Annotated in this window: 113 protein-coding genes, 2 tRNA genes and 1 riboswitch (2 of these 116 running past the window's edge); of the genes, 26 read left to right on the top strand and 89 right to left on the bottom strand. The window is 45.4% G+C overall.

Annotated elements, in window-relative coordinates; translation table 11 throughout:
• Positions 1 to 253, top strand: partial view of an aminoglycoside phosphotransferase family protein gene (locus tag ACWGXJ_RS07825; protein ID WP_254351369.1) — the 3' portion only. 644 nt of this gene lie to the left of the window's left edge; only the last 253 of its 897 coding nucleotides appear in the window; its start codon lies beyond the left edge, outside the window; it ends in the stop codon at positions 251 to 253.
• A gap of 244 nt (positions 254 to 497) precedes the next feature.
• Positions 498 to 1,376 (top strand): arylamine N-acetyltransferase family protein, encoded by an 879-nt coding sequence (locus tag ACWGXJ_RS07820; protein WP_446674349.1) that lies wholly within the window; start codon positions 498 to 500, stop codon positions 1,374 to 1,376.
• Positions 1,377 to 1,414: 38 nt separating this feature from the next.
• On the opposite strand, the gene ACWGXJ_RS07815 is transcribed toward ACWGXJ_RS07820, so the two are convergent.
• Positions 1,415 to 2,437 carry a protoglobin domain-containing protein gene (locus tag ACWGXJ_RS07815; protein WP_452566505.1) on the bottom strand — a complete coding sequence of 341 codons (1,023 nt, stop codon included), beginning with the start codon at positions 2,435 to 2,437 and terminating at the stop codon, positions 1,415 to 1,417.
• A 295-nt stretch (positions 2,438 to 2,732) separates the two neighbouring features.
• Positions 2,733 to 4,628, bottom strand: coding sequence for a PrkA family serine protein kinase (locus ACWGXJ_RS07810; RefSeq protein ID WP_165176125.1), 1,896 nt, complete (start codon positions 4,626 to 4,628; stop codon positions 2,733 to 2,735).
• A gap of 282 nt (positions 4,629 to 4,910) precedes the next feature.
• Between ACWGXJ_RS07810 and ACWGXJ_RS07805 the strand changes: the two genes are divergently transcribed.
• Positions 4,911 to 5,744, top strand: a complete 834-nt coding sequence (locus ACWGXJ_RS07805) for a DUF2161 domain-containing phosphodiesterase (RefSeq protein WP_069291494.1) — start codon at positions 4,911 to 4,913, stop codon at positions 5,742 to 5,744.
• A gap of 20 nt (positions 5,745 to 5,764) precedes the next feature.
• Here ACWGXJ_RS07805 and ACWGXJ_RS07800 read toward each other — a convergent pair whose 3' ends face one another.
• Both ACWGXJ_RS07800 and ACWGXJ_RS07795 read right to left on the bottom strand, forming a co-directional pair.
• Complete coding sequence (locus tag ACWGXJ_RS07800; RefSeq protein WP_250261955.1) at positions 5,765 to 7,018, bottom strand: aminotransferase-like domain-containing protein; 1,254 nt, start codon at positions 7,016 to 7,018, stop codon at positions 5,765 to 5,767.
• Between the two features lie 50 nt (positions 7,019 to 7,068).
• Complete coding sequence (locus ACWGXJ_RS07795; RefSeq protein WP_452566504.1) at positions 7,069 to 7,725, bottom strand: response regulator; 657 nt, start codon at positions 7,723 to 7,725, stop codon at positions 7,069 to 7,071.
• A 275-nt stretch (positions 7,726 to 8,000) separates the two neighbouring features.
• Here ACWGXJ_RS07795 and ACWGXJ_RS07790 point away from each other — a divergent pair, with 275 nt between their 5' ends.
• On the top strand, positions 8,001 to 8,408 hold the full coding sequence (locus ACWGXJ_RS07790) for a hypothetical protein (RefSeq protein ID WP_061829164.1): 408 nt from the start codon (positions 8,001 to 8,003) through the stop codon (positions 8,406 to 8,408).
• Positions 8,405 to 9,472: a phosphodiester glycosidase family protein gene (locus ACWGXJ_RS07785; RefSeq protein WP_103048231.1), complete on the top strand. Its 1,068-nt coding sequence runs from the start codon at positions 8,405 to 8,407 to the stop codon at positions 9,470 to 9,472. Before ACWGXJ_RS07790 ends, ACWGXJ_RS07785 begins: the two co-directional genes overlap by 4 nt.
• 98 nt (positions 9,473 to 9,570) lie before the next feature.
• On the opposite strand, the gene ACWGXJ_RS07780 is transcribed toward ACWGXJ_RS07785, so the two are convergent.
• The 12 genes from ACWGXJ_RS07780 to ACWGXJ_RS07725 all read right to left on the bottom strand — a co-directional run bounded on the left by ACWGXJ_RS07780 (position 9,571) and on the right by ACWGXJ_RS07725 (position 22,332).
• Positions 9,571 to 9,819 (bottom strand): AbrB/MazE/SpoVT family DNA-binding domain-containing protein, encoded by a 249-nt coding sequence (locus ACWGXJ_RS07780; RefSeq protein ID WP_013309439.1) that lies wholly within the window; start codon positions 9,817 to 9,819, stop codon positions 9,571 to 9,573.
• A 375-nt stretch (positions 9,820 to 10,194) separates the two neighbouring features.
• On the bottom strand, positions 10,195 to 10,659 hold the full coding sequence (trmL, locus tag ACWGXJ_RS07775) for a tRNA (uridine(34)/cytosine(34)/5-carboxymethylaminomethyluridine(34)-2'-O)-methyltransferase TrmL (RefSeq protein WP_452567881.1): 465 nt from the start codon (positions 10,657 to 10,659) through the stop codon (positions 10,195 to 10,197).
• A gap of 239 nt (positions 10,660 to 10,898) precedes the next feature.
• Entirely contained in the window at positions 10,899 to 11,990 is a 1,092-nt protein-coding gene (serC, locus tag ACWGXJ_RS07770; RefSeq protein ID WP_081112429.1) for a 3-phosphoserine/phosphohydroxythreonine transaminase, read from the bottom strand.
• Positions 11,991 to 12,255: 265 nt separating this feature from the next.
• Positions 12,256 to 13,680, bottom strand: a complete 1,425-nt coding sequence (gene glnA, locus ACWGXJ_RS07765) for a type I glutamate--ammonia ligase (RefSeq protein ID WP_061829159.1) — start codon at positions 13,678 to 13,680, stop codon at positions 12,256 to 12,258.
• Between the two features lie 271 nt (positions 13,681 to 13,951).
• Positions 13,952 to 14,989, bottom strand: coding sequence for a 3-deoxy-7-phosphoheptulonate synthase (aroF, locus tag ACWGXJ_RS07760; protein ID WP_013309435.1), 1,038 nt, complete (start codon positions 14,987 to 14,989; stop codon positions 13,952 to 13,954).
• A gap of 264 nt (positions 14,990 to 15,253) precedes the next feature.
• Positions 15,254 to 16,210, bottom strand: a complete 957-nt coding sequence (locus tag ACWGXJ_RS07755) for a 4-hydroxy-3-methylbut-2-enyl diphosphate reductase (protein WP_013309434.1) — start codon at positions 16,208 to 16,210, stop codon at positions 15,254 to 15,256.
• A 111-nt stretch (positions 16,211 to 16,321) separates the two neighbouring features.
• On the bottom strand, positions 16,322 to 17,800 hold the full coding sequence (locus tag ACWGXJ_RS07750) for a sensor histidine kinase (protein ID WP_069291491.1): 1,479 nt from the start codon (positions 17,798 to 17,800) through the stop codon (positions 16,322 to 16,324).
• A gap of 1 nt (position 17,801) precedes the next feature.
• A complete protein-coding gene (locus ACWGXJ_RS07745; protein WP_013309432.1) occupies positions 17,802 to 18,491 on the bottom strand; it encodes a response regulator transcription factor in 690 nt (229 codons plus the stop codon).
• A gap of 147 nt (positions 18,492 to 18,638) precedes the next feature.
• Positions 18,639 to 20,225, bottom strand: a complete 1,587-nt coding sequence (locus ACWGXJ_RS07740) for a S1C family serine protease (protein ID WP_452566503.1) — start codon at positions 20,223 to 20,225, stop codon at positions 18,639 to 18,641.
• 195 nt (positions 20,226 to 20,420) lie between these two features.
• Positions 20,421 to 20,729 carry a hypothetical protein gene (locus tag ACWGXJ_RS07735; RefSeq protein ID WP_069291489.1) on the bottom strand — a complete coding sequence of 103 codons (309 nt, stop codon included), beginning with the start codon at positions 20,727 to 20,729 and terminating at the stop codon, positions 20,421 to 20,423.
• Between the two features lie 84 nt (positions 20,730 to 20,813).
• Positions 20,814 to 21,389 (bottom strand): 3D domain-containing protein, encoded by a 576-nt coding sequence (locus ACWGXJ_RS07730; RefSeq protein WP_061829151.1) that lies wholly within the window; start codon positions 21,387 to 21,389, stop codon positions 20,814 to 20,816.
• Positions 21,390 to 21,450: 61 nt separating this feature from the next.
• Positions 21,451 to 22,332, bottom strand: coding sequence for a putative sporulation protein YtxC (locus tag ACWGXJ_RS07725; RefSeq protein WP_452566502.1), 882 nt, complete (start codon positions 22,330 to 22,332; stop codon positions 21,451 to 21,453).
• A gap of 240 nt (positions 22,333 to 22,572) precedes the next feature.
• Between ACWGXJ_RS07725 and ACWGXJ_RS07720 the strand changes: the two genes are divergently transcribed.
• From ACWGXJ_RS07720 to ACWGXJ_RS07705, 4 genes are all read left to right on the top strand, one after another.
• Positions 22,573 to 22,968: a hypothetical protein gene (locus ACWGXJ_RS07720; RefSeq protein ID WP_069291487.1), complete on the top strand. Its 396-nt coding sequence runs from the start codon at positions 22,573 to 22,575 to the stop codon at positions 22,966 to 22,968.
• A gap of 206 nt (positions 22,969 to 23,174) precedes the next feature.
• Positions 23,175 to 23,669: a cation:proton antiporter regulatory subunit gene (locus ACWGXJ_RS07715; protein ID WP_013309426.1), complete on the top strand. Its 495-nt coding sequence runs from the start codon at positions 23,175 to 23,177 to the stop codon at positions 23,667 to 23,669.
• Positions 23,670 to 23,673: 4 nt separating this feature from the next.
• A complete protein-coding gene (locus tag ACWGXJ_RS07710) occupies positions 23,674 to 24,900 on the top strand; it encodes a cation:proton antiporter (protein WP_336077413.1) in 1,227 nt (408 codons plus the stop codon).
• An 84-nt stretch (positions 24,901 to 24,984) separates the two neighbouring features.
• Positions 24,985 to 25,848: a YitT family protein gene (locus tag ACWGXJ_RS07705; RefSeq protein ID WP_452567880.1), complete on the top strand. Its 864-nt coding sequence runs from the start codon at positions 24,985 to 24,987 to the stop codon at positions 25,846 to 25,848.
• Between the two features lie 95 nt (positions 25,849 to 25,943).
• Here ACWGXJ_RS07705 and mqnC read toward each other — a convergent pair whose 3' ends face one another.
• From mqnC to metA, 4 genes are all read right to left on the bottom strand, one after another.
• Positions 25,944 to 27,077, bottom strand: coding sequence for a cyclic dehypoxanthinyl futalosine synthase (gene mqnC, locus ACWGXJ_RS07700; RefSeq protein ID WP_061829148.1), 1,134 nt, complete (start codon positions 27,075 to 27,077; stop codon positions 25,944 to 25,946).
• A 432-nt stretch (positions 27,078 to 27,509) separates the two neighbouring features.
• Positions 27,510 to 28,688, bottom strand: a complete 1,179-nt coding sequence (locus ACWGXJ_RS07695; RefSeq protein ID WP_069291485.1) for an aminotransferase class I/II-fold pyridoxal phosphate-dependent enzyme — start codon at positions 28,686 to 28,688, stop codon at positions 27,510 to 27,512.
• Entirely contained in the window at positions 28,685 to 29,869 is a 1,185-nt protein-coding gene (locus ACWGXJ_RS07690; protein ID WP_043882120.1) for a PLP-dependent transferase, read from the bottom strand. Before ACWGXJ_RS07690 ends, ACWGXJ_RS07695 begins: the two co-directional genes overlap by 4 nt.
• Positions 29,870 to 29,995: 126 nt before the next feature.
• Positions 29,996 to 30,913 carry a homoserine O-acetyltransferase MetA gene (gene metA / locus ACWGXJ_RS07685; protein ID WP_061829145.1) on the bottom strand — a complete coding sequence of 306 codons (918 nt, stop codon included), beginning with the start codon at positions 30,911 to 30,913 and terminating at the stop codon, positions 29,996 to 29,998.
• Positions 30,914 to 31,031: 118 nt separating this feature from the next.
• Positions 31,032 to 31,157: riboswitch (SAM riboswitch) on the bottom strand.
• Between the two features lie 552 nt (positions 31,158 to 31,709).
• Here metA and corA point away from each other — a divergent pair.
• Positions 31,710 to 32,645 (top strand): magnesium/cobalt transporter CorA, encoded by a 936-nt coding sequence (gene corA / locus ACWGXJ_RS07680; protein WP_023987788.1) that lies wholly within the window; start codon positions 31,710 to 31,712, stop codon positions 32,643 to 32,645.
• Between the two features lie 161 nt (positions 32,646 to 32,806).
• Here the strand turns inward: corA and ACWGXJ_RS07675 are convergent, their stop codons facing one another.
• The 12 genes from ACWGXJ_RS07675 to ACWGXJ_RS07620 all read right to left on the bottom strand — a co-directional run bounded on the left by ACWGXJ_RS07675 (position 32,807) and on the right by ACWGXJ_RS07620 (position 41,537).
• Positions 32,807 to 33,814: an HRDC domain-containing protein gene (locus ACWGXJ_RS07675; protein WP_452566501.1), complete on the bottom strand. Its 1,008-nt coding sequence runs from the start codon at positions 33,812 to 33,814 to the stop codon at positions 32,807 to 32,809.
• 166 nt (positions 33,815 to 33,980) lie between these two features.
• On the bottom strand, positions 33,981 to 34,859 hold the full coding sequence (locus tag ACWGXJ_RS07670; protein ID WP_254326428.1) for an ROK family protein: 879 nt from the start codon (positions 34,857 to 34,859) through the stop codon (positions 33,981 to 33,983).
• Between the two features lie 222 nt (positions 34,860 to 35,081).
• Positions 35,082 to 35,978 (bottom strand): 5'-3' exonuclease, encoded by an 897-nt coding sequence (locus tag ACWGXJ_RS07665; protein ID WP_080710677.1) that lies wholly within the window; start codon positions 35,976 to 35,978, stop codon positions 35,082 to 35,084.
• A gap of 72 nt (positions 35,979 to 36,050) precedes the next feature.
• Complete coding sequence (locus tag ACWGXJ_RS07660; protein ID WP_069291482.1) at positions 36,051 to 36,416, bottom strand: arsenate reductase family protein; 366 nt, start codon at positions 36,414 to 36,416, stop codon at positions 36,051 to 36,053.
• Positions 36,417 to 36,459: 43 nt separating this feature from the next.
• Positions 36,460 to 37,419, bottom strand: a complete 960-nt coding sequence (locus ACWGXJ_RS07655) for an RluA family pseudouridine synthase (RefSeq protein ID WP_322174013.1) — start codon at positions 37,417 to 37,419, stop codon at positions 36,460 to 36,462.
• A 21-nt stretch (positions 37,420 to 37,440) separates the two neighbouring features.
• Positions 37,441 to 38,004, bottom strand: coding sequence for a cob(I)yrinic acid a,c-diamide adenosyltransferase (locus ACWGXJ_RS07650; RefSeq protein WP_061829140.1), 564 nt, complete (start codon positions 38,002 to 38,004; stop codon positions 37,441 to 37,443).
• Between the two features lie 18 nt (positions 38,005 to 38,022).
• Positions 38,023 to 38,592, bottom strand: a complete 570-nt coding sequence (locus ACWGXJ_RS07645) for a hypothetical protein (protein ID WP_322173819.1) — start codon at positions 38,590 to 38,592, stop codon at positions 38,023 to 38,025.
• A 101-nt stretch (positions 38,593 to 38,693) separates the two neighbouring features.
• Entirely contained in the window at positions 38,694 to 38,900 is a 207-nt protein-coding gene (locus ACWGXJ_RS07640) for an aspartyl-phosphate phosphatase Spo0E family protein (RefSeq protein WP_061829138.1), read from the bottom strand.
• 114 nt (positions 38,901 to 39,014) lie between these two features.
• Positions 39,015 to 40,226, bottom strand: a complete 1,212-nt coding sequence (locus ACWGXJ_RS07635) for an aminotransferase class I/II-fold pyridoxal phosphate-dependent enzyme (protein WP_061829137.1) — start codon at positions 40,224 to 40,226, stop codon at positions 39,015 to 39,017.
• Positions 40,227 to 40,238: 12 nt separating this feature from the next.
• On the bottom strand, positions 40,239 to 40,739 hold the full coding sequence (locus ACWGXJ_RS07630) for an Lrp/AsnC family transcriptional regulator (RefSeq protein WP_013370105.1): 501 nt from the start codon (positions 40,737 to 40,739) through the stop codon (positions 40,239 to 40,241).
• Between the two features lie 143 nt (positions 40,740 to 40,882).
• Positions 40,883 to 41,269, bottom strand: a complete 387-nt coding sequence (locus ACWGXJ_RS07625) for a spore coat protein (RefSeq protein WP_029516490.1) — start codon at positions 41,267 to 41,269, stop codon at positions 40,883 to 40,885.
• 31 nt (positions 41,270 to 41,300) lie between these two features.
• On the bottom strand, positions 41,301 to 41,537 hold the full coding sequence (locus ACWGXJ_RS07620; protein ID WP_061829136.1) for a hypothetical protein: 237 nt from the start codon (positions 41,535 to 41,537) through the stop codon (positions 41,301 to 41,303).
• Between the two features lie 114 nt (positions 41,538 to 41,651).
• On the opposite strand from ACWGXJ_RS07620, the gene ACWGXJ_RS07615 reads away from it, so the two are divergent.
• Positions 41,652 to 42,890, top strand: coding sequence for an NAD(P)/FAD-dependent oxidoreductase (locus tag ACWGXJ_RS07615; RefSeq protein ID WP_452566500.1), 1,239 nt, complete (start codon positions 41,652 to 41,654; stop codon positions 42,888 to 42,890).
• A 70-nt stretch (positions 42,891 to 42,960) separates the two neighbouring features.
• Here the strand turns inward: ACWGXJ_RS07615 and ACWGXJ_RS07610 are convergent, their stop codons facing one another.
• The 4 genes from ACWGXJ_RS07610 to ACWGXJ_RS07595 all read right to left on the bottom strand — a co-directional run bounded on the left by ACWGXJ_RS07610 (position 42,961) and on the right by ACWGXJ_RS07595 (position 47,934).
• Entirely contained in the window at positions 42,961 to 44,214 is a 1,254-nt protein-coding gene (locus ACWGXJ_RS07610) for an MFS transporter (RefSeq protein WP_061829135.1), read from the bottom strand.
• Positions 44,215 to 44,330: 116 nt separating this feature from the next.
• A complete protein-coding gene (locus tag ACWGXJ_RS07605; protein ID WP_322173825.1) occupies positions 44,331 to 45,038 on the bottom strand; it encodes a hypothetical protein in 708 nt (235 codons plus the stop codon).
• A 54-nt stretch (positions 45,039 to 45,092) separates the two neighbouring features.
• Positions 45,093 to 45,506: a DUF350 domain-containing protein gene (locus ACWGXJ_RS07600; protein ID WP_013309402.1), complete on the bottom strand. Its 414-nt coding sequence runs from the start codon at positions 45,504 to 45,506 to the stop codon at positions 45,093 to 45,095.
• A 58-nt stretch (positions 45,507 to 45,564) separates the two neighbouring features.
• Positions 45,565 to 47,934, bottom strand: coding sequence for an endonuclease MutS2 (locus ACWGXJ_RS07595; RefSeq protein WP_254327701.1), 2,370 nt, complete (start codon positions 47,932 to 47,934; stop codon positions 45,565 to 45,567).
• Between the two features lie 152 nt (positions 47,935 to 48,086).
• Here ACWGXJ_RS07595 and ACWGXJ_RS07590 point away from each other — a divergent pair, with 152 nt between their 5' ends.
• Complete coding sequence (locus ACWGXJ_RS07590) at positions 48,087 to 48,446, top strand: phage holin family protein (protein ID WP_023987773.1); 360 nt, start codon at positions 48,087 to 48,089, stop codon at positions 48,444 to 48,446.
• 148 nt (positions 48,447 to 48,594) lie between these two features.
• Here ACWGXJ_RS07590 and zapA read toward each other — a convergent pair whose 3' ends face one another.
• The 15 genes from zapA to ilvB form a co-directional block, all read right to left on the bottom strand.
• A complete protein-coding gene (gene zapA / locus ACWGXJ_RS07585) occupies positions 48,595 to 50,619 on the bottom strand; it encodes a cell division protein ZapA (protein WP_452566499.1) in 2,025 nt (674 codons plus the stop codon).
• A 209-nt stretch (positions 50,620 to 50,828) separates the two neighbouring features.
• Positions 50,829 to 53,276 carry a phenylalanine--tRNA ligase subunit beta gene (gene pheT, locus ACWGXJ_RS07580; RefSeq protein ID WP_452566498.1) on the bottom strand — a complete coding sequence of 816 codons (2,448 nt, stop codon included), beginning with the start codon at positions 53,274 to 53,276 and terminating at the stop codon, positions 50,829 to 50,831.
• A 28-nt stretch (positions 53,277 to 53,304) separates the two neighbouring features.
• Positions 53,305 to 54,336 carry a phenylalanine--tRNA ligase subunit alpha gene (pheS, locus tag ACWGXJ_RS07575; RefSeq protein WP_323873428.1) on the bottom strand — a complete coding sequence of 344 codons (1,032 nt, stop codon included), beginning with the start codon at positions 54,334 to 54,336 and terminating at the stop codon, positions 53,305 to 53,307.
• A gap of 449 nt (positions 54,337 to 54,785) precedes the next feature.
• Positions 54,786 to 56,636 carry a ribosomal protection-like ABC-F family protein gene (gene abc-f, locus ACWGXJ_RS07570; RefSeq protein ID WP_452567879.1) on the bottom strand — a complete coding sequence of 617 codons (1,851 nt, stop codon included), beginning with the start codon at positions 56,634 to 56,636 and terminating at the stop codon, positions 54,786 to 54,788.
• Between the two features lie 365 nt (positions 56,637 to 57,001).
• A complete protein-coding gene (locus tag ACWGXJ_RS07565; protein WP_231109407.1) occupies positions 57,002 to 58,003 on the bottom strand; it encodes a polysaccharide lyase family 1 protein in 1,002 nt (333 codons plus the stop codon).
• Between the two features lie 310 nt (positions 58,004 to 58,313).
• Positions 58,314 to 58,384, bottom strand: a tRNA-Gly gene (locus ACWGXJ_RS07560).
• Positions 58,385 to 58,491: 107 nt separating this feature from the next.
• Complete coding sequence (locus tag ACWGXJ_RS07555; protein WP_250267869.1) at positions 58,492 to 60,633, bottom strand: bifunctional diguanylate cyclase/phosphodiesterase; 2,142 nt, start codon at positions 60,631 to 60,633, stop codon at positions 58,492 to 58,494.
• Positions 60,634 to 60,974: 341 nt separating this feature from the next.
• Positions 60,975 to 62,078, bottom strand: coding sequence for an ATP-binding protein (locus ACWGXJ_RS07550; protein WP_061829128.1), 1,104 nt, complete (start codon positions 62,076 to 62,078; stop codon positions 60,975 to 60,977).
• A gap of 337 nt (positions 62,079 to 62,415) precedes the next feature.
• Positions 62,416 to 62,832 carry a hypothetical protein gene (locus tag ACWGXJ_RS07545; protein WP_013309391.1) on the bottom strand — a complete coding sequence of 139 codons (417 nt, stop codon included), beginning with the start codon at positions 62,830 to 62,832 and terminating at the stop codon, positions 62,416 to 62,418.
• Positions 62,833 to 63,092: 260 nt separating this feature from the next.
• Positions 63,093 to 63,632, bottom strand: a complete 540-nt coding sequence (locus tag ACWGXJ_RS07540) for a peroxiredoxin (RefSeq protein ID WP_023987763.1) — start codon at positions 63,630 to 63,632, stop codon at positions 63,093 to 63,095.
• A gap of 321 nt (positions 63,633 to 63,953) precedes the next feature.
• Positions 63,954 to 65,030, bottom strand: coding sequence for a 3-isopropylmalate dehydrogenase (gene leuB / locus ACWGXJ_RS07535; protein ID WP_452566497.1), 1,077 nt, complete (start codon positions 65,028 to 65,030; stop codon positions 63,954 to 63,956).
• A 204-nt stretch (positions 65,031 to 65,234) separates the two neighbouring features.
• On the bottom strand, positions 65,235 to 66,776 hold the full coding sequence (locus tag ACWGXJ_RS07530; protein ID WP_452566496.1) for a 2-isopropylmalate synthase: 1,542 nt from the start codon (positions 66,774 to 66,776) through the stop codon (positions 65,235 to 65,237).
• 124 nt (positions 66,777 to 66,900) lie between these two features.
• On the bottom strand, positions 66,901 to 67,893 hold the full coding sequence (gene ilvC, locus ACWGXJ_RS07525; protein ID WP_013309387.1) for a ketol-acid reductoisomerase: 993 nt from the start codon (positions 67,891 to 67,893) through the stop codon (positions 66,901 to 66,903).
• 163 nt (positions 67,894 to 68,056) lie between these two features.
• Positions 68,057 to 68,542, bottom strand: a complete 486-nt coding sequence (ilvN, locus tag ACWGXJ_RS07520) for an acetolactate synthase small subunit (protein WP_023987760.1) — start codon at positions 68,540 to 68,542, stop codon at positions 68,057 to 68,059.
• Position 68,543: 1 nt separating this feature from the next.
• Positions 68,544 to 70,289: a biosynthetic-type acetolactate synthase large subunit gene (ilvB, locus tag ACWGXJ_RS07515; RefSeq protein ID WP_061829126.1), complete on the bottom strand. Its 1,746-nt coding sequence runs from the start codon at positions 70,287 to 70,289 to the stop codon at positions 68,544 to 68,546.
• Between the two features lie 613 nt (positions 70,290 to 70,902).
• Here ilvB and ACWGXJ_RS07510 point away from each other — a divergent pair.
• Complete coding sequence (locus tag ACWGXJ_RS07510; protein WP_250267868.1) at positions 70,903 to 71,343, top strand: GNAT family N-acetyltransferase; 441 nt, start codon at positions 70,903 to 70,905, stop codon at positions 71,341 to 71,343.
• A gap of 34 nt (positions 71,344 to 71,377) precedes the next feature.
• Here ACWGXJ_RS07510 and ACWGXJ_RS07505 read toward each other — a convergent pair whose 3' ends face one another.
• The 9 genes from ACWGXJ_RS07505 to ACWGXJ_RS07465 all read right to left on the bottom strand — a co-directional run bounded on the left by ACWGXJ_RS07505 (position 71,378) and on the right by ACWGXJ_RS07465 (position 79,796).
• Positions 71,378 to 71,725, bottom strand: a complete 348-nt coding sequence (locus tag ACWGXJ_RS07505) for a hypothetical protein (RefSeq protein ID WP_023987757.1) — start codon at positions 71,723 to 71,725, stop codon at positions 71,378 to 71,380.
• Positions 71,726 to 71,986: 261 nt separating this feature from the next.
• Positions 71,987 to 72,946: an ABC transporter permease gene (locus ACWGXJ_RS07500; protein ID WP_010349245.1), complete on the bottom strand. Its 960-nt coding sequence runs from the start codon at positions 72,944 to 72,946 to the stop codon at positions 71,987 to 71,989.
• 1 nt (position 72,947) lies between these two features.
• Positions 72,948 to 74,027 (bottom strand): ABC transporter permease, encoded by a 1,080-nt coding sequence (locus ACWGXJ_RS07495; RefSeq protein WP_039269736.1) that lies wholly within the window; start codon positions 74,025 to 74,027, stop codon positions 72,948 to 72,950.
• Positions 74,020 to 75,558: an ABC transporter ATP-binding protein gene (locus ACWGXJ_RS07490; RefSeq protein ID WP_023987756.1), complete on the bottom strand. Its 1,539-nt coding sequence runs from the start codon at positions 75,556 to 75,558 to the stop codon at positions 74,020 to 74,022. The genes ACWGXJ_RS07495 and ACWGXJ_RS07490 overlap by 8 nt, the downstream gene beginning before the upstream one ends.
• Before the next feature lie 141 nt (positions 75,559 to 75,699).
• Positions 75,700 to 76,737 carry a BMP family lipoprotein gene (locus ACWGXJ_RS07485; protein WP_322162678.1) on the bottom strand — a complete coding sequence of 346 codons (1,038 nt, stop codon included), beginning with the start codon at positions 76,735 to 76,737 and terminating at the stop codon, positions 75,700 to 75,702.
• Positions 76,738 to 77,116: 379 nt separating this feature from the next.
• Positions 77,117 to 77,476: a 50S ribosomal protein L20 gene (gene rplT / locus ACWGXJ_RS07480; RefSeq protein ID WP_007429517.1), complete on the bottom strand. Its 360-nt coding sequence runs from the start codon at positions 77,474 to 77,476 to the stop codon at positions 77,117 to 77,119.
• Between the two features lie 52 nt (positions 77,477 to 77,528).
• Positions 77,529 to 77,729: a 50S ribosomal protein L35 gene (gene rpmI, locus ACWGXJ_RS07475; RefSeq protein WP_013309379.1), complete on the bottom strand. Its 201-nt coding sequence runs from the start codon at positions 77,727 to 77,729 to the stop codon at positions 77,529 to 77,531.
• Between the two features lie 20 nt (positions 77,730 to 77,749).
• Positions 77,750 to 78,247 carry a translation initiation factor IF-3 gene (gene infC, locus ACWGXJ_RS07470; protein ID WP_013309378.1) on the bottom strand — a complete coding sequence of 166 codons (498 nt, stop codon included), beginning with the start codon at positions 78,245 to 78,247 and terminating at the stop codon, positions 77,750 to 77,752.
• Between the two features lie 310 nt (positions 78,248 to 78,557).
• Positions 78,558 to 79,796 carry a glycosyltransferase family 2 protein gene (locus tag ACWGXJ_RS07465; protein WP_103047663.1) on the bottom strand — a complete coding sequence of 413 codons (1,239 nt, stop codon included), beginning with the start codon at positions 79,794 to 79,796 and terminating at the stop codon, positions 78,558 to 78,560.
• 610 nt (positions 79,797 to 80,406) lie between these two features.
• On the opposite strand from ACWGXJ_RS07465, the gene ACWGXJ_RS07460 reads away from it, so the two are divergent.
• Both ACWGXJ_RS07460 and ACWGXJ_RS07455 read left to right on the top strand, forming a co-directional pair.
• Positions 80,407 to 80,934, top strand: coding sequence for a phosphatase PAP2 family protein (locus ACWGXJ_RS07460; RefSeq protein WP_061829122.1), 528 nt, complete (start codon positions 80,407 to 80,409; stop codon positions 80,932 to 80,934).
• Between the two features lie 51 nt (positions 80,935 to 80,985).
• On the top strand, positions 80,986 to 82,119 hold the full coding sequence (locus tag ACWGXJ_RS07455; RefSeq protein ID WP_414126425.1) for an MGDG synthase family glycosyltransferase: 1,134 nt from the start codon (positions 80,986 to 80,988) through the stop codon (positions 82,117 to 82,119).
• A gap of 41 nt (positions 82,120 to 82,160) precedes the next feature.
• On the opposite strand, the gene trmB is transcribed toward ACWGXJ_RS07455, so the two are convergent.
• Both trmB and ACWGXJ_RS07445 read right to left on the bottom strand, forming a co-directional pair.
• Positions 82,161 to 82,874 (bottom strand): tRNA (guanosine(46)-N7)-methyltransferase TrmB, encoded by a 714-nt coding sequence (gene trmB / locus ACWGXJ_RS07450; RefSeq protein ID WP_013309374.1) that lies wholly within the window; start codon positions 82,872 to 82,874, stop codon positions 82,161 to 82,163.
• 104 nt (positions 82,875 to 82,978) lie between these two features.
• Complete coding sequence (locus ACWGXJ_RS07445) at positions 82,979 to 83,176, bottom strand: hypothetical protein (RefSeq protein ID WP_013309373.1); 198 nt, start codon at positions 83,174 to 83,176, stop codon at positions 82,979 to 82,981.
• Between the two features lie 306 nt (positions 83,177 to 83,482).
• Between ACWGXJ_RS07445 and ACWGXJ_RS07440 the strand changes: the two genes are divergently transcribed.
• The 4 genes from ACWGXJ_RS07440 (at position 83,483) to ACWGXJ_RS07425 (ending at position 87,174) form a co-directional block, all read left to right on the top strand.
• Positions 83,483 to 84,436 (top strand): TIGR01212 family radical SAM protein, encoded by a 954-nt coding sequence (locus ACWGXJ_RS07440; RefSeq protein WP_061829120.1) that lies wholly within the window; start codon positions 83,483 to 83,485, stop codon positions 84,434 to 84,436.
• On the top strand, positions 84,437 to 85,018 hold the full coding sequence (locus ACWGXJ_RS07435) for a class I SAM-dependent methyltransferase (RefSeq protein ID WP_165176177.1): 582 nt from the start codon (positions 84,437 to 84,439) through the stop codon (positions 85,016 to 85,018).
• A 169-nt stretch (positions 85,019 to 85,187) separates the two neighbouring features.
• A complete protein-coding gene (locus tag ACWGXJ_RS07430) occupies positions 85,188 to 86,162 on the top strand; it encodes a type I phosphomannose isomerase catalytic subunit (protein WP_023987749.1) in 975 nt (324 codons plus the stop codon).
• Between the two features lie 25 nt (positions 86,163 to 86,187).
• Positions 86,188 to 87,174, top strand: a complete 987-nt coding sequence (locus tag ACWGXJ_RS07425) for an alpha/beta fold hydrolase (protein WP_452566495.1) — start codon at positions 86,188 to 86,190, stop codon at positions 87,172 to 87,174.
• Positions 87,175 to 87,291: 117 nt separating this feature from the next.
• Here the strand turns inward: ACWGXJ_RS07425 and ACWGXJ_RS07420 are convergent, their stop codons facing one another.
• The 3 genes from ACWGXJ_RS07420 to ACWGXJ_RS07410 form a co-directional block, all read right to left on the bottom strand.
• Entirely contained in the window at positions 87,292 to 87,822 is a 531-nt protein-coding gene (locus ACWGXJ_RS07420) for a YfiT family bacillithiol transferase (RefSeq protein ID WP_165176181.1), read from the bottom strand.
• Between the two features lie 139 nt (positions 87,823 to 87,961).
• On the bottom strand, positions 87,962 to 89,260 hold the full coding sequence (odhB, locus tag ACWGXJ_RS07415; RefSeq protein ID WP_452566494.1) for a 2-oxoglutarate dehydrogenase complex dihydrolipoyllysine-residue succinyltransferase: 1,299 nt from the start codon (positions 89,258 to 89,260) through the stop codon (positions 87,962 to 87,964).
• 5 nt (positions 89,261 to 89,265) lie between these two features.
• The gene (locus ACWGXJ_RS07410) at positions 89,266 to 92,157 is read right to left on the bottom strand and encodes a 2-oxoglutarate dehydrogenase E1 component (protein ID WP_250261977.1); all 2,892 of its coding nucleotides are present in this window, start codon (positions 92,155 to 92,157) and stop codon (positions 89,266 to 89,268) included.
• A 522-nt stretch (positions 92,158 to 92,679) separates the two neighbouring features.
• On the opposite strand from ACWGXJ_RS07410, the gene ACWGXJ_RS07405 reads away from it, so the two are divergent.
• Positions 92,680 to 93,951 carry an MFS transporter gene (locus ACWGXJ_RS07405; protein WP_452566493.1) on the top strand — a complete coding sequence of 424 codons (1,272 nt, stop codon included), beginning with the start codon at positions 92,680 to 92,682 and terminating at the stop codon, positions 93,949 to 93,951.
• 247 nt (positions 93,952 to 94,198) lie between these two features.
• Here ACWGXJ_RS07405 and ACWGXJ_RS07400 read toward each other — a convergent pair.
• A tRNA-Pro gene (locus ACWGXJ_RS07400) sits at positions 94,199 to 94,272 on the bottom strand.
• Between the two features lie 165 nt (positions 94,273 to 94,437).
• Here ACWGXJ_RS07400 and ACWGXJ_RS07395 point away from each other — a divergent pair.
• Positions 94,438 to 94,740, top strand: coding sequence for a hypothetical protein (locus ACWGXJ_RS07395; protein WP_452566492.1), 303 nt, complete (start codon positions 94,438 to 94,440; stop codon positions 94,738 to 94,740).
• Positions 94,741 to 94,782: 42 nt separating this feature from the next.
• Here ACWGXJ_RS07395 and ACWGXJ_RS07390 read toward each other — a convergent pair whose 3' ends face one another.
• Positions 94,783 to 95,187, bottom strand: coding sequence for a hypothetical protein (locus tag ACWGXJ_RS07390; protein ID WP_235307865.1), 405 nt, complete (start codon positions 95,185 to 95,187; stop codon positions 94,783 to 94,785).
• A 284-nt stretch (positions 95,188 to 95,471) separates the two neighbouring features.
• On the opposite strand from ACWGXJ_RS07390, the gene ACWGXJ_RS07385 reads away from it, so the two are divergent.
• Positions 95,472 to 95,684 (top strand): helix-turn-helix domain-containing protein, encoded by a 213-nt coding sequence (locus ACWGXJ_RS07385; RefSeq protein ID WP_311082130.1) that lies wholly within the window; start codon positions 95,472 to 95,474, stop codon positions 95,682 to 95,684.
• 150 nt (positions 95,685 to 95,834) lie between these two features.
• On the top strand, positions 95,835 to 96,056 hold the full coding sequence (locus ACWGXJ_RS07380) for a helix-turn-helix domain-containing protein (RefSeq protein WP_235307864.1): 222 nt from the start codon (positions 95,835 to 95,837) through the stop codon (positions 96,054 to 96,056).
• A 104-nt stretch (positions 96,057 to 96,160) separates the two neighbouring features.
• Here ACWGXJ_RS07380 and ACWGXJ_RS07375 read toward each other — a convergent pair whose 3' ends face one another.
• The 4 genes from ACWGXJ_RS07375 to ACWGXJ_RS07360 form a co-directional block, all read right to left on the bottom strand.
• Positions 96,161 to 96,718 carry a hypothetical protein gene (locus ACWGXJ_RS07375; RefSeq protein WP_452566491.1) on the bottom strand — a complete coding sequence of 186 codons (558 nt, stop codon included), beginning with the start codon at positions 96,716 to 96,718 and terminating at the stop codon, positions 96,161 to 96,163.
• A gap of 29 nt (positions 96,719 to 96,747) precedes the next feature.
• On the bottom strand, positions 96,748 to 97,116 hold the full coding sequence (locus tag ACWGXJ_RS07370; protein ID WP_452566490.1) for a barstar family protein: 369 nt from the start codon (positions 97,114 to 97,116) through the stop codon (positions 96,748 to 96,750).
• Positions 97,117 to 97,252: 136 nt separating this feature from the next.
• Complete coding sequence (locus ACWGXJ_RS07365) at positions 97,253 to 97,900, bottom strand: YfjL-like protein (RefSeq protein WP_452566489.1); 648 nt, start codon at positions 97,898 to 97,900, stop codon at positions 97,253 to 97,255.
• A 27-nt stretch (positions 97,901 to 97,927) separates the two neighbouring features.
• A complete protein-coding gene (locus ACWGXJ_RS07360) occupies positions 97,928 to 98,416 on the bottom strand; it encodes a HEAT repeat domain-containing protein (RefSeq protein WP_452566488.1) in 489 nt (162 codons plus the stop codon).
• 208 nt (positions 98,417 to 98,624) lie between these two features.
• On the opposite strand from ACWGXJ_RS07360, the gene ACWGXJ_RS07355 reads away from it, so the two are divergent.
• On the top strand, positions 98,625 to 99,383 hold the full coding sequence (locus ACWGXJ_RS07355; protein ID WP_069291461.1) for a DUF2087 domain-containing protein: 759 nt from the start codon (positions 98,625 to 98,627) through the stop codon (positions 99,381 to 99,383).
• 33 nt (positions 99,384 to 99,416) lie between these two features.
• The gene (locus ACWGXJ_RS07350) at positions 99,417 to 99,758 is read left to right on the top strand and encodes a GIY-YIG nuclease family protein (protein WP_069291460.1); all 342 of its coding nucleotides are present in this window, start codon (positions 99,417 to 99,419) and stop codon (positions 99,756 to 99,758) included.
• Between the two features lie 2 nt (positions 99,759 to 99,760).
• On the opposite strand, the gene ACWGXJ_RS07345 is transcribed toward ACWGXJ_RS07350, so the two are convergent.
• From ACWGXJ_RS07345 to ACWGXJ_RS07295, 11 genes are all read right to left on the bottom strand, one after another.
• On the bottom strand, positions 99,761 to 100,321 hold the full coding sequence (locus ACWGXJ_RS07345; protein WP_061829107.1) for a GNAT family N-acetyltransferase: 561 nt from the start codon (positions 100,319 to 100,321) through the stop codon (positions 99,761 to 99,763).
• A gap of 29 nt (positions 100,322 to 100,350) precedes the next feature.
• Positions 100,351 to 100,908 (bottom strand): hypothetical protein, encoded by a 558-nt coding sequence (locus tag ACWGXJ_RS07340; RefSeq protein ID WP_348621921.1) that lies wholly within the window; start codon positions 100,906 to 100,908, stop codon positions 100,351 to 100,353.
• Positions 100,909 to 101,217: 309 nt separating this feature from the next.
• A complete protein-coding gene (locus ACWGXJ_RS07335; protein ID WP_452566487.1) occupies positions 101,218 to 102,162 on the bottom strand; it encodes a class I SAM-dependent methyltransferase in 945 nt (314 codons plus the stop codon).
• A 115-nt stretch (positions 102,163 to 102,277) separates the two neighbouring features.
• The gene (locus ACWGXJ_RS07330; RefSeq protein WP_452567878.1) at positions 102,278 to 103,489 is read right to left on the bottom strand and encodes a rhamnogalacturonan acetylesterase; all 1,212 of its coding nucleotides are present in this window, start codon (positions 103,487 to 103,489) and stop codon (positions 102,278 to 102,280) included.
• 60 nt (positions 103,490 to 103,549) lie between these two features.
• Positions 103,550 to 104,032, bottom strand: a complete 483-nt coding sequence (locus tag ACWGXJ_RS07325; RefSeq protein WP_235307856.1) for a ribosomal maturation YjgA family protein — start codon at positions 104,030 to 104,032, stop codon at positions 103,550 to 103,552.
• 222 nt (positions 104,033 to 104,254) lie between these two features.
• Positions 104,255 to 104,842: a GNAT family N-acetyltransferase gene (locus tag ACWGXJ_RS07320; RefSeq protein ID WP_452566486.1), complete on the bottom strand. Its 588-nt coding sequence runs from the start codon at positions 104,840 to 104,842 to the stop codon at positions 104,255 to 104,257.
• Positions 104,839 to 105,552, bottom strand: a complete 714-nt coding sequence (locus ACWGXJ_RS07315; protein ID WP_069291454.1) for an HAD family hydrolase — start codon at positions 105,550 to 105,552, stop codon at positions 104,839 to 104,841. The genes ACWGXJ_RS07320 and ACWGXJ_RS07315 overlap by 4 nt, the downstream gene beginning before the upstream one ends.
• Positions 105,553 to 105,802: 250 nt before the next feature.
• On the bottom strand, positions 105,803 to 106,360 hold the full coding sequence (locus tag ACWGXJ_RS07310) for an SMI1/KNR4 family protein (RefSeq protein WP_061829100.1): 558 nt from the start codon (positions 106,358 to 106,360) through the stop codon (positions 105,803 to 105,805).
• Between the two features lie 25 nt (positions 106,361 to 106,385).
• The gene (locus tag ACWGXJ_RS07305) at positions 106,386 to 106,781 is read right to left on the bottom strand and encodes a hypothetical protein (protein ID WP_452566485.1); all 396 of its coding nucleotides are present in this window, start codon (positions 106,779 to 106,781) and stop codon (positions 106,386 to 106,388) included.
• Positions 106,782 to 106,926: 145 nt separating this feature from the next.
• Positions 106,927 to 108,012 (bottom strand): saccharopine dehydrogenase family protein, encoded by a 1,086-nt coding sequence (locus ACWGXJ_RS07300; protein WP_452566484.1) that lies wholly within the window; start codon positions 108,010 to 108,012, stop codon positions 106,927 to 106,929.
• Positions 107,999 to 108,766, bottom strand: coding sequence for a class I SAM-dependent methyltransferase (locus ACWGXJ_RS07295; protein ID WP_452566483.1), 768 nt, complete (start codon positions 108,764 to 108,766; stop codon positions 107,999 to 108,001). The genes ACWGXJ_RS07300 and ACWGXJ_RS07295 overlap by 14 nt, the downstream gene beginning before the upstream one ends.
• Positions 108,767 to 108,938: 172 nt before the next feature.
• Here ACWGXJ_RS07295 and ACWGXJ_RS07290 point away from each other — a divergent pair, with 172 nt between their 5' ends.
• Positions 108,939 to 110,030: a LuxR C-terminal-related transcriptional regulator gene (locus tag ACWGXJ_RS07290; protein ID WP_452567877.1), complete on the top strand. Its 1,092-nt coding sequence runs from the start codon at positions 108,939 to 108,941 to the stop codon at positions 110,028 to 110,030.
• 76 nt (positions 110,031 to 110,106) lie between these two features.
• Here the strand turns inward: ACWGXJ_RS07290 and ACWGXJ_RS07285 are convergent, their stop codons facing one another.
• The 7 genes from ACWGXJ_RS07285 to ACWGXJ_RS07255 form a co-directional block, all read right to left on the bottom strand.
• The gene (locus ACWGXJ_RS07285) at positions 110,107 to 110,286 is read right to left on the bottom strand and encodes a hypothetical protein (RefSeq protein ID WP_013309345.1); all 180 of its coding nucleotides are present in this window, start codon (positions 110,284 to 110,286) and stop codon (positions 110,107 to 110,109) included.
• A gap of 77 nt (positions 110,287 to 110,363) precedes the next feature.
• Entirely contained in the window at positions 110,364 to 111,365 is a 1,002-nt protein-coding gene (locus ACWGXJ_RS07280; protein WP_452566482.1) for a sugar kinase, read from the bottom strand.
• Positions 111,362 to 112,423, bottom strand: a complete 1,062-nt coding sequence (locus ACWGXJ_RS07275) for an SPFH domain-containing protein (protein WP_250261995.1) — start codon at positions 112,421 to 112,423, stop codon at positions 111,362 to 111,364. The genes ACWGXJ_RS07280 and ACWGXJ_RS07275 overlap by 4 nt, the downstream gene beginning before the upstream one ends.
• 169 nt (positions 112,424 to 112,592) lie before the next feature.
• On the bottom strand, positions 112,593 to 113,258 hold the full coding sequence (locus ACWGXJ_RS07270; RefSeq protein ID WP_452566481.1) for an HD domain-containing protein: 666 nt from the start codon (positions 113,256 to 113,258) through the stop codon (positions 112,593 to 112,595).
• 251 nt (positions 113,259 to 113,509) lie between these two features.
• Positions 113,510 to 114,544 carry an NAD(P)/FAD-dependent oxidoreductase gene (locus ACWGXJ_RS07265; RefSeq protein ID WP_103047635.1) on the bottom strand — a complete coding sequence of 345 codons (1,035 nt, stop codon included), beginning with the start codon at positions 114,542 to 114,544 and terminating at the stop codon, positions 113,510 to 113,512.
• Between the two features lie 133 nt (positions 114,545 to 114,677).
• Complete coding sequence (locus ACWGXJ_RS07260) at positions 114,678 to 115,034, bottom strand: hypothetical protein (RefSeq protein ID WP_322173885.1); 357 nt, start codon at positions 115,032 to 115,034, stop codon at positions 114,678 to 114,680.
• 24 nt (positions 115,035 to 115,058) lie between these two features.
• On the bottom strand, positions 115,059 to 115,343 hold the 3' portion of the coding sequence (locus tag ACWGXJ_RS07255; protein WP_322173887.1) for a hypothetical protein. Its footprint extends 165 nt past the window's final position; 285 of the gene's 450 nt are visible here — the last part of the coding sequence; its start codon lies beyond the right edge, outside the window; it ends in the stop codon at positions 115,059 to 115,061.

Here is a 115,343-nt window from a genome sequence, read left to right as displayed (position 1 = left end):
GATGAAAGATCTCTCCCATCTTCTTCATCGGAATTGTCTTTGGAATGGGACAAAGATGCTGCGCGCGATAGATTACTATCAACGATATCGTCCATTGAGTACCCATGATTTGCATCTGCTTCACGCACTATTGATCTCTCCCTATCATGTGGTCCGCAATATCAGAATAGGCGGCTTCCGTTCTGCCAAGCGAGTCATTCCGTCGTTCGCGCATTTGAACAAATACCGACGTGAACTTAGATCACTCTTATAATCTGTCAGCTTGGAACTAAACAAAAAAACAGACCCGATGAAGCGGTCTGTTTTTTTGTGTTCTGACAACTAACTACAGGAAAAGCGCATGCCGCTAAAGCCAATCGAATTGCTGACTGTACCGGTACAACCAAAAATATATAGCATTGTAAACAGCACTTCCCCCTTCTACAATGATGCTAAGACTCAATGCTAAATGGTTTCGATAAGAGAATTTGGGAAACTAACAATAGAGGTGATGGTACATGTACACCATGACAAAAGAAGAAATAAAAGCTTATTTAAACAGAATCGGAATTCCCGAAATTCAGCCTCCTACCCTTTCCTATTTAGTTGAACTGCATAAGGCTCATGTAAAACATCTTTCATGGCAAACATTGGACATTTTTGCAAGGAAGCCGGCAGCCATTGGCTTTCAAGAATCCGTTCAACTCATTCTACATGGGAGAAGTGGTTATTGTTTTCATCTGAATGGTGCCTTTAGTGCACTACTATATTCACTAGGGTACAAAGTCTCTCTGCATCGTGCCGGGGTACAACCTCTGGGAGCTGAACCACGCATTAATTCATTTCATCTTGGACTAACAGTGAACTTGCTAAATGAGCATCATGAAGATGAAGTATGGATCGTTGATGTCGGGCTAGGCGATATGCCATATGAGCCTCTTCCACTCCGTATGGGGACTTATGAACAAGCCCCTCTTCATTATAAAGTTATGGAATCCGGAGTTGTTACAAAAGGTTGGCGCTTAGAGCATGACTCGCTTGCTTCATTTGTTGGCGTTGATTTTGCCCCTGCGGTTGTTCAGGATTTGGAAGAATTTATGCCGAAACATCATTTCTATAGCCGCTCAGCGGAATCTCCATGGTTTAACCTGTTTCTGATTCGGCAAAGGCAAGCATTAGAGGCGAATGAACTCAGAGGATGTATTTGGAAAAGACGCGGGCTACACAGTTTGGAAAAAATAGAACTGGATAAGAAGTCGCAGTGGCTGGAAGTGTTGGCAGATGTATTTGGCGAGCCGCTCGTTAACTACAGTCGCCAGGAACGGGACGAGTTATGGAAAAGAGTACTTGCGGCTCATATAGAATGGAAAAAGTCTATGACTGAATCGTTACAGTAGTGAAGCCTCCAACGTAAGGATAGCCTTCAAGCCACATCTTACACCTTTAGCATTTCCGAGGAGTGCTGCAGCATTTCCAATTCCTTCACCATGTTTTCGATCAGCTTTGTGAACGAAGCCAATTCCTCTGAGCTGGAAGCCTGTTGCCGGGCACTGGCTGTTGTGACAGCTGTTTCGGATTGCACACTGTCAAGCATACGGGCAATATCCAGCACCTTGCGCTGAATTTGCTCCTGTGCTTGCTTCGAATTAGATGCAAGCTTTCGCACCTCCTGTGCCACAATTTGAAACCCGCGCCCTGCTTCCTGCGCATGGGCAGCTTCAATCGCCGCATTCAGTCCCAGCAGATGAGTCTGATCGGACAGTTCCCGGATCGTACCACTCATCTGCTCAATATGCTTAATCTCGTCACTCAAATGCTGTACCAATTCCTCTGTATGTTCCTGCGAAGAAGCAGTGTTGCAGGCACTCTCCGCGATATTATCCGTATTTTCCCTAAGCTCAGCAATCATCCCGGTCAAATTTTGCGCAATTCGGGACACAACGGCCAGCACCTGCGTTTGTTCGTCGGCCAGCTCGTTGATTTGTTCCTTTTCCTTTTCCTGATAAGCTTCCAGTACAAGCTGGGAATCCAGGTTGAACATTTTGGAAAGAGCATGCACAATAGAAAACCAATCCTCTATCCCCGAACGTTTTAAAATGTCGACTGCAATATCAAGATAAGCAATGTACGTGCCTAAATAATAATCGGAAGACAATCCGATTCGGGAATGTACCTGCCCCACAAAAAGACGGTGTTCGATAAACTGATCATCAATTTTTCCATCTGCGAGAGAAAGCCAGTATTCACGTTGTGTTTGTTTTAGTCGTTCAATATTCGACCATTTGGAAATAATCGACATGAGATACGGAACCTTTTCTACATGCTCATAAAACCGATCGACCACCTCATTCACAATAGATTGGAATAGTCCCTGATAATGATGCAATAAAGCCAAATCATCATCAGTAATACCAATATATTGTATCTGTTTTAATCTACTCTCCGCGACATGAATCATAAGTTCCTCCAAATAATAGTTTACATAGATTTTACATTACCATATTTATCGGCAACTTTTTAGAAAATGTTAAAAAAGCAGAAGATTGATTATGATTTTTTTCATAGCAATTTCAGAAAAATTATATATAAACTCCACTGCTTAATGATACAAAAAAAGAATCCGGCAGCACCTGAAATCCCCTGTGCTTGCCGAATTCCCTCTACGAAACACGTTCATCGGATACCTCACAACCGTATGACACCATCCAGATCAACCCATGGTTTCACCATACTGTACTTGTTTATTATTCGTCTTACCGATTCAGGAGGCTACCTACATACCTTAACAGATCGTTGGCGCTGGCTCCTGTGTAGCCGTGCTCCTCAATCAGTCGCTTAATCACCTCATTCATCCGTTTGAGCTGATTAGCGTCAGGCGTTTTGGTCGAAGTCGTAATCTTCACAATATCCTTCAAATCAGCAAACAGCTTCTTCTCAATGGCTTCTCGCAGCCGATCATGATGATGATACTCAAACTTTCGTCCCTTGCGAGAATACGCGGAAATACGGATTAATATTTCTTCACGGAACGCTTTTTTCGCATTTTCCGATACCCCGATTTGCTCCTCAATAGAGCGCATGAGCCGCTCATCCGGGTCGAGTTCCTCATCTGTGAGCGGATCGCGAATTTTCGCCCAATTGCAAAAGGCTTCGATGTTATCCAAATAGTTGTCAAACAGCGTCTTGGCTGATTCCTCGAAAGAGTAGACAAAGGCCTTCTGCACTTCTTTTTTCGCCAATTCGTCATATTCCTTACGAGCTACGGAAATGAAATTCAGATACCGCTCCCGTTCTTCCTTTGTGATGGAGGCATGTTGATCCAGGCCATCCTTAATTGCTCGTAAAATGTCCAGGGCATTGATGGATTCCACATTTTGCTTAATCAATGCACTAGAAATACGATTAATGACGTACCGCGGGTCTACCCCGGACATACCTTCCTCCAGAAACTCACTTTGCATTTCTTTCAGATCGGCTTCCTTGTATCCTTCGACCTCTTCACCGTCATACATGCGCATCTTTTTGACCAGATCCATCCCCTGTTTCTTCGTCTCCTTCAAGCGGGTCAGCACGGAGAAAATGGCAGCTGTTCTCAGCGCATGAGGCGCAATGTGGATATGTCTCATATCACTTTGATCAATGAGCTTGGCGTAAATCTTTTCTTCCTCAGATACTTTCAGGTTATAAGGAATCGGCATTACAATCATCCGTGATTGCAACGCCTCGTTCTTTTTGTTTGCAATAAAGCTTTTATACTCGGATTCATTGGTGTGAGCCACGATCAGTTCATCTGCACTGATGAGCGCAAACCGCCCAGCCTTAAAATTTCCCTCTTGGGTCAGAGAAAGCAAATTCCACAAAAACTTCTCATCGCATTTCAGCATTTCCTGAAACTCCATCAGTCCACGATTCGCTTTGTTCAATTCTCCGTCAAACCGATACGCACGCGGATCGGATTCCGAACCATACTCTGTAATCGTGGAAAAGTCGATGCTGCCCGTCAAATCAGCAATATCCTGTGACTTCGGATCAGAAGGGCTGAACGTACCAATACCAATCCGGTTTTCTTCCGATATAAATACCCGCTCCACGCGGACCTTTTCAATATCACCATCAAATTCCGTGCGCAATCTCATCTGGCAGGATGGGCAGAGATTACCTTCAATCCGTACACCCAGCTCCTTTTCAAAATCGGGACGCAGCTCATGGGGAATCAGATGAAGCGGGTCCTCGTGCATGGGGCAGCCTTCAATCGCGTATACGGCTCCCTGATCCGTTCTTGAAAATTTCTCCAGACCACGTTTTAGCAACGTGACCAGTGTCGATTTCCCCCCACTAACGGGTCCCATCAAAAGAAGGATACGCTTGCGAACATCGAGCCGCCTGGCTGAGGAATGGAAATATTCCTCCACCAACTTTTCCAGCGCTCGATCCAGTCCAAAGATCTCCTGCTCAAAAAATTTGTATCGCTTATGTCCCCCAACCTCTTCTACACCAAAAGATTCAATCATCTTGTAAACCCGTGCATGAGCTGTCATCGCCGGCGTCGGGTCTTTCTTGAGTATCTCAATATACTCTCTAAAAGTGCCGCTCCAGGCCAGACGGTTGTTTTCCGCCCGGTACTCCGCAACGCGTTCAAAAATATTCATGCTCGGTTCCTCCCATGACTGCGTAATGACTATCCTCCACTCCTGATGATTATGGCTACACTCGTCACGCCTTTCAGGATATGATGCAATCCCCTTAAAAAAAGTGTAATACATACCTATGCAGATTGATTTCAGAATTGACCTATTTTTTGTGACAGGTCTCTCTGCTTTTTCGAAAAAACCAAGGGATACACTGTGCTAAAATATACAACAAAACGCGGACCTGACGCATTATGGTACAATATAAGCTCGGAATAATGGGATAAAGGAGCGGGAGAAGTCATGGCGGTTCGGCATGAGACGGAGCTGTACGCTCCGGTGAAAGCCTTTTTTGAGAACTTGGGATATGAAGTCAAGGGAGAGGTGCGCAACTGCGATTTGGTGGGTATCAAGCCAGGGCAACAGACACCATTGATTGTGGAGATCAAAAAGACGTTTAACCTGGCGCTTGTGCTGCAAGGCATGCAGCGTTTGAAACTAAGCAGCAATGTATATGTAGCTGTAGAACGAAATCGTGCCAAAAAAGGGGCCGTGAATCAACGCTGGAACGAGCTGGTCGGACTGTGCCGCCAGTTGGGACTTGGCTTGCTCACCGTCACCCATTTTAAAACGAAGCCGCCGCTCGTTGAGGTACTGTGTAAGCCTGCGGCGCATAGCGACAATGTCCACAATGCAGCAACGGTACGCCACGGCTCGCGCAAGGAAAAGCTGCTGCGGGAATTTCACGCACGCAGCGGTGACCACAATACCGGCGGCAGCACCCGACGCAAGCTGGTCACTGCCTACCGGGAAAAAGCGCTGCGCGTAGCCGCAGCCTTGCAGGGCTTGGGGGAAGCTGCCCCGGCGCAGCTCGCTCGCATAGCAGCCGTCAGCACAGCTGCTGCCGTACTTCAGCACAACTACTACGGCTGGTTTGAGCGCGTATCCCGCGGCCGCTATCGACTGACTCCGTTTGGCGAAGCTGCCCTGAACGAGTATGCGGCAGTACTGCAAGAGCATGGCATAAAAACGGCCGCTGAAATAGACGCAGAGCTTGACGAGGACAGTGGACAGCTCCAGATTGCGGAAGCGCCAATCACTTACTCCACCGTTGTTGTGGAAGCGGAGGATGACTGACATGGGGCGGATGGTTTTCGCTAGCTCCGCGCAGTAAATTCGCTAATCGTTTCACCGATCAGATTCATGCCCATAAGCAATTGCTCACGGCCCGGATGGCTAAAATTAAGGCGAATATGGGACGCGCCTTCACTGCCAACCGCACATAGTGCACCTGGCATAAAGGCTACGCCTTTGGGTAACGCCGCCTTTAGCAGCAATGCGCTGTCCAGCCCATCGGGCAACTGCACCCATACATACATGCCACCGGACGGAATAAGATACGTCACGTCTTTCCAAAACGGGCGCTTGAGCAGCTCCAAGATTAATTGAAGTCGAGTCGAATATTCCTTGTTCAGCATCGCTAAGTGCTCGTGCCATTGAAAACGCGAGCTGGTCAGCAATTGGAACAACAACCGTTGGTTCATCGTACTGGATTGCATATCAGCCAGCTGCTTCAAGGCGTACATTCCTTCAATCAGCGGCGCAGGACCAGCAGCCCAACCCGTTCTGAGCGCAGGAGCAACTGTTTTATTGAACGAACCGATATAGAGCACTTGGCCGCCCTGACCCGCATGATCCAGCGCAAATAGAGAGGGGTAAGTCTCTGCAAATTTTCGACTCTGACCATGTGGACTCTTGTCATGGAACTCATTTTTTTGCTTCAAATGCAATTCACCATAAGAATCATCCTCAACTACTAGCACCTCATGATGCCTGCACAGGTCCAAAATTTCCTGCCGCCTAGCCGCGCTCCATAAGGAGCCCGTCGGATTCGTAAACGTCGGCGTGGCAAAAAAAAGCTTGGGTCGATAACGGATCATCAAAGCTTCAAGCTTATCAGGAATCACACCTTCCCCATCTGATTCTACAGGAACGATCTGAGCACCCTGCATAGATAGCACTTGTAAACATCCAGGAGACGTAGGGTTTTCGACCAATACCGGATCACGCTCATCCACCATCAGCCTTATGATCAGGTCAATGGCCTGCTGACTGCCTGTCGTGAGGAGGATTTGACCTGGTGGTACTCTTACTCCTTTACGCTGTTCCCACTCTCCCGCAAGCCATGCTCGCAAAGGGAAATAGCCCTCCGGTTCACCATACTGGAGGGCGTCAGGGCCGGAGCCAAACACATCATGGGCCGCTTCTTCCAGCAGCTTCACCGGAAACAGCTCTTGTGCAGGTAGTTCTTCAGCCAGAGATATAAAGGAGTGTCTTCTCGCATTTTCCCGGATATGACGCACTGGAGAAGCCAACATCGCAGCCGTTCGTGAAGCAAAGGAATATTGCATGAACATCCTCCTTCTCCTGAAAAATAGGTCATGATCTCCGGGCTGACGCGTCAGGCATATAGCTGCTTCATCTGACGCGCATATAAGGCATAACGTTCAATCGCCTGCGCCCGGCTGGACACGCCTAATTTCGCATAAATTTTACGTAGATAATTATCAATGGAGCGCCGGCTAACTTCGATCTCGATAGCAATTTTGTCATATGTAATTCCTTGTACAATACGTTCCATAATAAACACTTCGGTTTGTGTCAATTCATCAAAAGGCTCGGATGCCATTAACGGCATAAAGGGCCAGTTTCCACACCGAATCCAATCCATTGGTAAAGAAGCAAATCCTTCGCGCAAACCGTTGATCAAATGGATTAACTGGCTCGGTGATGCCTGTTTGGATAACATTCCATTTGCTCCGAGCGAAATTAGCTGCTGAAACAACGTAATATTATCCTCATCCGTCATAATAACAATATGGCTGTCTGGAGACAAGGCCCGCATTTGTGTCAAAAATGGTTCCGCCGTTCCCTCAGGCAACCTGTAGTCCATTAAAATGATTTCCGGTCGAATGGAGTAAGCCAGCTCCAAGCCTTCCGTTCCGGAGGAAGACATCCCTCTGACAAGCAAATCCTGCTGGTCTTCCAAAATAAGCTTTGTTCCCAGCATACTTGTAGGATGGATATCTATGATGACCACCTGCCATACTTTTCTCATATCTAAACCTCCTGAGTTTACAAAAAAATACATAGTTAGTAGCGAAAATAATTCTAAAATTAGGGATTGCATATGTAGAAATTGCGCGAATGTGAACGTATAGGAAGCGAAAAACGTTTAAGGAAATTGTATCCTAGGACTTCCTTCCGATGCAATCTCTTTTTCCAATATTTTTATACGACTATTTCGCTTTTGCGAAATAAATAGGCCCATGATAGAATTGGTACTGCAAATAAAGACTGGAAATTTGACTTTACACGGGAGTTGAAAATCGTATGCAAGCTTCACCTGAACGTCCTCCTGCCGAAGCTCGGCGGAGCAATTCAAGAAAGGGGTTACCCGTAAAGGCTTTTCTGCTATTTTGGTTCATTCTTATTATACTAGGTGCTCTCGCAACCTATCTGTATAGCAATCACTTGAAGCAGCAAATGCTAAACGAGATGCAAACCCATACAGACCAACAGATTCAAGCACTCAAATCTGACTATGAAAAGCAACTGGCTGCTCTTTCCAAGGAAGTTAGCGGATTGCAGGGAAAAGTCCAGTCCTTCAATGAACTACTGACCTTTACGAAGGATAATGCAAACAATAAGACCGATAACAGCAATAAACTGTATACCCAATTAAACGAAGTCAAGCAGCAACTCAATACACTTCAGAAAAAAATGGACTTGCTAAAATGAATGTAGACGCAAAACAAGTGAACCGGTTCTTTATGTTGGCCCTTGCTCCTTTTATCGGTTTGTTGGGGTATATTTTGTTAGTGCATCCCTCATTGAGCTTTCCTGGGTCTACTTCTTTGAGTCTGCAAAAAGCTGAAGTCACTCTACAAATGCAATCAGTAGGCAAGCAGCTTGATGAAGCCAAGCAAACGGCAACATACACCTTGTCTACAATTCGCCGGACTTCTGAGCTATACAAGCAAACGACTCAAACGATGAATCAGCTTGTCGTGACTGCCTCTACGCAGTCCAAGCGGCCCGCGATTATCTATGATCGACGCATCACCGCCAAACTGGGGGTTCCCTATGAGCGGGTAGATAGCAATCGGATTACCATTGAATTATTTAAGGTAAACCCGGGAATTTATCATGGCTACGCTATGAAGGTCAAACTTAAAGATCCTACTGCTATGAAAATGTCTTTGGGAAGTGACAAATTGGGTGGCTCCGAAACCACCATGCGTGCAGTCTTGAGACACGGAGCTATTGCAGGCATCAATGCAGGCGGCTTTGCGGATGGAGACGGCAAACGCTATCCATTAAGCACTACTGTCTTGAACGGCCACTACCTTACTGGCTTTCAGTCCAGTTTTAAGGATTTGTCCTTCGTCGGACTGAGTAACGATGGCAAGCTTATCGGCGGCAAATTTTACAGTCAAGGTGCTCTTGACAGCTTAAAGCCTGCCTTTGGTGCTACCTTCGTTCCCGTCCTGCTGCAAAGGGGACAAAAAATGCCTATTCCTGACAAATGGAAAGTCTCCCCCAAGCGGGCCCCACGTACGGTTATTGGCAACTATAAAGATGATCAGTTGCTCATTATTGTCGTAGACGGCTACAATGAAAGCGGGGGTTCGGGCGCGACGCTTGAAGAACTGCAAGGAAAAATGTACAATCTAGGTGTTCAAGATGCCTATAATTTGGACGGAGGCGGTTCCTCGTCGCTTATACTTAACGGTCGAGTCGTAAACAAACCGTCAGATGGTAATTTGCGTCCAGTCCCTACTCATTTTTTGTTCTATAAATAGCTATGTGTAGTCTGCTAACAAATTAAATATGCTTGCCGACGTACGGCTCTATCCGAAAAAAAGCATCACGAACGAATGTCGTGATGCTTTTGCCTCATTTAGGAGGAATACTGTGTCATTTCTGTCAGGCATTGAGCACAAATATAACGGTCTTTGAAATCGTTCACTTGTTCTACTGACCCGCAGAATACACATTTTGGACGATAACGCTCCAAAATAATGTGGTCACCCTGAACCAAAATTTCGACAGGATCTCCCTCATTCATTTGATATCTTTTACGCAGTGACTTAGGCAAAACTATTCTCCCCAGCTGATCAACTTTACGTACCACACCGGCAGGTTTCATCGTGATCGTACACCTCTCCTATTGAGTAATAACTTACAAATTTCTTACCATGCGAAAAACTAGGTACAAAGACACTATTCTTTATGTAGTATTCGCTGTCTTTTTGTCGAATCCTGCTGATCACAGGAAATTTTATTACATTTTTTCATAAAATCATGAACCATATCAAAGTATGGTACAGAATGTCTGTAATATTTTTATCGACCGGAAAGCCAATTATCATTAGCCCTCGCTGAGAAATTTCGCAAATTTTTGACCATACAACCCTTATTTAGTTCCACTATCATGTAGATTTGAGCAATATAGGTGAAACTTTTATTACCAACTAAGGTCCTGGTTCTTTATTCGCATTTATACTTGTTCACTCGATGTTCTTTACGATAAACCTGGAAAATCCATTTGTCTCAACGCTTCATATACGATAATCGCAGCGGAATTCGACAAGTTTAGAGATCTTACATTATCTGACATAGGCATCTTGATGCATGTATTTGGATTAGCAGCTAGCAGCTCTGGCGGCAAACCTTTCGTTTCTTTACCAAATACCAAGAAGTCTCCATCCTGAAATGCAATATCACTATATCGCTGATTCGCTTTGGTCGTCGCATAAAAAAAGCGACCTTCCTGATATTTCTCCTGCACTTCAGCAAAAGACTCATGATATTCAATGTGGACAGCATACCAATAATCAAGTCCGGCCCGTTTTAACGTAGCATCGTCGGTACGGAAGCCCAGTGGCTTCACCAGATGTAGATGAGTTCCGGTTGCAGCACACGTTCTAGCAATATTCCCTGTGTTAGCCGGGATTTCCGGCTCGACAAGCACAATATGTAATGGCATCACGTTTCGTTCCCTTCATCATTAAATTCATCAGACAAATAACCTACAGTTTAACCAAAGTGTATACATTGAAAACATACACATTCTTTTATTTTAACAAAATCAGACAGAAATGAACATCAAACGACAAAAACTTCAACCCACACCACTAAAAGCCTTCCCCTATACACATTCAGGGAAGGCTCTACATTTACATTTTCGATTTCAAATATCGTGTATCGAAATATATGTCCGTGTAATCAACTGTTACGTTGCTTGAATCCGTCCATAAACTCGGCTAATGCTTGACAGTTCTCCAGTGGAACAGCATTGTAGATCGAGGCGCGAAGCCCTCCTACACTGCGATGCCCCTTCAGACCGATAAACCCGGCCTGTTCGGATTCCTTAATAAATTGTTTTTCCAGATCCTCGTTCGCGAGGCGGAAGGTTACATTCATGATAGAGCGATCAGCGCTGTCCACACAACCACGATAGAAGCCTTCGCTACTGTCAATACGGTTGTATAGCAAAGCAGCTTTCTGCTGGTTCACACGCTCAATGCCTTCCAAACCGCCTTCTTCCTGAATCCATTTCAGCACTTCATTCACCATGTATATGGCAAAGGATGGGGGAGTATTGTAGAGAGAGTTATTTTTTTCATATGTGCTATAACGCAACATCGTAGGAATATTGTCCGGTGAGGAAGTCAGCAACTCTTCACGGGCAATCACGACCGTCACACCAGAAGGCCCCAGATTTTTTTGTGCGCCAGCATAAATCAATCCAAATTGAGTAACATCAAAAGGCTTGCAAAAAATATCACTGGACATGTCCACAATCAAGGGTACGGAACCCGTATCCGGGAATTGCTTAAATTGTGTACCTTCAATCGTTTCGTTGGACGTCATATGCACATAAGCAGTATTCTCAGGCAAGTCCAAGGAATCCACATTCGGAAGACGCATGTACTTCTCATCAGCGGAGGATGCAGCAACATGAGCCTTGCCCAGTAGCTTGGCTTCTTTATATGCCTTGTCCGACCAGCTACCTGTCATTACGTAGCTCCCAGTCTGTCCTTCGCTCAAGAAATTTAAAGGCAGCATCGCAAACTGCGTACTTGCGCCCCCTTGTAGGAATAACACCTTGTAGCCTTGTGGATTGCCCAGCAGAGATAACAGGCGTTCCTGCGCCTCATTATGAACAGATTCATACACAGCTCCACGGTGAGACATTTCCATGATCGACATCCCTGTTCCCTGGAAATCTACGAATTCAGCTTGTACACGTTCTAGTACTTTGAGCGGCAATGCCGCTGGTCCTGCATTAAAATTGTAGGCTCTCTTACTCAACAAATTCCCATCCCTTCTCTACTCTGGTGTGGATATTATCGCTATGATAGCAGTATTCATAAATGCGTTCAAGACTTGTATAAAAATGTTTTCAATTTCATTTATGATGTGACAGAGTTGTGAATGTTAACATATTTAACATCTTTATTCTGTGATTTTCACTTTAATATTAAAAGGTCCCCGGCATAAGACCGGAGACCTATTTTGAATAACAACTGTTACCCGTAAGCTAATGCTTGTTATTCAAAGCAGCTATGCTATCGACTTATTAGCAGTCAAAATACAGGCTGTATTCGTGTGGATGAACACGGATGTTCACCGATTTAGCTTCAGAACGTTTGAGCTCCACATAGTTATCAATAAAGTCCTTCGTAAATACGCCGCCTTCAGTCAAGAATTCGTAGTCAGCTTCCAGAGCGTCCAGAGCCTCATCCAATGAACCAGGTACGCTACGAATTTTACCTTTTTCAGCATCAGACAGCTCGTAGATGTTGCTGTCAAGTGGACCATATCCCAATTCGATTGGGTTCAGTTTGCGCTTGATGCCATCCAGACCCGCCATCAGCATTGCTGAGAAGGCAAGGTAAGGGTTAGCTGTGGAGTCCGGTGTACGGAACTCGATCCGACAGCCTTTAGGAGTAACAGCTGCTACTGGAATACGTACAGCCGCAGAACGGTTACCTTTGGAGAATACCAGGTTAACTGGTGCTTCGTAGCCAGGAACGAGACGTTTGAACGAGTTGGTGCTTGGGTTGGTCAAAGCGATCAACGCAGGTGCGTGGTACAGAATACCGCCAATGTAATGAAGAGCCATTTCGCTCAGATTAGCATAACCACCTTTTTCATAGAACAAAGGAGTGTCGCCATCGAAAATAGATTGGTGAACGTGCATACCGCTTCCGTTATCCCCAAAAATCGGTTTCGGCATGAATGTTGCCACTTTACCATATTGACGAGCTGTGTTGTGTACAATGTATTTATAAACGAGCAGGTTGTCTGCTGTTTTCTTGAGTGTATCAAAACGGAAGTTGATTTCCGCTTGGCCTGCCGTAGCTACCTCATGGTGATGGCGCTCAATTCTCAGACCTGCTTCTTCAAGCAAACGGCACATTTCACTACGGATATCTTGTTGGGTGTCTACTGGCGCTACAGGTACATATCCGCCCTTCACCCCCACTTTAAAGCCCAGGTTGCCGCCTTCTTCCTTACGGTTCGTGTTCCAAGCTGCTTCCTCGGAATCTACGAAGAAGGAGGAGCTGTTCATGCCGCTTTCGTAGCGTACATCATCAAAGATGAAAAACTCGGACTCAGGTGCAAAAAATGCTGCTGTGCCCACTCCTGCCGATTGCAGAAATGCCTCAGCTTTTTTTGCGATGCCGCGAGGATCGCGGTCGTATTTTTCGCCGTCTGGCGTAGCAATGTCACACAGGATATTCAGTGTAGGATGCTGAGTGAAAGGGTCGATAAAAACCGCTTCTGGATCGGGCAGCATAACCATGTCGGATTCCTCGATGCCACGATAGCCGGGAATGGAAGAACCGTCGAAAGCAACACCGTTAACAAATGTCTCTTCATCTACTTCGGAAGCTGGCAATGAAATATGGTGAGCACGACCAGACAAATCTACAAAACGAAAATCTACCCACTCAATATTATTTTCCTGAATTGTTTTCAATACGTTTTCAACGGACATGTCTTCTTCCTCCCAATTTTTCCGAACATTAAGTCTTATACAACCCTGAAATGTTCATGATCGAATGTTTTTTTCTGTCGTCATTATAAATCTCAAACATGACACGGGTCAATAGCTATGTAAGGTATTTTTTAAACTAATGTTAGATATGCTTACGCCCTTGATAACATTTGAATAGCACAAAAAGCCCGAAACATCGGGCTTTTAGGCAATTTAAATCTCATTACTGCGTTGCAGCAAAACTTTTATGCATTAATGTTAAACATTGGTTTTAAGCAATGGTAGTAGGCGTGTGAAATGTTTTCCCCACAGCAGGAGCCAATATTTCCAAATCTTTTAGCAAATCTGAAAATTGATCTGGGAACAGGGATTGTACGCCGTCACCCGTCATCGAGTTGTCAGGGTCTGTATGCATCTCAATAATTAAACCATCCGCTCCGGCAGCTACCGAAGCCTTCGTCATAGGAACAACCAGTTCACGTCTACCTGTGCCATGGCTAGGATCAGAAATGACCGGCAAATGGCTCAACTGTTGCAAAACAGGGATCGCGGACAAGTCGAGCGTATTTCTAGTGTAGGTTTCGAATGTACGAATACCGCGCTCACACAACATAACATTCGGATTGCCGCCTGCCAAGATGTACTCAGCAGCATTCAAGAACTCATCATAAGTCGAGCTAAAACCGCGCTTGAGCAATACTGGCTTGCCGCAAGTACCCAGCTTGCGCAGCAAATCAAAGTTTTGCATATTACGTGTACCTACTTGCAGAATATCGGCGTATTCCGCGCAGATGTCTACGTATTCAGGTGTCATGACCTCTGTGATGGTCAAGAGATCGTGCTTTTGCCCCGCCTCAGCCATCATGATTAAACCTTCTACACCCGTTCCTTGGAAGCTGTATGGCCCTGTACGCGGCTTAAAAGCACCCCCACGGAGAACTTGCGCGCCTGCAGCTTTGACCAATCCGGCAATTTCATCTATCTGTGCAGCAGACTCAACAGCACATGGTCCACCCATAATGACAAGCTCGCCCCCGCCGATATTTACACCTTTAATAGAGATAACCGTATTTTCCGGATGAAAATCACGGCTGGCCAATTTATAGGACTTCGATATTTTAACCACATTTTCTACGCCTTTCATTTGACGCAGATGTTCAGCCAGCTTGGGCTCTACGCTACCGATCAGTCCGATGATCGTGCGATCCGATCCCCTTGATACATGAGCCTGCAATCCTTCTTTCTCAATAACTTCAACAATAGCTTGAATATGCTCTTCAGGTGTTTGAACACCAGCGATAACGATCATTTTTTTCTTCCTCTCTATGAAACATATTTTATAAACCAACTTATAGGTTAATATTATGACACTTAGACGCTTGTTCGCTTTTAAGCTTTTATTCGTTAAAGCAACTATACCTGTTTTAGCTATACTCGTCAAGGCTTAATTATCCCGATTTATTCAATATTCTAACTTAATGAAGCTAACCGGATAATATCTACAAATTAAAACAATTTAAAAAGCCGCTATCCGGATGGTTGTATCCGAATAACGGCTGTAATCAATCACATACTATTTCGTTGTTTTTGACTTCTCTCGTACAGGAGGCAGCAGTTTTTTCATATCTATGGTTCGCTGAATCTCCCACGTATCCGGGTTAGCCGCGTCATACTGCTCCAAATACGTAATAACCTCTTTGGTAATCAGTGTCGGCGTTGAAGCCCCAGAAGTCACAGCCACTTTGGCTACACCTTCAAGCCACTCTCTCTTCAGCTCGGTTACATCAGAAATACGATAAGCTGTTGTACCAGCAATCTCCTCCGAAACCTGAGCCAATCGGTTTGAATTGTTACTGCGCGGATCACCGACAACGATCACCAGATCCGCCTGTCCAGCCTGCTCAGCTACCGCTTCCTGACGTACCTGCGTCGCCAAACAGATTTCATTGTGTATCTCAGCACCCGGGAACTTCTCCAGCAGCTTTTTCATAATGTGCTTGATGTCCCATTGGCTCATGGTCGTCTGATTCGTGATAAGAATTTTGCCAGCTGGCAACGTAAGACTGTCAATCTCTTCTTCTTTTTCAATCAGATGAACATGATCAGGAGCAATACCGATAGCTCCTTCTGGCTCTGGATGATTCTTTTTGCCAATATAAACAATCTGATAGCCTTCGGCAGACTTCTCCCGAATCAGATCATGCGTCTTTGTGACGTCAGGGCAAGTCGCGTCTACCGTAGTCAGCCCCTTGTCTCGTGCCAGCTTGCGAACCTCTGGTGATACTCCATGAGCAGTGAAGATAACAGTGCCGCTCTCTACCTGGCTTAAAATCTCCATGCGGTTCGGGCCGTCCAGTGTAATAATCCCTTCGTCTTCAAAGGAATTGGTGACATGACTGTTATGCACAATCATGCCCAATATATAAATAGGCCGGGGTAAGTCCAGATTTCTGGCTGCCTGACGAGCCAATACCATGGCATCGACTACGCCGTAGCAGTAACCCCGGGGCGAAATTCTGAGTACTTCCAAAATGAGCCCCCGCTTTCTTCGACACAGTATACAGCTCCGATAACTCGGTAGCTGTGGGCATCCTAGCCTTTACCGGCCAATTCTATGATGTAGTTGCCTTCCTATTATAACCTATTCCAAAGGCGCGGAAAAGCTGACCGGAAGCCAGATGACAAATGTCGTTCCTTCTCCTTGGCGCGTAACCACTTCCACAGACCCGTGATGTTCATCAATAATCCACTTGGCAATAGATAGCCCCAACCCAATTCCCTCTGTCACCCCGCGTGACTCATCTGCCCGGTAAAAGCGGTCAAAAATAAAGGGAACCTCACTCTTGTCCATTCCAATGCCCGTATCACTGATCCGTAGGCCCACCTGTCCTTGATAAACAATGGCATCAAATCGGACCGTGCCTTCAGGTGTATATTTGAATGCATTATCAATGAAAATGAATAGCATTTGCTGCAAATAATCCTTGCTGCCATCCATATAAATACCATTCAGCAACGAAAAATCTCCCACATTCCATTCGGCCGTTCGCTCTAAAAACTGAGCACGACGGGCAACCTCACTTACAAGTGGTTCCAGCGCAACGGGAGTCTTATCGAACGTTTTCCCTGTGTCCGCTCTCGCGAGTGACAACATATCACTCACCAAACGGCTCATCCGTTTGCCTTCATCCGCCATGTCATTTAATGCCTCCATAGAAAGCTCGCGAATCATCTCTTCATCCATATTCGGTCGCTCTCCTGGTTCGGTAGTCCACATTTTGAGCAAAAAATCAACGTTGCCACGGATCGTCGTTAGCGGCGTACGAAGCTCATGGGAAGCATCAGCCACAAAACGGCGCTGTGCACCGTACGCATCTTCCAGCTCCTTGTAAAACACCTCTGTGCGCCCCAGCATGTTGTTAACCGTCCCGATTAATTGGCCAATTTCATCATGTGGTCCGTCATATTCAATCCGAACACTCAAATCATTACTGGATTGAATCTGATTAGCCCCCTCAATGACCTTGACCAGCGGCTTCATAGACTTGCGAGCCAGAAAGAGACCTGAAGTCGCAGCAGCGAGTAATGCAAACAACGAGCCGTATACAAGCACATTTTGTAACCTGTTCATGAGTCGGTCCTGAGAGCCCGTGAATTGTCCTACCTGTAGCAGCCCGACCACCAAGCCCAGCTCCTCGGATTTGATCGGCTGTTGAATAATCATAAAGGAATCCCCATTGACGTTCACACGTCGAATTCCCTCATTTTGAACTGCTCCTGCCGCTGTAGATGGAACAGGGAAGGTGATATTGAGGTCTTTCATATTTTGGGTCGTTTTCGTTACACCAGACGTATAATTGTAAATTTGTACATAGAGCTGTGAGTCATCTATTCCACGTCCCTGCTCTAATCCCAAATCCAGGTTGGGGACTTCAAACAATCCCCCTTTTATAATAAGGCGTAATTGCTTGTTAATCTGTGGCGCCTGAGTCATAAGCTGACTTTTCACTTCATTATATGTGTAGTAATATACTAGTCCGTAAGTAACCAGACCAAAAATGACTAGTACTATAGCCAAGATGCTCGAATACCAGGCTGTCAGCCGCCACCGAATAGACATATTACACATCACCTCTTAAAATATAGCCAGCTCCCCGAATTGTACGAATGAGTCGTTTACCGCCATCCTGCTCTGTTTTTTGTCGTAGCATGGCAATATATACTTCCAGCACATTCGATTCTCCACTATAGTCATAGCCCCAAATTTTGTCCATAATCAGATCACGCGACAGAACACGCTTCGGGTTTTGCATGAACAAATGGAGCAGTTCAAATTCCTTGGCCGTCAGTTCCAAACGTTTGCCACCACGAACCACTTCACGGGATTCGTTATCCAGTTGTAAATCCTCGAAGGTAAGCCGATTTCCGTTATTGTCCTGTTGTTCGGTTTTACGCCGCAAAAGCGCTCGCACTCGCGCCAGCAGCTCCTCTAGAGCGAACGGCTTAACGAGATAATCATCGGCCCCTAGATCCAAGCCCTTAACCCGATTCTCAACCTCATCCTTGGCTGTAAGCATCAGAACAGGTACCGTACTTCCACCCTCCCGCATACGACGGCATACCTCAAAACCATCGACCTGCGGCATCATTACATCCAGCACGACCACATCAGGCTCAGCTGTCAACATTTTATTTAATCCCTCTGCTCCATTGGCGGCTGTCAGCACTTCATAGCCTTCAAATGCCAGCCCTCTGCGCAGCATGGAAACAATTTTTTCATCGTCATCAATGATTAGAATAGTAGAACGCATACACGATCGAACTCCTTTATCTCTTCTTTTCCTTCTATTGTAGCAGGAGTAGACGCGTGTAGCATCTGGCTGCTTCATACAGAAAGAAACGGAAGGGATCTTCCTTCCGTTTCTTACGTGCACTTGTTCATTTTTGCAGAGTTTTATCTATTGCTGAAGCGTCGAGCTAAAGTCATTTTTGTTGCCAATTTTCAGCTGAACATCTTTTTTCTGCCCAGCTCGTTCGATGTTAAGTGTCAGCGCTGTACCCACTTTTTGTTTTTGAATGAACTGGATCAGCTCTTGTGATGTGCTATAAGGCGTGCCATTCGCTCCGATAATCACATCGTAAGGACGCAGATCGGCCTGATAAGCTGGTGATTTGTATATAATATCCCGTACAACCGAGCCTTCGGTCAGGGATGTACCCAGTTCTTTGGCTACTTCAGGACTCAAATTTAACAGACTTGCACCAATGAAAGGTACAGGTTCTTTCGGAATAGGCTGGTTATTTTTCAGCTTATCGACGACTTCCAAAATCGTATTGGACGGAATCGCAAACCCGATTCCCTGTGCGTCTGCACTAACAGCTACGTTCATACCGATAACCTGCCCTTGCAGATTTAATAGCGGTCCGCCAGAGTTACCAGGGTTAATGGACGCATCCGTCTGAATGAGATGCTTGTATTGCGTCGGTTTTCCAGTCGATTCACTATTAATAGTGATCGTACGTTCTTTCGCACTTAGCACCCCGGCTGTTACCGAATGTTCAAAGCCTTCAGGGTTGCCGATTGCGACCATCCATTCGCCGACTTTAGCGTTATCGGAGTCACCCAAAGTTACTGTCGGAAAGTTGTTTTTGCCTTCAATTTTAAGTACTGCCAAATCAAGATCAGCATTTTTGCCCAAGACTTTGGCTTCGTAAGGCTTATTAGTTCCCTCTACTGTAACCTGAACCACACTCGCGCCTTCAACAACATGGTTGTTGGTTAGGACGTAACCCGATTTATCAAAAATAAAACCGGAACCAATACCAAGCGGAGTCAGCTGCCCGCTGTTGCTACCTTCATTTTCATTACTGTTACCGCTGCTGCCACTGTCACCATACTGATTACCGAAAAAGTATTGATACAGCGGGTCATTGTAATAAGGGCTGCTTTGTCTGCCACTGCTGCCACTGGTTTGTTTGGCAAGCGTTTCGATTTTGACGACTGCCGGCCCAGCCTTGGCCACAACAGATTGAACATCAGCGGTACCTGAAGGCATCACAGCCGGAACTGCGCTTGGAGTCGAGCTGGTGGTTCCTGAATTAGTCGTTTCTCCGCTTTCAGCTGCCGCTGAAGTTAACGCCGTCTCGGGTGTGAACATATTTGTTCGGTCAGCTGTATACATCAATACCGTAATGACCAGCATCCCGGCCAAAAAAGATAAGAATATTGTTTTCACCTGCGACTTGGGCTTATTCGGTTTGAATTGCCAGTTGCCGCCATTCCGACCCGAACCATCCTGTTGCTCAGGCATAGCCCGATGGTAAGAGGGAGGAAGAGGTCTCACTGCCTGCGTTGGCGTAATCTCAACATCCTTTTCCACCGACTGCCCTTCCTTACGTTGTCCATCCGATTGAACTGAAGAAAAAGGGCCGTAAGAATAATAATATGAGGAACCGTTCGAATCGTTTTGCCGAGTTGCGTTATCGGTATCAACCTGATCGTTGTCGTTCCGGCGTCCGGAGTTATTATTTTTAAATTCGTCCATTGTATATCTCCTCCCAAACCCTATGCTTCAAGGTGGTGTTGTTTAACTGACTTTATTTTGCACTTTAAACCTTAATTCCACCTTAAAAAAAATTAAAAAGGAGATAAAACCTTAGACCTATTGTACCTAATCACTTTCACTTAAAACGAAATGCCCCGGATATAATCCGGAGCATTATCGATTGTATATGCTTTTTTATTTCGTGTTAAAGTTTTCGTCGAACTTTTCGTTCGGTGTTTGAGCATTGTTTTGAATTTTGTTGCGACTGGAGTTTTGAACTTTTTGCGCTACTGCACCTGTACCGCCTTGATCTGTTGCAAATTCTTCATCATACTTCTCATTTGGTGTCTGGAAGTTGTCTTGAATTTTATTTTGTTCAGACTGCTTTACCTTTTGTGAAACGACACCTACCGTATTGTCTTGTGCAAATTCCGCTTTGAACTGATTTCCTGTGCTTGCCTTGAAGCCTTTGTTCGTGAAAGAACTTCCGCCTTGATTTGGCATAATTCTCAACCTCCCAGTATGTTTTGTGGGATAAGCTTATCCCGCAACATAGTATGTGATGTTGGAAAAAACAATATTCAAGGATTATATGGAAGCATCCAGTGTCGCACTCGGAATGGTTTTATGCGTTTCTATCGCTTTTTGGAGCGATTTTACCATCTTTTCCGTACATTTTCCGTTACCTTTTTTTATAATTTGAACATCCACATCTTTCTTGCCCCATTCAGAATACACCTGCCGGGTTGTTTTAAAATACAAGTCAATTTTATTGCCCTTAATCGCAGAACCTGTATCTGCTACAATCCCGTATCCATAACCTGGAATGTACAATATGCTCCCCAAAGGAAACGTTTTGGGATCAGCCGCAATCGTAGACAGAGTGTTCTTGTCACGACGCACTTTTACACCGGAATACGTAATACCGTAGCCGGGATGACTTGGCCGTTTGCCAGTCGATTCATAGCCTGCTGTATATCCTGTTGCCGTGACCGTCATGGTCGTAATAACCTGCTCCTCGCGTGGAGCCAAAACAGGTGCGGACTGCCATTTTTTATGCTGGACCGGTTCTTTGTGACCGTAAACTTCATTGCCGGGCAATACCAGACAGGTTGCAATTAACACGGTTCCCAAAATCCGTTTCCATACCAACATGGATCTCATAAAAAACCTCCCCTTGAGGCAAAGGCTTTCCAGAAATCCATTGGTTTATACGAAAAGATTATTATTTTTGAACATCCTGACCTGGATAAAGTCTGCTCAGCTTCACTTTATCTTCAAAAATATGCAGGAGTGTCCGCACTATGGGGGTGTGCTCATCGTCTGTGTGCAATATAATGGAAGCAGGAGAAATCGAAATAAGGGTGCTTACGATTCGATCTTCGACCTCCATTCCTAGTTCAATGCCTGGCATCTCGACAATGATGTCATCTGCATCAGGAGTCGGTATGGGTACCATGGCACTATCCAGAATCGTAAAATTATGTCCGCCTTGGTGAAGTACGTGTACGAGCGGAACTTTGCTTTCCTGAAAAAAAACAAAATATTTAAGCAGCCCCATAAATTCTTCGTATTGCCGATCTGCCCAGAATTCTTCCATGGCATAGTCGACGATTTCTTCAAGCTCTTTTTTATACGCATGGAGCCTAAATTGAATCAGTCCTTCCAAATTGATCACACGAAGCTCCTTGAAATCCTTCTCCAGGATAGTGGTCAGCTTACCATGACGCTTCAAACGGCCTCTCGGGCCATCATCGTTTAACAGTGAACGAATCATACTGCGAATTTGCTCCGTATCCTCTTTCTCCAGCAGCGAACAGGCTTTGGTGAGAATGAGATTGAGCATCCCCCACTCCTTGACTTCGATAATAAAATCCGCTATTGCCGAAGACATGATGCTGTATACACAGGGGAGAAAGCTTTCAAACGCCGAATTGCTTTCTGTGCCCTTGCAGGTCCATGCCACTTTGTTGTCCAGCTGTCTGAAAGTGAATCGAAATCCGCGCCGTGACATATGTAGTCCCTTTGTTCTACTTTTGACCACTTCATAAAACCGGTTGGTTTCCTGATCTCCGTCTGTATTGGTCCACACTGTAAACAGTTCCATTGGCTCACTCCTTTCGATCACTGCTTTCAGTATATGGCGGCCTCTAAAGGGTTATACGAAGTGAACGACTGGAAACAGAAAGACATATCCAAAAGAGGATGACCAAGTTTCAAAAAGCTGGTTTGGCGTGTTATAAACAATTACTGTGATATAGGAAATAACGAAAGACGTTTGAATATTTAGGGTGGGGTATGTTAAGGTTATAGTAATATGAATTTTTCACAAGAGGGAGGAGATAAGATGTTAACGATGCTGAACATGCTGCGTACATTCATGATCGTCATATTGAGCCTCGTTCAGATTTTGTCCCTTCCTGTGACGTTTCATGCGGAAGACACCACTCAATCCCTCCAGTTTACTGCGGGATCTTCTGTCGTGCCTCATGCTGATGTTTCCTCGTTAGAAACAGATTCTCACGGTCTGGAACACCATTCCAAACCAGCTATACGCAAATCCTCCCCTTTACTTCATCTGGTGATCGCTGCGGCCAAATCACTTCCCTTTGTCATTTTGATAGCGCTTGTGCTGTTATTGAGCATCCCTAAACTACGTCTGCCTTTTATTCCTGTCATTTGCAAACTAAAGAAGCAATTATACTTGTTCCCCATCAAATTCACCTCTAGTTATGTGGCTTAACCTCCCTTTGCATGCAGATCACCACATTCGCATGTCTATTTGTTAATATTTCCCAATAGCTGTAATACGTAAGTGTATGTATCAGGTTTTTTACGTTAATTCATAAAATTTAATACAAAAAGAAAGTTTCCATGTCACTCCCAGAGTATGTGATTTATTTCCCATACCATTCATTTAAATAACGTATCGTACAGGAGGCTTTATAAATGGATATTCGAGAGTCTATTTTGCCAGGAATCGGGATTAAGTATCGAATAGATGCAGAGAGTGGCGACCGAATTGTCATTATTATCCATGATGATGGCAGGCGCGAGTTGTATCACTTTGATTACGAGGATCTGGAACAAAGTATTTCTATGACAACCCTGAATGATCAGGAAGCGCGATTGGTAGCCTCCATCATCGGGGGTATGACATATAAGCCCAAACAGCTTGAAAGTGTAGAAATGACGTTTGATGATTTTATTATCGAATGGTATAGAGTGGAATCCCACTATGCAAGTGTCGGCAAATCCATCGGTGAGCTGGATGTAAGGCAAAATTCGGGAGCCACTGTTATTGCCATTGTGGAGAAAAAAGGAATGAAATATGTAAATCCTGGTCCTGAAGTGATTATTAACGATGATGCCACTGTAGTCGTTGTTGGGGAACGCGATCAGCAAAAACGCTTTAAACAAATCCTTATGAACGGAAGCGGGTGATTGGATGGATCATCTGGTATTTGAGGTTGGATTGGCAATTGCTCTCATCGCTGCAGCTGGACTTATTTCCTCCAAACTGCGCTTCTCGGTCATCCCTTTTTATATCCTGATCGGAATGGCAGTTGGGCCGCATGCGATGGAGCTATGGCATTTTGATTTTCGCTTTATCGAAAGCGCCCCATTTATTGATTTTATGGGAAGAATCGGAGTGCTGTTTCTTCTCTTCTACTTGGGTCTCGAGTTCTCAGTAGGTCGGTTAATTAAATCAGGCCGTTCCATTGCCGTGGGCGGCACCATTTATATTGGCATCAATTTTACACTGGGGCTGGCTCTTGGCTTCCTGAGCGGCTTTCCTGTAGCAGAGACACTGGTTATCGCCGGAATTACAACAATATCATCCAGTGCTATTGCTGCGAAGGTGCTGGTAGATCTCAAGCGGACTGCCAATGCAGAAACAGAAATGATTTTGGGCATTATTATGTTCGAGGATGTTTTCCTCGCCGTATACATCTCCATCCTCTCCGGATTGGTTCTTAGTGATTCATCCTCGCTCGGGGGTGTGCTGCTATCAGCGCTAATCGCGCTTGGCTTTATGCTTGCAGTCATTATTATCGGCCGTAAGGCCGTCCCTCTGTTAAATCGGATTCTCCGTATTCGCTCCAATGAGGTATTCGGACTTGTTGTTTTTGGCTCTCTGTTTCTAGTGGCTGGTTTTTCGGAAACGATTCATGTGGCGGAAGCTATCGGCGCCCTGTTGGTCGGTCTGGTACTGGCCGAAACGGAACATGCCAAACGAATCGAGCATTTAATTGTTCCTTTCCGCGATTTCTTTGGTGCCCTGTTTTTCTTCAGCTTTGGACTATCCATCGATCCACTGTCCCTGGGAGGAAACGCGATATGGCTTGCGCTGGCAGCAGTCGTCCTCACGTTGTTTGGTAACATTTGGGCAGGAATGCTGGCTGGGCGTACGGCCTTCTTATCTCCCAAAGCGTCAGCAAATATCGGTCTGACCATTGTGGCACGGGGTGAATTTTCGATTATCATGGCCAACTTGGGCAAGGAAGGCGGTTTGCTTGATATTGTTCAACCCTTTGCAGCTATCTATGTACTCATACTGGCGATTCTTGGACCACTTCTGACAAAGCAGTCAAAACCTATCTTTAATATGTTAAACAAAATATTTAAGTTCAAGGACCCCCGCCTACGAAAGGAAGAAAGTAACTCGGCATAACTGCAAAAGCTGGATACGACAATCCATAGGAGGGAAGGCTATGCCGCACGCTGTAAAACATGCCGAAACTCTATGAGGCGGCTTATAAAGCCCGGTTCAGGAGATGCGAGCAGGTTCCCTGTCTTTTATACGGTGATTGGTGGAATTACGGCATCCGTCGGTCTGGAATTGTTTTTACATCCGCATGATATGATCGCTGGAGGCGTCACGGGGATCTCCAGACTCATGTCGCTTTATACACAAGAGCATTTTGGGTTACTGCTATTCGTTTTGAACTTGCCACTCATGTTGCTGTATTCTCTGTCTACTCACAAACCCATGCTGCTTCGAGCACTACCCGGCTTGTTCGCCTTTTCGGGCTCAGCCATTATTCTTTCGCCTTTTCCGGCAGTGAGTGGCCATCCGGTCGTATGCGCTTTGGGCGGCGGCATCTGTATCGGTCTTGGCGCAGGGCTGGCAGCTCGTCATGGTGGTCTGCTCGATTCACTAGGACTTAACGAATCTGACGATGGCCGTCCATCCACATTGTTGCTAACACACCGTAAGATTCCATTAATACAGATTGTTATGCTGTGTAATGGTCTGCTGCTCATTACCGCCGGCTTTGTGCTAGGCTGGGAGCCAGCTCTCTATTCAGCTCTATCCTGCCTCGCCGCCTATGAAACGACCCGGCTGATGTTTACCGGTCTGACGCGTATGGTTTGTGTTGTCAGCAAGAAACAGCAAACCGTCGAGGATGCCATATATCGCAGGCTGCGTATACACAGCACACCTGTTGGAGGCTCTGCACAGATAGAGGGTAAGATTAAAAGCGAATCTGAGGATAAAAAAGAACAAATGGTCACCGTTTACAGCGTTCATCTGTTGGATTTGCAGCGCTTTAAGGCAGTCATCCAAATGGCAGACCCGCAGGCTGAGATCATGTATATGAAACGATGGAAAGCATAGTAAAGTAACACATCAAAAAACGCTTATCTACACTAATCCTTGTACATAGATTAGTGTAGATAAGCGTTTTATATTTAACAATATATTAACGGATATTAATTTTGCATGATAAAATCATGTTCAATACTGCTGGCACTGTCAAAAGTACGAATAATATCATAACGGGTATTGCGCTGTGCCGGAATGTGACCCGTCTCGCGGATCAACTGTAAAATGGATTCGATGTTAACCTTATACGTTGCGCCTGCAGCGGAAACTACGTTTTCCTCAATCATGGTGCTGCCAAAATCATCGCAACCGTAGTATAACGATTTTTTACCGATTTCAGGTCCCATAGTTACCCATGAGGATTGAATATGCTTAATGTTATCCAATACAAGACGACTGATGGCAACGGTCTTCAGATATTCCTCTGGCGTCTGGCGTTCCTTCTTCAGATTGGTATTGTCTGGCTGGAAGGTCCAAGGAATAAAGGCCAAAAATCCTTCAGAATTATATTTGTTTTCGATGCATTCGTCCTGAGCATCACGAACCCGCAACAAATGCAGCGCACGCTCCTCCATCAACTCGCCAAAGCCGATAACCATCGTAGCAGTTGTGTTCATCCCAACCTTATGAGCCGTTTGCATGACATCCATCCAATCACGCCAAGAGCCTTTGAGACGGCTAATTTTGCGGCGTGTGCGGTCATCCAAAATTTCTCCGCCTCCGCCCGGAAGCGAATCCAATCCAGCTTCATGAATGGCTCGAATCGTGTCTTCCATGGATAGACCGGATTTTTCCTTCATTTTGTGAATTTCAGCTGGCGAGAAGGAGTGCATCGTAATATCGGGAAAACGCTCCTTAATAGCTTTCAGCAAATCCGTATAATAACTGAACGGCAGATTTGGATTCACACCGCCTTGCATTAGAATTTCGGTGCCACCTACCTCCTGCGTTTCCTTGATCTTCTGAAAGATCACCTCATCGGGCAAAACATAACCTTCATCGGAACCCGGTCTACGGTAAAAAGCGCAGAAGCGACAGTATACGTCACATACGTTCGTATAGTTAATATTTCGTCCGATGACGAAGGTTTTAATGGGATCGGGGTGCATGCGATTCATGACTTTATTCGCCGCGTGACCTATTTTTTCTACCTCGTCTGATTCGAACAAAGCAACGGTATCCTCTAAATTCAGGCGTTCGCCGCGTAGGGCTTTATCTAAAATATGGTCGATTACACTCATGGTGTATCCTCCTTCGCTGTCACAGGGCGACGAAATGAACGACAGGACTTATGAACGAGAATGCTTTCACAAACCTGCGTTCGAACCCTGCCGTAATGTATGTTCATGACTGGCCTTGTATGTTGTCTGTGCTATTTAGCATAGTAAAACCTAATGATAATACTAACATATCTTTAGGTAAGGAACCATACTTATTCCCGCTTCTTTCTGCTTTTCACCTAGGAAAACAGGCAACTGCCAAGCTTATCTCAACATTGCGTATAGCCAAGAAATAACAAAACAGGACTGAAAGTGCCTTTTTTCACACTGTCCTTCATGCCATTCTTATAGAAAACAGCAAGCCTCCTGAAATACTGGAAACTTGCTGTTTAGTGCTGTACATATTTGCTCCCGGCGTGAAAACGACAAAGATGCTGCGGATGTGCTAACGCTCTAGCGCAGCGCCTCATCCAGATCACTGATCAGGTCGTCAATATCCTCCAAACCTACGGAGAAACGAAGTAGTCCGTCCGTAATCCCGCGCTCCAATCGTACACTATAGGGCATAGCCGCATGTGACATCATCGCCGGATACGACAAGATGCTTTCCACAGCTCCCAGACTCACCGCTACAATTGGAATACGTACGCGACTGAGGACTTCTTTTGCACGCTCACCAGAACCCACATCAAACGATATCACTGCACCATAACCGCTGGATTGACGCTCATGAACTTCACGCCCTGGATGATTTTCCAGACCCGGGTAGTATACTGCCTCAATGTCGTTGCGCTCGTTCAGCCAGTTAGCGAGCTTGGCTGCACTCTTTTCGCTGTGAGCCATACGAGCCTCCAGTGTCTTCATACCGCGCATGAGCAACCATGACTCCTGCGGAGCCAGCACGGTACCCAGTCCATTTTGGAGCTGCTTGATTTGTCTCCCGAGCGATTCGGTACGCGCTACCGCAAGTCCTGCCAGCACATCGCTGTGTCCGCCCAGAAACTTGGTCGCACTGTGCAATACAATATCGACTCCCTGCTCAATCGGACGTTGATAATAAGGTGTCATAAAAGTATTATCCAATAAAGTTAAAAGTCCGTGATCCTGTGCCCAAGAGGTTATTCCTGCTACATCGGTAATTTTGAGTGTCGGATTGGACGGGGTTTCCATATATACAGCCCTTGTATTCTCCTGCAACGCCTCTTTCACAAGGTTGAGGTCCGTCATGTCAACGAAGGTCGTTTCAATATTCATCCGTTTCAAAATGGAGGTCAGCAGTCGATATGTTCCCCCGTATACGTCCTCCGAAACAATGACATGATCTCCAGCGGATAAGAGCATAAAGGTAGTGGAGATGGCCGCCATACCTGACGCAAAGGCAAAGCCGCACGCCCCGCCTTCTAATAAAGCGATATAATCCTCCAAAGCTTGTCGTGTCGGATTACCTGAACGGCTATAGTCATGCTGTGGAGGATTAAAAATATCATGATGGTGAAAGGTAGAAGCTTGATAGATCGGGACGCTCGAGGCCCCTGTAACGCTGTCAATTTCAGAACCAAAATGCAGCAGCTTGGTAGCGAACTTCCGCTCTTTGTTCAAATCCTGCCCGATCCTCCTCGCATCCTCTATCATTGCAGCTCTCCTCCTTCTACTTCTTGACGTGCCGCTTCCAACGCCGAACGCAAATCTTCAATGAGGTCGTCTGTATGCTCAATGCCTACGGAGAAACGCAACAGCCTGTCATCTACCCCAACTGCATCTCGAATTTCTGCTGGTATGTCCGCATGTGTCTGCACCGCGGGATAGGTCATTAGCGACTCAACACCGCCGAGACTTTCCGCAAACGCAATGAGCTTAATGTGACGAAGCAAAGGCTCTACATAGCGAGCATCCTTTACTTTAAAGGAGAAAATCCCTGTGTTTCCGCTGGATTGTTTATTTTGAATTTCACGACCTGGATGGCCTTCGAGCGCCGGATAAAATACTTCCGCCACCGCCGGATGCGTCAGTAAATAGTTAGACAGCACTGTTGCATTATGCTCATGTCGGTCCATACGCAGCGCTAACGTCTTCATCCCCTTCATCAACTGGTAGCAGTCACTCGGGGAAAGCACGGCCCCTATGGAATTGTGCAGAAAGGAAATTTCAGCTGATAGCTCTTTGCCTTTGGTTACGATTAACCCTGCCAGCACATCGTTGTGTCCGCCCAAATACTTGGTTGCGCTATGTACCACAATATCCGCGCCGAGTTCCAATGGCCGCTGGAAGTATGGTGTTAGCAGCGTATTATCTACAATGGTAAGCAACTGATGTTGTGATGCCCATTCAGCCACCGCTCGAATATCAGTAATCATCATTAACGGATTTGTAGGTGTTTCTATGAATACAGCTTTGGTATTCGGTCGACATGACTGTTCGAGTGCTTCAAGATCGTTCGTATCCACATAACTGGCTGTTACACCAAATTTAGATAAAATACGCTCCAGCAAACGATATGTCCCGCCATACAGATCCAGCGATACTATGAGATGATCTCCCTGTCCAAACAATGCAAATACCGTTTGCAGCGCCGCCATACCTGAGCTGCATGCAAAGCCTGCATCACCAGATTCAAGTGCAGCAGAAGCCTCTTCCAGTACCTTTCGCGTGGGATTGATCGTCCGAATATAATCAAATCCTGTGCTTTGACCCAGACGGGGATGGCGGAACGCCGTAGATTGGTAAATCGGGTAATTAACAGCCCCGGTTACTGGCTCCTCTACTGAACCGATTTGTGCCAATCTGCTTTCGATTTTCCACTGTTTCTCACTCATATGAATCCTCCTGTTAACTTCCATAGTGGGTGCTATAACCAATCCTGCAAAAATGGATGTCAAAGACTATACTGCTGCGCTACTGCAAGGTGGTACTGTACAAGGGTAAACTACAAGCCCCTTTTTTTAAATCTGGGGCCCGATATCGTAAGGTGTCTCTTGGTATACATAATAGTTCAGCCAATTCGAGAATAATAAATTGGCGTGCGCCCGCCAGATTGAGGGCGGTGTGCGCTCAGGATCATCATTTGGGAAATAATTTTTGGGAACTTCAATATCCATTCCTTTGGCCACATCGCGGTCGTATTCCCATTTCAATGAAAGCGGGTCATATTCAGAATGCCCAGTTACAAAAATTTGTTTACCGTCAAGCGTGGCTACGAGGTACACTCCAGCTTCCTCGGATTCGGATAAAACTTCTAATTCGGCGATATGATCAATATCTTCCCGCCGAACCTCCGTATGTCTGGAGTGAGGGGCATAAAACAGTTCGTCAAAGCCGCGTAGCAATTTTACTTTAGGTTTAATCACGGTGTGTGGAAATACGCCAAAGCATTTGTAGTCGAGCCCGTATTTCGGGACATTGAAATGATGGTATAAACCTGCCTGTGAGGCCCAACAAATGTGCATGGTCGAAGTTACATTCGTTTTCGTCCATTCAAAAATTTGCCGGATCTCCTCCCAGTAGTTCACATCCTCAAACTCAAGCTGTTCAACCGGAGCTCCTGTAATGACCATGCCGTCAAAACGACTGTTCTTAATCTCGTCAAACGTTTTATAGAACATATTCAAATATTCTTGCGATGTATTTTTGGATACATGAGACTTCATGTGCACCAGCGTGACGTCCACTTGCAGCGGCGTATTGCCGACCAGGCGCAATAGTTGGGTTTCCGTCGTTTCCTTCGTAGGCATCAAATTCAAAATGGCGATGCGCAACGGACGAATATCCTGATGATAAGCCAAGCTTTCATCCATTACGAAAATATTTTCGCCCTCCAGCACTTCCTTGGCAGGTAGTGTATCTGGAATTTTAATCGGCATGTAAACTCACTCCTTGTTCGGTAAGTTTTGCGAAAATCGTCCTGCTGAGATGCCGGGCATATAATAAAAAGACCTTTCTCTGGTTAGAGAAAGGTCATATTTGTATCCATATGCGCCTCTCTCATCTGTCAGGGCAACGCTCTTTGTACAAAGCGCGCGTCCTGCAAGAATTAGCACCGTGCGATTAAAATCGCCGGTTGCCGGGTATCATCGGGCTAGTCCCTCCACCTGCTCTTGATAAGATTTCGCTATATTCATTTTGGGTTCACAAAGTTCTTGTTGTTCACTTTAATGCATCGGCTGGGCTTCGTCAAGATGGGACTTTTAAATTTGTGCCCTGCAATCACATTTTGTCTACCTTTTCCATAGGTTAAATCATATCCCTCCTTTCGCTGAAGCTCTTGCCACTACTGTCGATTTAGCCCATGATTTTGCGCTTGAAAGGCCGTAGGCCGAGCGTTATACTATACAAGTGCTATTAGGCAAAAATATGGAGCAGTAGTGCAGACTTTGAGTGTTTCCTGCGATACTGTGGCAATCAAAAAAAGAACATTTGAGAGGTGAATCCGGAATGGAAGGCGACCCGAGTCCGAATAGGCGGCGATCCCTGAACAACAGCATAGGAATGACTTCAGCTTGCCGAAAGACGGGACGCCAGGCTCTGCATGCTCCAAAAGCCTCCGGCTTTTGATGAGAATGCACGCTTACCCGCACCGGCTAACTGGCTAACTGAGTTCATTCCTTATGCTTAAGGTAAACGTATTTCCGTTACGACGGAGCATAAGGAGTGACATATATGAAAATCCGTTTGGTCAACAACGGGGTTTTTACCCCTGTCGAAGAAATTGAAATGGCGCTTACTGCACCGGCAGAAGGTTTTTATTGGATTGATGCTGATGTCGATGATTTGGCAGTGCTCCAACCTTTATTTTCCATGCATGATCTTGCAGTAGAAGACTGTTTGAGTGAAGAAGAACAGCGTCCGAAGATCGAAATTTATGAAAGCCATTATTTTATCGTTGTAAATAGCATTCGTTTTGATGATGAAGAAATATTTTTGCGAGCTTTGAACATTTTTCTCGGCCGCCATTTTATCATTACGGTGACCAAGCAGAAAATCAATGAGCTTCGTACCCTCAAGCCTATGCTGTGGGAGCAAGAAGTCAGCCAGCCTGACCGCTTTATGTATCTGTTGGTCGACTTGATTGTTGACAACTATTTTCTGGTTGGTGACCGGATTGAGGTCCGCATTGAAAAGCTGGAAGAAGATATTCTAATGCATACGAAAAAGTCGCATTTGAACGAAATCATCGGCTTACGAAGTGAGATTCTGTGGCTGAAAAAAGTGCTGGGTCCGCAAAAGGAAGTCATCAATACCCTGAACAAACGGGATTTGCGACTCATCGACGATCAATTGCAAAAATATTTCAGCGACATTTATGAAAATGCTGTGAAAATTTCGGAGACTTTTGAAACTTACCGCGATTTGATGGGTAACCTTCGAGAAGCTTACCAATCCAGTATCGCCAATCGTGCCAATGAAATTATGCGTGTGTTTACGGCAATAACGACCGTATTTATGCCATTGACGGTCATTACCGGAATATATGGGATGAACTTCGATAATATGCCTGAACTTCATACACGTTATGGCTATTTTGTCGTCATTGGTATTATGGTGGCACTAGGTGTCAGTATGTTCTGTATTTTCCGCAAGAAAGACTGGGTTTAAAAAGAAAAGGGGAAAAAGTACGGAGTTGGATACCTATTTCGATTTTCAAGCTTGATCATAAAAAGCAGCAGCCGTGTCCTATGAGGAACTGGCTGCTGCTTTTTAGTATGTCGGACCCTGAATGTACTTTAATACTTTAGCTTTATCCAATCAGTTCTATATTATCCAACATGTCGGTCGGGTACCTGCTGATGGCGAAACCGTATACGAATCAGACGCAGACGCTCATAAATTTGATCCAGTCCTGTTTCTGTCGCCTTTTCTTCCCCATACACTTTCAGCATGACAGGCTTGAGCAGCGTATCCCCCAACTCTTCATAAGCAGACCAGATGGCTGCCTGCTCCTCCTCAGATACATTCACCAATTCATTGCGGATCAGCTTCTCCATATCAATACCATCCCTGTCCAAATGCTCCACAGCTTCAATCATTTCTCTACGATGCAAACCTGTCTTCATCCCGATATGCTCCAGTGAAAGACCGTCCGAAATGCCTTCGATAATCGTTCTAGTTAGGCTGAATTTATTCAGCTCCTGCCTGTATTGGTTCTCTTTTTGCTTGTATAGCCATGACAAAAAAACTTCTTCTTCCAGCGTCTCTGTTACCCAGTTCAACGGAAATGGCGTGGTCCGGTCATTTTGTGTCGTAATAGCCAATAGCTCCGTCCCATATTGCGACACCTTACCCTGACCCATACCAGGCAGCTCCAACAATTCTTCTTCGGTATGGGGAAGATAGACGCTAATGAGTCGAAGCAGCCGATTCGTAGCGATAAAATAAGGCGCTTTTCGTTCCGTTGCTGCTTTTTGCCGTCTCCATATCGTCAACTGCTCATACACTTCATCACGTGGAAACAAATCACTGTAGCAATACAGCTTTTGCAGCGTTTGTCCTCGTCCTGATGATCCTTCTTGCTCATGAAATACGCCATGGATTAAGGGCCTGTAGCCCTCAGCCATTTTGAGCGCCAGCTCATGACGGTATACATGCAGTAATTCCTGCCACAAGCTGCCCTCATACCAAAGATCGTCTATACTTTCATCCGGGACATGTTGTGTGCTCCACCCTGCACTCCATCCCCCTTCATGTTGCCCAATCCATACCTGAGCAAAGTCCTCATAGCCCTGTTCATTCCGTTTGGACAAGCGATTTAAAAATACAATCTCCATGATTTCTTCCTCCCTCATATCGTTGAAAGACAGTCCCGCACAACACAAAAACGCAAAAAAAAGCACCTATCCTGCGTATTCGCAAGAAAGGTGCTTCCCTTTTTGAGCCGTACTATGCTGTTGCCTATATAATAACCGTACCTTGGAGTGCCGTCAACCATAAATTCTAATGATTCAGCTTTTCCTTTGCCAATGCCAGAGCACCGCACAATCCAGCATTGTCACCCAATCCCGGAGATACGATATATTGCTCAATATCTGTCGTCAGACTCGAATGCTGTACGTATCCGTTCAAAAGTTCTTGAAGCTTGGTACGAATGAGCGGGAACAGTTGGTCCTGCTTCATCACTCCCCCGCCCATAATAATTTTTTGCGGTGACAGGATTAATACATAGCTCATTAAAGCCTGTGCCAGATAGTACGCTTCCATTTCCCAGGCTGCGTGATCGACAGAAAGTTCATGTCCTTTAACCTTCCATCTTTTTTCGAGCGCAGGACCTGCTGCCAGTCCCTCCAAACAATCTCCGTGATAAGGACATGTCCCCTCGTAAGTATCTTCTGGGTGACGACGTACCAGAATATGCCCCATTTCTGGGTGGGATAATCCATGTATCAGCTTTCCACCAACCAAAGCACCCGCCCCGATGCCTGTACCTATCGTAATATACAGACAGTTGTCCAATCCCTTGGCGGCACCCCAAATAGACTCACCAAGTGCTGCTCCATTCACATCCGTGTCAAACCCCATAGGCACGTCAAAATGCTGTTTCAGTTTGCCAATTAAATTGTAATTTCCCCAATGTGGCTTTGGCGTTGTTGTAATATAGCCATATGTATCACTGCCTTCGATAGGATCAATCGGCCCGAACGAGCCTACACCCAATGCTTCAATGCCCTTGCCTTCAAAAAATGCGATGACATTCTCCATTGTTTCTGCTGGGGTGGTCGTTGGAAAGCTTGCTCGTTCCAGTACCTCCCCATGTTCGTTACCAATTCCACATACAAATTTGGTACCGCCTGCCTCAATTGCTCCCAATACTGTCATAGTTGCTGTTGTCCCCTTTCAATAATCCGGTTCTCTCTCCACTATATTCACCTGAAATGTGCCCGAGGTCAATCCCCTTATCGCAATTGTATATAATCCTTCACATGACTATACAACTCCCTTGACATAACGGTATAAAAATAAGGACACTAACGCACCCAGCGTCAGCATCCCTATAAACTTACTTCACTTAAATTGTCCGTATCAAGCCTAACAGCTTCATTATGATCCGGTTGCGACACCCATCAATGTACACAAGCTTTTCATTTCAAGCTGCTCAAACTTGTCTACAATTTGCACGTGATCCAGCGTCAGCAGACAGCTATCCAAAGCACATGCTACAGGTACACCACAGTGAATTTCAGCAAGCTTGCGTGAAAGATGCAGCATATCCAAATCACTCTCGATTTTTTTACGGACCGAGGGTGTTAATTGATCCAAATTCTCTAGAATGCCTTCAATAGAGTCGTATTCCTGCACCAGCTTGAGTGCCGTTTTCTCACCAATACCTCGTACTCCTGGATAATTATCGCTTGCATCCCCCATCAGGCCTTTAAGGTCCACCACCTGGCGTGGTTTAAGCCCTTTTTCAGTCAGCAGGGTTTCCGGGGTGTATACCATATAATTGCCGTGCCCTTTTTTCATAATAATGACCCGTGTCCGATCATCCACTAATTGAAGTAAATCATGATCTCCCGAGAGAATCATTACATCCATGTCCTCATTTTGCGAATAATGGCGTGCAAGCGTACCGATACAATCATCGGCTTCAAAACCTTCCGCTCCAATGTTGGGAATGCCGAGGCTGTCCGTCACTTCCCGAATCAATGTAAATTGGGGAATCAAATCATCTGGTGCGTCGGCTCGGTTTCCCTTATACGCAGCAAAATGTTCCCCACGAAATGTCGTTCCGCCCATATCCCAGCAGCAAATGACGTGTGTAGGATTAAATGTTTGGACTGCATCCCAAAAATATCGAATAAAACCATATATGGCGTTCGTTGGCACTCCAGCTTTTGTACGACGGATATAACCGTTTGCGGCGGTTGCATAATAAGCGCGAAATAGCAGGGCCATGCCGTCAACCAGCATTACGGATTGTTCATTGCGTTGTGTCACAGATTGTATTGCTCCCATTCATCATAATATTTAACCCCCACAGTATAACATATCGTGGGGGTAAATTGGGCGTTATTGAGCTCCCCATGTGCCTTCAAATGTTTCCTCTTTGAATCCTACCGTTACTTTGTTCCCGTCGGTTACAATCGGGCGTTTGATTAATCTTCCATTCGAGGATAAAAGCGAAATTTGCTCTTCACGGCTCATGTCTCCAAGCTTATCTTTCAGCTTTAACTCTTTGTATACCTCACCGCTTGTATTAAAAAACTTTTTCAGCTCCAGCCCGCTTTTGCGAATCAAGTCTTCCAATTCCTCCGGGCCGGGCGGTTGTTCAAAAATAGGAATAAGTTCCGTCTCATGTCCCTTGTTTTGCAGCCATTTCACTGCATTACGACAGGTACTGCATTTAGAATACTGATATACTTTCAGTTGGCTCATCGCTAGATTAACCTCCATTTGGTTTTCATCGCTTATTTATATTTTATTCTGGATGATATTGCGCTCTTAATAGCTCCTGCATTTCAGCCATATCGTTAGGTAGAGGAGCATAGAACGTCAGCCGCTCCCCGGTTACAGGATGCTCCAAGGATAGCTCTGAGGCATGCAGAGCCTGTCGAGGCATCTTGGCATCAAGCTGATCATATCGCTCACGTTGCGCAGCGTCATCGGGTGTAATCCGATACATTTTATCTCCGATCAACGGACAACCGATATAAGTCATATGCACTCGAATTTGGTGCGTACGCCCGGATTCCAACTTTAGCCCAATGCGACTTCCCCCGTTCCACACTTCCTCCAGCTTATACAGCGTAAGGGCAGGATAACCATCCGGGGTCACCATACGTAAATGCGGATCATCCGGGTTGCGGTCAATCGGTCCGTCTACCTTTCCTTCCTGCAGCTCAGGCCGTCCATGCACCAGAGCTGTATAGCGCTTATCCACCGTTCCCGCAATCATTTGCTCAGAAATATGCTGGTGTACATACGGATTTTTGGCTACTACCAGCACACCCGTCGTCTCCTGATCAAGACGATGGACAGGACGAAACCGGAACAACTCTCCCTTGGCCTGCCAATAATGCACAACCCCATTAGCCAGTGTTCCTGTGTAATGACCGTGAGTCGGATGGACAATCATGCCCGCCGCCTTGTTCACCACTAACAGATGTTCATCCTCAAACAATATCTCAAAAGGAATGGGTTCAGGTAAAATATCATCAGAACGCTCACGCTCCATACGAATTTCTACTCGATCCCCGGACTTCACCTTTACGCTGATGTACACACGTGTCCCGTTCAGCATAATACCTTGCTCGGTCAGCTTGAGTTTGGATATTAACTTTCGAGAAATGTTCATACGTTTTTGTAAAATAGTCTTCAACAGCATGCCCTCCTCCTCAGGAGAGATCGTATATACGATAGGTTCATAATACAAGCTCATCACAAATTCCCGGTTGCCTCCTTATTTGCGGAACACTTTTTTGCTGCGCACATATTCGACATCGGGCACACCCTGACGGACATTCGCTGTACGAGCGACGGCAAAGAAATAATCAGAAAGGCGGTTCAAATACCGACGTACCGCCGGATTAATGTCCGTATGTTTACCTAGTGTAACAGCACGGCGTTCCGCGCGTCGGCAAACTGTACGGCAAACATGAAGCGTTGAGGATAATGTGCTACCACCCGGTATAATAAAACGCTCCACCTTCGGATTTTCCTCCTGACATGCATCAATCCAGCCTTCCAGACGCTCTGCCAGCTCGTCTTTCACCTTATATTTGCTTTCACTAATTTTAACAAACGCCAAATCCGAACCACAATCAAACAGCTCCTGCTGTATTTCTTCCAATTGAGTCCGAATATCCGTAAACTCTTCCCCTTCGGCAAAGCTGATCGCTTGTCCTACAAAGCTGTTCAGCTCGTCAATTGTACCGTATGCCTCCACACGATCATCATCTTTGGACACTCGACCGCCGATCACAGAAGTTTGTCCTTCATCACCTGTTCTAGTATATATGCCCATTTCATTCCATCCCCTTTATCATTCCGTAAGTGCTTTCAGCACCTTGATGGCTTCTTCCTTATTGCTTGTACGAGGCGGCACGGTAGCAAATAATGTTTTGGAGTTATATTTTAGCTCCTTAAACATCTTCATCTGCTCCACCGGAATTCCGAACAAATGAGTTTCCTTGCTTACATCTGATCCTTCTTCCTCCTGCCCCTTCTTCTTAAATACGCCGCCCTCGAACACGCCCCGAGCGTACGTCTTCTTGTCAAAAGCATCATCTAACGGCAGATTCGAGCCATTCTGTCCATACAGCTTCATGTCCTCTTCCGGCAAAAGAAACAGATCATGCTCCCCGGCCGCATATTCTACAACCAGCTTCTGCTGGTTATACAGCGGACTGACTGAAATCTCAATAGTCGGAGCCTGTTCGCCTAGCTTATCCTTAAGTTTTTGTGCCAGCTCTTCACGGATGACTGAAGCATCCCCTTTATCCATAATAAAAATGGAGAAGCTGTTCTTGTCCCGTCCCCCACATCCAGCCAATAATACAAGTGCAAGCATTCCGATGATCCATGGCGATAGCCTTTTTAGCCCTGCTCTCATATGTACGCCCCCTCTTCCATGCCATTAATATATCATAAGTTGTGAACGCAAAAAAAGAAGGCCCGACGGCCTTCTTCTTACATTTGGCTGACTTCATACGGTTAAACCTTGCATTCCGTACCATACAGCTTCATATATTCATTGATTTTCAAATCGAGCTTGCAACTGATCTGGATAACAAGATCAGAGGTGAAGGACTGCTCTTCCTGAAACGTCCGCATCATCTCATTGCGCAGGAACAAAATTTCATCTTCTAGGGAAATGTCGTATCCTATTGAACTAGATGAATTATATCCAACATATGACATGAGCATTCCTCCTACAATTGAAAAATTGAACTTCCTGCTTCCGATTTCAAATTATAGCATAGAAATTTAGAAATAAAAGACTATTTTTTATAAATTACCCATAAAAAAATAATTTTAACCTTCTTTTCTTACTTTTTCTACAAAATGACCAATCCGATCCAGTGCCTCCGTCAGCTGAGCAACAGAAGTTGCGTATGAGCAACGAAGATAGCCTTCGCCTCCCAAACCGAACACATTACCCGGTACAGCCGCAACTTTAGCCTCTGCCAAAAGACGCTGTGCAAATTCATCTGAGCTGAGTCCCGTGCTTTGAATACTAGGGAAAACGTAAAAAGCCCCTCTTGGCTCATGGCACTCCAGGCCGATTTCCCGGAACCCTTCAACCATCAGACGGCGACGCTGATTATAGGCTTCTACCATACGATCTTTCTCACCCAAACCATTCCGCAAGCCTTCCAGTGCCGCAACTTGACCCATAGAAGGCGCACACATTACGGTGTACTGATGGATTTTGAGCATAGCGGCAATCAGATCTGGATGCCCGCATGTATATCCAATACGCCAGCCTGTCATGGCGAAGGCTTTGGAAAAACCACTGACGAGAATCGTACGATCCATCATACCAGGCATAGCGGCAAAACTGACATGCTTCTCTCCATAATTCAATTCAGCATAAATTTCATCAGAAATGACGATCAAATCATGCTTTTCCACGACTTCGGCAATCGGAAGCCAATCTTCATAAGTCATCGTAGCTCCAGTTGGATTGCTCGGATAGCATAAAATAAGCACCTTGGATTTAGGTGTAATTTTTGCCTCCAACGCCTCAGCTGTCAGCTTGAATTCATCCTTAGCAAATGTTTCAATACCTACTGGAATTCCGCCTCCAATCGAAGTGATTGGAGAATATGAAATGTAGCACGGCTCGGGCACGAGAATTTCGTCGCCAGGTACAATTAACGCACGCAAAGCAAGATCAATCGCCTCGCTTCCCCCGACGGTTACGATAATCTCATTTTTGGGATCATAACGGACTTCAAATTGCTCATTCAGATAATCACTAATCGCTTCACGCAGTTCTGGCGTTCCCGCATTAGACGTGTAGCTGGTAAAACCTCGCTCCAATGAATAGACACAGGCTTCCCGCATATGCCAAGGGGTTGTAAAATCCGGTTCGCCTACACCAAGGGTAATAATATCCTTGTTGCCACCCACCAAGTCAAAAAACTTACGAATACCCGAAGATGGGATTTCGCGCACCAATGGGGACAAATAGGAACTCATGGCTTTGTTGCTGTCGGTAAATGCTTCTGTTTTGAGATTCATCATGATCTTCCTTTACGGCGAAATCATCAGACGATTATCTTCCTGATGGTCCTCAAAGATAATTCCGTCCTGCTTGTATTTTTTAAGCGTAAAATTAGTCTTGGTAGACAAGACCGAATCAATAGGCGACAGTTTTTCCGACACAAAATTAGCAACCTCACGGAGATTGCGGCCTTCAACCTCTACCAGCAAATCGTATGCTCCGGACATGAGATAGACCGATTTAACTTGCGGATACAAATAAATCCGTTCTGCAATCCCTTCAAAGCCTCTTCCACGCTCAGGTGTAATCTGTACTTCGATCAAAGCGGTAACCTTTTCGTCGTCGACTTTGTCCCAATTGACTACAGCGGCGTATTTGACGATCACATGTTGGTCTTCGAGTTCTTTAATTGAGGTGCGAACATCCTGCTCGTCAACCCCCAGCATAGTAGCTAATAGAGTCGGTGTTCTTCTTGCATCTTCTTTTAACAATTCCAGCACTTTTAATTTCAATTCATTCAGTTCTGTCATTCTACATAAGGCCTCCATCGAAAGAGATTACTATACATCATACAATACGCACTTTAAACCTGCAAAGAAAAACCGTCCACTCCGGTAAACCCGGCAGATGGACGGCTGTTATGGGAATCTGCTTCAAAAACAGAAAATCCCGTTTACATATAATAAGGGTTGTTTTGATGAGTAGACTGGCCTTGCTGGTGCATAGATTGGCCATATACTCCCGCAGATGCCGACTTTTGCTGAATGAACTGTTGGCATTCTTGTTGGGTCTTGCGAGCTTCTTGAATCTGTTTGTCCAAATCGATGCGCAGTGCTTTAGTCGGAGTGGCATACATATTGTTTTGGCTCATCAGATGATACAAATCACCTTGCAGACGCAATGTATCATTCGTAAGGTCGGTGAACATCTGACGCACAGACGGACAATTGGATTCTGTCGTCGCCGTTGTGTACTCGCGCACCGTACGTTTCATATCAGCAAGAATGGTATAGAGCAAATCTTCTTCGGGCATAAATGACATATTGTTTTGTGAATACATTCTGTCAAACCTCCTTTATTGTAAATCCAAATTACTGCTGCGGTTGCATTGGGGCAAGCTGCTGATGCTGTTGAAGAGCATTAGAAAGCAGATTCAAGTGGTGCTCATGTGTTCTTGCCAGTTGCAAACAGGCTTGTTGGATGGCTGGGTGCTGAATAGAAGCCGCTGTCGCCGCACTTTGTTTGAGTAGTAGTTCTTCATTGGAAATGGAGTCCACGATGTACTCCAGCTCTTTGCCTGACAAGGGTTGCATGTTCGTAGATTGCATAATCTCTGTGCCTCCTTGAATGTTTTGTTGCACGCTGGTTATCTTGTCCGTTTGGCGAAATACTATGTACACCTAAGAAATACTACATATTACCTTATGAGGAGTGCTATTTATATGGAATTGATAAGCGGGAATACGTATTGGCCCAGTACCTTGGAGAAAATGTTGGATTTCCCGCCTTTGGCAGAGGATTTAAATTGTGATGTATTGATCATCGGTGGCGGCATGGGTGGATCCATCTGCTCCCGACTGTTGGGAGAACGACAGGTAGACGCCGTGGTTATTGACAAACGCAAGCTAGTACATGGAAGTTCTTCGGCCAATAACGGACTGCTGCAATATAGCAATGATAAGACGTTAACTTCCTTCATCAATACGTTTGGTGAAACGAACGGTGTACTGTTTTACCGTATGTGTAAAGATGCTCTGGATCAGTTGGAAAAACTGTCTACCACGCTGGAAATTGATCCGTCTTTTTCACGCCGAAGTAGCCTGTACTATGCAAGTACATTGGAGGATGTACAGACACTTCAGGAAGAGTACAAACAGCTAACCAGGTTTGGATTTCCCGTCGAATACTGGGATGATCAACAGATTGCTGCCCGATTTCCTTTCCGAAAACCAGCAGCTTTATACACACGCGAAGATGCCGAGGTTAATCCATTTTTGTTTGCCCAAGGACTGCTGCGATCCGCCAGCCGTCTTGGTGTTCGCTTATACGAGCATACAGAAGCTGAGCATTTTGAGTTCAACGATAATGAGGTCGTTTGTCATACCAGCGGTGGGATTATCCGAGCAAAAAAAGTTATTTTTGCAACAGGTTATGAAACACAAGAGATTAAAACAGACCGCGGAGCCGTTCTAGAAAGCTCATATGCTATCGCCACCAATCCAATCGGAGATACACCCTTGTGGCATGAACAGTGTCTCATCTGGGAAACTGCTCGTCCTTATCTATATATGCGCTCCACACCGGAAGGACGCATCATTATTGGCGGTTTGGACGAACCTGTACTGGATTCCAATCAACGTGAAGTCAGGCTCCTGCACCAACAGCAAAAGCTGCTACAAACGTTACAGGAATTTTTTCCGGGTATACCATTTCAGATCGACTTTGCATGGGCTGCTGTATTCGGCTCCTCTCATGACGGCTTGCCGTATATTGGTCCACATCCGCGTTTTCCCAACTGCTACTTTTTGGAAGGTTACGGGGGAAATGGAGCAGTCACGAGTATGATGGCCGCACAACTTTTGGCTGATGAACTGACGGGCACACATCGACCTGAAATGGAGCTTTATTCTCTGACCCGTGCTACCAAGCCCTCGCCCGAAACAACGGAACCGATGGTTTAACATATGGAATACAAAAAGAACCTCCTTCCCCTATAAGTGGGTGTGGAGGTCTTTTTTAATGTATTTTAAACTATTCGGTTTGCTTGTGCCAGCGTTGCGCGTGGGAATGAGACTTGCTCTGCTTTGTCTTTTGTTCCATTTTCAGCACACTTCGCATAAAAAACCATCCGAGCACTGGCATCAATGCCAGTCCAATCAACAACCAGATCATCGCCGTGGGAGCCTTGCTGATACTTAGGACACCCAAGAAAATGAGTGTTCCGGTCAATCGGCCTACCATTAAGCATAGTTCGCGTAGTACAACCAGTTCCACTCTCTGATTGGCATCTCCTTTACTCGTACCCATTAAATCAAAGCTGGCAGAAATCATGGGAATTAAATACAAGGGCATAAATAAAGCGGTGCCGATCCCCATAATCAGTAGTGTACTATACTCCATACGCCACAATAACGGTAAAAGCGCGATCACCAACAATACGGCACCCAACAGCATACCCGCCGAACGATAGTGTGGCTTGAGCCATTTTCCGACAGCCCAAAAGCTGAAGAATGAAACCGCCGATGTAATAAGTGAAAACTGCGCCAGCTTCCATTCCTGTTGAGTAGCTACATACACGAGCAGCGTAATCAGGAAGGCAAATACCCCTTCACGGATGCCCTGGGCAACAAGCGATAACGACAACGGACGCCACATACTCCCTTTTTGTGACAAACGCTGCTTAGGTTCCTTCCAATTGTAATTTCCTGTCGGCTTACGCTTGCGAAGAAAGAAACTAAGCACCACTCCTACGACATAAAAAGCCAAGGAAATACTGAATATCACGCGGTAACCTGCGTCATCCTCCATACGGGCAATAATCCATCCGGACAGCCAAGGTCCCACTATACCGGAAAACGAGCCTAGCAGACCCACCCATCCGTTAAAATGATCACGACTTGCCTGATCCGTGACTTCGAAAAAAATCACATTAAACGCCAGCCAGAATAAACCTAATGCTGCACCCAGCAGCATCCCGAGCGGCCATATGTAGTTCACAGCCTGCGGTCCCGTATATAACACGATCAGATAAAATAGGCCGGATAATGCGGTCCCCACGCGCAGGGCATTCATTTTGTTATGTTCCTTGACCCACTTTCCAGCCACCCAGACCATAATTCCCAGTGCAATTTGTTGACTGACATTAAACCAGCCGATCATCGCGTAATCCTGCCTGCTTTTCCACAAATACACGTTAAGAAATGTGCCTGACAATGCTGCTGCAAACACAAACAATCCATTCAAGCTTAATAGCAGAATGGATTGTCCGTTCAGGTTTGATTTCAATGCAGTTCCCCCTAACCGAAAAATCACCAATCAGCTTATTTCAAGCCAGCTTGTTCAAAGATTTCTTCGATTTAAGATGCCCGTATTGAGCTTGGGCCTATCCGGGGGATTGCTATTTAATTGTTGGAAATACCGCTGAGCTTCTCCAGCATCCGCAGTCGGTCATTCTCTGATAGTGTCTGCTGGACATGGAAGCAGCTAGGACACACATAAACATTCAAGACGAACGGCAAATCCAGAACAGGCTTACCAAGCGCTGGGGACATCGACGGTTCAAAACCTTCTCTGGTTACGGTTTGCAAACCTGCATGCAGCATGTACTCCCCACATTGAGAACATTCAAGAACCTCATCTTGTCTGTCGAGTATTTGTTCAGCACCTTGTTCATAAGCCATCAGATCCGCACCGCTTTCTTCGAATTTTTGCAAAGTATGCAGCACAGGCAACTTATGAAGCTCATTATCCTGCAACAACGGTGCATCAACCGGTTTTTCAACTACGATTTCATCCTCTGCCTCATATAAAATATCCTGCTCCTCATCATCACCGAGCTGAATACTCAATGTCCGATAACCCTTTAGGTCTTCTTTTCCATGAGAGTGGGGCGCCGGGGTGACAGAAGCCACATGATCATATTTCGTCTCTTCATGTCCATGCTCACCAGCATGTCTATGAACAGGTGGAGAAACAGACTCATCTTCATCATCGGTGATGTCAGAGTACCCTTTCAGATCATTATGGCAATAAGGACACTCTTCCTCAGGTCCTAATTCTTCATCCCAAATAATTTCCATGTTACACCATGGACAAATAGTCATTTCCAAGCTTTATCATCCTTCCGTTCCAAGCGTATACCAAGCTCTAGTATACAAGATGTGTCAAGTTACACTGGCACCGATCACATAAGATAAAGATATGGAAATAATCATGGAGAACAAGCCGACAGCACGATTATCCTCTTTAATCTGTTGATCGATAGAAAATACCGGTGTTAGAAACTCAAAAAGAAAGTACGCCGCAAGTAGCAGTAAAAAGCCAACGAACGACCAAATCATCGTATCATACACACTAGATTTGGCTTCCATCGCAAAGCGGAGCACGTTGCAAATACCGAACATTTTCCCTCCCGTAGCCATGGCTACCGAAACATTGCCGCGCTTGATCTCTTCCCAGCATTTATAGCGGGTTACCAGCTCAAAACACGACAAAAATACAATTAGCTCCAGCACCGCCACCGAGAAATAACCCAGCATCATCCCCAACGGATGTGACAGCAATTCATCAATCGCCATCTTCACTTCGTCCCTCCCGTTCTACCAAGCGTTCCCGGGCAAAGCCGGCAACCCATAGCTATTCCAATTCAGCAACTGTTACGCCTGTGCCGCCTTCATTGTAATTACCGATACGGTAGCTTTTCACATGTTTATGCTTGCGGAGGTACTCCTGAATACCGGTTCTCAGGACACCCGTACCTTTGCCATGAATAATGTGTACCTGTCCCAGATTGGCCAGAAACGCTTCATCCATGAAACGGTCCACTTCCATCAAGGCTTCCTCCACATTCGCCCCCCGAAGATCAAGTTCACTTCGTACGTTATCATCCCGTGTCCGCTTAACGCCAGTCACTGGTTTTTGAACTCTTGGAGTCGTTGTTTGGGCAGGTTGCAGTAGTTCCAGATCATCCAGACTGACTTTCATCTTCATGATCCCCAGTTGAACCACAGCTTCCTTGGTACCGGACAGTTCAACCACGTGGCCTTTTTTATTCAGACTGTGGACGGATACTTCATCGCCAGCCATGATAGAACGAGTACGCGTAGCGGCCGGGCGTTTGACGGTACTTTTCTTGCGTTGCTTCGGTTCAGCCTCATCCAATTCTCTGCGAGCTGCAATCAGCTTATGCTCCTTAACCGAGGCCCCTTCTTCCTGAGCCAATTTACGCAAATCAGTAATGATTTTCTCTGCTTCACTACGAGCCTTATCCACGAGAACTCTTGCTTCGTCCTCAGCTTTTTCCAGCATACGGTCCCGTTGGGACTCCAGCTTATCCAACTCCGTCTGATGACGGCTACGCAATGCTTCCATTTCCTTACGCAGCTGCTCCGCTTTTTCCCGTTCTTGCTCAGCTGTTAAACGGTTCTGCTCCAGTGACGCGATCATGTGCTCGACACGCTGGTCTTCTTCCGTTACCTCACCACGGGCATAGTCTAAAATACGCCCTGGCAATCCCAATCGCTCGGCAATGGCAAATGCATTACTTCGTCCGGGAACACCGACCAGAAGGCGGTAAGTCGGGCTTAATGTAGCGACATCAAACTCCATGCTTGCATTAATAATTCCTTTACGTTCATAGGCATACGCCTTCAATTCACTATAGTGAGTCGTGGCAACCATACGGCAACCCATGGCATGTATATGCTCCAAAATGGATACAGCTAGAGCCGAACCTTCCGCGGGGTCCGTTCCTGCCCCCACTTCGTCAAGCAATACAAGACTTTTGGGCGTCATATTTTTCAGGATGCTAATGATATTGGTCATGTGACTGGAAAATGTACTCAAGTTTTGCTCAATGCTCTGCTCGTCACCAATATCGGCATAGATTGCATCAAATACACACAGCTGGCTTTCATCCTCAACAGGTACAAACAGTCCAGACATCGCCATCAAACTAAGTAGGCCGATGGTTTTCAGGGTAACGGTTTTCCCCCCTGTGTTCGGTCCGGTAACGATAATGGAGGTGTATGAATTGCCCAGCTCCACATCAATGGGAACAACCTGCTCCAACGGAATTAGAGGATGTCTGCCCTTTTTCAGCTTCAAATATCCGCGGTCATTCATTAAAGGCAAGGTTGCCTTCATTTCACGGGCGAGACGCGCTTTTGCAAAAATAAAATCAAGATTACCCAATATGTCCACATCATACAGCAACATATCTGCTTGTTCTGCGACAAGTGCGGTCAGCTTTTGTAAAATGACTTCAATTTCACGCTCTTCTCTCAGCCTTGTTTCCCTCAGCTTATTGTTCATGGCTACAATGGATTCAGGCTCGATAAACAATGTTGCGCCAGACCCGGATTGATCATGAACAATTCCGCCAAAATAAGAACGGTATTCGGCCTTAACTGGGATCACAAACCGATCTCCACGAATCGTTATCAACTGATCTTGAAGCATTTTGGATACAGTTGAGGAACGAATCATGGAATCCAGCTTTTCACGAATACGCACTTCTCCCGAGCGCAGCTCCCGACGGATTTGAGAAAGCTCTGTGCTGGCAGAATCCAGCACCTCTGCATTTTCGTCAATACAGCCTTTAATGGAGTTTTCTAAACCTCTCTGCTCCGAAAGTTGCTCGCTCCAATACAGCAATGTTTCGACAGGATTTTCCTCATGCAAACTTGCCACGTATACCTGTATACGGCGTGCGGCCTGAACTGTTGTCCGAATGCCAAGCAACTCCTGCGGGCTTAACGTTCCGCCAATACGGGCACGCTTCACTGCCGGAGTGATATCCACTACTCCGTTAAATGAAGGCACTCCTTTGAGTCGATCAGCAGCATAGGCCTCATCCGTACCTTTCAGCATTTTCTTGATATGCTCCAAATCATCGCTGGGCTGTAGTTGAAGGGCTGTCTGTTGTCCCGTTGCCGTTTGAGCATAGTGACTTAGTTTATTTAGAATTTTTTGATATTCAAGGGTTTTAAAAATTTTAGAGTCCAACTTCACTACTCCTTTCACATATATCTATATTATACCGAAAGCAGCAAACTTACGCTATTTGCCAACTCTCTTTTACACATAAGAAAGCTCTTCATGCCACACACTAACCTTTGTCTAACCCTGTAAATTCAAAAAACAAAGGAGGTTATTCCGTGAGCATTCTCGGGCACATTGTACGTTTCATCGTTGCCGCTCTGGTGCTGATGGTCGTAAGCTGGATCGTTCCCGGATTTAGTGTAGGCGGCTTTTGGAGCGCGCTGATTCTTGCCATTGTCATTGCCTTGGTTGGTTACATTATCGAGGCAGTGTTCGGCCGACGCGTTTCTCCATTTGGACGCGGTATCGTAGGTTTTCTTGTGAGCGCTCTGGTGATCTGGATCGCTCAATATGTGGTGACCAATGTCAGTGTTTCCGTTCTGGGCGCATTGCTCGCTGCGTTGGTTATCGGGATTATCGACCTGTTTATTCCGGTATCGACACCGTTTGAAGCCGGTCGCAAAGACGGGAAATAACTTCAATAGAACTCCCGACAAAGCTGTCCCGAAGCAGATTTCGTCTGCCAAAGGACAGCTTTGTGTCATATAACCTCTGAGTGGATACAAAAGCAAACAATCCCCGGCGATGAGCAGCCGGGGATTGCCTTACATTTTTAATCCGTATCTACTGATCCTGTTCGATTAGTTCAATCCATTCATTGTACTCCGTTTGAAGCTTAGTGTATTCTTCCTGTAATTGACGTAATTCTGTAGAAATCTTCTCCGTATTTTCCCGATCTACGTCCTGTTGTACTTGTAACAGACGAAGCTGATGCGCCGCCATTTCATATTTTTGACCCACTTCGTCCAATTCAGACTGCAAGGCCATTCGTTCCTGCTCTATGGACTGCTGTTCAGCTTTCGCTGTTTTGGCAGCTTCAACCGCCAAACGAGTCTCCTCCTGAAGCTGTTCCTTTTGTTCAACGGTTACCGCTATTTCCCGTTCCCAAGATGCAAATTCTTCCTTACGGGCAGCATCTTCAGCTTCCAGACGTTCCGCTTCTGCCTTCAACTGATCGTATTTAAGTTGCCACTCTAAAGATTCTTCCTCAGCACGTTCCAGTTTACTCCGCCGTTCGTGATCTTCCTGTTGAAGCTGCTTAATATTCTGCTCCAGCTGTCCAGCTCGGCTCTTCATGCTTCCATATTGCTCCTGAAGCGATTGATACGCCTTAGCTCCCTCTTGCTCTCGGACTTTGGCTTTCTCAAGCTCATCCTGAACGCGAATCAGCTCAGGTGAAAGCTCCTTGATTCTCGCTTCAAGTTGAACTAGCCGTTGCTGTTGTGAAGCAAATTTATCATTAATAGCTTCGAGCTCAGCCTCTGCGTGCTGTAATTGCTCCTGTATCGCTTCCTTCTGTTCACGTGCTTCCAGCAGGGAGAGCTCCAGCTCATCAACTGCCAACTGGCGTTCTTCTGCAAGTTTCTTCCATGACTTCTCGCTTTCAGCTAGCGTAGCCAGCTCACTTTGCAGTTTGCGAGAAGATACGTGAGCTTGCTCCAGCAGCTTCTGCATCCGCCGCTGTTCTTCCTCCAGCTTAGCCGTCTGCTGCTGCGTAGCCTTGGCTTCAGCTTCTAATTGATCATATCGGCTTTGCAGTTCTTCACGCGCAAGCGTATCTGCCTGCTCTCGCTCTATCGCAGCCTGACGCTGTGTTTCCAGCACAGACTCCAGCTCGGACTGTTGTTGCTTCAGTACTCTTGCTTGTTCTTGAGCCTCTCCCAGACGAGAAGCAAGCTCTGTACTGCCTGCTTGTACTTGTTCTAATTGTTCCTGAAGCTCCTCAACCCGAATCTCCTGCTCCAGTGCAGCTTCATCAGCTCGCTTCTGAGCTTCCTGATGCTGGAGCTTTTCTTCATTCAACGCCAATTCAGCCTGTTTACGTTCCTGCTCCAGCTGCTCATTCAGCCCTGAGCACTTGGTCTGCCATTCGCTTACCTTCTTACTATGCTCTTGCTGCAAAGCAGATCGCAGCTTGTCCAGTTCTGTACGCTTTTGCTCCTGATGAGTCTTCTCTGCAGCTGACAGCTTGGCTTCAGCCTGTTTAGTCGCTTCAGCTACTTCCTTCTTCATCTGCTCTTCTATTTGTCGGATACGGGCATTAGCCTCCTCCTCCTGCTCTTTCAGCTTGCGAGAAGCTTCTTGACGAGACTCCTCCAATTCACGTTTAGCTTGTTTTTGTCCATTTTCAAGTTCAGTCGCTTTTTTCTCCTGCTGTTCTAGCTTTGCCTTCAATTGGGCAATCTCTTTGGCTGATACAGATTCGGTTTCCATCAGCTTCTTCTGCGTTGCTTCCTTTTCTTCCTTTAGTTGAATAAAAGATTGATGCAGATCTGTATTTTTTTGCTGCTGTTCTCCTAGTGCTGTCTGGAGTTGCGCCAGATCTCCCCGGAGTTCTGCTCGTTCCGCTGCTAAGCGGTTCATATGACTCTGAATTTCCTGGATTTGTACAGCTTCTTCTGCCATATGAACCGCAGCCAGCACGGCAATTCGGGGCATATCCAGACGCGAATGAGCTTGAGAAATGCTGTGCATACGCTCATCCACGTAATTGGCAACCTGCTTCATATAATCGGTATTGCTGCCGACGAGTTTATAAGAAGTACCGTAGATCTCTACAGTGACGCGAGTACGATCTGGTGTAGTCACAATTATGCCCTCCTTCAATACTACTGTATGTTGATTCTAAGGTGTGTCCGGTACTATGGTAACCCGCCTTCCGTGAAGCGTTCAACCTTATTAGTCCGGCTTCCCCGCAGCGGGTAAATATCAGAGTAAGAGAGCTTCTATGATGATAGGCCAAAAAGCCGTATCGAACCTCTGTCACTAAGATTCGATACGGCTTCCCGCATTTCCTGCTACTTTCTCAATTCCGCTCCAAAAGTTTGTTCCAGAGACGTAACGACAGGAGTATGCGCCGCATTGATCTCTTCATCCGTCAACGTATGTTCCCAATGACGATAGGTCAGAGAGATAGCTACGCTCTTCTTATCTTCACCAAGCTTACTGCCTGTAAATACATCAAACACTCGTGCATCCTGCAACAGCTCTCCGCCTGCAGCGTGAATAACACGAAGCAGTTCACCTGCCTCAACGTCTTTATTTACCACGAGGGCAATGTCACGTTCCACGGATGGGAAGCGAGCCAGCTCTCTGAACTGAATATGAGAGTTGGCGTGTTCAACGACCTGTTGCAACGCAATTTCCGCTACATACGTATCATTCAGCCCATAAGATTGTTGAAGCTCCGGATGAATCTGCCCAATGGTACCGATCCGTTGAGAGTTTCCATTCACATCCAGCCATACCGAAGCGGAACGGCCCGGATGGTAGCTTTGTGGTTGGTCAGCCACATAACGAATGCTGGCACTCAATCCGAAATAGTCAAACACCGTTTCAAGCGCGCCTTTAATATCAAAGAAATCAACCTTTTCAGCACCAATATTCCATTGTTTTTCACGGCGTACCCCAGTCAGCAGTAGACTAAGCACTTGAATTTCCTGCGGCTGACGGGTTAATGTTTGTTCCTCTGTATAAAATACTGTTCCCATCTCAAAAATCGCCAGATTGTCTTGCTTGCGATTCATGTTGTACACCGCTGTATCTAGCATCTGTGGAATGATACTCGTACGCAAAACACTACGGTCTTCGCTCATAGGCATAGCCAAACGTACCGGATGGCTACCTTCTGTCAGGGCATTAAATAACCCTGTACTTTGCGGATGTACAAAAGAGTAGCTGATCGTCTCCTGCCAACCACCATGAGCCAGCAATCTGCGCAGGGAGCGGCGCAATGATTGCGATGCTGTCAAAGCTCCCGGAGTTGTAGGACCTTCAATCGGCGTGGTCGGGATATTGTCGTAACCATACAGACGAGCTACCTCTTCGATTAAGTCCACGTCAATGGTAATATCTCCACGGCGTGTAGGAACTTGAACTTCCAGCACACCTTGCTCTGCGTCGCCACATCCGAAATGAAGTCTACCGAAAATCGTTTTCACCTCAAGCAGCGACAGTTCGGTTCCCAAATATCGGTTTATTTTATCTAGCGACAGCTTGATAATGCGGTTTTCAGCTTTTGCAGACGCTGATTCTACGATGCCCTGGTGTACAGTGCCTCCCGCATAACGCTGAATCAGCGCAGCTGCACGATTCACAGCAGGCACAACAGCGCCTGGATCAACCTCTTTTTCAAAACGCAGACTTGCTTCTGAACGCAGTCCAAGTTGACGGGATGTTTTGCGAACTGTACCGCCGTCAAACTTGGCAGATTCCAGCGCAATGCTGACCGTCGCATCCGTAACCTCTGAATTGGCTCCACCCATCACGCCTGCCAATGCAATGGGTTTCACACCGTCTGTAATCAGCAGCATATGCGGCTCCAACTTACGCTCCTGATCGTCAAGTGTAATCAATGTTTCACCTGCACGAGCGAGTCGAACTTCAATATTTCCATTTTCCAGCTTATCCGCATCAAAAGCATGCAACGGCTGACCGTATTCCAGCATAACGTAGTTCGTAATATCTACGATGTTGTTAATCGGACGAACACCTGCCGCCATCAGACGGTTTTGAATCCATAACGGGGAAGCCCCCACTTTTACACCTGTGATATAACGGGCTGCATAGTGCGTACACAGTTCAGGAGTATCTACCTTCACGGACAGATGATCTGCCGCTGCATCGCTTATTTCCACCAGATCCTTAGCCGGGTCAGCCAGCGAAATGTCACGTCCCAGAATCGCACTCACTTCATAAGCGGCTCCATGCATGCTCAGGCAATCCGAACGGTTAGGTGTCAGATCAAAATCCAGCACCTGATCATCCAGCGCCAGCAGCTTCGTAATTGGCGTACCAATTTCAGCATCCTCAGGCAGCAGCAAAATACCTTCTTGCAATTCCTTTGGAAGCAGCTTGTCATTCATGCCCAGTTCTTTGGCCGAGCAGATCATGCCCATGGATACAACACCACGTAGCTTGGCCTTTTTAATGTGGAAATCTCCCGGCAACTTTGCACCTACAACTGCAACAGGAACCTTTTGACCTGCATCCACGTTTTTAGCACCACACACGATTTGCAGATCTTCCTCTTGACCTGCATCGACAATACATACATTCAGCTTATCAGCATCTGGATGCTTTTCCTTGCTTTTAACATAGCCGACAACGACACCAGTAATTCCTTGATTGCGCTGCTCGACCTCATCAATTTCTATGCCCGAACGGGTGATTTTCTCTGCTAGATCCTCCGCGCTTACCTGATCCAGCGATACATAATCGGACAGCCACTCGAATGATACTTTCATATGGGTTCACTTCCCTTGATATAGTTGTTTATTGACGCGCAAACTGTTTCAGGAACGACAGGTCACTGTTATAAAAATGACGAATATCGTCGATACCGTATTTCAATATAGCAATCCGCTCTACACCCATACCGAATGCAAAGCCGCTGTACACCTCGGGATCAAAACCGCCCATCTCCAACACTTTCGGATGGACCATGCCACAGCCTAAAATTTCAATCCATACACGCTCGCCATTTTTCTTCACAAAAGTCACGTCTACTTCAGCGCTCGGCTCTGTGAACGGAAAGAAGCTTGGGCGCAAACGGATTTCGGTCGATTCTCCGAACATTTCGCGTGCAAATTGAAGTAAGGTTCCTTTCAAATCACTCATACGAATGTCTTTTCCAATGACAAGCCCTTCAATTTGGTGGAATTGAAAAGAATGCGTTGCATCGTCATCATCACGTCGGAAAACCGTACCCGGACAGATAACCTTAATAGGCGTTTCGCCCTTCATCGCTTCCATTGCACGAATCTGAACCGGTGACGTATGGGTACGCATCAACAGATCCTCGGTCAGGTAAAATGAATCCTGCATATCCCGTGCTGGGTGATTTTTAGGCAGGTTCAATGCTTCGAAGTTATAATAATCCGTCTCTGCCTGTGGACCTTCAGCCACTCGATAGCCCATACCTGTAAAAATATCCTCGATTTGCTCAATCACTTTGTTGAGCGGGTGCAGTCCACCTTGCGGCAACGCGCGTCCAGGCAGCGTAACGTCGATCTTTTCCGCTTGCAAACGCTCATTTGTTTCTGCTTTCGTGAACTCGTCCTGCTTACGGTTAACGACTTCTTCAATCGCCTCGCGCACCTCATTGGCTACCTGTCCAACAACTGGACGCTCTTCCGCGCTCAGCTTGCCCATACCGCGCAAGATTTCAGTCAATGCGCCCTTTTTCCCCGAATATTTGACCCGTAAATCAGCCAGCTCCTTGGGTGTCGCCACCTTCTCCAATACTTTCAGTGCTTCTTCCTTCAAGGCCAGCAAATGTTCCTTCATTTGGATGGTTTCGCTCATCGCCTGTTCAGTCCCCTTTCTTCATTTCCAGCTTTTCAGACAACAAAAAAAGGTCTTTTCTCCCGGTAAGGGACGAAAAGACCGTGGTACCACCCTCGTTAGACAATAAGCTCAGCTCACCCAGCATTCTGCCTTATGGCAACTAGTTACAGGTGATTTTCATGCTATGCATCATCGTCTCGCTCTACACGTTGTAACGGTCGTGAACCGGTATCCCCTACTTGCACATTCGCCATTCACATGGCGTCTGAGGTTCAAGGAACTGCTCCGGAGCGAACTTCAACAGCCCAGTATTTGCAGAAACGCTCTCAATCCTACGGCGCTTCCTCCCTGTTCAATCGGACACTGTCTACTCTTCTCCATCAAGACATTTTCAAAAATTCGAACTATTGTTCATTATTATATGCAAACTACCGCGCTTTGGCAAGCAGGGCATACGTTTCATTTCTTTAGATATCGAGATCATCCAACCGCTCCAGATTTGCACGAATGCGCCTGATTTCGCTCAACAACTTCTCGTTTTCGTCATTCGTGCCCGTCATTCCCATTAACTCTGTAAGACGCAATTGTAATCGAAGCCGTTCCTCACGCCGCTCCTGGTCTTCTGGCTCCCGTTGACGGCTCCGCTCATCTTCTTGCTTTTCGTCAGCTGTCCCCTCATAGATTTCATATCCGCCCCCCGGCTTCATATCCAGTAACCGAGTTGCCGTGCACCTCACCAGCTCCCGATCATGTGAGACGAGCACCAGTGCTCCATCATAGTTGCGCAAAGAATCCTCTACAATTTCACGGGTTTCAATGTCAAAATAATTCGTGGGTTCATCCAGCACCAGCAGATTGGCTCCACTAAAGTACAGACGCAGAAAAGCTACCCTGCATTTTTCTCCCATACTGAGTGTCCCGATCCTTTTAAATACGTCCTCTTTCGCAAAAAGGAAGCAGCCCAACACCGTTCTCGCTTCTGTTTGAGTCATCGTCGGGAGTGCAAGCAGACTGTCCAGCAACGTTTGATCCTCTGGAAGCTGCTCTAGCTCCTGTGAAAAATATCCGATGTTCAACTGTGGGTTGGTTGTGATTTTTCCTGTCTGCGGCTCCAGTTGACCAGTTAATAACCGAAGCAGCGTGGTTTTACCAATTCCATTGGGCCCCCGAACAGCCAGACGGTCTCCACGTGCAACGATCAGATTTAGATTTTTCACAATGATACGGTCGTCGTAGCTAAAGTCAACCTGCTCAGCACGCAGCAAATATTTTGCCTGAAACCCGCTGTCACTTAATTTCATGTGCAAAGACGCAGCCTCACGCGGTTGCTCTACTCTATTGGCTTCCAGTCGCTCCAGTTCCTTCTCCTTCGCATGGTAACGGGAAATATTTTTTTTAGCCTTGGCCTTATAAAAGCTCTGCGTAACGGCCATCTCAACCTTGGATGCGCCACGATGCGCCTGATGAAACCATTCCCTGTAATTTCGAATCGTTTCCTCCAGCGCCTGTTTCGCCAGCTCCTGCTTCCGATAGTTGGCTTCCTGCTCTCGCAGTTCTCGCTCCTTTTGCGCTTTATATTCCTTATAGCCGCCTTTATAGCGCCCAATACCTGTCGATGTGAGCTCTACTATACTCGTAGCCACCCGATCCAAAAAGGCTCTGTCATGCGATACAAACAGCAGTGTTCCTGGATACGTGGACAGCCACTGCTCCAGCCAAAGCAAGCTTTCGGCATCCAAATGGTTGGTCGGCTCATCCAGCACCAGCAGCTTCGGCTGCCTGACCATGAGTCCTGCTAATCGCACTCTCGTCTTCTGTCCGCCACTCAGGTCACCATAAGCAATGGACCACGTCTGGACAGGCATTCCCATTCGAGTGAGCGCCTTTTCCACCTCAGACTCCCAGGCAAAGCCTTGCAGGCGTTCGTATTCATCCATCAGCTCGCCGTAACGCTCCAGATGATTCTCCATATCCTTCCCAGCATTGGCTAGGTCAGCTTCCAGCTGTCCCAACGCTTGCTTGAGAAGCCAATGCCGAGGGCTGGCCTGCTGTGCGGCTTCCAGTGCGGTTCGAGACCAATCCACCGTATCCTGCTGCTTCAGCCAGCCCCGCTCTTCCAGTGGCAAATCATGCTCTACTTGACCAGAGGTTGGCGCTTCATCTCCCAGCAATATTCGCAATAGCGTCGTCTTACCTGCTCCATTTCTTCCAAACAGTGCGAGCCGTTCTCCTTCCATCACATCCAACGACACATTCTCAAATAAAGATGTCCCGTTCCAATCCTTTACTACATTGCGAATACGTAAAATCGTTCTCATACCGCTCATCCTTTCCCAGTCCGGTTTTTTGACCCCGGAAGCAATAAAAAAAGCCGCAGAAGGCTGCGGCTTGCATACAAGGAATATAGAATGACTGTTATGAATCGTCTCAGAACATACGCTTATGAAAAATAATACCGTAAACGAATAAGCCAAATCCCGTTCCGGAATATACGCATACGTCCCTATATTCATTTTCAGACACACTTCTCCCGTTGCAGCTTACAGCCGCCTGCCAGTAACTGTGCAGTTAAGTGGGAAAATCAGTGTGCTTACTTCATCGGACGTATGGTTACCTTCCTTTTCATGGGATACTTACTTGCAGTCAGTATAGCAGATCACAATGCATTTGCAAATAACCCGCGTTATTTTCCAAATACCAAAGTTGTATTGGACGAACCTGCATATTTCGTTACAAACTCTTTAGTATATTCAGGAGTCTGAACCTGATAGCTATAGTTTTTGCTTGGATTCCAGCTGGTTACACGCGATTTTTGGTTGTTGATGGCGGGAAAACTCCCCACATCTTTAAACTCGCCATTGGCTTTATCATCAAGAATACCGCCCTTTTCACTACCTTTTCCAAAGTAGTTGTACTCAGAATAGATTCTTGCATTCGTAGCAATGGTGTAAGCAAGCTGGAAATTATTAATATAATTATTTTTAACATGAAAATACCCATATCTCATAAGTCCTGGTCCACGTACAAGTAAGTTTTCAAAGTAATTATTGGCGATCGTGATATGGGGCATGCCATCATAATTTTTATTGCCATCATCAGGGTATCCCAAAATGAGACCATATTTATGATTAGCAAATTTGGAGTTACTAATGGTTACATAATCAGCCGATTGACCTATGTACAAAAGTTTGTCCAGATCCGAGCCATTCGCATTATAACTGTGACCTGCAAATGTAACATGATCAATCCAATAATTTGTACCTGCAGTGAGATAAAGTTGGATGTCATCGTTACCGTTAATGTTGGCACTGTGCTCAAAAGTTAAATTTTGAAAGATCACATTTCCCGAATTATTGGTTGTTTTCAAATGAATGTTAACCAGCTTGTGTTGCGCGTAAGAACCAATGAGTGATTTGTTGGAACCAATGTTAACCACGGTTTTAGAGGAGGCAGAGATATTTTTTTCGATCACCAGAATTTTAGGAGTGGAATCCCCTAACTGGTTTTTCAAATCGTTTAGATTATTGATATAAATGACCTGACCGCCTTTCCCCCCCGTTGTGGCAGGCTTTGCAGCTCCATTTTCACTTTTAGCCTGTCCGGCAAAACCAGTCATTCCATTCGTCGACGTATTTGGAAAATCAGCAGCGGCGAACGTAGAACTTGCTGAAAAAGTAAACAGCATCAAAGTTAATGCTAAAAACAGAAAAGAAATTTTCCTCATTGCAGCTACACCATCCTTTTTTAAGTTAAATCCCGACAATCCGACTATACTTATTTTTTAGTAATTGGTAAATAGTTCTTTTTATCTGTTTATTTATAGCATCTAAGCTAAATATTTTATATTTTATTTTTGTGCAGCAATGTAAAAATAGTTCATAAGAACGCAAAAAGCCGTGATACCCCGTCGGCACCCCGGCTATAATGCATTTATCTAGCTCCAAACAAAACAAAAACCCTTGCCTCACAAGGGTTTCGAACTTCTTAAAACAGTAAGCGGGTGATGGGAATCGAACCCACGCTATCAGCTTGGAAGGCTGAAGTTCTACCATTGAACTACACCCGCATTTTATAACATCTCGATTCTTATGTATGACACGCTTAACCTATCGTCAACCAGCTGAATCAGGATGTTATTTAGTATAACTTACCTTTCAGCAAAATGCAAGCATACTACATACTATCCTGAGCCAGCCAATTCATAGGTTTACGTAAAAACAATTTTTCAAAAACTTCTGCAGGAATGGGGCGACTAAAGTAATATCCCTGACCCTCATGACAATCCTGTGCCTGCAAAAAATGAAGCTGCTCCTCATTTTCCACTCCTTCAGCCGTAACCTTCAGCTTCAAATGGTGAGCCATGGAGGCAATAGTAGATACAATTGCCGCATTTTTGCTGTCGACCAGTACCTCATTTACAAAGGAACGGTCAATTTTTAGACGATCAATCGGGAGATTCTTCAAATAATGCAATGAGCTATAGCCAGTTCCAAAATCATCAATACTGATTGCGACACCAATAGCCTTTATTTTTTTCAACTGTTCAAAGGCCCGATCCTTATCAAAGGTCATACTTTCGGTAATCTCAAGCTCTAGATAGCGTGCTTCAAGTTCCGTATAGGTCAAAATGTCCCGAATGACATCCACCAGCTTTTTTTGCTGAAATTGGCGCATGGATAAATTGACCGAAATCGGGATGGGTGGGTACCCGAGCTCCTGCCATTGCTTATTTTGCAGACAGGCCTCCCTTAATACCCATTCCCCCAAGGGCACAATTAAACCACTTTCTTCAGCCACCGGAATAAAATCGCCCGGCATCACCATCCCACGATGAGGATGATTCCATCGCACCAGCGCCTCCAAACTCGTTAGCTCGCCACTTTGCAGGTGGACACGTGGTTGATATACCAATGAAAATTCCTCATTTTCAAGCGCTCGCCGCAGATCATTTTCCAGCTGGAGTCTTTCATGCGCTCGCATCTGCATCGCGCTAGCATACCGCTGAAAATTCACTCCCTGCTCTTTGGCACTATGGACAGCCGTATCCGCCTGCTGAATAAGCTGTTCGCTCTGATTCGCATCCAACGGGTATAAAGCTATACCAACACTCACCATCACATGATAGGATTCGCCATTAATATCGAAAGGCTGATCGAACAGCTTCACCATATCATCAATACGATTTCTCATAGCATCTGTATCTTCGTATCCCGTTAGAAGAAAGGCAAATTCATCTCCGCCCATGCTAAAGACAGCTTCCCCTTCATGGCTAAAATGCCCCAAGCGTTCGCCTACCGCATACAGCAAATAATTCCCTGCCATATGTCCAAGCGAATCATTAATCGCCTTGAAACGATCAATATTCAGCACTAAAAGCGCTACTGTCTCATCCGATTTCAATGATTTGCGCAATATTTTATCTAAGCGTTGGGAAAGGCGACGACGATTGGGGAGTCCTGTTATATCATCATTATAGGCAATGTGATTAAACTCAGATTCTGCTGCCTGCTTTTCACGATAAGGAACCAGAATCATCAACCGAACCAGCCCGCTCAACATATTATAAAATGCTACCGCGTTGGTCAAAAGTCCCAAAAGGTGATTAATATCGCTCATTTGCTCAGAAAATAAATAGAACAACTGACTCACAACACACAGCCCAATCCCACGAACAATAAGCAACATGCCCAACTCCGCCGGGCGGGCTTTCCGATATTTTCGTACCCCGAAAATAAAAGTGAGCACAAGCAGTAACATGACAGCCAGATTTAATGTCCAGCCCAGGTTGCCTATTTCGTATCGTATACGTAGATCCGGTAAGTCTGCACCAAATGTCTTAATAACTCCTAGAATCAGCAAAGTGCAGCCTATCCCTGCCCACAAAGCCACTGTCTTGTATTCAGACTTCGTCTTGCTAAACGGGAGGAAACAAACACATAAGAGCAAGACAGAAGTAACGGCACGATTTACAAATAGCAGCCATAACGAAATGCCCGGAGACAAAGCAAAGTCCGTCAGGCTTACGAAACTAAACGAAACAATATGAACAAGGTAAAGCAGACCAGCCACCAAAAACGTCGGGGCAATAAAAAGTCTCTGCAAGGATAACTGTTCCAGTAAAACGGACCAGGACTGATAAAAAATAGAAAAACAAATCGCAGCACAGGAAAATCCTACAATCGGATATAACAAGAAAAAAACATTATGGGAGTATATCTTATTCAAAGTTACGTGAAATAACTGAACCAAGACAAACAAAACTATCGAAGCAATGCCGATACCTATCGTTTTTTTTACTTCCAGCCGTATACTCATTCAGCCTCTTCAGCCCCCTGCATATCGGAGATTCCGATCATCTAAGACGTTTGACAGCTTTGGAAGCCGTTGTTTAAGTCTATAGTATCAAAAATAATGTTGTATTCTGGTATATAATAGCATTTAATCTGTGAAAGGTGAATCATTTTTTTGTCTTAAATTCATGAATTAATTTTCGCATTTACGCAAATAACCGAGCTTACAGCACCAAAAAAGCGCATCATCTTGTCAGATTATGCGCTTCAGACAACCTTTTCCAAAAAGGTGATACCTATACCCCAACGCTGCACAACATAAAAGAAATAGTATGTACAGGACCCCTCTGCGAAAACCTCCCCATATTAAACTACAGGAAGCGTGATTTTGAATTGTGTGCCACTTCCATGTTTACTGTCTACATGTATGAAGCCTCCGTGATTTTTGATAATTCGATAGCTCACAGCCAATCCCAATCCGGTTCCACTTTCTTTTGTTGTAAAAAAAGGATCAAATAAACGCGCCAATGTATTGTGATCCATACCTAATCCGTTATCTTCAATACAAATGTGGACATAATTACCCTCAAGCACTGTATGGATATCGATGAAGCCCTCTCGTTCCCCACTGATGCTTTCAATGGCATCCATCGCATTTTTAATCATATTGAGGATAACCTGCTTAATCTGCTTCACATCAATGGAAACCTTCATGAGCTCATCATTTTCGTCCAATGCAATCTGGCAACCCTTCATTAATGCTTCGCTTTCTGTCAGCATCACTACCTCTTTCAGCAAGCCCATCACAGATACAGCTGTTTTTTGCGGAGCCGAAGGCTTGGACGAATTTAAGAACTCATAAATAATGTCGTTCGCACGATCAATCTCTGTTAATATAATGCGGGCATACTCGTCCCTGCCCAACTCCACCAAATGTGGCCGAAGCAATTGAATAAAGCCCCGAATTGCGGTAAGCGGGTTACGGATTTCATGGGCGATAGAGGCAGAGATGCGTCCCAGCATCGCCAGCTTATCGTTTTGATACGCCGTCTGCTCAATCTGCTTATAATCCGACACATCCTTGACGCTAAACAAAAAATCCCCATCCATCTGATCACCATAGGTCACTGTTATCAACCAATGCCGACCATACTCATCAATCAACTCGTGATAGCGCTTTCTATGAAAGATAGTTTCTTTATAAATCCGCATGATTTTCTTCTTCTTAAACCGACTTAACTCAGGATGATGCAAAATTTGCATCAAATTGCGACCTGCTAGCGAACTCCGTGGTAGCTCCAGCAATTTCGCCATTTGCACGTTAATAAAGGTCAGTACCCCGTCACTGTCAAACAGCATGATACCACTATCCAGGTTCTCCAGCACATTTTCATACTTGTTATTGGCGATCTGTGTGGAAGGACAAGCTCCCACGGTATCAAGCAAGGCTTCTTGGAATTCACTGATCATGCCAGGCTTCCCCCTTGTTTCGGAATGACAAACTGGCCGTTTCGGACGCGTAATAATCTTGAAGAAGAGAAAGGCATCTATCGACTACCCTTCAATGATGTAGAAAACAGTTTCACAGAAATCCGACCATCTCTTTCCAATTCGAGTCTTATTTTATGATAGACAAGATTAAGGATCGCAGTCAATCGGAAAAAGTGTCGAATCCACATTTTTATCCTGTTTTCTTTCGTCATAATATCTGCGCAACATTACCAAAATGAAAGATTACGTTAGGAACAAGCGCCCTACACACCAAAGAAGCTCTCCAGAATTGAGAGCTTCTTTGGTGTGTAGGATGTCAACTGCCGCTCTTATTATGTTGAAGTCGGGATCGTCTTTGGCTCATAACGGCCAGTCTTCTCTTAAGCTCTCCCTGCCATTTTTCATCATTCATCTGTTTGGCTACCATCAATAAATCCAGAGATATGTCAATTTGACGCTTCACAATTTCAAAGGCATCTTCACTTTCACGATTCACACAATTTTCAAATATCGTATCATCGTCTTCCATGACATAATCCTGAAAATCAATCTCGGTTGCCCCATCTCCATGTGCATATTCAGCCAGAATTTCATACTCATTTTCGACTTTATAATGAACTTCAATGCGACGACATACCGGGCAAAACAGCAAAGGAACATTATGAACTTGGGTGCGGTAATGCTTCAGCGTTCCCTTGGTTCCTACCATGCTTGCTCCACAGCAATAACTCATCCGGGCTCAGCCTCCTCTGAACAAAACCTGTTCTGCCTTGTTTATCTTCTACAATACCTTATTCGCTTTCATCAGGCAAAATTCCTCCAGAACACAACAACATTTCCATAATTATTTGTTACTTCACTCTATATTGTCTCATTTAAACAGGATATCCTCACATCTTGCGCTGCACAGAGCAGGCAAGCAAGCCCCCAATAACGGCAAAGTAACCGCTAGTTGGGGGCTTGCTTGTTTAATTTCAACTTGTGAAGCTTATATTACAGATTTTGATCGCCTGGTTTCCAGTTCATTGGGCACAAGCCACCGGATTGCAAAGCTTGCAGTACACGCAAAGTTTCTTCCACACTGCGGCCTACGTCGTTGTGGTTAACCACTTGATATTTCAATTCGCCTTCTGGATCAATGATGAACAAGCCGCGCAATGCAACGCCTTCTTCTTCGATCAGAACGCCATAATCGCTTGCTGTTTTCTTCGTGATGTCAGAAGCCAATGGGAAGTTCAGTTTGCCCAGACCATTGTTTTCTTTAGCTGTGTTGATCCATGCTTTGTGGCTGTGCACGGAGTCTACACTGATACCCAGAATTTCAGTATCCAGCTCTTTGAATTGGTCAGCAGCATCGCTCAACGCTGTAATTTCCGTAGGGCACACAAAAGTGAAATCCAGTGGATAGAAGAAAAATACGAGCCACTTGCCACGGTAATCGGAAAGCTTCACCGAACCAAATTCTTGACCGTCTCCAGTCACTGTTTCCAATGCAAAATCAGGGGCGGGTCTTCCTACCAATCTTTCTGCCATAATAATGAAATCCTCCTTTAAAATATGTAAGAAAAACACCGAATGTGTTTTCCTCAATCATCTGTATTGTAATGAACACTTACTTGATAAATGTTATCATTCACTGAAATCAAAGTCAACATTATAACCATTACTTTTTTATAATTATTTTAAACTAGCTTAAAAATTCACGGTTTATTCACATTTTGAACTTTTGAATATATAAGTAGCTCCTGATTGCTCAGGAGCTACTGTGCTAAACATTTGCCGAAAAGGCTGTACTGTATAACCTTACTATATAATAGGAAGCTTTTTTTTAGAACGGGTACATTTATGGAGTTTTTAACGAATAGCTGCTGCGATCAGATCGCCCATTTGAGTTGTCGAGATCGCTTGAGATTTATCCACCGCAATATCCGCCGTACGGTGCCCTGCATCCAATACCTCAGCTACCGCTCTCTCAATGGCATCAGCTGCCTTTTCGTACCCGAAGGTGAGACGGAACATCAAAGCAACGGACAAAATCGTTGCAATGGGATTCGCCAGCCCTTGACCTGCAATGTCAGGCGCCGAGCCATGTACCGGCTCGTATAGGCCGAAGCTGCCTTCTCCAAGTGATGCGGAGGAGAGCATGCCGATGGATCCGGTCAGCATAGCCGCTTCATCACTGAGAATGTCACCAAACATATTTTCCGTCACGATGACGTCAAAGCTAGATGGACGACGCAGCAATTGCATGGCGCAATTATCAACCAATACATGCTCCAGCTCGACATCCGGGTAGTCTACAGCAACCCGGTTAACTACTTCACGCCATAAACGGGAGGTTTCCAGTACATTAGCCTTATCCACCGATGCTAGTTTCTTGCGACGTTTTTGTGCAATTTCGAAAGATTGGCGCACTATACGCTCTACTTCTGTTACATTATATGCACAAGTATCGACTGCTTCCTCACCCTGAGGACTTTCTCGTCTGAACTTCTCACCGAAATAAATGCCGCCCGTCAGTTCGCGCACCACGATCAGGTCCGTTCCTTCCAACACTTCCGGTTTCAATGTAGATGCGTCCTTGAGACAGTCAAAGACGACAGCAGGACGAAGATTCGAAAACAGACCGAGCTCTTTACGAATGCCCAGCAGTCCAGTTTCAGGACGAAGCTCCTTTGGATTGTTGTCCCATTGTGGTCCTCCTACCGCTCCCAGCAGAACGGCATCTGCAGATTGACATACTGCCAGTGTTTCTTCCGGCAATGGTGTGCCCTTCTTATCAATCGCAATCCCGCCGAACAGCGCATGCTCCGTTTCAAATGAAAGGCCGAACACTTCTTCCGTACGTTTCAAAATTTTCTCTGCCTCTGCGACCACTTCAGGTCCAATTCCATCTCCCGCTATTACCGCAATCTTTTTAACGTCTGCCATCACGTACACTCCTCTTGTTATACAGCTATATAACCGTATTTTTCATACCTTCTTTGTAACATACATGGCAGGACTTTGACCAAGATATAGAATCTATCAATTCAATAGGCACAGCCTATAAGCTGATTTTTTCATCAGAGAAAAAGAAAACAGGACCGGAAACATCCGATCCTGTATATATCTAACTCTTAAGTCTGCATAAAATTAAGATTTATAATCTACGCGATTACTGTAGTTTTTACGCTTGTCGATCAAACCATTTAGCGCATCTACGTAAGCCCGAGCACTTGCTTCCAGAATATCGGTACTTACCCCGCGTCCCTGCACAGACAGTCCGTTTTGCGTCAGCACTACATGGACTTCACCCAGGGCGTCCTTACCATGGGTAACTGACTTGATGGAGTAATCTGAAAGTACAACGCTTTCGCTGCTGGCTTGGTCAATCGCATTGTAGATCGCATCGACTGAACCATTTCCTTCAGCTTCTGTCTCGATAACCTGACCTTCATCGTTAACCAGACGTACTTGTGCGGAAGGCGTAGCCTTGTTCCCGTAGGTAACAAAAATCGTTTCCAGCTTGAAGACTTCAGGTGCATCGGCCAATTTTTCTTCCAGCAATGCCAAAATATCATCGTCCGAAACTTCCTTCTTCTTATCAGCCAGATCCTTGAACTGCCCAAAAGCGCGATTCAGATCTTCTTCGTTCAATTCGTAGCCCAACTCGATCAAACGCTCACGGAAAGCATGACGACCTGAGTGCTTACCAAGTACCAGCTTGCTTTCTTTCAGACCGATGCTTTCTGGTGTCATGATTTCATAGGTCGTTTTCTCTTTCAGCATGCCGTCTTGATGAATACCTGATTCGTGCGCAAAAGCATTGGCTCCAACAATCGCCTTGTTGCCCGGCACTACCATCCCCGTCAAACGGCTAACCAAACGGCTCGTGCGCGCAATTTCAGACAATTGCAGAGATGTTTTGGCCTGAAAAAATTCTTGTCTCGTCTCCAGTGCCATGGCGATTTCCTCAATGGCCGTGTTTCCAGCGCGTTCACCAATACCGTTGATGGTTCCCTCGATCTGATCCGCGCCGTTCAGGATGGCAGCGAGTGTATTAGCAGTAGCCATTCCCAGGTCATTGTGGCAATGTGCACTCAATTGAATCTTCTCCACATCGATCACATTTTCCTTAATGTGTTTGAATATATTTCCATACTCGTAGGGTGTCAAGTAACCTACCGTATCTGGAATGTTGACGACAGAAGCCCCTTCTTGTACAGCCATGGTGACCATTTCAACCACAAAATCAAGCTCTGTACGACCTGCATCCTCCAAAGAAAACTCCACTTTAGGCAAATATTTCAACCCATAGCGTATGGCAGCACGAGCAGTTTCCAATACCTGTGCCTTCTCCATCCGCAGCTTATGCTGACGGTGAATAGGAGAAGTTGCCAAAAAGATATGGATACACGGGTCCTGAGCTCCCTTGAGTGCCTCGCGAACCGCATCAATATCCTGTTCCCTTGCACGCGAAAGACCAATAACCGTCGAATTTTTCACAGCTTTTGCTACTGCATTAACAGCCGCCAGATCACCCGGAGAAGCAGCCGGGAACCCAGCCTCCATACGATCGATTCCTAGCTTCTCCAACTGATGAGCGATCTCCACTTTCTCACGAGTATTCAAGTTCACGCCAGGTGACTGTTCTCCGTCTCTCAACGTTGTGTCAAATATATATATTTTGCGCAACCTAACGCACCTCCTCAGGATTAGGACCCTTAAATTACAATGCGGCTCACGCAATAAGCAGGGCCGCATTGTAATTAATATTTATAAATAATTCATGTTGTCGAGTTCATAGTACAAAAGATTATTACTTTTTGATCCAATGCATCATTTCACGCAATTGTCCGCCCACCACTTCAATCGGATGGTTAGCTTCATTACGACGAGTAGCCGTCAGGAATGCACGTCCAGATTGATTTTCAAGGATGAAGTCACGAGCAAATTTACCTTGTTGAATGTCAGTCAATACATCCTTCATGGCTTTCTTCGTATCTTCCGTTACCACGCGTGGTCCAGTTACATAATCGCCATATTCCGCTGTATTACTGATGGAATCACGCATCGTTGCCAATCCACCTTCATACATCAAGTCAACGATCAGCTTAAGCTCATGCAAGCATTCAAAGTATGCCATCTCAGGAGCATAACCTGCTTCAGTCAATGTTTCAAAGCCCGCTTTTACGAGTGCGCTCACGCCGCCACACAATACCGCCTGCTCACCGAACAGATCCGTCTCCGTTTCTTCACGGAAGGAGGTTTCAATTACGCCCGCACGTGTACAGCCAATGCCTTTTGCGTATGCAAGACCGATTTCTTTGGCTTGACCCGTTGCGTCCTGCTCAATTGCGATCAACCCCGGTACTCCAAACCCTTCTACATAGGTACGACGTACCATATGTCCTGGGGATTTTGGAGCAACCAGCAATACATCGCTATCTTTAGGAGCTACGATTTGTCCAAAATGAACGTTGAAACCATGGGAGAACAAAAGAGCTGCGCCTTTTTTCAGGTTAGGTTCAATTTCATTTTTGTACACAGAAGCTTGAGTTTCATCAGGTAACAAAATTTGAACCACATCTGCACGGCTTGTTGCATCAGCTACGTTCAGAACTTCAAAACCGTCGTTTCTTGCGACATCAGCTGATTTGCCTTCACGCAAACCAATAACAACATTCACACCACTGTCACGCAAGTTTTGTGCTTGAGCATGTCCTTGGCTACCGTAACCAATAACGGCCACTGTCTTTCCTTTCAATACGCTGAGTTCTGCATCTTTTTCGTAGTACGTTGTAACTGCCATGGTTAATTTCCTCCTTTTAATTGGACCCTTCATAATGAGCGGGTACCCCAAGAGACTTTCCCTCGTGCTCAGTATCTAAAAATCTCTTCGAGCCCCCGCTCTTATGCGGGCGGTTCTTTATTGATGTAATGCGCTATAAGCGGTAATTCGTTAAAGCTTCATATTAAGCATTGCCACGTATCATAGCTGTAACCCCGGTTCGAGTCAACTCCCGAATACCGTAAGGCTTCAACAACTCGATCATGGCATCAATTTTTTCTGTATCGCCAATGACCTGTACGATCAAGCTCGTCGTTCCAACATCAATTACAGCTGCTCTGAATGTTTCTACCACACCCATGATCTCTGGCCGCTGAGGCGGTTCTGCCTTTACCTTTATCATCGCCAATTCCCGAGCTACCATCGGCTTGGAACTGAGATCGATGACCTTGATCACATCAACCAGCTTGTAAAGCTGCTTTTCAATCTGCTCCAAGTTGTTCTCATCCCCTACAGTCACAATGACCATACGGGATAATCCAACTTCTTCCGATTGTCCCACAGTTATGCTCTCAATGTTAAAGCCTCGGCGACCGAACAGGCCGGACACACGTTGCAAAACGCCGGGTTGATCATTTACCAGTACAGCAATGGTATTTTTTGTTGTCATTTTACTCGTCCCCCATCAGCATTTGATCAATTGTCGAACCTTGCGTCACCATCGGATATACATTCTCTTCCTTGCTGACTACAAACTCGACAACGACCGGTCCGGGTGTATCAAGCGCCTCCTGCCAAGCCCGACGTGCCTCTTCCTTATTCGTAGCACGCAGTCCTTTGACTCCGTATGCTTCGGCAAGTTTCACAAAATCCGGACTTCCAGCCAGGTCAATGTGACTATACCGATTGTTATAGATCAATTCCTGCCATTGGCGAACCATTCCAAGAACCTGGTTGTTGATAATTACGATTTTAACCGGAATGTTATTGATTGCACAGATGGCTAATTCCTGCGAACACATCTGCATACCGCCGTCCCCGTTAATCGATATTACCAATCTGTCAGGATTTGCCATCTGAGCGCCGATTGCAGAAGGGAAACCAAATCCCATCGTACCGAGTCCACCAGAGGTGACCCATGAACGTGGCTGATTGAATTTGTAATACTGTGCTGCCCACATTTGATGCTGTCCCACGTCCGTCGTTACGATTGCGCCGCCCTTGGTCGTTTCATCCAACAACTCAACAACCCATTGTGGTTTAAGCACCGTTTCAGAATCCTTATATGAATAAGGTTTCTCTTTCTTCCAATGCTGAATTTGCGCTCTCCATGCATCAGCTCGATCCGCACGTTTCACATCCTGATTCAGCAATTCCAGCACTGCCTTCACGTCACCCACGATAGGAATATCTGCTGCAACATTTTTTCCAATTTCAGCAGGGTCGATATCAATGTGGACGATTTTAGCTTGAGGAGCAAACCCATCCAACTTGCCTGTTACCCGATCATCGAAGCGGGCTCCGATACAGATCAACAGATCTGACTGTTGAATCGCTTGATTGGAGGTGTATGTTCCATGCATCCCCGGCATCCCCGTCCACAGTTCATGTCCACTTGGGAAACCACCCAATCCGAGCAATGTTGTCGTAATAGGAATTTCCGTTTTACGAACAAACTCGTAAAGTGCTTCATGTCCACCGGAGTATACAACTCCTCCACCTGCCAGAATGAATGGACGTTCTGCTTCGGAAATAGCTTGAGTTAGCTTGTCTAGTTGAATTTTGTTGGGTATCACTTTCGGGTTATAACCCCGCATGGTCACAGGTTCCGTTTGTGGAACAAACAACGTCTGGGCTGCAGAAATATCCTTCGGAATATCAATCAGCACCGGTCCCTTGCGCCCTGTGTTGGCAATATGAAATGCCTCATGGATGATTCGCGGCAGATCCTCCACATCTCTTACCAGATAGCTGTGCTTCGTAATCGGCATTGTAATTCCCGTGATATCGGCTTCCTGGAAAGCATCCGTACCGATCAGGGAAGATATAACGTTACCCGTGATGACCACTAACGGCACCGAATCCATAAAAGCCGTCGCAATACCAGTTACCAGGTTTGTCGCTCCAGGTCCGGAAGTCGCGATACAGACACCCACTTTACCGCTCGCCCGTGCATAACCATCTGCCGCATGAATAGCTCCTTGCTCGTGACGAGTGAGGACATGCTTGAAATCCTTAAAGCCATACATGGCATCATAGATATAAAGCACTGCACCACCAGGATATCCGAAGACACAATCTACTCCCTCCAGCAACAGGCTACGGAGTAAAATTTCCGAACCTGTAATCACTTCAGGCTTCATCCACTTTTCACGTAATTCATTGGTTGACCTAACTTCAGGAATTTGTGCACTCATTGGTCATCCTCCTTTACAAAATTTACATACATCTGACATTTGTAAAAACAAAAAAACCTTTCATCCCTAGAACAGACTTGCTGTTACTGAGGGACGAAAGGCTGTAGCTTCCGTGGTACCACCCGTGTTTGCCCGATATTTCGCAATATCGAACCTTGGCAGGTACAGAAATCACAAAGGATCTCCATATCTGGCGTCTGTAACGTAGACCGTACGATTTTCCCTAATAGGTGATTCAGCGCACCGTTAATATCATCGGGCCCAAATACTTTTCAGGAAAACAGCTCCAAGGTGAGCTCGTTAAAAAGGGATTTTGGTGAAGCTTGCAGCTAATGCCTCACTCTCTGAACAAAAGAGCCCTAATCACTTCGTCCTCTTCATTGCCGTTGAGTTCATGTCATTCTTTCAAATGTTTAGACACATTATATGTCTCTCATCTGGGATAGTCAATACCCATATTTCATAAAAATTCATGTTTCTTTTCTGAAGCACCTCAGAGTCGCACGCTTGTAAGAGGTACCCGCATATTATAAAAAAGACCACACGGTGAGACAGTGCACTCCTCCAAAGCCACGTCTTATCTTGTTAAAAGGGTAGAAAAGGAGGCCCGTTTATGATTCGAAAACGCAGCTATCAAGATGACACCATTATCTTTCGTCTCATCGAGCAAGAGCTTGTCCCCCTATCGCATTTAAGTGCCCAAGAAATGGAACAAATACGCAAAGAATTACCCCGGCGCTTAAACCGGGGCATCACTTTTGTAGCTTGCAGACCGGATAATGCACAGGTTGTTGGCTTCATTCATGTTATGCTGCATGGCGAACTATTATACATTGATTTGATCGCAATCTCTTCAGCTCATCAAGGTATGCGATACGGAAAAAAACTGCTGGAGCATGCCGAACACTACGGACGACTTCGTCGCTGCAAGCGGGCTAAAGTTATGGTGGACGAAGACAATATCAGGGGGATCCATTTTTATCTGCGTCATCAATATCAAATGCTGCGCTACGTAGCTCTGAGCCGATGCCACGAACTCGAAAAGTCACTGTAAAAAGTATCTTTTTCGAGCTCAAGATTTTGTATGACTAAAATAAATTAGGGTAATACGGATATCCTACTCCGGGGTACCCCCCGTCTGTATACGGGCCTGGCTGCGGACCATATCCTGGTCCTCCATAACCTGGACCGTAGCCACCATATCCCCCACCATAGGCACCAATGTATGGAGCTGTGCCGATGGCAAGCAAGTCAAACAGCACCAGAGGAATAATCGCCTTCGTGTTTACTTTTTTCTTGCGGTTTGGTTGAAGAACCAGTCGGTTACCCGAAATGCGAATCAGCTTGCCGCTGACCTGGGAACCATCCTTGCGAGTAGCAAAGATGACTTTACCAACAAGCTTCTCCACCTGCTTTCTGGTTACTGCCTGTTTCATCGTATTTCCTCCTTCTTTCTCAACGGATGGACAGATTGAACGGCTCCTTGATAGCTCATCACCACCACAAAATAGACCGGAGCTGACAGGGGCCGAGCGTCCCGTCCAATCTGCATAGCACAGTCTATTCCATTCATGCCAGTGGCGTATGTTTAAATGCCTGCACAATATAAAAAAATCTGGTACCTGCACATGCAGATACCAGATTTTTTATACACCAATGTACATTTTCAAAACATACACATCAGCTATTTATAAGTTTTAACGCTTGCTTGGATCATAAAGTTGACCCAAAGCGGCCGGAGCACGTGAACGTCCGACAGCCGCTACCAGTACAATAATCGTCAGGAGATAAGGCAACATAAAAATAATTTCCTGGGGAATACTTTGGGACCATGCGAACAGCTGCACATAGTTGCGAATGGCTTGTGAAAAACCAAAAAACACTGCTGCGCCAAAAGCGCCGAGCGGATTCCATTTACCGAAAATCATAGCGGCAATAGCAATATATCCCTGTCCCGAAACTGTATTGTGCGAGAACATATTGGTTGTAGTCAGAGTGATTGTAGCCCCACCAATCCCAGCCAACGCCCCACTGATCATAACACCAATATACCGAAGACGATTTACTTTAATACCCACTGTATCGGCCGCTCCTGGATGCTCCCCAACGGAACGCAAACGCAAGCCAAACGGTGTTTTATACAAAGTAAAATAGCCAATAATAACTAATAGAATGGCTAAGTATGTCGTTGGATAGGCTTGGAAAAAGGCTTTTCCTGCAATCGGGATATCCACAAGGTAAGGGATGGATATTTCGTTGAAACCCTGAATCCGACCCGTGTCACCATCACCCTCAAATAAAAGCTTGACCATGTACAGTGTACTACCTGCTGCCAAAAAGTTGATAACTATACCACTTATTACCTGATCGGCTTTAAACGTAATAGAGGCTACAGCATGAATTAGCGAAACCAGAATACCGAACACCGCAGCTGACAACACACCTACCCAAGCCGCAGAGGTGCCTCCTAGTCCAGCTTGCTCGGCATAAAATCCGCCAACACCCGCTGCAAACGCTCCAAATACCATAAGTCCTTCCAACCCGAGGTTCGTTACACCGGATTTTTCTGAAAAAACTCCGCCGAGAGACGCAAAAATAATCGCCGTCGCAAAAACGAGCGTTGTATGGATTAATTCACCAAGTGTTAACCAACTCATTTTACAACACCTTCTCTTTCTTCCGCTTGGAGTAGAGCGGCTTCACAACCCAACGTACAATACCTTGGGCCGCAATGAAGAAAATAATCGAGCCAATGACAACCCGGATAATTTCGGGCGGTACATCTGCGCTAAAGCTCATCCCCGCAGAACCATACGTAAGCGTTCCGAACAAAACAGAACCGAGCAGCACACCGAATGGGTTATTCATCCCAATCAGGGCTACAGCGATACCGTCAAAGCCGGTTCCCGGTGATCCTGCCATAACAGATTGATAATGGAATACTCCCAGTACTTCAAAGGCGCCTGCCAATCCGGCAAAAACTCCACTAATGAACATCGCTTTTATGATATTACGATTTACATTCATACCTGCATAGCGGGATGCATCCTGATTAAATCCGACAGCCCGAAGCTCATAGCCTTGCTTTGTTTTCCACATGAAAATGTAGAAAAAGACTGCCGCCAGCACAGCAATAACTGTACCCCAATGTACCCGAGCATTCCCCATCATCTGGGACAGCCATTCGATGGAAATTGAAGCAGAAGGCTGAATATCCACAGAACGATTTTCACCATCCATAAGTGCGAACTGATTGATCACCAAATTAGCCAAATACAGACCGATCCAGTTCATCATAATACATGTAATAACTTCATTCACGCCTCGTTTGGCCTTCAAATAGCCAGCAATCGCAGCCCACAGGCCTCCGAAAACTGCACCTGCAATCACAGCCAACGGTGCATGTATGATAGCTGGCAACCCATGGAGTTTAATGCCCACAATCGAAGCAGCTGTCATACCTACCAGAAACTGACCTTCGCCGCCAATATTAAATAATCCGGCGCGGGCCGCAAAAGCAAATGCCAACCCCGTTAAAACCAGCGGAGTCATCTCACGGATAGCCTCTCCAAAGTTATAAGAATCTCCGTATACACGGCTAAACAAAGCAGAATAGGCCACAATAGGGTCATACCCGCCAATCAGCATCACAATAGCACCCAGAAGGAGACCCAAAATAATAGAGACCAGCGCCAGTACAAAGGAGTCTTTTGTGAATATTTTCAATAGATTAGCCATTCTCTACTCCTTTCTTCACTGCACTTCCTGCCATCATCAGTCCCAGTTCCTGGTCATTCGTTTCTTCTGGCAGCACTTCTCCGACAATCTTGCCCTCATAGATGACAGCAATTCGGTCGGATACATTCATAATCTCATCCAGTTCAAAAGATATGAGCAACACAGCTTTACCTTGGTCCCGTTGGGCAATCAGTTGTTTCTGGACAAATTCAATAGCTCCGACATCCAGACCGCGTGTAGGCTGTGCTGCAATGAGAAGGTCTGGATTTTTATCAATTTCACGCGCAATGATAGCCTTCTGCTGGTTCCCACCAGATAATGCTCTTGCCTTCGTGTGAATATCCGGTGTCCTTACATCAAACTTTTCGATAAGACTTTTGGCCTGTTTCTCTATAGCATCTTTGTTCAAAAAGCCATTTTTACTGTAAGGCGCCTGGTAATACGTCTCCAGCACCATATTTTCACTCATAGAAAAATCGAGCACCAGCCCATGCTTATGACGGTCCTCTGGTATATGGGAAACGCCTGCCTCTGAAATTTTGCGCGGTGGCTGATTGGCCACCTCTTGTCCGAGCAAACGAATGCTTCCGCCATCCACCTTGCGTAAGCCTGTCAAAGCTTCAATCAGCTCACTCTGTCCATTTCCATCTACTCCGGCAATCCCCAAAATCTCGCCCGCCTTGACCTGCAGGTTCAACTCATTTAGAACATTAATGCCATCCTTGTTTTTAGAAATTACATTGTTCATTTCCAGTACCGTTTGTCCTGGTTGCGCAAGCTGCTTGTCCACTTTAAAGGACACACGACGGCCCACCATTTTCTCAGCCAGCTCATTTGGTGTTGTTTCAGACGTCTTGACCGTATCAATAACCTGACCTCGGCGAATGATCGTAACCGTATCTGCAATTTGCATGATTTCTTTAAGTTTATGAGTAATAAGAATAATTGATTTGCCTTCAGCGACCAAGCGCTTCATAATGTCCAGCAACTCAGTGATCTCCTGCGGTGTCAGTACAGCTGTAGGCTCATCGAAAATCAGAATATCTGCACCGCGATAGAGCGTTTTGATAATTTCTACACGTTGCTGCATACCAACAGATATATCCTCAATTTTGGCATTCGGATTTACCTGAAGACCGTACTGCTCAGACAACCGCTGTACTTCTGCGGCAGCCTTTTTATAATTGATTTTCAGACCCTTACGTGGCTCCGAGCCCAGGACAATATTTTCGGTAACGGTAAACGGCTGTACGAGTTTAAAATGCTGATGCACCATGCCAATCCCCAGATCAATCGCCTTATTTGGACTATCAATCTGTACGGGTTTACCTCCGATTTCAATTGTCCCTTCATCCGGCTGATACAGTCCGAAAAGAATATTCATAAGCGTAGATTTACCCGCGCCATTCTCACCCAAAAGGGCATGAATTTCTCCCTTATGCAGCTTGATGCTGATGGAGTCGTTGGCAACGATGCCGGGGAATCGTTTTGTAATTTGCTTTAACTCAACGACGGGGGTCGCTGCATCCATGAGATCACCCTTATACACTTTATAGTATGTGCTCCAATGAGCTGATTTTGCCCGTTATAATCCATATAACTCCAGACGTAAGAACAAGGCTAGTCTTATGAACCAGCCTTGTCGCTACTTCTATGTTCTTCAAGCCAAAACTTATTTCGAAGGAACTGTAATTTCGCCCTTAATAATTTTTTGCTTGTATTGTTCTACAAGATCAAGCACATCTTTAGGTACGTTTTTCGTTGATGTGTCTGCCAAACCAATACCATTATCCTTCAGAGCCAGTGTCTCGACACCACCCTTAAATTTACCATCAATTACTTCTTTAGATACGCGTTTTACAGCTTCATCTACACGTTTTACCATCGAAGTCAATGTTACGTCGTCACCAAACTCAAGTGATTGGTCTTTATCTACGCCAATAACCCATACTTGCTGACCTTGTTGCTTACGTGCGAGTGCTTCATTAAATACACCTGTACCAGATCCGCCAGCTGCATGGAAAATAATATCCGCACCGCTGTTATAGATCGTCGCAGCTGCTGCTTTACCCAGGTCCGGCTTATCAAATGCACTTGTGTAGTTAACTTCCAATTTTGCATTTGGATTTACAGCTTTAATTCCTGCTTCGAATCCTTTTTCAAAACGTTTGATCAATGGGCTTTCTTGTCCACCCACAAAACCAATTTTGTTTGTTTTGGTAAGCTTACCAGCTACAACCCCCACCAAGAAGGAACCTTCATTTTCAGCAAAAACAACCGATTTTACGTTAGGCGCATCCACGACACTGTCAATGATCGCCAAATTCTTGCTTGGGTTGTCTTTCGCTACTTGTCCAATCGCATTCGCCAGATTAAAACCGATTCCCCAAGTCAGGTTAAAATCACCCTTAACAAATTGGTTCAGGTTAGGAATATAATCTTGATCGGATTTACTTTGCAGGTATTTAACTTTAACGCCGGATTCTTTCTCAGTGGCTTGTAGTGCCTCCCAAGCAGATTGGTTAAACGATTTGTCGTTTACTCCACCCACATCTGTAACCATGCCGATTTGGACATTCGATGTTTTGGCAGAACCACCTGTGTCTCCACCATTTGCGTTGGACGCACCTTGATTTTTGTTACCGCAGCCTGCGAGAATGACCGAGATCGCCAGCAGCATAACCAAAGACATACTGAACATTTTCTTCATGCTGATACTGTTCCCCCTTAGTGTTAGATCCCTGGACTGTCTCTTTTCTTTGAACATGTACATGCTCATTGCATGTCATTTACTGACGAGACAGATCGTATAGAAGACTTACTTTAGAGATTATACAATTATGATCGGCTAAAATCTAGACAATTAATAACCTTGGGTCAATTTTTTTTAAAATCTCATCAATGTAAGCGTTACAAAGCTAAAAAAAACATACATTCTTCCATCTCACGTCATATTTATTCGTATTTTGGAGAAAACGAAGTCTTTTCCGTAACATTGAGTATGTACAAAAAAAGGCATCCCTACACAGCGTACTGCTTGGGATACCTTTTTACCGCTTTCGCGGTTTCCACGCCTTCATTATTAATAATTAAGCGTTGATTTTGCCTTTAGCAACAGTTGCCAAAGAGTTGAATGCATTAATATCATTGACTGCAAGATCAGCCAAGATTTTGCGGTTAATGTCCACACCAGCCAATTTCAGGCCGTGCATCAATTTGCTGTAAGACAAACCGTTCAAACGAGCTGCTGCGTTGATACGCACGATCCACAGTCTGCGGAAGTTACGTTTCGTCTGACGACGGTCACGGTATGCGTAAACAAGCGATTTCATTACCTGCTCGTTAGCTGTTTTAAAAATGCGGTGTTTGGAACCAAAATAACCTTTAGCAAGCTTCAATACTTTTTTATGACGACGACGAACGACGAATCCGCCCTTTACTCTTGCCATATCAATAGACCTCCCAAATAATGTTTATACTTCATTCATTGCAGTGCTAGTGCTATTTCAGGTTAGCAAGACCTTGTTTCAGACGCTTAACGTCCCCAGGTGCCATCTCAGGGTTAGTACCCAGAACGCGTTTTGCACGTTTGGATTTGTGGGAAAGCAAATGGTTTTTGTAAGCTTTGTAACGCATTACTTTACCAGTACCGGTAATTTTGAAGCGGCCTTTAAGGCTGCTATGTGTTTTCATTTTAGGCATTGAACTTCCTCCTTAATTTGTCATTGACTCTTTGGAGCCAATATCATAATCATGCTGCGTCCTTCGAGCTTGGGTTGGCGCTCCACGGTACAAAGATCAGCAACTTCCAATTTCACACGTTCGAGAATTTTTTGACCCACATTAGCATGGGTAATTTCACGACCGCGGAAACGAACGGAGCATTTCACCTTGTCCCCTTCATTCAGGAACTTTACCACATTGCGAAACTTGGTTTGGTAGTCATGTTCCTCGATGTTGGAACGGAACCATACCTCTTTGATGTCAACGATCTTCTGGTTTTTACGGGCTTCCTTTTCTTTCTTCTGTTGCTCATAGCGGAATTTACCGTAATCCATAATCCGACACACGGGCGGCTTCGCTTGAGGCGCCACGTTTACGAGATCCAAGTTTGCGTCAATCGCCATTTGCAAAGCTTCACGCGTCGGTGTAATCCCGATTTGTTCCCCATTCGCACCAACTAGACGTACTTCTCTCACCCGAATCTCATCATTGATCATATGTTCCTTACTAATAACCCTCCACCTCCAGAACCTGTTATTGTTGTATTGTGTTTAAGCACAAAAAAGGGATGACGACTATACAGCCGACATCCCTGTCTGATACTCAATTCATCATGAAAGTTCAATTCACAAATCATTGGATCATGACCAGCCGGCAATACCGGGCAGGTGAGAAGTCGGACCTTCTACTTATTAATCCATACTTTTCAATTAACATACTCAAATATCTTATCACGGTGCAATCGAGGTGTCAACACTTTAATAAAAAATGAATGACACCGATCTTCAGTCCTATTTTACCGTCCAATTAACCTTGCTTGCTCTGAACCTCTTCCAGGCGAACGACACGCGTATGCTGGGTATGGCTCCATTGCTTGTTGTTCTGTGTAAAGAACGCATAGAACGTAATCGGATACCACGAGACCAGATATACCGGGAATAGCAGCAGGTACAGATATACTTTTTTGAACGTGACCTTTTCCAAAATCATTGCGATCACAAAGGTAGCAATATTCAGACCCACAGCTATAGCACCGGTCCAAGCCGGGAATTGCACATAAATATTTTCGATATTAGGTCCACCAAATAACGCAATATCTATCCACATAGCTACTGTCATCAAGAAGGTGAGCAGTACGATATACACGTTTAGACCATAAAGAGCCATATCGAATTTAATCAGGCTTCTATGCTTGATACTTTGCCACAGCAACGGGAAGAAATAACGACGAGCAACCGTGAAATGACCTTGCATCCAGCGCAGACGCTGTCTGGACGAAGCTTTGAACGTCAACGGCTTTTCATCATATACCTTGGCATCGTAATTAAATCTTGGATATACGTTGCGTTGTGTGCAGCGCATGGTGAATTCCAAATCCTCTACGAGACTTGTTGCACCCCAGCCCATTTCCTTAAGCAGATTTGTTTCAAAGCACATGCCTGTACCACCGAGGAAATTAGCCATGTTCAGATTGTGACGTGACAGCTGCCACAAACGGTTGATGTACCAATAAGATACCCCGTATGCCGCTGTAATCCAAGAATCCTCAGGATTCTTAGTATCAATGTACCCCTGAATAACACGGGCACCTGTGCACAGATCATTGTTCATTTCACTCAAGAAATTGGTATGCGCCAAATTGTCAGCATCAAACATGACAATGGCATCATATTGGCGCGGCATAGCCCATAATTCCTTGAGCATCCACTCAATAGCGTAGCCTTTACCACGCAGATTTGGATTCGTACGTTCACAAGCATTCATGCCGTGAGCGCGAACGATGTCCGCAGTCTTATCTGTACAGTTATCACAGATTACGAACACATCGTAAAGTTCCTTCGGATAATCAAGTTGCTTCAAATTTTCCATCAATGCTCCGACAACCTGTTCTTCATTGTGGGCAGCGACTAAAATGGCAAATGATTTTTCTGGAGCCGCGTGCTCTTTCCTTTTCTTGCGAACCAATCCGAACAAGGAGAATGCAAACTGATAGACTGCGATCACCGCCAGTATAATCTGGAGTGTCACGAAAATAGCGTCTAACATAATCTCTTGTTACCCCCTTTTTTATACCCCTTAAAATCTTGCGTTTGTTTGTTTTCTATCTGTGTAGCGCAAGTTGCGGCGCTTTGCGCGCCTTTTCTGTAGTTTTTGACCCGACCCTTGCTTTCTTCATTGGCTGTGCGCAGCCCCCTTTTGGCTGACACAGGAATGCCATTACGATTTTCGTTGGTTTTCAATCTTTTGTCAAAGCCCTTAAACCGGTCTCAGCAGCAAAAAAACACAACAAACTCCCGTTTGAACCGGGAATGCGGCGCTGGTCTTCTCATTGATGACGCTTAGGTCTTATTTTCATCCATTTGCTAACTTTTTATTTCTTTGGTCCCTCCTTTTTGTGGGCCAATTAGCAACCACTTCTAAACACTCTATCTTATTAGACGGATGAACGCAAAGAAAGTTATACAATTTGGCTTATATTCCATTAACATTTTTGTGTAGAATTGAACCAAGTAAGTTTGAATCTTTAGTGATTCTTGAAATGAACAGCGTTTAAAAATATGATGAGAGCAAGAGAATAATTACTTATGGTCTGATTATGTCAAAATGACTCAAAATATTTGCCGACTGACCTGAACCGGCAACCGGAGGAAACCAAATGCAACGTCTAGTCGTAAAACTTGTAAATCTGGAGCAGCAGTTGTTCAAATGGATCAACGGACGCTTACACAACCGTTTTTTGAACTTCTGGCTTTATTATCTCACACATTTAGGCGGGGCTACCTTTACTATAGCCTCCACACTCCTTATTTGGTGGCTCGCTCCGAATCCGTGGAAAGATACCGGTATGAAGGGAGCCATCGCTCTCGGGGTCAGTCACATCCCCGTAGCTATCGTTAAAAAGCTGTACCCGCGGATTCGCCCGTATTTGGCGCTACCAGGTACAAATACATTCCGCAACCCCTTGTCGGACCATTCTTTTCCCTCAGGGCACACGACCGCTATTTTTTCAGCTACCGTGCCTTTCATGCTACAGTCACCGATGCTAACATTGCTGCTGTTGCCTGTAGCGACAATTGTTGGTTTTTCTCGAATTTATCTGGGTCTTCACTACCCAACGGATGTACTCGCAGGAGCGGTCATCGGAACGTCTGCAGCAATAGGAACGGTTGCATTCTGGCCTTAAAGCCGATATGGTATGATTGAGAACATCCCAGCAGGAACAGGTGAAATGAGAGTGGCTAAAAAACGAGTGTTATTATTATCGGAAGGTTTCGGTGCCGGACATACTCAAGCTGCCTACGCGCTCTCAAGCAGTTTGCGGAAGCTTTCTCCGAATGTGCAGACCAGAGTGCTGGAGCTGGGGAGTTTTTTGAATCCAAGAATGGCCCCGCTTATTATTACAGCATACAAGAAGACTGTTGTATCGCAGCCTCGTCTAGTCGGATTGGTTTACCGTCATCAGTACAAAAAATCATTAAACCGTCTTACAACGCTCGCTTTGCACCGTCTGTTCTACACGCAGACCCGAAACATTCTCCGGCAGCTTCGTCCCGATTTGGTGGTATGTACTCATCCCATCCCAAGCGCGGTAATTTCACGTTTGAAGCGCTTAGGCTTACATGTTCCGCTTTGTACTGTCATTACAGACTACGATGCACATGGAACATGGATTAGTCCCGAGGTTGACCGGTACTTTGTATCTACGCCTGAAGTCATGCGTAAGCTGCGCGCACGCGGAGTATCCGTCTCGAAAATCCAGGTGACCGGTATTCCCGTTCATCCAAATTTTTGGGAACATCCTGGGCACGATGAAATTAGAGAACAATTTGGACTTAAACCCATCCCGACCGTACTCGTTATGGGTGGCGGCTGGGGCCTTATGAATGACGAAGTCATACATCGTTCGCTTACTCAGTGGAGAGATAACATTCAATTTATTTTTTGTTTGGGGCATAATGATAAAATTCGTCGTAAAATGCAGTTGGATCCCAGGTTTAATCATCCAAATATTCATATCTTCGGATTTACACGGGAAATCGACAAATTAATGGAGGTATCGAATCTGCTCATCACCAAACCCGGCGGAATGACATGCACCGAGGGATTGGCCAAAGGGATTCCGATGCTGTTTCACAAACCTCTCCCTGGACAGGAGGAGGAAAATTGTCAATACTTTACGGCTCAAGGCTTCGGAGAACCGATTACTTCGCTGGATGTTGTCGTTAAATGGATGAACCGACTGCTACACGATTTTCCAGAAATCGTCCGCAAGCGACAGGAGCACGTCCATAATGTAGCGCGATATTATCCTCTTCAGAGCGCACAGAGTATTTTGGATATACTGGAACCGAACAGGGTGCTTTCCTAATAAGGAAGCACCCTGTCTTATTCTATCCATTTGATCTGTTTTTATTTCCCGTACTTTTCAAGGCGTGTTTTTCCATACTCTTCCAAAGCATCTTTGCCGATCAGCACCTCGACTCGATGAATATTCATACCTTTGCCCATAAACTTTTGTTCATATTCCGTCATGACATGCTCCTCGTTAATCCCCTCACGATGAAGGTTTAACGAAATATTCGTCATCTGCAAACCACTATCGGCAAACGAATTCAGAGAAAACTCAAACAGTGTCTCCGAATCAGTCTTAAAATGAATTTGTCCTTTGCTGTTCAAAAGCTGACGGTACTTGTCCAAAAAACGCGGATGCGTCAAACGACGACGTGCATGTTTGGCTTTAGGCCAGGGATCACTAAAATTCAGATAAATGCGTTCAATCTCTCCTGGTTCAAAAACATTTTCGATCTGTTCAATGTTTGCCAGTGCCAATTTGATATTAGGCGGCGTATCAACCTCTGAATTACTCCAGGCCAGACGAGACTTTTCTGTTGCACGGCGAACCAGCTCATCATACATATCAAAGCCAATATAGTTAACCTCCGGATTCCGGAAGCTCATTTGGCTTATAAATTGCCCTTTACCCATACCGAACTCTACATGAATGGGACGATCATTACCAAAAAGCTGCTGCCATTTCCCCTTATACTGTGCTGGCTCCAAGATGACTAGGTCCTGCTGTTCTTCCAGACTTTCCCGAATTCCTTTTCTTCCGCGTAAACGCATGTTACTCCTCCATATACTCTGTTATCAAGGAAAAAGGAATTTCACCCCCGCTTGAAGATACGGAAATGAAATTCCTTTTTCAATATATTTGGATTGGGGTCCAACTAATTTAATTGTTCATAGTCTACCCCATCAGCAGGGGAAAAATCAATTGTCTTTTGGCAAGCCGCTCTGATTTTTTGACGTGCGGTCGTTCCAATCTGACGATCCTGCCCAAAACGGACACCAGTCAATGCCAACGCCTCATCAAAGGTTAACTCAACAGTAACTTTATCCATACGCGTCTTATCCTGCGCATTCATAAAAGATCACCTCACGGGTTATTTGTGATGGAACCGACGTGCACTTACCCTAAAACAGGCGATAGAAACAGCATAGCTGCCTCCCTGAAGAATAATCATTAGCAACGGATAACTTTTATCTTCAGGATCGAAAACAGTCCTTTTATTGTATGTCTGGTACCGCTTACAATATAACACATTGTGTAACCTTTTTCAATCCGCAACGCCATAAAATACGCACATTTTATTGACTTGTTCGGTCAAATGATTCCCAATGAAGACTGATTTTTGTTACAATAGGGTGATCGTAAAAAAAGGAGTACACCCATGAAAACAGATTTATTGCCTGCTCCTCTCCTGTGGGGAGATAAACGGTTCCATACTTGGAATTACGAAATGCGTGAGCAATTTCAAAATAAAGTGTTCAAAGTCATGCTGGATGCCGGTTTTACCTGTCCGAATCGCGATGGCTCCATCGCTAAAGGGGGTTGCACCTTTTGTAGCGCACGCGGATCGGGTGATTTTGCCGGGCGTCGTCGTGATGATCTGGTCACCCAGTTCAATACGATTCGGGATCGGCAGCATCTAAAATGGCCAAACGCCAAATATATTGGCTATTTTCAAGCCTATACTAATACGTATGCCCCGGTTGAGGAACTGCGAGAATACTTCGAGGTTATTCTGGAGCAGCCCGGTGTTGTCGGTCTGTCCATCGCTACACGTCCTGATTGCCTGCCTGACGATGTAGTTGATTACCTTGCCGAGCTAAACGAACGCACGTACCTATGGGTCGAAATGGGTCTGCAAACTGTCCATGAATCGACCTCAGAGCTGATTAACCGCGCTCATGATACTCAATGCTATCTGGATGCGGTGGAAAAGCTGCGCAAGCGGAATATCCGCGTGTGCGCCCACATCATTTATGGTCTGCCCCAAGAGACGCATGAAATGATGCTCGATACGGGACGGGCGGTAGCCGCTATGGATGTGCAGGGCATCAAAATCCACCTGCTGCATCTCATGCGCAAAACGCCCATGGTCAAGCAATATGAAGCGGGATTGCTACGCTTTCTGGAAAAGGACGAATACGTTAAGCTGATAGTTGATACGCTGGAGTTTTTACCTCCCGAAATGATCGTTCATCGGTTAACCGGAGATGCCCCACGCGATTTGCTAATGGGACCCATGTGGTCGCTTAAAAAATGGGAAGTGCTTAATGCCATTGATCATGAACTGAAGTCACGTGAAACGTGGCAGGGAAAATACTGGAGGCAACCTTAAATGGGGTTCCTATCCGTCCTGAGCTACGCTCATCAATTGGTGGCTGCGCGGGTGCAGCCAGGCGATACTGCTATAGACGCCACCGTCGGCACAGGAGCAGACACGTTGTTTCTGGCAAAAGCTGCTGGCAAACGGGGCCGTGTCTATGGCTTCGACATCCAACAAGAAGCACTGCATTGCGCCCGTCGTCGACTGGAAGAAAACGCTTCTCCTTCATTAGCAGAAGTATCGCTACTGCTACAAGGTCATGAGCAAATGCAGGAGGCCGTTCCGGACATGCTGCATGGCAAAGTCGCTGCGGTCATGTTTAACCTGGGCTACTTGCCTTCCGAAGGCGCCGATCCTACTGTCATCACCCAAACAGACAGCACGCTCGTCGCACTTGATGCTGCCTTACAATTGCTGCGACCACGCGGCATTCTGACTGCCGTGTTATATCCAGGACACGCCGGAGGCAGTGAAGAAGCAGATGCCGTTCTTCAATGGGCTTCTGCTCTCCCGGTCTCCAGCGGTCAAAGCATTATTTATCGTCAATTACAACGAGCCGCTTCGCCTTTCGTAGTGGCGGTTGAGAAGAAATAATGTCGGATTTTAAACTCAGGTTATGAGCGGCTTTTTAAGCCGCCTTACATATATTATTTTTTAAGCTCGTTTGGGCACTATTCATCCCAGTTTATTGCCCCAGCGGCACGTTATTGATTTCCCTATTCTGTTAGGTCGCACTCATTACTCATTATGGAGGAGAGAAATTATGCTAAAGCCATACCCGCTGCAATTTCAACCTGAGTTCAAAGAGAGAGTTTGGGGGGGACGGGCCTTAGAGCAATTTGGTCTAACCCCACCAGAAGGACATATCGGGGAAGGATGGATGATTGCCGATCATCCAAACGGAACAACAACGGTTATCAATGGTGAGCTGGCAGGCAAAGGACTGGATGAAATCCGCGAGACCTACGGGCAGGATTGGCTCGGGGCCAAGGGTGTATCGGAAAAAGGCGGACGATTCCCACTTTTAATCAAACTACTGGATTGTAATGATGACTTATCCGTTCAGGTGCATCCGACAGATGATTACGCAGGACTTCCAGCCGGAGAATTAGGAAAAACTGAAATGTGGTACGTGCTTGATGCCAAGCCAGATGCCAAGATTATTTATGGTCTGACCGAAGGTGTAACCCGCGAGAGTCTGCGCACAGCTCTTGAAAGTGGGGATATCCTCGGCAGTTTGCGCCAGGTTCCAGTCGAAGCAGGCGATACGTTCTTCATCCCCGCCGGAACCGTACATGCACTGTGTGCAGGCGTTGTCGTTGCTGAAATCCAGCAAAATTCGGATACTACCTATCGCTTATATGACTACAATCGCCCCGGACTGGACGGCAAGCCTCGTGAGTTGCATATCGAGGATTCCCTTAATGTAACCTCCTACGAAGGCGCAGGCGCAACAACGATGAAAACGGACGGCCTACAGCCTGGTAAATGGCTCCAGTTGGCAGCCTGTGAGTATTTTGTTGTGGAAAAGGGTATCGTAGATGGAAGTTGGGCACTTTCTACAACGGAAGACAGCTTCACCATTCTCGTGATTTGTGAAGGCAGTGGGACCATAACATGGAACAATAATACCGAGTCTCTTTCCTGTAAAGCTGGAGATTGCTTCCTGTTGCCCGCTAACCTGAGCGGTTACACGCTGAATGACGGAATGACCGTACTTAGATCTTATCTTCCTTAAAGCTTAAAGGATGTGATGTCTAATTATGCGGGAATACACCTTCACCATCGCTGAAAATGACGGAACAGAGCTTTTTGCCTACCGCTGGCTGCCTGATCAGAATTTGCCCATTAAGGGGATTGTTCAAATTTCGCATGGTATGTGCGAGACGTCCTATCGCTACATCCGACTGGCCGAAAAACTTACTGCTTGCGGTTATGGCGTGTATGCCAACGATCATATCGGTCACGGGCGCACGGCTGGTGATCCTGATAAGCTGGGTATGCCGGGAGCTAATGCGTTTAATCGAATGGCAAACGGCATGCTGGAGCTAGGCGAAATTGCGGCTAAGGAATTCCCTGATCAGTCTCGTTTTTTGCTGGGTCACAGCATGGGGTCCTTTTTAACCCAGAAAATTATGTACGATGATCGGCAAACGTATCACGGGTTTATTTTATCGGGGACCAACGGACGACGTGGTCTCCTAAAACTCGGAGAGCAAGTTGCTCTACTGCAAGCCAAGCTGCAAGGAATGGATCATCGCAGCATGCTGCTCAACGCTATGGTCTTTGGCGGCTTTAACCGTGCCTTTCGTCCGGTGCGTACGGCGTTCGACTGGCTGTCCCGTGATCCTGAGGAAGTAGATCAATTCGTGCACGACCCATTATGTGGAGCTATATGCACGACAGGCTTTTTTCTGGATTTTTTCAGGCTATTACAAGAAATCCACTGGCCTTCCTCGCTGAAACACATCAATCCCAAACTGCCAGTTTATATTTTTGCCGGGGATCGTGATCCAGTGGGTTTGTTCGGTAAAGGTGTGTTGTCACTAGTGGAAATGTATCGAAGCCTAGAGCTTCAGGACATCGAATATCGCCTCTATCCTGACGGTCGCCATGAGATGCTTCATGAAACAAACCGCGACGAGGTGATGAGTGACATCGTGGACTGGCTCGACCGCCATGTTAACACAGGGGTGACCTCTGTTTCCGCATTGTCTGGAGACTCCGAGGCACCTGAACATTCAATCTAGCCCAAGTCATCAACCTTGTGAGGAAATAAGAAAAGAAACCTTTAAAAACCACGATTAAAGTGGGATTGAAGGTTTCTTTTTTATTGCCTTATATTCATTTGGATATAGTTTTAAAAATCACCATGCATTCCGTTCTCTCAGGGAAGTAATATGAGCTGTGTGATGCTTGCCATGCCAGGCATAGATGCCGATGTTTCGTTCCAGGCGGATCGTCTGGCCCGATTCAGGATGAATAAATGTTCGGTGTAGCTGATCCTCTCCCAACGATCGTAACACGGTCACCCACCGTTCATGCAGTCCTTCCAGCAATTGCAACGAAGGTTCCAGTGGAAGCTCCCTGGCGTCTGGTATTTCGGCCCAACGCCCCTCATCATATGGCTTGATCGTCGGCGTATCCTCCGTCAGTGCCAGCTTAAAACGGATATAGCTGTTCATATGGCTATCTGCCACATGATGAACTACCTGCCGAATCGTCCAGCCCCCTTCGCGATAAGGCGTATTGAGCTGCTGCTCATTCAGTCCTTCGACCGCCTGACGCAGCTGTGCAGGCAATTCAGCAATGTCGTGAATCCATGCGATAAGCTGTTCTTCTGTAATGGTATCTGGAACAACGAATGATCCTATCGGATAGCGCAAGTCTTTGTCCAAAACAGTTCCCGCCCTTCTCTACATCTACTGCCTGTAATGTCAGTTGCCTTATGTTATAACTATGCAGGAAAAAAAGCAGACTCGCAAGAGTCTGCTTTTGTCATACACGTAAAGGGGAGATACACTTGCCCGATTTATTTTATCCTTCGAGTAACAATGATTCCGGATCTTCCAGCAATTCTTTGACCGTTACCAGGAAACGAACCGCCTCGCTACCATCAATAATCCGGTGATCGTAGGACAACGCGATATACATCATCGGACGATTTTCCATGCGTTCCTCGTCGATGGCAATCGGGCGAAGTTGGATTTTATGCATTCCCAAAATACCCACTTGCGGTGTATTGAGAATTGGCGTAGACAGCAGGGAACCGAAAATACCTCCATTGGTTATAGTAAACGTTCCTCCTTGCAAGTCGGCCAGAGAAAGCGAATTGGAGCGTGCTTTACTAGCCAAATCTGCAATGCTCTTCTCGATCTCAGCAAAGCCAAGACGATCAGCATCCCGTACAACTGGCACGACCAAACCTTCCTTGGCAGATACAGCGATCCCAATATCATAGTATTTTTTCAGTACGATATCATCGCCGTTAATTTCTGCATTCACGGTAGGGAAGCGCTTGAGTGCACCAACCACTGCCTTTGTAAAGAAGGACATAAAGCCCAAACCTACATCATGTTTTTCCTTAAACTTATCTTTACGGCGTTTACGCACATCGAGAATGGCGGTCATATCCACTTCATTAAAAGTGGTGAGCATGGCAGCTGTTTGCTGTGCTTCAACAAGACGCTTAGCGATCGTCGCTCTGCGCCGAGACATCCGCTGGCGTTCCACAGGCTTGCTGTACTCCGTTTGTGCTGGAGACGGAGGCGCAGGCTTGCTAGCAGCGGGAGACGCAGGTACAGATGCTGCACGTGACACTTCAGAGCTGTTATGCGTTTTTACGTCCTCCTGGAAAACACGTCCGAGCGGGTCCTTTCCCTGTACCTGCTCAAGATCAATTCCGCGCTCACGCGCCAACTTCCGGGCGGATGGTGATGCCGTCTGGCCATTCCCGTCGCCATTCGATGAAATAGGCGGTGCAGACTTTTCTTCTGCTTTAACGCCGCCTCCTACGGAAGACGGTGAAGTCGCTACGGACGGTGCTTCAGGCGCTTGAGTTGCTGCTACTTCTCCAGCACCGGTTGATTCCGCACCACCACTGCCGCTTCCGATCAAGCCAACAGCTTCACCGATGACTACAGTATCTCCCTCCTGACGAAGGATTTTCTGGACCACACCTGCTTCTTCCGCACTAATTTCCAGATTGACCTTATCGGTTTCCAGCTCCAGTAGAACATCTCCCTGTCCTACGGAATCCCCTTCCTTCACAAGCCATTTGGAAATTGTTCCTTCCGTGATGGATTCTCCCATTGCTGGCACTATAATATCGCTCACAGCCGCTACCTCCCAAGTGTAATATTGTTTTTGGAATCCTGCTTCAACGCCGATTGAATAATTCGCTGTTGTTCTAGGCTGTGTACTTGCTGATAACCGCTGGCCGGGCTTGAACGATCTGGTCTGCCTGCGTAACGAATTTCCGCTCCCTGTGGCACTACATTCCGCAGACGAGGTTCAATGTAACTCCAGGCCCCCATATTTTTAGGTTCTTCCTGAGCCCATACGAACTCCTTAACATGCGGGAAGCGGCCGAAAATATTCCGAATTTCCTCTTCCGGGAAAGGGTATAGCTGCTCCACACGAATAATATGCAGACGCTCTTCTGCCTCATTCTTATCCTTTTCCAATGCTTCTTCGAGATCGATGGCAATCTTGCCACTGCACAGTACAATGCGCTCTACACGATCCGGACGTGCACCCAGACCAGGCTGTTCCAACACAGGACGGAATGCTCCTTCGCTGAATTCAGAAGCAGGCGAAGCGACACGATTATTACGAATCAGGCTCTTCGGCGACATCATCACAAGCGGGCGGGCTTCCTCACTTTCGCTTAATGCAGCCTGACGGCGCAGCAGATGGAAATACTGTGAGGCACTGCTCAAATTAGCGACAGTCCAGTTATTTTGTGCGGACAACTGGAGAAAACGCTCCAGACGTGCGCTTGTATGCTCTGGTCCTTGTCCTTCGCTACCATGCGGTAACAGCATCACTAGACTCGATTTCTGTCTCCATTTGGCACGGCCTGCGGAGATGAATTGGTCAAAAATAACCTGTGCACAGTTAGCAAAATCGCCGAATTGTGCTTCCCAAATCACTAACGTTTCAGGAGAATACACGTTATAGCCATATTCAAAGCCGAGGACAGATGCCTCAGACAATGGACTGTTATGAATACTGAATGAAGCACGTGCTTCCGGCAATGTATGCAACGGGCAATGTGTACGGCCTGTTTCAGGCTCATGCAGCACAAGGTTACGGTGAGCAAATGTAGCTCGCTCCGCATCCTGACCTGTCATACGAATAGGCTTGCCGTCTGCGAGAATGGTGGCCAAAGCCAGCGTCTCCGCCAAGCTCCAATCTACCTTTTCCCCTTCGTTCAGAGCGGTTTTTCTACGCTGTAAAATTCGATCCAGCTTCGGATATACATGAAAAGCCTGTGGCCATTTGAGTAAGTTTTCATTGATTTGGCGCAGCTTTTTCAATTCCACTGCAGTACGTACCATAGAATTCTGATTCTTTTTCGCCTTCACAGGACTCATTTCCGGCTCTTGTTCCGGTTGATTCTTCACATGCTCATGCGCTTCCTTCAGTCTGTTTTGGACCTTTTCAATGAGACCGGCACTAAACGCTTCATCCACTATACCCTGCTTCATCAGCTTTTGAGCATATAATTTGCTCACCGTCGGATGATTCTTCACCTTACGGTATACCAGCGGTTGTGTTGTTTCCGGGTCATCGGATTCATTGTGACCATAACGACGGTAACCAATCAGATCAATCAAAAAATCCTTCTTGAAACGATTGCGATATTCACCAGCCATACGTGCCGCTGCAATGCAGGCTTCAGGATTATCCGCGTTCACATGTACAATTGGAATTTCATAGCCTTTAGCCAAATCACTCGCATAACGGGTCGAACGTGAATCGACACTCTCTGTCGTAAAGCCCAAACGATTATTCACAATAATATGGACCGTGCCGCCATTACGGAAGCCACGCAAATTTGTGAAATTAAGTGATTCTGCCACGATACCTTCACCTGGGAAAGCCGCATCACCATGCATAATAATTGTAGCTGCCTTGCTCACATCCAGCTTCGGATAACCAGCCTCACTGCGGTCTTCCTGTGCAGCTCGTGAAAATCCTTGTACTACCGGATTTACATATTCCAGGTGACTCGGGTTATTCGCCAATGTCAGACGGGCCTGCACTGCTCCCCCATCTTTTACAAAACGATCAGCACCCAGATGATATTTCACATCGCCAGTCCAGCCGTAGTTAATTCCTGTGGAACCTTCTGACGGGATCAAATCCTTATTCGGCGAATGATGAAATTCAGAGAAAATTTTACTGTAAGGCTTGCCCAGCACATGAGCCAGTACATTCAAACGGCCGCGATGCGCCATACCCATCAGGACATGACTTGCTCCTGCATTTGTCGTTAGACGAATAATCTCGTCGAGAACAGGGACAAGCACATCATTACCCTCGATGGAAAAACGTTTCTGTCCGACGAATGTTTTATGCAAAAACTCTTCGAACTGTTCTACTTCTACCAATCTGCCTAGCAACGACTTGCGTTCCTGTGTTGTAAGTGGCTTGGAGGACCAGCCAGATTCTGCATAGCTGTTCAGCCAGCGGCGCTCCTCCTCGTTGTGAATATGACTAAATTCATAGGCAATCGGTCCTGTGTATGCTACACGTAACCGTTGAATGGCTTCCCATCCGTTAAGTGTTCCCGCAGGAGCGTTATCCCATATTAAAGAGGCTGGAAAAGCCTTCAAGTCTTGTTCAGTTAAACCGTAAGATGCTGGATTAAGCAAGCGTGTATCCTGCTCTGCATCCAGTTCCAGCGGATCGATTTGGGCGGCTAAATGTCCGTACTCACGGATATTCCACACCATTTTCCCCGCTGTAACCGCTTTCTGTAATGTGTTTGAATCAAGGTGCCCCAAAGCACTTGTGGGGGGGCCTTGCAATTTGTTGTCTATCATGGAAGCAGCCGAATATTCGGATTGTGGCGGCTCACCCCATTGATCAAACAGCTCGCGGTAAGCCGGATCAACCGTTCCGGGGTCCGCTACATACTTTTCATACTGATCCTGCACATAACCTAGATTAGGTCCATAATACGCCTGCCAAGGTACCTGTCTGCTGCTCTCTTCCATTGTCATCTCGTTCCCTCCGTCAAATTTTGAAATTCATAGCTGGACGGAAATCATTTTCATTTTTTTAAAGTCTTCAATTTAAGTTGTTCACAATATGATCACATTATATGAAATCCTTCATCAAAAGTCGAATTTCACAATTCTTATTCCTCTTCCATTGTATAAAGTTTTCTAGCTATGAGCATTTCCTTTTTCTCAACATATCCATGCGTAAATGAGATGAATCGGGCTAATCTGTAATAAAACACCTGGCAACTTAAATAACCAGCCGTCGGATATCAACCGTCGGCTGGTTACTTAAGTTGATATTGCTCCTCATACTACGCCAAACCATTTTGAAAACAACTTCCCAGTCCACCCCACTATGATTATCGTTAATTAGCAGAATTTAAAAGGCAGAGGTCCGATACGATGCAAATCCAAACTTAAAGTGACATTAAAGTCACTTTTCTGTACAATATTCCTACTTTTCACTATTATTTTAATTAGGCATCTAAAAACCGCTTTGAAAGCGAAAGGGATGGAACTGTGACTGGATTAAAACAAGTACTCAGAAACAAGAATTATGTCAGGTTTTTTCTGGCAACCTTCGCCTCACAAATGGGAGGAATTATCGGGGTTACTGCATTCATGTTTTATTTGTTGAAACGGTTTACAAATCAGCCATACTATGCAACGCTTGCAGAGTTAATGTATTCGCTTCCGATGCTGGTAGTATTTCTCGTGGTTGGAGTGCTGGCAGATCGGATGGACAGACAAAAAATTGCTGTTAATTGTGACTGGATCAGCGCTTTTTTATCCTTATGTCTGCTTATTTTTATTTGGGTCGATTCGATTCCTTTGATATTTGCCCTCCTCTTCATTCGTAGTGCTGCCTCCAAATTCTTCTTCCCAGCCGAAAGTGCCATTATACAGGGGATATTAAGCGAAGATGATTACACCATTGCCGCAGGCCTCAATCAAATGATGGGGAGTCTTTTCATGTTATTTGGAGGAACTCTGGGGGCCGTCGTCTACTGGCACTTTGGAATTACTGGAGCCATCCTAATTGATGCTATTTCTTTTATTGTGTCTGCACTGTTTATTCGTTCCTGCAAAATTCCAAAGGAAGTACGCCTTCCGAACGGGGCACATCAATTCAAACAATTAAAATTCAAACTTGTCATGATCGATTTTAAACAAGGGTTTCTTTACATATTACGCAACAGACTATTGCTTTGGTTGGTTTCAGGCTTTTTTATGTTCGGTATTTTAAATGGTGGTTTTAGCGTTTTACCGATGTTTATTCTTAAATATAAGCTAGCTCCAGGCAACTATGAGCAGTATATGGTTTGGACAGGTATTATTTTTGGAGCTGGTGTGTTGCTTGGTACCCTAATCGCTTCTCTCATCTCCGCCAAGCTAAAGCTACACCAAATGATTGCAGCGGGAGTTCTGGTAGCCGGAATAGGTATGTGCATACTTGGATTTGTTAACCACATCTACGCTTTTCTGATTATCAATTTTGTCATTGCACTGATACTTCCGTTCATTAACATTGGCATAGGAGGATGGCTTCCTCGTATTGTAGATCCTCAAATGATGGGACGTGTGCAAGGTTTGATTAATCCGTTAATGATGCTGTCCCAATCTCTTACATTAGGTTTCATTGCTATAAGCTTTCCTTCATTTATTTCAATTGAGTTCTTGTTTTTATTAGTTGGGGTCTGTACCGTTATTGTAGGAATATATTACACTATTGTGCTTCCCCGTTATGCTGATTACAGCACTTCTTCCAAGACCCTTCAGGAATCTTTATAGGCAAATTAAAAAAGTCAAACAGCAGACCATTCCGCCAGCGATTGTTGAGTTGCCACTTCTGCCTCCATATCCAGTGCAGAGGTGGCTTCATCATATCTCCCCTCAAATGCTCCACAAGTACATACGTTGGTTGCATACGACTAGCTCGTCACAACCCAGTAGATACATAGACCGATAGGGTATGTAATATTCAAAAAAAAACGCCCGGCAGACGCATTAGCTGCATCAGCAGGACATTTTGATAAAATCGGAGTAGCGGGATTCGAACCCACGACCTCACCCACCCCAAGGGTGCGCGCTACCTAGCTGCGCTATACCCCGATAACCAAGTGTATGTAGATCGATGCTGTTATTTACCATTATATTCTGGTCATAAAATCCTGTAAAGGCATTATTTTCTCATCCTTCCGTTGCATTTTTAAGTTGTTTTCATTATGGTAGATACAAAAGTTAAGAGGTCAAAAACAGAGATCATAGGAGCTAACCATGCAAAGCAAAAAAGTGCTTATACCCGTTGCATTACTTCTTTTAATACAGTTAAGTGTTCCTATCTGCTATACCTTTGCACAGGATAACCTTGTCATAGATCATGAAACGAAAGAGAGAATCAAAGAACAATATGGCTTGGATGAACCGGAATTTCCTTCATCAAAGCAGCAGCAAAACATATTGGGAGGTGATTTTGGATTTACTCCCTCTGGTGATGCTGTTGTGGTGGAATTGACCATATTGATTCGGTATCCGCTCATTTTTATCAGTCAACAACTGGTACATTCACTGAAATCATAATTTTTTTTCTACAAGTTCCATGATATAGAGCATAAGAATCATTTATTTCGTAGCAAGTTGTCTGCCACTTGGGGTCACTTCATCCTTCTTATTGAAAAGGTTTAATTCAATGGGTCCCCTCCCATGTAGCCACAGCAGTTCATCGAATAAAAATGTCAGTCCATCCTTAGCGCGTAAGCGTTCGATGATCTCCGTGACAACTTGCATAACTTCCCCTTGTACACCCTCTGCCAGTTGCAAGCCTCCGCTCTCTCCATCCAGATAAAGATGCGTATGATATGATTGCTCCACCTTCTTCACATGGCGCAAACACAGTATGCCATTTTCGAGGTAAAAGAAATATTGATGGTCATACAGAATCCCCTCGCATATCTCATACATATGAGGTAAATCATATGGCCCCTGAATCATGGATACCCGTTCCAATCCCATTACCCATTCTGTCATACATCCTCGCTCCATTCCTTTGTTCAAAGTTTCTTATTTGCCAATATACTTTCTTCTACAGGTAGTTTTTCAAACTAGGTGGTTGAACGATAATTAATTGCTAATTGTAAAACGTTTTGATACGATAAGCATATTACTACGACGTTCACAAATAACATTTCAACGAACTAAATGCACATTACAGTGTTATTTTTGTTGTTTTCAGAATACATCGAACAGTGTTTATTGTCAATACTTTGATGTTGCTTTTTAACACTATAGAATGCATTTAGCTGGAGGAAAATATGATAAAGATTCATCTTTCCCGTATTATGGGCGAAAAACGAATAAATATTGCCGAGCTTTCCCGCAAGACTGGGTTACATAGAAACGGAATCACCAAGCTTTACAACGAAGAAACAGACGGTGTGAAATTTGATACGCTGGATAAAATTTGTAAAGCTCTAGACTGCCATGTTCAAGATGTTATCGAGTATGTAGAGGATGATACAAATTAGAACTGTTGCTAATTTTAAAACATTTTGATACTATGATGGCATTAAATTAGTTTACTTGTAATCTTGTTAACTAGATTACTTATTTACAAATATATGCCCCTAACCTACACTTATCAACTAGTTTACTTGATTACTTTTGGAGGAATTGTTGTGATTAGATTTTCTCTTGATAAAATTATGAAGGACCGTGGACTCGAACAGAAAGATATTGTTTCTATAACGGGAATTAATAGGAATACGATTAAAGCTTTGGCCTCCAACGCAAACGCCCGAATTGACTTTCCAACCTTGAACACACTTTGTAGAACCCTTGGCGTACTCCCTGGTGAACTGATCGAATACTTGCCAGAAGACGACGAAGAGAGCCGTTAACATGTTACGGCTCTCTGTTCTTTGTATAATATTCAAAATACTTTTTTACCGATCTTCCCACTCAATTAGATTCGAACATCGTAATCCCTTTCTATCAGGCACCCTTAAATATATTTCTCCCACGTATGATAAATGTCGAATAAAGCATTGGGATTACGCTCTCCGTCTAGAACCAGATACATTTTATTCGATGCAATCCTGATCACATCCATATCTGTTTCCTTAGTCAAACCAGTGATAACAGGACGATTTACGCTAATATAAGACTTTGGTTTAAAAACAACTCCCCAGTTCAACCCACTGTGATTACTTTTTACAACCTCTCCTAGATAAATGGCAATATCCAGTGTAAAAGCTTGAGACTTTGTGTCGAGTTTTTTTTCATATATATAGTTCTTCAACCATTCTTCGGTTTCTGAATGCTCCTCATCTAATTCTGAAGCACTTTTACTTTGAATCTGTACATTCCCTAGATACCATTCCCAAATATCTATGAGCGAACGATCACTGTAATCCAGATGTATCTGTGAAAATGCGCCAAGTTGCTCTAAACGTGAAGGTATTTGTCGTTTAAACCAATTAAAATGTTCTTTTGCTTCGTTTTTACTCATTTCAGAGTATTCTTTCATGTCAAAAGGTGGTTGCATTAATTTATAATCCATTTCAAAAATTCCTTTCTTGCTTTGCTATCTTAATTCGAAGAAAAATTCACGGTAACACCACCTGATACTAAGATCGTTAGAAGATCCTTAAAATATTGCTGTGGTGAAAATCTATAACATCTCTCTTCTTGATCCCATTCTTCCTCGAATCTTTCCAAGAAATAATGTGCGTTTTCCCAATGGATCGTGAACGGTCCTACTGTCCCAAAACCTCCACAGAGACAGTCCGATATACTGTCCAAGCTAAATCCATAGTACCCTCCGGGCCCATTAATCGCTTCACCAAGTGCTATAAAAAATGTTGTAAAATCAGATATGTATTCGCCGCCTAAGGTGTAGACTTCTCCTCGTTTATCCAGTCTAGCAAAATGATTAGATGCAGAATGTATTCTAGTCACGTTTAGCCACCCGGACCGTTCTTCTTTAGAAAAGCCTTGCCATATATTATTTTCAAGCGACTGTGCACCCTTTAAAAACTCCCATAATCTTAATTCCACAGGGGAGGGCTCTGTTTCAAGTTCTTGGGTAGAATAATTAATTAATTTGAAGGCGGTAAGGATTGAGATCCTCTGGCTTTTTAATTTTTTTCAGATCTTCAGTAGGTAAATAGAAGTAAACATCCTTATCTTTGGGCTCAAACGTTAACGAAGCATCATACTTCTTTTCAACAATCCACTGCTTTATTTCCAACATCTCTTGAAGATAATGAGTGGCTGAAAAGTTACCTTTAATAAGAATTGTAGCGTTTGATGAGAAGGCTCGGCTAACAGTAGAATAGCTTGGAATTTCATCGCGGTATATTATAGTATGACTTCCAAGACTATATATATCTACTATCACTTCTGCATCTGATCCTGTAACTTGCTTTGCTTTTTTGGTCACGGCAGTTTTTATCTCATCCATCCAAATAGAACAGGCATAGTTATCCATCATTTGCCCATAATAGTCTTCATCCACCAAAAAAGAAATCCCTGAGTCAGAGATCACATTTGCTATAAATTTATCATTCTTAAAATCATAATCTATTGAATCAATTTTCCAGTTCATAGTGTACGTTTTATGTAGGTAGTCAGTGACGTTACTCCGAAATTGGACTCTTTCTATCGGACTTCCTGTTGTAATGGATACAACTGTATATGCAATTAGAATGATGATCACGAATAAAACAGCTTTTTTTAACACTCCAACCAAACCTCTCTAATAAAAGAATCATGTAAAAAGCTCTAAAGATTCCAGCAAAAAGTCACGCTTATATTTGTTTTTATAACCGGCTAGCTTTCTTCTTATCTTTTGTCTACATATGTCCTTTTGCGCCTTAGTAATTTTATCTTGTACGATACTTATCAGTTGATAAGATTGTCTACTCGCTTCAAAGGTATCATCCAGTAAATCTACCAGCGCCACAACATGAGTAGATACGTCAAAAAATTCTAAAGCATATAACAGTGTTCCTCTATTCCCCTTGGTCTTTGGATTTCTTAACAAGTCGATAAGAGGCAACACCGCTTCACGGTCTCCTAGATCAGCTAACGTAATGGCGATTACATTTCTTAGCAATACACTATCCGTCGTTGCTAAATATCTCAATAATATTGGAGTGAATGTATAATCCAGCTTTTCACCTATCTCCTCTATAATCTTTACCGCTTCCTTTAAATCTCCACTTTCTATGACTTCTTCTAATCGCATTTTGTTCATAGTTTACCAACCCACCTTATTACAATATATAGCAACTATCCAGTCTTAATGCAATTCAATAATTTACATATGATAACAATCCGATGTCTCTTTTGTATATAGCAAACATTGTCGAGACCCTAAATAAATATCCACTCATTGATTTAAAACAAACAAAATGTTATATTATCTATAAAATAATCATCATTTAATTGAGGTGTTTACTAAAATGGATCATTCCGAACTATTCTGGAATGCTGGAATCGAAGAACTGAAGCGAGGATATATTCGCCAAGAAGAACAGGTAATTTGCCTGCTGGACGGACAGCGGTTTGAGCAAGGCATCATATATCAGGATCAAGGGGTATTTTACGACGCGGAGAGGTACATGCGACTTCATATTGAGCGGACGTACGGATCGGTGTTTGACTATTTGATCGGTCTGGACAAAAAGCTGACTGGACTGACGGATCATCAGAATCGGTTGCTTCAGTTATTTTATCAAGGCATGGGCGATGCGGATATTCAAAAGGAAACCGGAATCGGTAGCGCATCCACCATACGTAATCATCGCTTTGGTCTCAAAGAAAAAGAACGACAGGCCAAGGTTTTTCTCACATTAATGGAGCTGCTAAAGGAGAAAGACCGTCACGCACCCGCCATTGTAGAAGTACCAGTACAAGCACGGATGGTGGACGAACGCTACAACATTACGGAAAACGAGCGGCAGAAGGTACTCACGAAGTATTTTCCGAATGGGACAGACGGACGCCTAAAGACCTTTAAAATGCAAGAAAAGCACAAGCTGATTGTGCTGCGTGAAATTGCGGGCCGTTTTGTAAAGGGACAAATATATCATGAGAAGGATATCAATGCGATTTTACAGGAAGTATATGACGATTATGTCACGGTGCGAAGATATATGATTGAATACAATCTATTGGATCGTAAGCCGGATGGCAGTGAATATTGGTTGAAGGAATCTTGAATCTCAACGTTTATACAATAGGAGGATTCGACAATGAATCGAAGAAAAGAATTGGTGCAGCAGTACATGGAGATGAAGACAGAGGCAGGAATCTATTGCATTCGAAATACACGTAACGGGAAAATTTTCGTCTCTTCCACGCCGAATTTAAAGTCGCTGAATGGACGGCGTTTTGAGCTGAACATGGGTGGATTTAAGAATAAACAACTGCAACAGGAATGGAATGAGTATGGCGAAGATTCGTTTGAATTTGAAGTGCTGGACGTTTTGAAGAAAAAGGACTCAGCGTTCTTTGATGTCAAAGATGCACTGACAAAGCTGGAGCAGACCTGGCTTGATCGACTCCAGCCATACGGAGACAAGGGATATTTATAAACTTACCGATCCACGGAAAACTCCTTCCGAAGGTATCCAAAAATAACAGCGTCGACAAATTGACCTTTTTCATAAAAATAGTCTCTCAGGTGACCCTCTTTAGTAAAGCCACTTTTGAGCAGTAGCCGTCTGGAGCCTTCGTTATCTGGATCAATGAAGGCTTCTATACGGTGAACCTGCGGCAATTGAAAGCCATAATTCACGACCACCTTCATCGCTTCTGTCATCAGACCTTGCCGCCAATATTCCGGTGCCAGCTCATACCCAATCTCAATACGGGAGTGCTCCTTGTGCCAGTTATGGAATCCAATTGTACCCACGATCCGCTCAGGAGCTTCTTTTAACGTAATCCCCCAACGAAAGCCCTCTTGCTTCTCATATCTGGTTAGCATCGAACGAATAAATTTTTCGGCTTGCTCTACCTCTGTAAAGCTTTCCAAGTCATAATATTGTGTGACCTCATCCTTGGAAAAATAGCCGAACACATCCTCCGCATCCCCTACTGTAAGCTGTCTTAAACGAAGCCTATCGGTTTCTAAAATTGGAAACGTTTCCATTGACATTATCCATCTCCTCCTTTACATCGAAGAACCTATCTTATCAGCCACCAGCCAATCCCAACCATCACTCCATTTATGAAGAATAATACAATACACGCTCTCCACTTGTGGATTCCACTTGTTTGAAAAAAAACTGTGACTTTACTTCGACACATGAACAACGTAAACAACAAATTCCAAATAATACGCATACCATATTTTACGTAGTATAGAGCAGGGTTTAGCTGTACACCGCCCAACGTTGGAGGGACATCCGGAATAAACAGAATTGCACACGTATAACGCATGGTCTCATATGTAAAATAAAATACTGCCAGCCACCAAGCCCACTTCTTACCAAATAACATACCGACACCGGCAGTCGTCCCTGCCAAACCGAGTAACGCGATAAATCCTTGAAACATGCCCCTACAAATGCCTACTAACGTAGAAGCCTCATTTAATGCATTAAGCGTCAATAGCTGGGTCACCAACAGAAGTGCCCCATTAAAGATCAATAAAATGGCTGAAATGCTTACACCTAAAGGTCGTTCGAAAACCACGTTCGTTACATAATCTTCTACTTCTTTTTTCGTATACAGATCTGACACTTCTTCTACTCTCCTAACCCAAATTATATACTTCCATTTTCGGGCGGGTATAATAACAGTATGTTCTCGCCTCATTCCCATATATCGGCTTTTAGGAAAATATGATTTAATCTTTCCTGAAAATTCCGTTATCCGTAAGCTAATTATTATTATTCAGTGCAGCCATACAGCTAATGATCATCCTCTAATGGTGTCTAATTAGCTTCATGAGAATCTTTATCATTAACAGAATCCCAAATAGAGTAATATCTATCCTTATACTACCATTCCAAGAATGAATCTGACAAATGAATGGACTACTACTCGCGCTTATGAATGTACACGCGTTATTTTCGTGGCCCTGTAACCTTCAGATGACTGGATATACTCTACTTGATAACCCATTCGGGCATCCAAAAGCTCTTCCATAAACGGAAGGCACGGACTGTAAATAAAACTCCCTCCTGGCCGAATGGCTCTAAGCAATTCCATGTATTTGCGAACGTACTCATGAATATTACCATCTGCCTTCAGATGATGATGTATAAAATGATTGGAGAATGCCATATGTGAAATGATTGTCCCCCATGCACTTTCTCCAAAGGTGGTCTCTAACCAATCTCCTCGAGTGACACAACCTTCTGTTTCAGCCAACCGATCTGTTCCGTAAGCCTCAATTCCACAGGCACGTAAATAAGTAATTAACCGTGCCTCAGATCCGCAACCAACATCTAGAACAGGCTCTTGCAAACGAGCAATGTCCAATCCTAGTAGATTAGCTTGCAACTCCGGCGTATATTCCTCACAAGGTATCCAAAAGGTATACTCACACTCTGCATACTTAGCAAACATTTCACGTCCGTTGGTACGAGTTAAAAAATCCCTCAAATGCCCGTAATGCTGCTGAAGCAGCAAGTCCAGGATTGCTCTATCTATAGATTTCTTCTGGAATAACTTTTCAATCCGAGTGAAGAGTCGATCATACAGCTCCGTAAGCTCCTTCGCATGATCTGTGTGAAAATGTAGATACTGATTGGTATTTACAAACTGGGACAGTATTTTAGCCGCTACATCCTTCACAAAAGCGTTATACGTATGCTGGCGCTTCAAGCTTTGAAGCATGAGGATCAGTTCCGAGCTTCTCTGCGTCAGCCAGTACGTCATTTCTGTTGAAGGTCCTAACAGAACAGAACCCTCGCGCATATAAAATAAACTCCGATGCTGATTGTACAGGAGTTGACCGTTAATAAGATTATGAAGTTGAGCGACTGTCATTCTCGCTTCCTCCTTAAGATCCAGAACATTAAAGCCCTACCCAAGCCTAAGCAATGCTATCTTTGGGTAGGGCCAGCTTATTTTCTAAGTATACCATGACTATGGAAATAATGTTTTATTGCGAACCTTCCGCCTGTACATAAGAGGATAAAGGAATATTCAGCTCACGTATTCCCTGAGCTACCAGCCGAGCTATTTGCTCCGCACCGTATTCCTGAAAATGTGTATCATCCTTCACTCCATCAGGAAATGCAGGATACACCCCTGGCTCCACATGTAAAAATAACGGGAGTGTTCCTTCGAGGCCAAGTGTATCATAGTACGCTACACTCAAGCGGCTAAGATCGACCAGTGCAACATTTGTCTCCGATGCTGTTTCCTTCATGGCCTGCACATATTCCGGGAAACTAATCCGAAACGAGGCACTTGCCGCATCATAATCCCGGCGGCCAACAGGAGTAATTAGCACAGGTGTTGCACCGCGTTGGATGGCTCCTTGGATGTAGGTTTTTAAGTAAACTTTGTAATCCGCGGGTGAAACATAACGCTCTTGGTTGTTGATCGCGGCATCATTATGTCCAAACTGAATGAGCAGATAATCTCCTGGACGGATATTGCGTAAAATATCATCTAACCGCCCTTGTACCAGATAGGTTTTCGTGCTTCGTCCACCAATAGAACGGTTCACAAAAATAGGCTCATCTGTGAAGAACGGTGCAATCATTTGCCCCCAGCCCGCTTGAGGCTTCATCGCGGATTTATAGGTTTGAACCGTAGAATCTCCCGCAAGATATACCGAAGGGCGTTCTCCAGCCGTTCGAGCATCCTTTGGAGTAATAACCAAAGCGTTAATCTTCGCTTCATTACCTGAGAAATACAATTCGAGCTGACCGTCGATGAGTGCAAGTTCAAATCCAGCCTCGACAAATTGTCCTGCTGTTTTGGTAGTAGGTTCTACCTTGACAATGGACTCGGCTTTAACCGTAATGTCTGTGTTTCCGGCAGTATCCCCGGCAATAAGGGAAAGCGTGTAATCCGCAGGTGGTAAATTGACAACAAATGATGATCCTTGAACACGAACAAAATCTGAGCGTATAGCATCACTTCCACCACGATCCTCTTCATCCACCTTGGAAAGATCGGTAAATCCATAGCCTCGCTCAGGCGTGTAAACATCCTTGGCAGTGACTTGGGTGTAGCCGTCAGCTACGTTCCCTGGGCCAAAGTCGAATCGAAGAGGCGCCGCAAGCTGTCTTTCGGCCAGTGCTTGCCCTGGGATAAGTATGGTTGCAAACAACAAGCTGAATCCTGCGCATAATCCAATCATCTTACCGAACAACCTGTGACGCTTTCCCTTTTGTTTCAAGCGCAACCCTCGCTTTTCAGGTTATTTAAGTGGTTTGTCATTGTCTCTACGTGTATTGCTCCCCGCCAGCTTTTGACAGCCTTGATCCAGCGCCCAGGATACCACAATGCCAACCGTGTACCTGATCAGATCCGCGGTCAGGAACCCTTTCCCAAGCACCAAGCCACCCAGCGTCGTTGCCCGAATGTGGTTAATCCAGGGTGCCTGGTACATCTGGCTGAACTCAATGGCGAAGCAAAACAGCAAGCTGCCCCACAGGGCTACAGACAATTGACGATTCACCCACAACATTCTCAGCCCAAAATAAATCATGCACGCCCACAAAGCATCCCCAAAGTGATTAGCAACGAATTCAGGCAACTGGGAGGAGAAAACCCGGCTTCCCAAACCCAACAAAATCGTGACCAGCACAGCAATTAGGTACGCAGCGCGGGCCTTCCAGCGGAATTTCGCCTTTATTTCCCGATTGGCCTTTCTAATGACGCTCTTACGAACGCTCCTCATGCTAAATCACCTGTCCTAATGCTGGGACATCTTCGCCAAGCTGCTGGAAATTCGTAAAGCATCCTCTTTTGGATAGCGCTTGCAAGATTGCTGAACCTTTTGCTGATGACATATTGTATGCACACTAACTTGTCTGTATTTTTCATAATATAATTAATCATAATGAGCCTCCGTAATATCGTACAAACCATCAGCAACTTCCAAACTGTTCATGTGAGGATACTAAAATTCAATACCACGCACCTTGGCAAAAACCATTTGGTGTGCCATGCTTCCCTCTTCATCATACTCGACGTTTCTTAAAATCCCCTCCAGTGTAAAACCTGCACGTTCCGCTACCTTGGCGCTGCGCGTGTTTCTGGAATCACAACGAATCTCCACCCGATTGGCATTCAAATGCTGTATGGCAAAATTCGTAATACCGTGCACGGCCTCTGTGATAATGCCTTTTCCGGTCCATGATGTTCTGAGCCAATACCCAATTTCAAATCTTCGTGCATCCCAATCAATACGATGCAGACCGCTGCTGGCTACAAATTCTCCAGAAACCGTATCAAATATATACAACATCATATCAGACCGATCCAGAAATTTAAGTCTGGCTTGGCGCGAACGGATTTCAGATTCCTCTGCCGTAGGAAGATTTCTTGCAAACGGAAGCCAAGGCCGCAGTTCATTCGCACTCTCTCGCATCGCCTCATTGACAGCCGCCCCATCCCCCCACTGCGGGGCACGTATGGTCAATCGTTCCGTCTGGAATTGGTCAGGGAACGATAAGAGAATGGGATTCGTTTGCTGCTCCATACTCATGATGCACCCTCCTCCTTATTCGTTGAATAACTGCGACGATCCAGCCAACCTGTGATTTCACGCAAACTCCCAATCTGATAGTCCGGTACAATGCCCGTTTCCTGCCACGTCATAAAGCCTTCCAGCCAGATGGTATGCAATCCTGCACTTTGTGCACCACGAATATCATTTGTCGGGTGATCGCCTACATAGCAGGCATGGCCGGGATCGACAATGCCCAGCTCATTCAGAGCCAACTCGAAAATTCGAGGATTAGGCTTCTGGATGTTGACGCCGCCCGATACGATAATAGAATCGACATAATCCCTCAGCATAACTCGGTCGATTTTCGCTTGCTGCGTACGGAGTGAGCCGTTGGTAATAATACCAAGCTTCAAGCCACGAGACCGCAGTTCAGACAGCACTTCCTTGGCCCCGTCCATCAACACCGTAAACTTATGAAATTCACCATACCAAAAGCCCAACATCTCTTGTACTGACGTATCGGGATTTTTCAGTTCCAAGTCTGCATGCAGCTCGGTATACAGTTCCCTCTTATCCCGATATCCGTCCTGATCCGCCAAACGTATCTGTTCAACGACAGCCGCGCGGATCGCAGGTTCTTCTGCCACAATAAATCGTTCTATAAAGCGCTCTGTATATGCCGCAAACGCCTGTTTACGATGAATAAGAGTATTATCCAGATCAAAAATAATCGCTTCTATGGACATAAATAGCTCCCTTCCTTCATCCTCTTGCACCGATTAGGTTGAGACAAATTGAATAATTCCTATTAGAAATAAAAGAAAAAAAATAGACAAGAAAATGATGATCATGTACTTCAAGATTCTCTTGGAGGTCGACTTTTGTTCCAGTTTGGTCTCAATCTGGGTCAACCTTTCTTTGATTTCTTCCAAATCCTGCTCCACCTTCACATCATGCTCCCCTTCCTTCGTTTCGACTTATTCATCTTCCTGACACTCACTCACAAAAGTTGCTCCAAAAACGCACCTTTTTTACGGCATTAAAATCAATTTGTTCATAAGGCTTCTCTCCAAATTCCAGCTTGAAATACTCCTGCAAACATTCCCCATACACGATAATATCCGTTTGATACACTGAAAATACCGGATTTCCTTCTTCAGATGGCTGCTCTGGGATATATCGATGTCCGTTGATCGGGATTAGCTTGGGCACACGTAAAATCTCACGTTTACATATATCAACGGCTTCCGCCGAATCTGTCGGTTTTTCGCCCCATTCGGGAGGCCAGAATATATGCTGCTCCACATCAAAAATCATACCTTCCAGCGGCCAATTCAACCTTTGCCGAATTACACCCATCCGCTGTGGTGACGTATCTCTCCAAGGGATAAAGCTTTTACCGATGGGAAGAACACTCATCAGAAGCTCCCTCAAATCGGGCGGGAAGTGAATATCATACCTGCCTTCGACATCGGTAACCTCTTGCATGGATAAGCCTGGAGCTAAGGTCACATCGTGTTTACGTAATAAATCTATGATATAAGCGATATCCATCTCTTATCGACTCCTCAGCAGCTAGCTAGTTGACCGGATTGGTCAAGAGGCCTACCAGGCTTGTAACTTCAACTTCACCAACACGGCGCAGGCCTTCCATAAAATATCCCCTCGTTCCTACCTGTATCCGGTGTCCGTGTACCTTTCCCCTCATTTCTCCAAATAAAATCCACATTCTCGCCTGTCCTTCGCGGCGAACCGGATGCTCGGTATCCATGATCAATTGACCATCTTCATCTTCAAACTCAGGATGTATGGCATAAATTCCCATCGTCGTGATTTCATCGCTCTCATAGGCAAAATCACAGCGATAACCCTGAATAGGCAGCTGTTTCCTGCCTCCTTCTTCCGGCGTGTAAAATCGATATTTTATTGTAAAATCGTGCGGATGCTGTCTGCTATTTTCATAGGGGTTCCACATTTCATATCATCCCCTTAGGTCTTTTCCAAAAATATGTACTTTATTCTAGTGTAATTCAATAGGAAAAGAAATCCAAGACTTATCCGCAATACATTGCTGAATAAGCTTGGATTATATGAGAGTCCTTTATTAAAATATATGATTTCTATGCTTGCTGTCCGTTCACCTGAATATCTACGGATACTTGCTGCCCCAACCAAGCCTGCATGCGATTCCACGAAAAAACCTGCTCCATGTGAAATACACCATATGGAAGCTCAGAACGGTACAGGGCGAGCGCTGCAAAGACGGCTGCCTTAGCGGTTAAATCAGATTGATGGTGCCCCCTCAGCCGACATTCTACCTTCGTCTCCTTGCCATTGAGCGTTCCTCGGGCATCTACCTTGACCGCTACAACGTTCCCTCCTAGATGTATCTTGCCAAAGCTGCGAACCACCGCATTACGCACGGTTTGCTGTCGGAGTAGACTTGATACTCCTATCGTTCGAAGCCCTGCCAGAAGCCGGGTGGTCAAGCGCGAATCGAAGCAAAGGCGTGTGCTAACCGTAGGAACTTTGAGCGTACGAGGAAGTGTCTGCTGATCCGAAAAAGGAAATCGATACGCCCGATGACGCCCCACTCCTGCACCAAAGTCTGCCACTATGCCGTCGGTAAAGCTTTTTCGAGTCACAGGGCGTCCCTGTTCTATAACCTCCAAATCGGCATGAATCTGATCTACTGTCCACTCAATGGCAGCCTGACCGTGTTGATCTCCCAAGCCTAGCATCAAAGATATGTTCAACTCATCTGTCTGATCCATGAGCTGTGTCGCTTGCAGTGCTAACAAATTGGTCAGCCCCGGAGCTAATCCTACACTTAACAGGGCTGTGGCCTGATAAGCTCGGGCCTCTTGATGACACTGCTCCACTTGACTCAAAAAGGCCGCATTCGCTGTAATATCCATGTAATGCACCCCATGTCGAAGACAGGCACGTACCAAGGCCGTATTGTCCTGATCCAGACACATGATAACCAATTTAGCTTGCTCTAATATCGACGGGTCCATCGGCTCATGAATATTTAGCTGCAAGGGCCGTATCTCACCATTCGATTGTCTACTAAATTCAGTGGCCCGCTCCAGACTACGACCTGCGGCAAATACCTTGCCGGGAAACATTTCACTTAACTCCGTGCATATAATTTTTCCAACATGGCCATACCCGCCAATGATGATGATGTTATCCTTTGTCATAAGTCGTCTCTCCCTCTTTAACCGCAAACCATGCATTTACTAAAAAAGCGCCATAATACCGGGTGATGTAGGTAAAGCCTGCATCTATCAACAGTTCCTGTATTGCCGCATTGGACACCGGGTTTGACTCACGACCGATGGAAGCAGCGAAGCGTTCCCATTCCTCCAGTGAAATGCCCTGACTCAGCATATGACCCTTCCACGCCTGCATTTGGATGGAAAAAGAAGGCTCCTGCGAATTCCCATTAATAGAAGCTAGACAAAAAGGTGCACCCGGCTTGAGTCGAGCAGATATCTGGCGTAGCAATGCCTGTTTACTTTCCAAGCTCTGAAGAAAATGAAGCACCAGCAGGCAGGTTGCAGCGTCATAGACCGGTCCTCTGGATGACTCTTCCAACGTACCTGCAACAAACGACATTGTTGAACTGATGCCCGCATGTGTCACACGCTTACGTGCCAAATCCAGCATGTGCTCGGAGGGATCAACTGCCGTAAAGGACCATGCTTCATGGCGCTCTCCGAGCGTAATCAATTCCTGGCCGCCTCCAGCTCCGACAATTAGCACATTTGGATCTATATTTCGAATATGAGCTTGTGCCTCAAGTTGTGCGGCTATCAAACAGTCTGTCATCTCGTACAAATGAGCATATCCAGGTATTTTTAAAGCAATCGTATCCGCGTACTTATGCACATTCGGATGATTCCAGCTCATAGGTTGATTTGAGTCCGTATTTCCAATAGGGGTATGTTTCATATGTGCTTTCCTCCAAACATTTAGCCTTGATCTTCTCAGACCATTCGTTTATTGTTGATTTAATTAAGAATCATTCTCAATTATAAAGACAATACGAATATCCACCATCCCATAAATGTGGGATTTAATAATCGCGCTTGAGAACCTCCAGCTTTCACGATAGGAGTAAATGATGAACGCACATTACACGCAATTTGCACAGCTTAAGGACGCTCGACAGCAGATCATTGATCTGGGGAAAAAAGCCCCCTCATCCCTAACGTACAAGCACACCCTAATCGACCGTTTGCGTACTCAGGTTGCTTTCGATGCGGCGTGCTGTACCTCAGTAGATCCGCGTACGCTGCTTTCCACGGGAGCATTTACAGAGTCGGGTGTGGAGGACATTCATAACAAACTGCTAGAATACGAATATCTGCACGACGATATGATGAAATATGATCAGTTGGTGCGAGAAGGACAGTCTGTAGCGACGCTACATGGGTCTACACAAGGCCAACCGGATCGGAGCACACGATATAGAGATGTTTTGCAACCCGCTGGATTCGGGGACGAGCTACGTGTTCCGTTTATGTACAAAGGGAGCTGTTGGGGATTTCTTACGTTGTTCCGTCATCATGGAAAACCTGTATTCAGCGAGGAAGAGCAACAACTGCTTGAAGCGTTAGCGCCATCCATTGCCTACCATCTGCGTCAGGCCAGTGTCGGTCTATCTCCAGCCCCTGCCATGATTACGGAAAATGAACTTGAACCAGGAGTTCTCATACTTTCTGATAAGCTAGAACCGATCTCATCCAATACAGTAGCAGAGCAGTGGCTACAGCTGCTTCGGCAGCAGGAGGGAATCCATGAAGACAGCCTTCCGGCTCCTGTCCGGGCGGTATGCTTGCGAGCGCTATCCACTGCCACTGCACCAGCCCGACTATGTATTCCTTCCGCAGACGCAGGAACCCCATGGGTAACCATCAGGGCCACCCATTTGCAAGGCGGACAGGAGCATACGGGCCAGAAACAGCTAGCCGTATGGTTTGAGGCTGCTAAAGCAACTGACATGCTGCCGCTTATGACCGAGGTGTACTCATGGTCCGAACGAGAGAGACAAATTGTCCAGCTCATTGTTCAAGGCTTTTCGACCAAGGAGCTGGCCAGCGCACTTCATATTACTGCCTACACGGTGCAGGATCATCTGAAAGCGATTTTCTTGAAAACAGATGTAAGCAGCCGTCGTGAGCTCGTATGGAAGGTATACTCCAGATTCAACTAACCTATGTAAAAAAGACAGATGACCCAATTAGGGGTCATCTGTCTTTGCTTCACTGCTCTATTTGGACACAAGAGCCTTATTTCTTCGAAGAGGAGTTCGTATCATCGTATGACACTGGTGAGGGCTTCGCAATCCATTCATCAGCCTCAGGCTCGATATCCACGCCATTTTCCAGCTTCGTTTTCTCCATCAAGGAATCTCCGTCCTCGTCCTTCTTGTTGCGGATTTTCGCTTCGTCTTGAGTGTGATCGCTCATGTTGATTCCTCCTTTTTTAATTTCATCTGATGGTTGTACCTTACTCATAATTACCCATTGCCGCCCTGTACAAACCTCTACACGACCAGATGTCCTTTTTTCTCCGCTGGTTCAATGGTCGCCTCAATGCCAGCATTAAACTCCAGAAAGTCGCTTTCCACTCCATCGCTGAAAATAACTCCATTTTCCGGCATCTGCGATGCAATCCGTAACGGCTTTTCGGCTGCTACCTGACCAAACACAAGATCCGCAGCAGTCGTTCGACTGGGGAAGGGTTCTCTCACTGTAAAATAAAGTGATGGCAAACTCCAGGTTGCACGATGATCCTGACTCGTTCCGTCTACTGCCCCTTCCTGACTGAAGGCTGCACCTGGCATCAGCTGGCCTGGAGTCAGCGAGATTGGATGCCGTGTAGCACTGCCGACAATCCCGGCCGCTCCAGCAAGCACGCTGGTCAGCCAGCCTGTCGCTCCCAATCCGGTTGAAACGATAATGCCGCTAGAGGATTGCTGCTCTACCTGATCCTCCAGTCTTAACTCATATCTCGCGGAGACATGAGTTTTGCGTCCAATGAACAAATCATTTACAGCATACAAGGATTGGCCATCATTTAATTGGGCCTTAGCCAGCGTAACTTCCTTAATTGGCCGTCTATGCACGAATACATCCGGCACTACCCAGCGCAGGTCGGATACAGTAAACGGCAGTAATACCCCGTCCCAGCGCAATGGATCTGGATTCACACCGATAAGCGGCTGCTCAGTCAAATATTTTAACGTGTTGGCTACCAGCCCATCCTGACCCAGTACCACCACTGTATCCTGCTCCCCAAAAATAAAGTTCGGCACATGCTCTCGCTCCACAATCTGAACTCGACCCAAGGCCGTTAACTCCGACGTAGTCGTTGCCACCGCCCTGCGGTAATTTTCGTCCTCCAGCACATAATCACTGAAATCCGCACCCAGCCGTTCCATAAAGAAGCGAGCCTGCTGCACCGTATTGTATCGAACAATCAGTTCCTCCAGTCGCGTTTTACGCTTCACTAAAATGATCTTTTGCTCTGTCATTCGGCTGCTCATCGTGTTCTTCCTCCAGACCCTCTCGATCCTGCTGATCCGTTTGCTCCCGTATCTGACATGAGACCTTGCAGCAGATCCGGTGTAATATTCAGCTGACCGATTTTCCCTGCATTTTCTGCAAGCTCCTGGAATGCTATCGCAATTAGCTTATCCGGGCTCATATCCATGTTGGCCATAGCTTGAAGTACGTTCGGCTCAACATCCTGCAACGATTTCATGACTGCTGTCAGCTCGTAGGCCTTGGCATCGGCTTCTGCCTTTTTATTCGTTACGGTCAGCTCAATCAGCTCACGCTTTTTCTCCTCCAAGGCCGTGTCAAATCGTAGCTGCTCCTCTTTCATCTCGCTTTGCTTTTGCTTCACAGAACGCTCGGCATCGAGTTGAGTTTCGCGGATTTGTTTCTTTTTCGTCTCCACTGCAATCTCGGTGTTCAGCTCGTTTTCCTTCACACGCCGCTCTTGCTCAATAGATGCATTACGACGCTCATACAAAGCGTGATCCGCGTTGCGAAGAATCTCTTCCCTCGCTTGAGCCTCCAGCGCTCTCATCGTCTCCTTATTGGGTAGAATCGCCAAAATCGACAATCCCATAACCTCAATGCCGAGCTTTTCCATTTCCGTATGCTGAGCAATATCCTTCGTCATGTTTTGGGCCAGACGTTCACTGGACTGAACAGCTTCTTTGAGCGGGACACGCTCCAAATACTTTTTGGTAAGCACTTTGGCGATGTTAATCACCCGTTGGGCCAGCTTACTCGGATCATCCGAAATGTAGCGTCGTTCCTTCAAGTCATACGTATAGTTTAAAATCTGCGTCGTTCTTCGATAATCTACAATTCGATAAGTCAGTTGCCCCTGCACCGTCACCGCCTGAAAATCATTCGTCATATCCTCAAACATGAACGGTACATCAATGGAAGAGACGGGCACGACGACGACCGAGGTGGTCGGGGCGTAATAATAAAAAGATAATCCAACACCCTCCCGAACCACCTTCCCGTTTTTCACCTTCATCACATATTCACTGGGCTGAAATTTAACAAAATTAAATCCAAACATAGCCGCTTCCCTGCTTTCTTTATAGTTTATAATATTTTGTTATTATCATTTTGTTATTAACAATAAAATAACACACATTTTCGATAATATCAATATGACATTTATAAAAAAATAAAGGCTGTTTCCCCTCCGATAACTCGGTTAGAGGAAACAGCCTTATTGAAACACTCTATTTATTATCCACATTCCATTCTCTATAAAATTGATCCAAGTACATCTCCATCCATTGATGCCGAACCTCCGCCAGCTCTCGGGCATAAGTGGTATTCATTAAATCTTTGAGCTTGAGTAGCTTTTCGTAAAAATGGTATATGGCACTTTTACCTGCGGCACGATACTCATGCTGTGAAAAGTCTTTATCCGGGTGATGCATCATGCTGCCTTTTGAGCCTGCATACATAAAGGTTCTTGCAATCCCAATCGCTCCAAGAGCATCCAACCGATCCGCATCCTGCACTACTTGACCTTCCAGCGTCTCCATAGGCGGGTTTTGTCCACCATTGTAGGACATCGTAGCTATAATAGTCATCACGTGCGTGATTACATTCGGATCGCTGATATGCAGACGCAGCCACTGCTCTACTTTATCTAGCCCGGCTTGTTTGGAATCATTTAATTTTTCATCCGCTACATCATGCAGCAGTGCTGCCAGCTCACAAATAAACGAATCTGCGCCCTCTTTGGCAGCAATTTTAAGGGACAGCTTTCTCACCCGGTCTATATGCCACCAATCGTGACCACTGTGGTCATGCTCCAGCTGTTGCTGTACATACGGCTCCGCCTTTTGAATAATATCTGCCATCATCGCTTCCTGTTGCTCCGTTCGTCTCTTCATATGTCACCTTTCAATCCCATCCATACTTTCTATGGTAGGTTCGTTTAATTTTTTAATGCTTGTCCATTTGCTTACTACGAATCATTCTTCATTTTATTCTATAGAGTGTATGGCATCCAACCTTTAGAACGAGAAGTCAGTAACCTGACAAAAAAAAGAACCTCCAAAACCACATCAATCGTAGTCGCGGAAGTTCTTTTTCGTTTGTCTATCTAAACCCGATCCTCTTTAACTTAATTCCGTATCTTACTCTACTCCACGACACCAAGCTCGCGGTTCTTCTCCTTAAAGCGGCTGTTATGAGAAGATACATATGCCGCTTTGTCAGCTGCAGGATCAATGTACAGCTTCGCGCTGTTCAGTGCAAGGGCGGCATCTGTGAACGCACCGGCAATCAGATACAGCTTGCTTCCGTACTCAACAAAATCGCCTGCCGCGAAAATCCCTGGTAGATTCGTTTCCAGCTTTTCGCTCACTCGGGCATGCCACTCACCCATATCCAGCCCCCAATCCCGAAGCGGGCCGAAATCGGATTTTAGTCCATGATTTACGATGACTGCATCGACATTCAACACCTGTATTTCGTCCGTATCTACATGACTGATCGTCACCTGTTCAATCGTCTCTCCATTGTTGCTATGTAGCTGACTCACCGCGTATGGTGTGAGAACACGGACCGAAGATGATTTCATACGAGCTACATTTTTCTCATGTCCGCCAAAGTGATCCCGACGATGTACGACGGTCACACTCGCCGCAATAGACTCCAGCTCATTCGCCCAATCCACCGCCGAGTCGCCCCCACCGGAAATCAGGACGTGCTTGCCCCGGAATGGCTCCAGCTCTTGTACAGTATAATGCAGGTTCGTAACCTCATAGCGGTCCGCCCCCTCAATCTCCAGCTTAGCCATTTTGAGAATACCATAGCCTACTGCCAGAACGATCGTGCGTGTCCAATGCTGTTCCCCTGTGGCAGAAGTTAGCAGGAACGTGCCATCCTCTTGCCGATCCAAACCAGTGATCTGCTGTCCCAGCACAATGGTAGGCTCGAACGTCCGTGCCTGCTGCTCCAGCTGATCAATCAGCTTTTCACATAAAACCGGGGTAACCCCCCCGACATCCCATATCATCTTCTCTGGGTATATGCGCATCCGCCCGCCCAGCTCATGCTTGGCTTCGATCAGCTTGGTCTTCATATCTCTCATTCCACTGTAAAATGCGGTATACATACCGGCAGGACCACCGCCGATGATCGTTACATCATATAATTCCAAGGATACTGTCACTCTGCAACTCTCCCTATCATAGCGTAATATGTCTGCTCCTATTATAAGTGATAATAATTATCAATATCAATTAAGAAATAAAAACATGACCATTACAGAGTTTTTTGTGACCTTAGAACCACATTTTATAGGTTTATATAACTACTACTTCCGTTATTCTCGTAAATTTTGCGAGGATTGCTGCACAGAAGGATGAAAAAGCTTCTTCTACCTCATCCATCAGTTGTTCCTTGTTTTGCATGGAAGGTATAAAGCTATCCTCCATTCCTTGCTTGTATGTAATCGTCGGGTCCATAAGCTTGACTGCGTTTCTGCGCACATGCACCATGACATGGTTGATGATCCCACCAATACTGTTCGTTTCCGCCTCACCGACGCGCCATAGCACCTGTTCATCCAAAAGCACAATGCATGCCCGCAACTTTACCAAATATTGATCGTACATTCTGTGCTTGGATATGATTATAAACTCATGCATGGAAGAATCCATATAATCATTTCCTCCTTCGTCCTATCAAGTGAATGTTTCAAAAAAATCACTTCCATCGATCATCCAATACTGTTCAGGTGAAGGTACCTCGTTCAAAAAGTTTTGATATTCCCCTTTCCACCCCGCTGGGACATAGTGTTCAAACGAAGCTGGCTCAGGAAATAGCGAATAGAGAACTTTCTCGTCAAAGTTAACATACAGAGCAGGACAGAACTCCAACACTTCATCCTGATGCTGGATAGCATCATCCAGTAACTGGAGCATTGAAGTTAGTTCACCAGTAGCCACCTTATATTCACAGATGTGATC

The organism is Paenibacillus sp. S33 (assembly GCF_053615415.1).
This window is presented reverse-complemented; position numbering and strand designations above follow the sequence as displayed.

Bases quoted from the DNA above. Each gene is read 5' to 3' on its own strand.
- ACWGXJ_RS07820 (WP_446674349.1), top strand. From the start codon at position 498: ATGTACACCATGACAAAAGAAGAAATAAAAGCTTATTTAAACAGAATC.
- ACWGXJ_RS07815 (WP_452566505.1), bottom strand. From the start codon at position 2,437: ATGATTCATGTCGCGGAGAGTAGATTAAAACAGATACAATATATTGGT.
- ACWGXJ_RS07810 (WP_165176125.1), bottom strand. From the start codon at position 4,628: ATGAATATTTTTGAACGCGTTGCGGAGTACCGGGCGGAAAACAACCGT.
- ACWGXJ_RS07805 (WP_069291494.1), top strand. From the start codon at position 4,911: ATGGCGGTTCGGCATGAGACGGAGCTGTACGCTCCGGTGAAAGCCTTT.
- ACWGXJ_RS07800 (WP_250261955.1), bottom strand. From the start codon at position 7,018: ATGCAATATTCCTTTGCTTCACGAACGGCTGCGATGTTGGCTTCTCCA.
- ACWGXJ_RS07795 (WP_452566504.1), bottom strand. From the start codon at position 7,725: ATGAGAAAAGTATGGCAGGTGGTCATCATAGATATCCATCCTACAAGT.
- ACWGXJ_RS07790 (WP_061829164.1), top strand. From the start codon at position 8,001: ATGCAAGCTTCACCTGAACGTCCTCCTGCCGAAGCTCGGCGGAGCAAT.
- ACWGXJ_RS07785 (WP_103048231.1), top strand. From the start codon at position 8,405: ATGAATGTAGACGCAAAACAAGTGAACCGGTTCTTTATGTTGGCCCTT.
- ACWGXJ_RS07780 (WP_013309439.1), bottom strand. From the start codon at position 9,819: ATGAAACCTGCCGGTGTGGTACGTAAAGTTGATCAGCTGGGGAGAATA.
- trmL (WP_452567881.1), bottom strand. From the start codon at position 10,659: ATGCCATTACATATTGTGCTTGTCGAGCCGGAAATCCCGGCTAACACA.
- glnA (WP_061829159.1), bottom strand. From the start codon at position 13,680: ATGTCCGTTGAAAACGTATTGAAAACAATTCAGGAAAATAATATTGAG.
- aroF (WP_013309435.1), bottom strand. From the start codon at position 14,989: ATGATCGTTATCGCTGGTGTTCAAACACCTGAAGAGCATATTCAAGCT.
- ACWGXJ_RS07750 (WP_069291491.1), bottom strand. From the start codon at position 17,800: ATGTCTATTCGGTGGCGGCTGACAGCCTGGTATTCGAGCATCTTGGCT.
- ACWGXJ_RS07745 (WP_013309432.1), bottom strand. From the start codon at position 18,491: ATGCGTTCTACTATTCTAATCATTGATGACGATGAAAAAATTGTTTCC.
- ACWGXJ_RS07740 (WP_452566503.1), bottom strand. From the start codon at position 20,225: ATGGACGAATTTAAAAATAATAACTCCGGACGCCGGAACGACAACGAT.
- ACWGXJ_RS07735 (WP_069291489.1), bottom strand. From the start codon at position 20,729: ATGCCAAATCAAGGCGGAAGTTCTTTCACGAACAAAGGCTTCAAGGCA.
- ACWGXJ_RS07730 (WP_061829151.1), bottom strand. From the start codon at position 21,389: ATGAGATCCATGTTGGTATGGAAACGGATTTTGGGAACCGTGTTAATT.
- ACWGXJ_RS07725 (WP_452566502.1), bottom strand. From the start codon at position 22,332: ATGGAACTGTTTACAGTGTGGACCAATACAGACGGAGATCAGGAAACC.
- ACWGXJ_RS07720 (WP_069291487.1), top strand. From the start codon at position 22,573: ATGTTAACGATGCTGAACATGCTGCGTACATTCATGATCGTCATATTG.
- ACWGXJ_RS07715 (WP_013309426.1), top strand. From the start codon at position 23,175: ATGGATATTCGAGAGTCTATTTTGCCAGGAATCGGGATTAAGTATCGA.
- ACWGXJ_RS07710 (WP_336077413.1), top strand. From the start codon at position 23,674: ATGGATCATCTGGTATTTGAGGTTGGATTGGCAATTGCTCTCATCGCT.
- mqnC (WP_061829148.1), bottom strand. From the start codon at position 27,077: ATGAGTGTAATCGACCATATTTTAGATAAAGCCCTACGCGGCGAACGC.
- ACWGXJ_RS07695 (WP_069291485.1), bottom strand. From the start codon at position 28,688: ATGATAGAGGATGCGAGGAGGATCGGGCAGGATTTGAACAAAGAGCGG.
- ACWGXJ_RS07690 (WP_043882120.1), bottom strand. From the start codon at position 29,869: ATGAGTGAGAAACAGTGGAAAATCGAAAGCAGATTGGCACAAATCGGT.
- metA (WP_061829145.1), bottom strand. From the start codon at position 30,913: ATGCCGATTAAAATTCCAGATACACTACCTGCCAAGGAAGTGCTGGAG.
- corA (WP_023987788.1), top strand. From the start codon at position 31,710: ATGAAAATCCGTTTGGTCAACAACGGGGTTTTTACCCCTGTCGAAGAA.
- ACWGXJ_RS07675 (WP_452566501.1), bottom strand. From the start codon at position 33,814: ATGGAGATTGTATTTTTAAATCGCTTGTCCAAACGGAATGAACAGGGC.
- ACWGXJ_RS07670 (WP_254326428.1), bottom strand. From the start codon at position 34,859: ATGACAGTATTGGGAGCAATTGAGGCAGGCGGTACCAAATTTGTATGT.
- ACWGXJ_RS07660 (WP_069291482.1), bottom strand. From the start codon at position 36,416: ATGAGCCAACTGAAAGTATATCAGTATTCTAAATGCAGTACCTGTCGT.
- ACWGXJ_RS07655 (WP_322174013.1), bottom strand. From the start codon at position 37,419: ATGAGCTTGTATTATGAACCTATCGTATATACGATCTCTCCTGAGGAG.
- ACWGXJ_RS07650 (WP_061829140.1), bottom strand. From the start codon at position 38,004: ATGGGCATATATACTAGAACAGGTGATGAAGGACAAACTTCTGTGATC.
- ACWGXJ_RS07645 (WP_322173819.1), bottom strand. From the start codon at position 38,592: ATGAGAGCAGGGCTAAAAAGGCTATCGCCATGGATCATCGGAATGCTT.
- ACWGXJ_RS07640 (WP_061829138.1), bottom strand. From the start codon at position 38,900: ATGTCATATGTTGGATATAATTCATCTAGTTCAATAGGATACGACATT.
- ACWGXJ_RS07635 (WP_061829137.1), bottom strand. From the start codon at position 40,226: ATGAATCTCAAAACAGAAGCATTTACCGACAGCAACAAAGCCATGAGT.
- ACWGXJ_RS07630 (WP_013370105.1), bottom strand. From the start codon at position 40,739: ATGACAGAACTGAATGAATTGAAATTAAAAGTGCTGGAATTGTTAAAA.
- ACWGXJ_RS07625 (WP_029516490.1), bottom strand. From the start codon at position 41,269: ATGTATTCACAAAACAATATGTCATTTATGCCCGAAGAAGATTTGCTC.
- ACWGXJ_RS07620 (WP_061829136.1), bottom strand. From the start codon at position 41,537: ATGCAATCTACGAACATGCAACCCTTGTCAGGCAAAGAGCTGGAGTAC.
- ACWGXJ_RS07615 (WP_452566500.1), top strand. From the start codon at position 41,652: ATGGAATTGATAAGCGGGAATACGTATTGGCCCAGTACCTTGGAGAAA.
- ACWGXJ_RS07600 (WP_013309402.1), bottom strand. From the start codon at position 45,506: ATGGCGATTGATGAATTGCTGTCACATCCGTTGGGGATGATGCTGGGT.
- pheT (WP_452566498.1), bottom strand. From the start codon at position 53,276: ATGAAAGTATCATTCGAGTGGCTGTCCGATTATGTATCGCTGGATCAG.
- pheS (WP_323873428.1), bottom strand. From the start codon at position 54,336: ATGAGCGAAACCATCCAAATGAAGGAACATTTGCTGGCCTTGAAGGAA.
- abc-f (WP_452567879.1), bottom strand. From the start codon at position 56,636: ATGAGAACGATTTTACGTATTCGCAATGTAGTAAAGGATTGGAACGGG.
- ACWGXJ_RS07565 (WP_231109407.1), bottom strand. From the start codon at position 58,003: ATGCTGTTTACTTTTTCAGCAAGTTCTACGTTCGCCGCTGCTGATTTT.
- ACWGXJ_RS07555 (WP_250267869.1), bottom strand. From the start codon at position 60,633: ATGAGTATACGGCTGGAAGTAAAAAAAACGATAGGTATCGGCATTGCT.
- ACWGXJ_RS07550 (WP_061829128.1), bottom strand. From the start codon at position 62,078: ATGATCAGTGAATTCCAAGAAGCCTTGCTTGATACCGTGGGAGCTTGT.
- ACWGXJ_RS07545 (WP_013309391.1), bottom strand. From the start codon at position 62,832: ATGAGTTATTGCTGTGGAGCAAGCATGGTAGGAACCAAGGGAACGCTG.
- ACWGXJ_RS07540 (WP_023987763.1), bottom strand. From the start codon at position 63,632: ATGGCAGAAAGATTGGTAGGAAGACCCGCCCCTGATTTTGCATTGGAA.
- leuB (WP_452566497.1), bottom strand. From the start codon at position 65,030: ATGGCAGACGTTAAAAAGATTGCGGTAATAGCGGGAGATGGAATTGGA.
- ilvC (WP_013309387.1), bottom strand. From the start codon at position 67,893: ATGGCAGTTACAACGTACTACGAAAAAGATGCAGAACTCAGCGTATTG.
- ilvN (WP_023987760.1), bottom strand. From the start codon at position 68,542: ATGACAACAAAAAATACCATTGCTGTACTGGTAAATGATCAACCCGGC.
- ilvB (WP_061829126.1), bottom strand. From the start codon at position 70,289: ATGAGTGCACAAATTCCTGAAGTTAGGTCAACCAATGAATTACGTGAA.
- ACWGXJ_RS07510 (WP_250267868.1), top strand. From the start codon at position 70,903: ATGATTCGAAAACGCAGCTATCAAGATGACACCATTATCTTTCGTCTC.
- ACWGXJ_RS07505 (WP_023987757.1), bottom strand. From the start codon at position 71,725: ATGAAACAGGCAGTAACCAGAAAGCAGGTGGAGAAGCTTGTTGGTAAA.
- ACWGXJ_RS07500 (WP_010349245.1), bottom strand. From the start codon at position 72,946: ATGAGTTGGTTAACACTTGGTGAATTAATCCATACAACGCTCGTTTTT.
- ACWGXJ_RS07495 (WP_039269736.1), bottom strand. From the start codon at position 74,027: ATGGCTAATCTATTGAAAATATTCACAAAAGACTCCTTTGTACTGGCG.
- ACWGXJ_RS07490 (WP_023987756.1), bottom strand. From the start codon at position 75,558: ATGGATGCAGCGACCCCCGTCGTTGAGTTAAAGCAAATTACAAAACGA.
- ACWGXJ_RS07485 (WP_322162678.1), bottom strand. From the start codon at position 76,737: ATGAAGAAAATGTTCAGTATGTCTTTGGTTATGCTGCTGGCGATCTCG.
- rplT (WP_007429517.1), bottom strand. From the start codon at position 77,476: ATGGCAAGAGTAAAGGGCGGATTCGTCGTTCGTCGTCGTCATAAAAAA.
- rpmI (WP_013309379.1), bottom strand. From the start codon at position 77,729: ATGCCTAAAATGAAAACACATAGCAGCCTTAAAGGCCGCTTCAAAATT.
- infC (WP_013309378.1), bottom strand. From the start codon at position 78,247: ATGATCAATGATGAGATTCGGGTGAGAGAAGTACGTCTAGTTGGTGCG.
- ACWGXJ_RS07465 (WP_103047663.1), bottom strand. From the start codon at position 79,796: ATGTTAGACGCTATTTTCGTGACACTCCAGATTATACTGGCGGTGATC.
- ACWGXJ_RS07460 (WP_061829122.1), top strand. From the start codon at position 80,407: ATGCAACGTCTAGTCGTAAAACTTGTAAATCTGGAGCAGCAGTTGTTC.
- trmB (WP_013309374.1), bottom strand. From the start codon at position 82,874: ATGCGTTTACGCGGAAGAAAAGGAATTCGGGAAAGTCTGGAAGAACAG.
- ACWGXJ_RS07445 (WP_013309373.1), bottom strand. From the start codon at position 83,176: ATGAATGCGCAGGATAAGACGCGTATGGATAAAGTTACTGTTGAGTTA.
- ACWGXJ_RS07440 (WP_061829120.1), top strand. From the start codon at position 83,483: ATGAAAACAGATTTATTGCCTGCTCCTCTCCTGTGGGGAGATAAACGG.
- ACWGXJ_RS07435 (WP_165176177.1), top strand. From the start codon at position 84,437: ATGGGGTTCCTATCCGTCCTGAGCTACGCTCATCAATTGGTGGCTGCG.
- ACWGXJ_RS07430 (WP_023987749.1), top strand. From the start codon at position 85,188: ATGCTAAAGCCATACCCGCTGCAATTTCAACCTGAGTTCAAAGAGAGA.
- ACWGXJ_RS07425 (WP_452566495.1), top strand. From the start codon at position 86,188: ATGCGGGAATACACCTTCACCATCGCTGAAAATGACGGAACAGAGCTT.
- ACWGXJ_RS07410 (WP_250261977.1), bottom strand. From the start codon at position 92,157: ATGACAATGGAAGAGAGCAGCAGACAGGTACCTTGGCAGGCGTATTAT.
- ACWGXJ_RS07395 (WP_452566492.1), top strand. From the start codon at position 94,438: ATGCAAAGCAAAAAAGTGCTTATACCCGTTGCATTACTTCTTTTAATA.
- ACWGXJ_RS07390 (WP_235307865.1), bottom strand. From the start codon at position 95,187: ATGACAGAATGGGTAATGGGATTGGAACGGGTATCCATGATTCAGGGG.
- ACWGXJ_RS07385 (WP_311082130.1), top strand. From the start codon at position 95,472: ATGATAAAGATTCATCTTTCCCGTATTATGGGCGAAAAACGAATAAAT.
- ACWGXJ_RS07375 (WP_452566491.1), bottom strand. From the start codon at position 96,718: ATGGATTATAAATTAATGCAACCACCTTTTGACATGAAAGAATACTCT.
- ACWGXJ_RS07360 (WP_452566488.1), bottom strand. From the start codon at position 98,416: ATGAACAAAATGCGATTAGAAGAAGTCATAGAAAGTGGAGATTTAAAG.
- ACWGXJ_RS07355 (WP_069291461.1), top strand. From the start codon at position 98,625: ATGGATCATTCCGAACTATTCTGGAATGCTGGAATCGAAGAACTGAAG.
- ACWGXJ_RS07350 (WP_069291460.1), top strand. From the start codon at position 99,417: ATGAATCGAAGAAAAGAATTGGTGCAGCAGTACATGGAGATGAAGACA.
- ACWGXJ_RS07345 (WP_061829107.1), bottom strand. From the start codon at position 100,321: ATGTCAATGGAAACGTTTCCAATTTTAGAAACCGATAGGCTTCGTTTA.
- ACWGXJ_RS07335 (WP_452566487.1), bottom strand. From the start codon at position 102,162: ATGACAGTCGCTCAACTTCATAATCTTATTAACGGTCAACTCCTGTAC.
- ACWGXJ_RS07330 (WP_452567878.1), bottom strand. From the start codon at position 103,489: ATGATTGGATTATGCGCAGGATTCAGCTTGTTGTTTGCAACCATACTT.
- ACWGXJ_RS07325 (WP_235307856.1), bottom strand. From the start codon at position 104,032: ATGAGGAGCGTTCGTAAGAGCGTCATTAGAAAGGCCAATCGGGAAATA.
- ACWGXJ_RS07320 (WP_452566486.1), bottom strand. From the start codon at position 104,842: ATGAGTATGGAGCAGCAAACGAATCCCATTCTCTTATCGTTCCCTGAC.
- ACWGXJ_RS07315 (WP_069291454.1), bottom strand. From the start codon at position 105,552: ATGTCCATAGAAGCGATTATTTTTGATCTGGATAATACTCTTATTCAT.
- ACWGXJ_RS07310 (WP_061829100.1), bottom strand. From the start codon at position 106,360: ATGGATATCGCTTATATCATAGATTTATTACGTAAACACGATGTGACC.
- ACWGXJ_RS07305 (WP_452566485.1), bottom strand. From the start codon at position 106,781: ATGTGGAACCCCTATGAAAATAGCAGACAGCATCCGCACGATTTTACA.
- ACWGXJ_RS07300 (WP_452566484.1), bottom strand. From the start codon at position 108,012: ATGACAAAGGATAACATCATCATCATTGGCGGGTATGGCCATGTTGGA.
- ACWGXJ_RS07295 (WP_452566483.1), bottom strand. From the start codon at position 108,766: ATGAAACATACCCCTATTGGAAATACGGACTCAAATCAACCTATGAGC.
- ACWGXJ_RS07290 (WP_452567877.1), top strand. From the start codon at position 108,939: ATGAACGCACATTACACGCAATTTGCACAGCTTAAGGACGCTCGACAG.
- ACWGXJ_RS07285 (WP_013309345.1), bottom strand. From the start codon at position 110,286: ATGAGCGATCACACTCAAGACGAAGCGAAAATCCGCAACAAGAAGGAC.
- ACWGXJ_RS07280 (WP_452566482.1), bottom strand. From the start codon at position 111,365: ATGAGCAGCCGAATGACAGAGCAAAAGATCATTTTAGTGAAGCGTAAA.
- ACWGXJ_RS07275 (WP_250261995.1), bottom strand. From the start codon at position 112,423: ATGTTTGGATTTAATTTTGTTAAATTTCAGCCCAGTGAATATGTGATG.
- ACWGXJ_RS07270 (WP_452566481.1), bottom strand. From the start codon at position 113,258: ATGAAGAGACGAACGGAGCAACAGGAAGCGATGATGGCAGATATTATT.
- ACWGXJ_RS07260 (WP_322173885.1), bottom strand. From the start codon at position 115,034: ATGGATTCTTCCATGCATGAGTTTATAATCATATCCAAGCACAGAATG.